The organism is Gilliamella sp. wkB308, from assembly GCF_001690185.1.
In the GTDB taxonomy this organism is placed as follows: Bacteria; Pseudomonadota; Gammaproteobacteria; order Enterobacterales; family Orbaceae; genus Gilliamella; species Gilliamella apicola_I.
Genome location: NZ_LZGN01000003.1, coordinates 1 through 115,343, shown reverse-complemented (window position 1 = coordinate 115,343; position 115,343 = coordinate 1). Strand labels below are relative to the sequence as shown.

The window sequence follows — 115,343 nt, the reverse complement described above, 5'->3', positions numbered from 1 at the left end:
AAATTAGAAGAAAATGATAAAGTATCGTTTGATGAATATTTAGCTCAACAAAATAAATAGTTAATATGTTTAAACATCGAGATTATACATTACGATATCGGGCAAATAATGAGGTAGAAATTATTTTGCCCAATAGTCAAATGATAGTGAATAAACCATTAATTGATAAAACCACTTTTACCATTATGGTTTGGAATATTTTTAAACAAAAAAGAGCCGACTGTATTCAGATTTTAGAACATTATGCAGATAAAACTAAATTGATATTATTACAAGAAGCGCAAACCACACCACAATTATTGAACTTTATTACCCGACAAAATAAGATAGCAGACCATGTGCCTGCTTACTGCTTCAATAATATTTATGCTGGAGTGATGACAATTACAGATACATTACCTATCTCTATCTATTCATTTAGAGAAAAAGAACCCCTTATTCGCGTTCCAAAATCTGCTTTAATAACAATTTATCCTATTTATAACTCTACACAACAATTGCTAGTTGCGAACATTCATGCCGTTAACTTTAGTATTGGTGTCAAAAGTTATCGGCAACAAATGCATATGCTATTAAATCGAATCAAGGAACATAATGGACCGGTGATCTTAGCTGGTGATTTCAATGCTTGGAGTCAACAGCGGTTAAATCTTTTATATCATTTAGTAAGTACAATCGATCTCAAACCGGTGAATTTTTCAAATGATATTCGAAAAACATTTATGGGAAGACCATTAGATTTTGTATTTTATCGAGGATTACAATTAGATACAGCAAAAATAATTAGTACTTCGGCATCTGATCATAATCCTTTATTGGTCAAATTTAGATTGGATTTGCAAGGTTAATGGTTAATACATCACCTTCTTTTATATCCTGATCTGTCAAATTATTCCAAGTTAAAATATCTGTAATTTTAACACGATAATTTTTAGCTATAGTTACCAAATCATCACCCGCTTTAACTTGATAAGTGATCTGCTTATTTAATTTAGTATGAAGCGTTTTATTTTTATTATTTATTCCACTTGATCCTTCGGACTTGATTGCTACTGTTTTGACTTCCAAAGGCATAGTGTTATGAGGCACATCTTGTAAAAGTTCTGTAATTTCGGCTGAAACAAGATTTTGTGCTTGTAGCTTTTTATGTAAATCTTCCGCATAAGAATACGGAACCAGTAAATGGAATGGTCCACTTACAGTTTGTTGTAAATAGCCTGCATTAAAACTTTTTAAGTCGTTAATGGGTATCCCAGTATATTGAGCAATTTTAGCTAATGAAATATTTTTAGACATATCAATTCTAACTAATGAGTTTTCATAGTTACAATCAGGTAATTTAATACCGTAACGTTCACTATTTTTTACAATATCAATAATGGCTAAAATCTTTGGTACATAGTGTCGGGTTTCAGTTGGTAAATCCAGCGCCCAATAATTTGTTGGTAAACCATTTGCTTTATTTTGTGCAATTGCTTTTCTAATGCGACCTTCGCCAGCATTATAAGCAGCAAGAGTTAATAGCCAATCTCCTTTAAAACGACCGTTCAGATCTTTTAACAGCGTTATTGCTGAATTTGTTGATGCAATCAGATCACGTCTTGGATCAAATGAGTGACTTTTATTTAGACCGTATTCTCTGGCCGTTATGGGTACAATCTGCCATAAACCGGCAGCTTTACCAGCCGATGTTGCTAACGGATCGTAGGCACTTTCAATCAGTGGAATTAAAGCTAATTCTACCGGTAAATTATTTTGACGTAATTGATCCATTATGTAATATACATAAGGCTCAGAACGAAGCGCTGTAGTTTCAAAAGCTTTAGGGTTGCGTAATAAAAGCGTTCTTTCTTCTTTAATACGATTATTTTCAGGGACTTTTACATTCAGTTGGCTTATCATATAATGCCAAGGATTTTGAGTGATTAATTTATTATTAATTCCACTACTTTTTAAAAGTCCACTGGTAACGATTGATTCTGAGTTATGTGTTGGATAGACACTACTATTATATTGAGATTGATGGTTTTGGCATGCAACCAAAAACGAACATAATGCTGTGAATATATATAACTTTTTCATTACCTTAAAACATTAAACATTTATTAAAACCGTATATTATACCTAAAAAATATCCTTTTGGCTTCTAAAAAAAACAAATAAATCTAACTCATTGTTAAAATTAAATTTATTTTGTATGTTTTTTTCTTTACATCGCAGAAAAACATTAATTTGTTTTTCATTTCTTAAAGTAGATGGTAAAGTAATTGATTTATCAGAAATTAAATCATAATAGGTACTAATTTTAGTGTCATTTGGTAACATATTTAGTGCAAAATCGAGATTAGATTTTGTATATTCATGACCTGCACAAATTAAGGTATCATCCGATAATTGGGCTAATTTGTTAAGTGAATTTAGCATTTGTTGATGTGTACCTTCAAATATACGTCCACAACCAGCCGATAACAGCGTATCGCCACAAAAAAGATAAGGCTGACAATAGTAAGCCAAATGACCTAATGTATGACCTGGTACAGGAATTATCTCAAATTTAAAATCGGCAATAATTAATTTATCACTATTTTCTACATATTGGATGGGTAAAGGAATCTCTTTAGGCCCATATACCTCAATAGAATTAAAATCATTTTGTAGTTTTACCACACCGCCAATGTGATCTATATGGTGATGAGTAAGCAAAATTGCAAGGGGTGTTAAATTATGTAGATGTAGATAGTTATAAACAGGTTCGGCTGCCCCTGGATCAATGATAATAACTTGTTTTGCGTTATTTTCTAATAACCAGACATAATTGTCTTTTAATACGGGGATTATGTGTAATTTATACATAAATAAAATCCTTGCTATTAAGTGACATTCGATAACTATAATGGCTTGGTCTCATGTTAAATAATAGGGTTTAAAACTCATTATGCTGAATTTGATTCTTCAAAAAAAGTATCCATTAAAGTAGGGGACTCAGCTTTAGATTTGGCAATGATATCACATTGTTCATTTTCAGGATGCCCGGCATGGCCTTTAACCCAAATCCAATCGATTTTATGTTTTTGTACCGCTATATCAAGCCGCATCCATAAATCAACATTTTTGACAGATTTGTTATTTGCGGTCTTCCATCCATTTTTTTTCCATGTATAAATCCATTTTGAAATGCCATTTTTCAAATATTGGCTATCAGAATAGAGATCAATTTGACAAGGCTCTTTTAATTTTTCTAAAGCGACAATTGCGGCTAATAACTCCATTCGATTATTAGTTGTATTAAAATATCCTTCTGCTAAGATTTTTTCATTGTGCTTATATCTTAAAATGGCAGCATATCCGCCAGGACCAGGGTTTCCAAGACAAGAACCATCTGTGTATATTCTGATTTGTTTTAACATTTTTGCAAACTTTTCGGCAAACTAGGTTGATATCTCCCAAAATGTAACACAAATTAAAAATGGTAAGCAAATCTGAAGATTCAGCTACAAATAGCGGGTAGGTATCAACATTAATAGTATTTAATGGTAAACTATATCACTAATTCGTAGTTTTCCCAATGTTTGATATAAAGAGAATAACGTGATAACTCATTCTACTCGCCAAATTGTACTCGATACAGAAACAACAGGTATGAATCAAGATGGAAATAATCATTATGAAGGACATAAGATTATTGAAATCGGCGCCGTTGAAATCATCAATCGCCGCTTAACAGGCAATCATTTTCATGTTTATATTAATCCAGAACGCTTAATTGATGAAGAAGCGTTTAAAGTCCATGGTATAAGCAATGAAGCTATTAAAAATGAGCCGATATTCAAAAATATTGCCCATGATTTTATTAAGTTTATTGATGGTGCTGAATTAATTATTCATAATGCATCGTTTGATGTTGGATTTATGGATTATGAGTTTCGTCTTTGTGGTTTAGATTATAAAACTGCTGATCACTGTATTGTGACCGATACCTTAGCAATGGCAAGACGCCTGTTCCCTGGCAAACGTAATAATTTAGATGTACTTTGTGAACGCTACCAAATTGATAATTCACATCGGACACTCCATGGCGCTTTACTGGATGCTGAGATTTTAGCTGAAGTATATTTAGCTATGACGGGTGGACAAACGACATTATCCTTTAATACGGATGAGCATAGTCTAGCTAATGGTGAAAACAGTAATACTCTGCAAAAAATAGAGCGAGGATCGACTCCTTTAAAAGTCATAAAAGCCTCAGAATATGAACTATCAGAACATGAAACTGTTTTATCCAAAATTGATAAAAAAAGTGGCGGAGCATTATGGCGCGCCAGTAAATGATTGTTTTCTATTCAATTGATTGCATATTTTAAAATATCTATTGACGCCATCGAAAATAATCTTTAATATCACGCCTACTTCAGCAGTGATGCCTTGAAGTAGTCTAAAAAGCGGAGCGGTAGTTCAGTTGGTTAGAATACCTGCCTGTCACGCAGGGGGTCGCGGGTTCGAGCCCCGTCCGTTCCGCCAATTTCATCAGTTTTCCCTTAATGTTTTTGTTCCAATCCTCTATATAAAATCAATAGTTATTTATAATTCGCCTTTTTGAATTTTAATCAAATAATTGAGTGCTTCTTCGTTATTTTGTAATCCATGATAAAAACAGGCATCCCAATTATTGGGTGTTCCGCCATTATTCTCGTAAATTAATTGGATTTCATATAATTTTTTTATGATGTCTTCTAAATTAATTGCGTTTTTTATATATACCTTTGGTGATTCACATAATTTTGTCCATAAATAAGAGAAATGATTCTTGATTCCTGAAGGGATGACAATATTCTTGATGTGCCATTCAACTATAATTTTTTCTTCATCTTTTACATCTATGGCTATAGGAGTAATTAACGGTGCTCGCCAGTCTGGTTTAAAGTGAGATGACATGATTCTTTTTTCAATAAATTTATCAAAATAAGGGTGAATAGGCCTTTCATGTAATATATCTCCTTTTATTTTTAATGATCGTTCCTTATTGCATCTATCACAAGCAGGTATCAGGTTCTTGGAAAAAAAAGAGTATTCTGGAAAGATTGATTTAGGTAAATAATGATCGATTGTTCCATTGCCATGTCTCCCACACATTGGGCATGCACCTTGAATACTTTCTCTCAGCGATTTAATGAATTTAAGTGCTAGTGGCGGGTTATCATATAAAAGATTCATGTGTTTTTTAAATGCCGATAATGAAGGTATTGTTTCTTCTGACAATGAATTAATAAACCAAGGGTTACCATTATGCTTATCATAATGTTCGTAAGATTTTTTAATAATATCGATATAAGATGAAATAAACCGAATATGTTTTCCTTTTCGATTTTTTTGACAAAGTTCATCTAATTGACAGCTATCAATAATTTCTGCGCTATTATATTGTGGAAAATTTAATTTTCTCATATTAATATTCCATATTATTCCTTAGCTGTAAGAGGGCATCAGGACTTATTTCACCAATATATTTATCGAGAATTTCATCGAAGTTTAAATCATCTTTAATGTTATCAACTAATTCATTGTATAGATGGATTAACAGATCATCGCCAAAGATTTCATTTGAAATGCTGGTCACATTAGCGCCTAACGTTTGCATTCGCGGCTGCTTAATTTTGAAATCTACTTCATCTTTTTCGATAATATGAACTTGTGCACTTTGTACTTCTCTGACAATATAAGGAGAATGAGTTGCGATTATAGCGATGGATTTTGTGGTCTCTAATACATTATTAAGAATTCTCATAAATTGAGAAATAAGATTAGGATGTAAAAAAGTTTCTGGTTCATCAATAAGCAGTACCGATGCCGGTCCGACATTGGCAAAAACGTTCAAAATAAAACGGATAAACGTTGATTGTCCTAAACTTGGTAGATATTTTTCGTCATTTTTATATATAACTAGATTTTTTTCTCGGTCAATCGTCGCTATCCTATCAAGCCAACGTTGCTCACCATTGTTTCGGGCAAAGTTTTTTATTGCGATTTCGTGGTGTTGATCTAAGTTAGCCGAATGATCCACTAAAAGCGGAACTTTTATTGTTAAATCATAAAATTCTTGAGAAATGATATTACATAATTCGGATATTCTATTGTTTCTTAACACATCTACCAATAAATGATTGTCTGTTTTTTCATTAAAAACCCTGTCGTTCTGAATATTAGGATCTAGCTGTGAAATAGAAACACTAGGATTACTGATAAGTTCTTTGTCAATTGAATTAAGTGTTGCATGATGAGCAAACAAAATAACTTGGTTAAAGTCAAGTTGTGGAACAATTGAGATATGTTTTGATTGCCTATCAGCAAGCGCTTTAACGAGTTCTGTCAGTATCGTTGTTTTTCCACATCCATTTTGCCCTATTATGGTCGCAATGCGACCCCGCAATTTATTCTGATTGGTAAATTTAAATTCGAGTTGAAGAGAATCTAAATTTTTAAACGTAATATTGAAGGGTTTTTTAGAGTCCGCATTTTCAATAACTTTACCTTGTATAATTGAATATCCATGCCGATAAGCAAAATACGCCTCACTCGTTCTAAGCATAGCTCGACTATAAACTTCGGTTTTATAAAAATCATCCCACTTTGGTATGCTAGAAGGTTTATCCACATATAAACAAATATCATTTATTTCTTCTAGAATGTTTATTGCTTTTTCAAAACCAATTAATCGGCTGATGGCGCTATAAGATTTTTGATTTGTGAATAAATGAGCAAAGGCTAAACTTACCGAAGATAAATTGATATACTGCTTTTTTTTTAGGATTTTCAGAACATATTTATAGGTATTATCCTGATTTTTAAAAGCAAATTTCGAATCAAACCATTCAATAGAATTATCATTTAATCGGATACCTATTTCCGTCGCTAACTGGTATCCAAAATCGTTCCAATAACTATCTATCGGTCTTATAAAAACCGCTCCTTCTGTTAAAAATTTTGTCGAACAATCAGGAGAACAAAGAAGTATAGTTAACTTTTCCTTTTTTTCCATATTAAAACTAATCCAAAACTAAAATTACCGAAATATGTAATTGTTTTTATATAACACATTTAACATAAATGCAAAGAAAAATGTAATTTAATCAATATGAAAAAATTCTGTTTCATAACGTTTCTTTCTTTTAAAACTCTGTTATATACTTAGATTATCCCACAATGAATAATTAATCCTAACAAAAGGCGTAATGATTAAGCTTTTTTGGAATATTAAATTCATGCTTTGTTATTCGCAAAAACAAATTTTAATAATTATTTATAAGTACACTCAGTTATGTTAAAAAAATGGTTATTTATTATTATAGGTGGTGTTTCATTTTTGCTGGGAACAGTAGGCATTTTCGTGCCACTTTTGCCAACAGTACCTTTCTATTTGTTAACAGCATATTTATGGCTCAATAGTTCAGATCGTCTTTATCGCTATTTTACTCAAAGTCATTATTATCAAACTTATATACAAAAGATGCTTATTGAGAAGAAAGCATCTAAAAAAAGTTTGTTTAAAATGCTAGCCATGGTTTTTATCGTATTGTTAATCCCATTTATTTTGATTCATTCATTGCATGTGCGTATTATTTTAGTGATCGTTTTTTTAGCGCACATTGTTGTTGGATTTTATTATTTTAGAAAAAAGAAAATTTAAAGAGAAAAGAAATATAATTACAGGGTAAGTTACCCTGTAACAATAGTGTATATTGCCAATAATCTAGTTAAGACTTTTCTTAATCTCTATAGCAAGTAGCGGATTCCACATGGCTCCTGTCGCACTCATTACAGCATCAGCCCCACTTTTAATGAATTGGTGATAATGTTCACTGGTGCTAACTCCACCAACACCTATAATGGCAAATTTTAAATCCATTTGTTTACGATATTTATCAAGGCGACTAACCATATCTAATCCAGCCCAACGAATGGCATCGCCACAAATTCCACCTTCTTTTCTGTTTTCTCCTAAAGCTGGCTGACCATTTGCGTTAACAGGTTTGGCTGATAAGGTATTAATAGCACTTAATCCATCAATTATCGAACCGACTTTAGTAAGTAATGAAATAATTTTTTCATCATCTGGAAAATAGGCCAGTTTAAGTATAAGTGGACGATCGGGAACAGCATTTTTAATTTCATTTACAATTCGTTCTACTTTATCAACATCAAAACAGAGTAATTTACTTGCTCCTTCATTTGGGCAACTCAAATTTGCTTCAAGAATTGGGGCATTAGTTTCTCTTACTAATTTAGCGGCTAACGCATAATCTTTTTCTATTTCGCCATGTCCTTGTGTTCCTTGAAAGCTACCAATAACATATTGACCTTGACCAGCTGCTTTTACCGCATCAGCCATATCGGGTTGCCAAACATCGGGAGCAAGAGAAGGAACACCAAACGAGTTGGTAATTGATAGCGGTTGAGTATAATTTGTGTCAGCTAAAACTATATCAAGGTGGCTAGATAATTTACCATTAGGATGAACAGATAACACATTCGGCAATGGATGACATTTGTGAAATCTTGTTCTTACAGTTTTATAGACGCATAAGTCAAATCCATACGCAAAAGCAGCCTTAATATAATTGGCATTTAAAAGGGGACCGGCAGGCATTCCAAATGGTAAATTAACATCAAGATTAAGAAATTGACTGGTTTGGGTTGCGACATGTTCAACGTGACTCAATTGTGTAAAAAGTCCAAAAGGACCGTTTGCATAATTATCTTCATAACTGATAGAGGGATCGTAAAACGGCGTTAAAGATTTCATAATATCTCCTGTGATGAGCACTTAAAAAAATTCTGAGGAAAGAGGGGGTTATTTTTGATAAAAAAAATCCTCCATAAAGGAGGATCAATAAATTGAATTAAAAAAGAGTGATACTTAATTTTGGATAATAATTTTTCTTTTTTCACTCTAATCATTCCTAGGTTCTCTTGAACAAACTTGCATGCATTCTAGCTTAATCCATTCAAACTTCAAGCCAATTATAATGATAAATATGTAACTAAATGAAATGGTTGCAGTGTTTTTTTTTAGATTTTAACGCTGCAATATGACAATCTTGAAAACTTTTTTGCTTACTTGAGCAACAATGCTATTTGTTTAGATAAACAAATAGCACATAAAACTTTAAAAAATATATAAAAATTTTTGTCTAAAAAATAATACATCGTACATTAATAGTCTGTTTCGAAGTAGAGAATGATTATAAGTAATGCTATTATTAACGACAGTTAATAAATCTGAATAAAATAATTAGGTATATAATAATGAAAAAAGAAAATATTTTTAAACCCTTCACTTTACCCAATGGCGTTGAATTAAAAAATAGAATAATGATGGCGCCAATGACGACCTGTTCCGGATTTTATGACGGTTCTGTCACGCATGATTTAATCGAATATTATCGAGACCGAGCAGGTGAAATTGGAACAATCATCGTTGAGTGCGGGTTTGTCGATAATAAAGGATTAGCATTTCCTGGTGCAATAGGTTTAGATAACGATGATAAAATTGAAGGATTAGCAAAAATTGCGAAAGCAATTAAAGAAAAGGGATCAAAAGCAGTCATTCAAGTTTATCATGGCGGACGAATGGTTGAGCCTAAACTCATCGGGGGACAATCTCCTGTTGGACCAAGTGCAATCGCAGCCCCTAGAGCAGGCGCAGCAACACCGATCGCATTAACAGCAGACGAAGTAGACGACATGATCGACAAATTTGGTCAAGCAGTACGTCGTGCTATTGAAGCCGGTTTTGATGGTGTTGAAATCCATGGCGCTAATACTTATTTAATCCAACAATTTTATTCTCCAAATTCAAATCAACGAACCGATAAATGGGGTGGAAGCCGTGATAATCGCTTGCAATTCCCTTTAGCAATCTTAGATATTACGCATAAAATGGTTAAACAGTTTGCAACGCCTGAGTTCATCGTTGGTTATCGTTTTTCTCCGGAAGAACTGGAAATACCAGGTATTCGTTTTGATGACTCGATGTATCTACTTGAAAAGTTAGCAGACAAAGGGCTTGATTATATCCATTTTTCAATGGGTGCGATTTTAAGACCTTCAATTGTTGATACCCAAGACCCAACACCGTTAATCAATAAATATGTAGCAATGCGATCGACGACCTTAGCTAAAATTCCGGTAGTAGGTGTAGGTAATGTGGTTAATCAAATTGATGTAGAAATGGCGATTGATAATGGTTACGATTTGGTCGCTGTTGGTCGAGCATGCATCGCTTATCCAGACTGGATTAGCCGTATAGAAAAAGGTGAACAACTGGAGCTGACCATTAGCAGTGACAAACGTGAAGAATTGAATATTCCTGAACCTTTATGGCGTTTTTCATTAGTTGAAGCATTAATTCGTGATGCAAGTCTAAATAATAAGAAATTCAAACCTGGTCAATATCAAGAAAAAGTGAATGATGAATCTTATGAATTTCTTATTAATGTCGAATTAGGCAAAGATTTCATTAAAGATATGCAACTTGTGAATGCTAATGAGTTTGATCACCAAGTTTTAGATAATTTTGCTGAAATTAAACAAAGAATTATTAATTCAAATAGTCCGCATGTGGATGCAATTTCTGGGGCTACATCACAGTGTGAAGCATTCAAAAAAGCGGTTACTAAAGCCATGACTCAATCGAATAAAGAAGCCATCATTGCTGAAGGTGGCGATCCAAATGATAAATCTTACGATATTGTTGTCGTGGGAAGCGGTGGAGCAGGGCTGGCTTCTGCAATACGTGCTCATGATTTAGGGGCTAGCGTTGTTGTGGTTGAGAAAATGCCTGTTATTGGCGGGAATACCAATAAAGCGTCTGCTGGTATGAATGCAGCTGAAACTAAATTCCAAAAACTTAAAGGTATAGTTGACAGTAAAGATTTATTCTATAAAGAAACTTTGGCTGGTGGTAAAAATAAAAATAATCCAGAATTACTTCGTTACTTTGTTGAAAATGCCCCTGATGCGATTGATTGGTTAGATGAAAACGGTATTGAACTAAGTGGTATTACCACAACAGGAGGAATGAGTATCGACCGTACACATCGACCAGCAAGTGGTGCAGCTGTTGGCGGATTTTTGATTAGTGGATTGGTAAAAAACCTTAATAAACGTGGTATTGAAGTCATGTTAGATACCAATGTGACTGAAATCGTTACCGAAAATCATAAAGTTGTTGGCGTTAAAGTCGTTGAAGAAGACGGCACAAATTATATTATTAAAGCGAAAGCGGTAGTAATAGCAACGGGCGGATTTAGTGCTAACCGCGAAATGGTTGAAAAATATCGTCCTGATTTGAAAGGTTTTGTGACAACCAACCATAAAGGGGCGACAGGTTCAGGTATAATGATTTTAGAAAAACTTGGGGCTGGTACTGTTGATATGGGTGAAATTCAAATCCATCCAACTGTTGAACAAACTACCTCATATTTGATCTCAGAATCTATTCGAGGCGGTGGCGCAATTCTTGTTTCTCAAGAAGGTAAACGTTTTGTCAATGAATTAGATACCCGGGATAAAGTTTCAGCAGATATTATCAAATTACCTGAACACTATTCCTATATTTTATTCGATCAACAAGTTCGTGACGAAAACAAAGCCGTTGAAGAGTATGTTTCTAATGATCTCGTTGTTCAAGCCGATTCAATTGCTGAATTAGCTAACAAACTTTCTATTGATGTTGATAATCTGTCTAAAACAATTGAACGATATAATCAGTTTGTAATTAACAAACAAGATGAAGATTTTGGTCGAACGACGGGAATGCGTCATCCAATCAACACCGCACCATTTTATGCAATTAAAATTGCTCCGGGAGTTCACCATACAATGGGAGGTGTAACGATAAACACTGAAACACAAGTATTAGACAATGATAAACATGTGATTAAAGGTGTTTTTGCGGCTGGTGAGGTTGTTGGTGGTGTGCATGGAGCAAATCGCATTGGTGGTAATGCTGTTGCTGATATCATTATTTTTGGTATGCAAGCAGGTAAAAAAGCCACAGATTACATTAATAGCTAATTGAACCTTGCTAAAAATGGTAAGTTCTACCTACGACTATTCTCAAACATTAATGGGGATGACGGTGACATTGACGCTATTAGAGCAAAATGAAACCGTCGCAAAACTTGCTTTTGCTACCATTAAATTGCTTGAAGATAAATTGACTGTTAACCGCTCAGTTTCGGAGGTTATGTCAATCAATCTTGCAGCAGGCAAACATCCTGTTGAGGTAAGCTTACCTGTATTCTCACTTATTAAACAGGCTTGGCAACTGAGCCTGAATTCTTCAAGTTGTTTTAATATGGCTATCGGCCCTGTTGTCAAACTTTGGAAAATAGGCTTTAAAGGAGATAGTATCCCTGCCGATCATCTTATCAAACAACAACTATTATTAACCGATCCCTTTGATATAGAATTAAATGAAACAGCTCATTCTGTTTTTTTAAAAAAGGCAGGAATGGAGATAGATCTTGGTGCTATCGCAAAAGGTTATATCGCCGATGTCATTAAAAGTCTGTTACTAGAACATAATATTTATCATGGCATCATAAATTTAGGTGGAAATGTATTAACGTTAGGATCCTCCCCAATAGAAAAGTCAGGTAGTTGGTGTATAGGGTTAAGAAAACCCTTTTCTTTATCTGACGAGTTAGCAGGTATTATAAAAGTTAAAAATAAATCAGTCGTAACGTCGGGCATTTATGAACGTTATTTTGTTCAAAATAATCGCCTTTATCATCATATTTTCAATCCGTTAACTGGCTATCCGCTTGATAATGAAGTTGAAAGCGTTACCGTTATTTCAAATACTTCTCTTGAAGGCGATATTTACTCAACGATTTTTTATGGATTAGGCGTAAATGCCAGTTGTGAATATTTAAAAAAGCATCCAGATATTTCAGCCATTTTTTTATTAAAAAATAAAACGATGACACTGATCAATCCAAAAAATTTTAATTTTGATCTAATTGATAAACATTATGAAATAAATCTGCATTAAGAACCAATGACAATGAAATTGCTAAACTTTTATTGTTTTAAATGAATTAATTACGTTTTTACATTAAAGAAGGAAATTATTATGAACGCAGTGAAAAAACCACCAGTAAAATGGTTACCGCTCATAATTATTGCTGCTATTTCAGCAATATTATGGGTATTTGTTTCGCCTCCACAAGGAATAAGTACAGAAGGTTGGCGAACAAGCATTATTTTTGTGGCAACGATTGCCTGTATTGTTGCAGAAATTATGCCAATTGGCGCAATTGGCTTATTAGCCATTACGGTTTTTGCTATTTTAAGACCATCTGGTGCAGCTAATGCAACCGAATCAATCAAAATATCATTGAGCGAATTGAATAGTAGCTTAATTTGGTTGATCGTTGTTGCTTTTATGATTGCGCGAGGATTTATTAAAACAGGTTTAAGCAAACGTATTGCTTATTATTTAGTTAAAATTTTAGGTAAAAACACCTTAGGCTTAGCTTATGGTTTAGCTGTAACAGATGTGGCATTGGCGCCGGCCATTCCAAGTACGACTGCTCGTGCTGGTGGTGTGATTTATCCAATCGCTGAAGCACTATCGATTAACTTCAATTCTAATCCGAAGGATGAATCAAGAAAGCGAATTGGTACTTTTTTAATGTTAACCATAAGTCATATCAATGACATTACCTCAGCGATGTTTTTGACTGCATTTACCGGTAATTTATTAGCTGCAAAATTAGTTACAGAAACATTAGGCGTGACATTGGGCTGGGGACAATGGTTTATTGCCGCTATTGTACCTTGTTTGGTTTCTTTTATTGTAATTCCATTAGTCATTTATTTTTTAACCAATCCAGAACTTAAAAAGACACCTGATGCACCAAGATTAGCCGTTGAAGAGTTGAAGAAAATGGGACCAATTACCGCTAAAGAAATTATCATGGGGGGTACGGTAATTTTATTATTAGGTCTTTGGATTTTCGGTAAAGACTATTTAGGTATTGATGCAACAACGACTGCTTTTATTGGTTTAACGATTTTAATCTTAACTGGTGTACTAAGCTGGGAAGATGTGAAAGGTGAAAAAGCGGCATGGGATACATTAATTTGGTTTGCGGCATTATTAATGATAGCAGGACAAGTCAATAAACTAGGTGTTACAAAATGGTTAGGCGATACTATCGGTCGTGCAGTAGAAAACCAATTTATTGATAGTAGCTGGGTTCAAGTTATTATTATTTTGTCTATTGCCTATGTTTATTTACACTATTTCTTTGCTAGTGGCAATGCGCATATTGCGGCGCTATTTCCCGTATTCTTATCAGTAGCCGTGGCACTTCATGTTCCACCAATGATTGCGATATTTGCATTAGTTATTTGTACCAACTTTTTTGGTTCAATTACTCAATTTGCCAATGCTCGAAATCCATTGTTATTTGCTGAAGGTTTTGTTCCGGTCAAAACATGGTGGAAAGTAGGATTTATTTGTAGCGTTGTTAACTTAACCATTGTGTTTACCGTTGGTCTTTTATGGTGGAAAATGTTGGAATTAGGTTAATAAATAACCTATCTTAAACACTATACAACAAAAAAACCGTCAAAAAATTGGCGGTTTTTTTATTCTTTAAATATGAAAATCTCATAACAAAATAATCGATAAACTCCAATCATTAATGGCCTGCCAATATTTTTGCTCCTGCTCTAAATCTAATAAAATCAATTTATTACTTTCAACAAAAGTAGTGTCAATTTCGAATGTCATTTTGGTCAATTTGTCTTTAACTAACTTTAATCGAAAAGCATTCAAATTAATCTCTGTAGAGCGTTGATTATTGATCAGAATGGAGAGTCTGAGTATTTGTAATAATGAAATAATATGTTTAAATTCAAAAAGGCTAAAATATGGAAATGCTTCAATATTAATTGATTTTCGATGATAACGAACGAGTGTTGATAATAACAGTTGTTGTTCTTCGTTAAATCCCGGCAAATTGCTGTTTTGCAGAATGTAACTTGAATGTTTATGCACAGACGAAAAGTTAATTTTTAATCCTACTTCATGTAAAAGTGCTGCCCAATATAAAATGGATTCGACACAAATTGGGATATCGATTTGTGCTTGCTCTTTCCATTGCAAAAAAAAGTATTTTGCTGTTTTGACAACTTGCATAGCATGACGCTGATCGATATTGTAGTGTTTAGATAAAGATTCGGCGGTTGTTTGACGTATGTCTCGATAATTAGGGCCACCGATTAATTCATACAAAACCCCTTCACGTAAAGCATTAGAACTATACTGCAACGAATTTAATCCCAATGCGTTAAATACACCACAAAATATTGCCAGTCCACTCACAAAAACCTGTTTACGTTCATCGGATAGTGAAGGGTAGGTAATATCATCAAATGTTTCAAAGTCCAGTACATAACTGACTAAATCATCTAATCTCTTCGGAGTAATAATGCCGTCACTCACACCTAGATCTAATAGAATATGGTGAATAGATTTAATGGTTCCTGATGTACCAAAAGCTATCGTAATATTCTGTTTTTTGATAGTACTAATCATGGTTTCAATTTGTTGCTCGGCTGCAAGTTTTGCTCGTTGAAATGACGCGACATCAATCTTATGTTGTGGAAAAAAACGTTTATTAAAGGTTACACAGCCCATTGGACGACTAGCCACAATGATAGGTTTAAGATCATTGCCTTTGCCAATTGCAATTTCAGTTGAACCACCGCCAATATCAATAACAAATTTAGTGTCGATTGATGAAGTAGGTTCGGCAGTCATAGTACCTAAATAGACTAAACGGGCTTCTTCTTGGCCTGAAATAATTTCAATAGGGTAAGGTAATATTTTAGCTGCCGCCTTCAAAAACTTATTCCTGTTTGATGCAACACGGAGTGTGTAAGTTGCAACAATTCTCACATTTTCCGGAGGAAATCCATTTAAACGCTCAGCAAATAGTTCAAGACACTCAATCCCCCGTTTAATACTCGATTCACTTAATAGATTATTTTCATCTAATCCGGTCGCCAAATGTATATTCTTTTTATTTTTATAAATTATCTGTGTTGCACCATTAATAATTCGTGCAATAATCATATGAAAACTATTAGAACCGAGATCGATAACCGCATATTCATTAGATTTCTTCACGTTTAGATATCCTTATTGTTTGGCTTCTAATTGTTTTAAATAATCATAAATAGCGTGCTGTGCTCGAATTTTTTTCTTATTACCACGTTGAACATAGTTATTCATGTTTTCTTTATCAATAATTCGTGCTTTGACATTATCATTACATTGGATATTAAAAATATCATGAATAGTTGATTTTAAAATAGGATCAAATATCTTCACACCTACTTCTATGCGATTATCCAAATTACGTGGCATCCAATCAGCAGAGGAGATGAAAGTATCCTTTTTTCCGTCATTTTCAAAAATATAAACCCGTGCGTGTTCTAAATATTGATCGACGATACTGGTTACATATATATTTTCACTCAGATTTGGAATTTGTGGCTCTAATACGCAGGTTCCTCGAACAATCATTCTAATTTTTACACCTTCGCATGACGCACGGTATAACTGGTCTATCATCTCTTTATCAGTGATCGCATTAAGCTTTAAATAGATGCCCGAAGGTCTTCCAGCTTTCGCATTTTGAATTTCTCTTTCAATAAACTCATGAAAACGCAAACGTGTATTTTGAGGCGAAACAAGCAGATGATTGAATGAAACCGGCTTGAATGGATTTTCAATAAAATTAAACACTTTTATTACTTCATCTGTGATGGCTGGATCGGCGGTTAATAATGAAAAGTCTGTATACACACGGGCAGTTTTTTCATTGAAATTCCCCGATCCAATATGGGCATATCGAACAATTTTGTTTTCTTCACGACGATCGATTAAAAATAGTTTGGCATGAATTTTGAGTTTGGGTTGTGAATAGATGACTTTGATTCCACTACTTAGTAGTCTTTTTGCCCATTTAATATTTGCTTCTTCATCAAATCGTGCCTGAAGTTCAACCACGACGGTGACTTTTTTACCGTTATTAGCAGCATTAATTGCTGCGTGGATAAATCGGGAATCTTTTGCTACTCGATAGATATTCATGCGAATATGGGTTACCGCCGGATCAAATGAAGCTTGTCGCATAATTTCTAGTACATGTCCAAACGAATAATAAGGGTAGTAAAGAAGTACATCACGATCTTTAATTGTTGCAAACGCATTTCTAAACTTCTTAAAACGATTATAAGCTAAACTCGGTAACCGTTTATTCAAAAGATTTTTTCCACCAAGATCCGGAAAATTAGCTAGATCTTTAAAATTGGGATACCGTCCACCAGGCATGGCATCTTGTTCTGTTAATCTTAATTTGCTGATTAACAATTCAAATAATGCTTTAGGCATATCTTTTTGATAAGTAAAACGAACAGGTTGTGCGGTTAATCGTTGCTTCAATCCTTGAGACATTAATTCTAACAAACTATCTAACTCGGTATTTAATTCATATTCTGCATCTCGATTGATATTGATTGAATAGGCATTGAGTTCTGTGGCATCAAAAAAGACTTTAAAGATATCAGATAAACAATAACGAAGGATGTTATCCAAAAAGATAATTGATTTATTTTTGGTTGATACTTCTGACGGCAAAAGTACAAATCGAGGTGCGTTGTCGGTTGGTAACTCAAGCAGGGCATAACTTATCTTTTCATCACAGATAATTTCAACGGCCAGATAAGCATGATCATCTTTTAAAAACTGGATAAGTTCTGTGTGACTATCCAGTAATATTGGGGTGATGTATTGTCTTAAATTCTGTTTATAATAGTTTTTTATCCAATCTTCTTGATAAGATGAAAGTTGTCTTTCATTAATTAAGAAAATTTGATTTCTTGCCATTTCAAGTAATAATTCGTTATAAAGTTGATCAAACTGGAGTTCAAGCTGTATCACTTTTTGATTAACTTGTCTTAATAATGACTTAGCATTAGAGGTAGCAGAATGACCTTGTTCCTGTTCAATTAATACGTATTTTTTCAGATTGGCGTATTGTACTTTATAAAACTCATCAAGATTGCTGGAATAAATGCCTAAAAATCGAACACGTTCAATAAGTGGATTACTCTTGTCAGCGGCTTCTTGTAAAACACGTTGATTAAAAGCAAGCCAACTAAGTTCTTTCGGAAAATACACTTTTTCTTGTAGCATTCTTTATCTCTTAAAATACAATAATGAAATTTAATACAGGATAACTTAACTTAAAAAAAAAGCTAGCATATCGCTAGCTTTTAATTTAAATATATTAAATAATTTTTGCTTTAAAGCAACTTTACTTAAATGCGGTGAACTGAAGTGGTATTTGTCGTTCCACTTGGTACTAAAGCACCTGAAACCATGACAATAGTATCACCCTGTTGTAAACCACAAATTTTTACAGCTAACTCTTTACCTAAACGGTAAAAATCATCTGTTGAATTAATAGCATCAATTAAAATTGGCTCAACACCTTTTGTTAGGGCTAATTGATTAACCGTCTTTTGACTTGATGATAATGCTAAAATACGCGCTCTAGGGAAATAATGACGGACTTCACGAGCAGATTTACCACTACGTGTTGCAACAACAATTAAAGGTGCACTTAGACGTTCTGCAATTTCTACCGCACCACAACAAACAGCCGCAGTAATACGTAATTTTTCTTCTTTGGCAGTAAGCTCTAATGAAGCAGGAATCGTAATGTCAGTACGTTTACAGATAGTCGCCATAACATTAACGGTTTCTAATGGATATTTACCTTTCGCACTTTCTCCTGAAAGCATGACTGCATCAGTTCCGTCAATAATTGCATTTGCCACGTCACCCGCTTCAGCGCGAGTAGGGCGTGGATTTTTAATCATAGAGTCAAGCATTTGAGTTGCAGTAATAACAGGTTTAGATGCTTTATTACATTTTTGAATCATCATTTTTTGAGCAAAAATAACTTCTTCAACCGCAATTTCCACCCCTAAATCACCACGAGCAACCATGATACCGTCAGAAGCTTCCAAAATTTCATCAAAATTATCTAAACCTTCTTGGTTTTCAATTTTAGAGATAATTTTAATCTCTTCACCACCATGTGATTTCAAATGTGCACGAATATCTTCAACATCTGAGCGTTTGCGAATAAATGACGCAGCGATAAAATCAACACCTTGTTCACAACCGAAAATAAGGTCATTTTTATCTTTTTCTGCAAGTGCCGGTAATTTTATTGAAACACCAGGTAAATTGATACCTTTGTTTTCACCTAAATCACCATTATTCAATACAGTACAGATGACTTCATTACCTTTAATTTCTTTGACTTCCATAGCAATTAAGCCATCATCAACAAGAACACGATTCCCCGCTTTAAGATCTTGAGCAAAACCTTTATATGTCACGGCTACGCGCTCAGCGTTCCCAATGACAGTTTCGTCAGTGGTGAATGTGAAAGTTTGACCTGCAACTAGTGAAACGTCATTCCCACCTTCCAATTTAATTGTACGAATTTCAGGACCTTTAGTATCAAGCATAATGGCTGCTTTTAAACCTGTTTCTTGCATGACTTCACGTAGGTTTTTGATACGATTTCCATGTTCTTCATAATCACCATGGGAAAAGTTCAAACGCATTACGTTCATGCCTGCATTTAATAACTTAGCTAGCATCTCTTTTGATTCTGATTTTGGTCCAATAGTACAAACGATTTTTGTCTTTTTCATAATATTATCTACTAGTTGTTAAGGTTGAAGTTTAATTTTAAATAAACTGTTTTTAATTATATTCACGCAAAAAAAAACCAATGCCCATGCATTGGTATGTAATAAGTTAACAGTAACCCGAAAAGTTACTTGTATTAACTGCAATCTTTGAAAAATTAAATATTTTCATCAAAAAATATATATCCTTAAAAATCTGTGTTTATTATAGTCTTAACCACACTTTAAATAAAGTTTTTTATCAAAAAAACTAGATTATATTTGACGAAAACAAAAGAAGAATAATCCTGATTAACGGATATAAATGGCAAGATGTTCTTAACGACATTCATTGCGATTACATCAGATCTTTAAGTTGATAAATCAGTTCATTGCTTTCATTTTTCAATGTCAATTGATCTTTGTTTAAGCTGACTTTTGCACCTTCTGTAATCATTTGGGTAATAATGCCATCTAACTTATCTAATTGTTCATCATTGCAAAGCATCTTTGTCATACCAACGCCTGCACCTTTGATTGTTTCATTTTCTAACGTAACTTTTGCGACAAATCGGTTACACATTTTACCGGTAATATTCATATTTTCGCCAAACTCAAGTTCTGCAGCTTTATCTGAAGAAACATCTTGTCCATTGGCTTTTACCAATACAAAATGGTGATGTAATAAATCTTCAGCTTTAATTTTATTTGATTCTCCACATCCAGTCACTACTAAAGCTCCTGCAAATAATGATGTTAATAGTAATGTCTTTTTCATCTTAACTCCTAATGATAGTTTAAATTTGTTATAATAGATTTAATTAAAATTACTTACAAATATTTTACTCTTTATGTTATCTCAACAGCAAATTAAATTTCTAGAATCAATGACTTTCTTAGACAAACATAAGATATTGAAGCTTGCTAAGAATAATCAAGATCTAGCAAAAATCAATTTAGCGGTAACTCAAGCTGTTTCACATTATCAAGCAAGATTGACATCTTTACCTGCACAGATTAAATATCCGTCTAATTTACCTGTGGCTGAAAAGAAAGCAGAAATTTACCATGCGATTCAACAGCACCAAGTGGTAATTATTGCGGGTGAAACAGGATCCGGTAAAACAACACAAATTCCTAAAATCTGTTTAGAACTAGGTTTAGGTGTAAAAGGATATATTGGACATACCCAACCAAGACGACTTGCAGCCCGTTCTGTCGCCAATCGCATAGCGGAAGAGTTGGATACCGAAATAGGGCAGTTAGTCGGTTATAAAGTCAGATTTTCTGATCAGGTTAGTGATACCACATTGATAAAATTAATGACTGATGGCATTTTGCTGGCTGAAATTCAAAAAGATAAACTTTTATTGCAATACGATACTATCATTATCGATGAAGCTCATGAACGTAGCCTTAATATCGATTTTATTTTGGGATATTTGAAACAATTATTACCTAAACGCCCTGATTTGAAAGTGATCATAACGTCTGCAACCATTGATGTTGAGCGATTTTCTAACCATTTTAATCATGCGCCTATTATAGAAGTATCAGGAAGAACTTATCCTGTCGAGGTAAGATATCGTCCGCCAGTGTGTGATAACAAAGATGACAAAGAGATTAACAAAAATAGTGATTTTCAACCTATCATTGATGCAATTGATGAATTATCAAAAGAAAGCGCAGGTGATATTTTAATATTTTTAACTGGTGAGCGAGAAATACGTGATTTAGCCGATACATTAAACAACCTTGAATTACGTCATACCGATATATTACCATTATACGCTAGGTTATCTGCTTCCGAGCAAAACCGTATTTTTCAACCACATTCTAAACGGCGCATTGTGCTTGCTACCAATGTCGCAGAAACTTCCTTAACCGTACCCGGAATTAAATATGTCATCGATCCTGGATTGGCCAGAATAAGTCGCTACAGTTATCGCACTAAAGTTCAGCGTTTACCGATTGAACCCATATCGCAGGCATCAGCTAATCAACGAAAAGGTCGATGTGGACGTACTTCAGATGGTATCTGTATTCGTCTTTATGATGAGCAAGATTTTTTATCTCGCCCTGAATTTACTGAGCCTGAAATCTTACGTACAAATCTCGCTTCTGTCATATTACAAATGACATCGTTAGGTTTGGGTGATATAGCTGCATTTCCTTTTGTCGAAGCTCCCGATTCAAAATATATACGTGATGGAATTCGTTTATTAGAAGAACTTGGTGCCATATTCACCAAGCATCATCAATATCATTTAACTCAAATTGGCAAAATTTTGGCACAATTACCTATTGATCCTAGATTAGCCAGAATGCTAGTTGAAGCAAGACGATTAGGTTGCACTAAAGAAGTTTTGATTGTAACCGCAGCGTTGTCAATTCAAGACCCAAGAGAACGGCCTTTTGACAAACAGCAAGCTTCTGATGAAAAACATAAGCGTTTTGCGGATAAGGAATCTGATTTTGTATCACTTATTAACTTATGGAATTATATTCAAGAACAACAAACTCAGCTATCGGGTAATCAGTTTAGAAAGCTATGCCCGAAAGAGTATTTAAATTACCTTCGTATTCGTGAATGGCAGGATGTCTACACTCAAATTCGTCAAACCATTAAACAATTATCTTTTCCAATCAATAGCCAACCCGCCGATTATCGATCATTACATGTGGCTTTATTAAGTGGTTTACTTTCACACATTGGTTTAAAAGAGATTGAAAAAAACGAATACCTTGGTGCTCGAAATATCAAGTTTGCCATTTTTCCGAATTCAGTGTTGTTTAAAACTCAACCTAAATGGTGCGTTGTCAGTGAGCTTGTTGAAACCAGCCGACTATGGGGGAGAACAGTAGCTAAAATTGATGCAGAATGGATTGAACCTATAGCTAAACATTTAGTGAAATATAGTTACAGTGAACCTAGGTGGTCAAAAAAACAAGGTACTACAATTGCAAATGAAAAAGTGACATTATTTGGATTGCCTATAGTCCAAAATCGAATTGTAAATTATAGCCAGATTGATCCTGTGTTATCCCGTCACTTTTTTATAAGACATGCTTTGGTAGAAGGGGATTGGATTACTAATCATAAATTTTATAAACTAAACCAAAAATTGATTAATGAAGTTGAAGATCTTGAACACAAATCCCGTCGTCAAGACATTTTAATCGATGATGATCAGTTATTTGATTTCTATGATCAGCGTATTGATAAATCAATTGTTTCAGTTAAACATTTTGACAATTGGTGGAAGCAAAAGCAAAAAACTTCACCTGATTTTCTCAATTTTGAAAAACAGATGTTAATTAACCAATCAGCACAATTGGTTGATTTAACTCAGTTCCCTGATTATTGGTATCAGGATCAATTCAAACTGCCTCTCAAATATGAATTTGATTTAGGTGATAACCGTGACGGTGTCACTATTAGAATTCCTATTGATATATTGAATCAAATCAAAAATGATGGATTTGACTGGCAAGTACCGGGTTTTAGAAAAGAACTGATAGTATCTCTTATTAAATCATTACCTAAGTCTTTAAGGCGCAGTTTGGTTCCTGCACCTAATTATGCTGAAGCATTATTAAGTAGAGTAACATCGATCAAACATCCGTTACTTGAAACATTAGAACATGAGTTTCGAAAAATGACGGGGGTTCAAATTACTCATGAGGATTGGCAGTGGGATCAAGTTCCAAATTATTTAAGAATTACCTTTAGCATTATAGATAATCAAGGTAAAGAAATTGCTAATGGCAAAGATCTTAATCTTTTAAAAGAGCAATTAAAAGCTAAAATACAATCAGCATTATCCTCATTGACTACTAAAAAATCAGCAAATCCAATTGAGCTAAATAATCTAACCGATTGGACATTTGGTACGCTACCGGCTATTTATGAAGAAAAACAAAAAAATTACACAGTCAAAGCATATCCAGCCATTGTAGACGATCATAAATCAGTCAGTATTAAGTTAGTCGATAATCAAATCGAGCAACAGCGATTAACTAAACTTGGTTTAAGACGCCTTCTTATGTTAAATATTCCTTCACCAATCAAATATTTACATGAAAAATTACCAAATAAATCTAAATTAGGTCTCTATTTTAACTCATTTGGTACTGTACTCGATCTTATTGATGATTGTATAGCCTGTGGCATTGACTATTTGATTGAAAAGAATAATAATCCTATTCAAGCTGCTGAGCAGTATCAACATTTACTTGAGTATACAAAAGCGAATATTAACCAAGTTGTGGTTGATATAGCCAAACAAGTCGAAGCCATCTTAACACTTCATTTTAATATTAATAAAAGATTGAAAGGGCGTGTCGATTTATCTTTAGCTTTTGCCTTATCTGATATTAAAAATCAGCTTAATCATTTAGTTTATAAGGGATTTGTTGCACAATCAGGTTACCACAGATTGAATGATATCTATCGATATTTATCCGCAATTGAAAAGCGAATTGAAAAATTATTGCTTAATACGACAAAAGACAGACAATCAATGAATATTATTGAAGAGATTCAGAATTATTATCATCACTTTTTAAGTAGCCTTTCAAAAAATCAGAAATTAGATAATCGTGTTCTTGAAATACGCTGGATGATAGAAGAGTTAAGAGTTAACTTATTTGCACAGCAGATGGGTACTCCTTATCCAATATCAGCTAAAAGAATTAAACAACAGATTGAGTTGATAAAATCAGAATTATAAAAATAAGCGTAATAGAGAAGGGCGCTAATGCGCCCAATTTAAAGATTAACGATATAAGTCAACAAACACGGTAATATTAGGGCCATTTGTATCTTGTGCTATTCTAGCAATATGATAATACTTGGCACCAGCTTCGATTGCTCTTTTACCTGCTTGATATGAAATTTCCTGATCTGTGACATAATAGCCACGGAATTTTATTGTATTAAAAGGAACCATTTTAGCTGCTGTTCCATCATTTAATTCTTGAATTTTACGACCATCCGAAAGAGTGACAGTGTAACGATTTACACGCTGTGGTTCTGTCATGACTTCAGGTTTTTCTGAAGTATGAGTATTAGTTTGTGCTACTGTAGTAGTGGTTGTAGTTGAATTCGCAGAAGAAGCATTATCAATAACTTTAACTTTATTATTAAATTTATCAGCATAAAACTTTTCATTAAATGCAGATGGTGAATAATACCCTGGTCTTTCAACCTGCATAGCGGCTTCGCCACCTTGGGCTAAAGCTAATTGCCCAGCTTCGGAATCATAAGGAATTGCATTTTCAGGTTGAAGTTTACGTTCTGGTGCATCTTTCTTAAATAAATAGGCAACAACCTGCAAATTACTTCCTAACTCTGAACGATTGTCAATATAGAAAGCATAAGCACCTTTGTTTAAAGCTTCTTTTGCAATTGATTGATTGATGTCATATTCACTTGGGAAATAACCACGAATTCGAACAATATCATAAGGTTCCAGGCGAATAGCTTTAGATTTAGGGTATTCGTAAACTCCACCAAATTGGCGAAAGCTGTCAGTTTTCTCTTCAGCTTTAGGTGCATTAGCTTTATACAATTTAGCATAGACAATACGCAAAGTATCATTAGAAGGACTGATATTTGTTGTTGTAATATAGAAAGCGGCAGCACCTTCTTTATCTGCAGCTTTAGACATAGCCAACACATAATCGCTATCAGTATAAAATGCACCTCGAACAGAAATTTGTTTGAAAGACTGCAAGTTGCTTGCTTGTTCTTCAGTTAACTGCTGAGCCGCATAAGAATACATAGGAACAAATGTAACCATAGCAGCAATAAGTGTTTTCTTTAAACTCGTCATATTCTATAAACCTTACAATTTTTAAATCGTATATTAAATATTTGTTATTTTAACATAAAAAAATCAGTTACCTAAACTTATTAGCGCATTTAAATTTTTAATGAAAATATATCTGCCTTTAACGTGTAATATATCTTGTTCTTGTAATTTTGACAAAATTCGGCTTACTGTTTCAATCGTTAAACCTAAATAATTTGCTATATCACTACGACTCATAGATAACTTTATGTTTAGTGATGTGTGACCACGATTTTCATATCTTCGATAAAGAGAATATATGAAATAGGCTAGGCGTTCATCAGCCTTTTTCTGAGAATAACATAAAATTAATTTTTGATAGTTATAAATGTCATTACTTAATAACCTAAATATCATGCTTCTAACACAAGCATTGGATTCAACTAAAGACATTAGTTCTTCATAACGTAATTCACAAGCTAAAGTATTAGTAAGCGCTTTTATGTTGTTATTATATATTTTAGTTGATATAGAATCCAGTCCAACAATATCACCAGGTAGATAAAAACCATTAATCTGTTCTTTGTTGTCTGATGTTGTAACATAGGTTTTTACTGCACCAGAATGAATAATAAAAAAACGAGTAAAATCAGTGCTCTTGGATACTATGAGTTCATCTTTAGCATAAGTCTTTTTGCGTTCCAACACATTATTTAAAGTATTATTCAATAACATTGGTAGACATAAAGAGCCTATACTGCATAATTCGCAAGGAACTGAATAACTTTTTGATCGTATATTCTTATTGGTAGTTTGCATAATAAATTAATCATTAATCCAAGTTCAGTTCTAGCCAAGAGTAACATATTTTTATGATAAAACAACAATTGGCCATTTCATATAGTTTAAATTATTAATCAACAAAACGTTCATTTAGTTTAAATTAACAGAAGGCAAGCATTAAAATAAGCATAATAATGAAAAGTATTAATAGGTGTTGGCAATTATATACTAAAGATAATCGATTTTATATCATGATATTGACTATCACTCTAAGAGGTTAAATTACGGTTTGATCTGATAGTTAAAGAACTTTTAATCGATTATGAATTGAAAGTAGGGTTTAGCTAAGCAGAGATATAACTGAATATCATCATAAGTTCGCAATAATGATTATATTTAACATAATATACATTATTCAAATCTTATCTATTTGATTAAAAACAATAAAATAAAAACCTTGTTTCATTTATATGGCTACTTAATGTTTATAAAGAATAGGGCGTCATAAAAGATTTATAAGAAGCAAATTAAATCTGATTCAATGATTCATAATTACAAATTCGAGTTAATTTTTTAAAGTTGATTATCAACAACAACTATTAATTTATTATAAAATACCGAGCTGGATAAATACAAAAATTTAAATCATAAAAAATAAGCCTTTATGTTTACCGTCAAAAAAGACAAGTACAACAAATATCATGATAGCAGCCAAAATAATTTTAAACTTTCTATTTTTAAAAAGCTTCTCAATGGTGTTATTTAAATAAGTTCTATCAACATAACTCATACACAATATCAAAATAACCAATAAAGCGGCTATTGGAACAGCTAAAACCATATCGTTATTAATTGTCATATTTTTGTTCAACTCACTATCAATGTCTAACTATGAATGTAATTACCCGGAAACCTTTGTCTTAAAAATAATTGAAACCGATATGGTGCAATCACTGTCAAAATTACCAAACCTTAAAACGGTTTAATCAAATTTCTATACAATAATGTAACATTTATTATCTAGAACACATAACAAAATTTATTCAGATATTTTTTTAGATTATTGGGGATTATCAAACTATAAACGATTAAATGAATTACATGATGAATTTTTAAATTTAGATAAAAAAAACTGGCGGTTAATGCGATGGATTTTGAAACTATTAGCGAACAATTAATAAGGTGTGGCGTAGTAGAAACCATACGCTCAGCAAATATAACGGCAATGTATGCGATTCAATGGGCGCACGGACAAACATTTGATTTTAATAAATCACAGGTTCAGATACACAGAGCACGTTTGAGAAAAATCGGCATTGATATAGCACAGCGTTGCAATCTGGCAAAATTTAGCCCGATTTCAGTTCGAGAAATTCGACAGGTTACGGTATCTGATTGTCCAATTCCTGATTGGTACAAAATGCCACAGATATTTAAATTAGCGTCGTAAATTGGTTAGCTGGATGATGAAAATTCACGTACGTTTATCGTGGTGCGGATAATGTATATTATGTTAAATGATATTTATTGTTTAGGATTCCACAAATTCTATTATTTTATCTGATGATAATAATATTTGTTGCCGTACTGCGCTATAACCTATTCCTAATAAACAACAACATTCATACTTTAGCATTTAATATTTTTTGCAAAAATTGCTAAAGTTGAATATTTATTTGTTACCAAAAATTTTTTGAAATAAATGTATTGAAGTTTGAATGAACAAAAATATTTTTATTTAGATATAAAAATAATTTCACTACCTGACAATGGCATTTTTAAAACATGATTTTTAATTTTTCCCCAAACTTGCATTTCACACGCTTTACAGTTAAATTTTAAAATTAGCTCTTCATTATTATTTTGTATTAGCTTCATTGGCGTGACTTTGGTTTTGACACCTTGAATACCTTTAGCTTGTTTTGGACATAAATTGAACGCGAATCGCAAACAGTGTTTAGTTATCATTAAAGGAACATCGTCTTTAATTTCATGAGCTTCATATGCGCTTTCTATTAACTCAACACCATGTTGTTTATAAAACTCACGAGCTTGATGATTATAGACATTAGCCAAATAACTTAATTGGTTATCCGGATAAATTGGTTTTGGGTTGGTTTCTGGTTTACGCTTATTTGTTTGATAATTTGCTAACCTTGCTAGAGTTAATTTTTCAATAATATCTCGTCTGAGTTGATTAAGTTGACTGCTAGGAATAAAATAAATGGTAGATAAATTTATCGTAAACTCAGATAAGTAATAAATGGTTTGCCCAAGTTTAGATAGATTATCTTGAATATTTTTTAATGCTTTATCCGTTTGATTCGCCAGTTCAAATTGATCAATCAGTTCTAATTCGACACAAATGCCCTCCTCACTTTTCGCTTTCAACTGAATTCCATTATCAATATTAGATAAAACAAACGAAACACCAATACGACGATCGCTTGAATCTTTGAGTAAGTTTTGTTGCCATAAATGATCTAAATTACGATTAACAATAAAAGGCAATTTGATTGTATTAAGCGATTTAGGAATTTCATTTGGATAAACCCGATATTGATTAGCACTTAATTTATCGACTTTATCAGCTCTAAATCCAAATACTTCTCGTTTGATGAGGACATTTAGACCATCACCGTTAGTTAATATTTTTTCAGATTTAATATCAATATATTGAGCGGTTACATTGGTTATTTCACCAACTTGTAATCCAATAAATTTTGGCGACTCAAAAGCACCAATGTCAGGTTTTCGACCTCTAACAAAATAATCAGTGCTACCACGATTAAATGTGCGTTTTGGATCAGGTATAAAAAAATATTCTGTTTTCCCACTGGAAGCAGCGATTAAAGTAGATGAATTAGAAAGAATGTTATCCAATTTTTGTCGATAATGTGCAGTAATATTTTTTACATAAGTTAAATCTTTATAACGCCCTTCTATCTTAAACGATCTTACGCCAGCTTGGATTAACGATTCTAAATTATCTGATTGATAATTGTCTTTCATCGATAACAGATGTTTTTCGTAAGCAACAATACGACCTTGATCATCTTTTAAAGTAAAAGGCAATCGACAAGCCTGTGAGCAATCTCCACGATTAGCACTACGTCCAGTTTGCGCATGTGAAATATAGCATTGCCCGGAAAAAGCGACACATAACGCACCATGAATAAAAAACTCTATTTTTGCATCTATTTGATTAAAAATAGTCGTAATTTCATTTAAGTTTAATTCACGTGCTAAGACAATTTGCGAAAAACCGACATCGGATAAAAACTTTGCCTTCTCTGATGTTCGAATATCCATCTGAGTACTGGCATGTAAATCTATAGGCGGGATATCTAAATTTAAAATACCCATATCTTGAACAATTAAAGCATCGACACCTGCATGATAAAATTGCCAAATTAATTGTCTGGCAGATTCTAATTCATTATCATGAAGAATCGTATTTAATGTCACAAAAACTTTAGCATAATAACGATGTGCAAATTCAACTAATTTTGCAATATCACTAACCGAATTTCCTGCATTATGACGAGCACCAAAACTAGGTCCGCCTATATATACCGCATCTGCACCATGTAAAATTGCCTGCATTGCAATTTCAATATTTTTTGCAGGGCTTAGTAATTCTAATCGGTTTTTATTCTGATATTGATCCATTTGTGACATCGTTTATTCTCAAAAATACTTATAATTTTTAGTGTTCTATTTTATTGACAAGCGTTATAGTGAATTCACTTAGACTTGTCAATAATAACGGGTTAATACTTTTATTTAATAAAAGATTAATTTGTGATCTCTATTTAAAATAATTTCGTGCTTTTAAAGCCGCTATACGTTTGTCTAATGGCGGATGAGACATAAATAGTTCTGAAATTTTAATTTTTTTCGCACCATTTATACAAAATGCCATTATTGATGAATCTTCTTTAGGTTCGTAACTTGTTTTTAGCTTTTCTAATGCAGCAATCATTTTATTTGCACCTACCAATTTTGCCGAACCAGCATCAGCATGAAATTCTCGGTATCGTGAAAACCACATAATAATAATACTTGCCAGAATACCAAAAACGGTTTCAAAGACCATAACAATTAGATAATAAATCATTTGGGATGATCCTCGATTACGTTCATCCATAGCTTGAGTTGCCAATGAAGCTAATAGTCTGGATATAAAAATAACAAATGTATTAATTACCCCCTGTAATAAAGTCATTGTTACCATATCTCCATTAGCAATGTGACTCATTTCGTGAGCAATGACAGCTTCGGCTTCATCTTGTGACATCGTACTTAATAAACCAGAGCTAACGGCAACCAATGAACTATTTTTACTTGCTCCTGTAGCAAATGCATTCATATCATTAGCTTCATAAATAGCCACATCTGGCATTTTTAAACCAAGCTGTTCTGCTTGATGATGAACAATATTTAATAACCATTGTTCTTGAGCATTGGCCGCACGTGTAATCAGTTTTGCTTTGACCGATTTTAATGCCATTGTTTTGGAAAATAAAAGAGATATAAATGAACCACCAAAACCAAATATACCTGCAAAAATCAATAATCCTAAAGTACTGTGAGCATCTACCCCCAATATACTTAGGATAATACCAAAGACAAACATTACAGCTAAGTTAGTCAGTATAAATAGCCCTACTCGCATCATAAATCTACTCCATATTGTTTTTAGCTTTTAATAAAAAACCTAGAAAATTGACTATTATATTAATTCAACAAAAATACTTCTTTCTGTTAGAAAGGATTGCTATATATTTTATATAGAATGATCAGTTAGTTAGTTTTGTTTATGAAAAGATTAAAGCATTGCAGATAATTTGGAGGAGACCCTATCAGCCACATCCCACACACATATTTTTTACTTTGGCTGCTTCCTTCCGGACCTGACCTGATGAGCAAAGAAATGTTGCAAGAGGACCCATAGAGCCTCCATTGAGGAGGTCGTATTATGCTTGAATCAATTAATTAATACAAACATTTTTTTAATAAAAAAAATTGAACGACCTTTCTTTAATCAATTAAAAAAAGGTCGTTTAATTATCACACGAATACTTACCTAATTTTTAAAGTGTTAGGTTTTTTTCTACGCGATCTCTAAATTTAATTCCTGGTCTAAAGGTAACAACCCGACGAGCAGAGATATCTACACTTTCACCCGTTTTTGGATTTCGACCCGGTCGTGAATTTTTATCACGAATAGTGAAATTACCAAACCCAGATAATTTAACAGGTTCCCCTTTTTCTAAAGCCACTCGTATCTCTTCAAAAAAAAGTTCAACAAGGACTTTAGCTTCTTGACGATCAATATTAAATTTATCGGCAAGACGATCTGCAATATCAGCTTTAGTTAATGTCATAATTATTATTCTCTTAATAGGGCTTTGAAACGAATTTGTAAAGCAGTAACACACCTGCTTACAATGTTTGTTATATCTTCTTCTTCAAGTGTACGTGATTTGTCTTGTAAAATCAAACTGATAGCAAGGCTTTTTTCATCATCCTTAATGTTATCGCCTTGATAAACATCAAACAGATTAACTTTGATAAGTTGCTCACCACCAGCCTTTTTACACTCAGAAATAATATCTGCTGCTGGAATTGTATTTGAAACGACAATAGCAATATCTCGTTTATTTGACGGATATTTTGATACGTCCTGAGCCGACGGTACCTTTTTGTTACTAATTTTAGCTAAATTTATTTCAAAAACAAGCGTTTTACCATTTAAAGATAATTTTTTTTCAATTTCTGGATGCAAAACACCTAAATAACCAATAATTTCATCATTTAGAAAAATAGCAGCACTTTGTCCAGGATGTAAAGCAGACAAATTAGATTTCTCATAGCGTACGTCTTGAGCACATCCTAGAATCGAAAATATTGACTCAATATCCCCTTTTAGATCATAAAAATCAACAGTTTTTTTAGGTAATGTCCAATGTTCTTCATATAAATTACCCGTAATTACACCCGATAACATTTGTTCCTGACGAACACCAAATTCACATTTATCGTCTGGAATAAAGCGTAAACCAGTTTCAAACAATCTAATTCTTGATTGTTGTCGGTTTTGATTATATAACACTGCGCCTAATAATCCAGTCCATAATGATAAACGCATAACTGACATTTCACTTGAAATAGGATTAGGTAAGTGAATTTGGTTTAAATCGGGATGCAAAATTTGTTGTACTTTTGGATCAACAAAACTGTAAGTTACAGCTTCTTGATAACCTTTATCAACTAATAAATCTTTTATTCTTGTTACTGAAATTTGACCTTCTGGTTTTGGCTGCATGACGGACTCAATGTTTAAATTAGCGTTTGGAATATTGTTATATCCATAAATACGCGCCACTTCCTCAACTAGGTCTTCTTCTATCTGTATATCAAAACGCCAACTTGGTGCTTCAACTGACCAAATTTCATCTTTATAATTAACTTTACATCCAAGTCTTTCTAAAATATCAGTGATTTTTTGTGTATCAATTGTATAACCAATTATGCTATCAATTTTATTACGACGTAGTTGTATGTTTGCTGATTTAGGCAATTCAGTTGGACTGGTTTTATCAACGATCGGTCCGACCTCACCGCCACAAATATCTAAGATAAGTTGAGTTGCTCTTTCCATCGCAATGCTTTGTAAAGCTGGATCAACTCCTCTTTCATACCGATGAGACGCTTCAGTATGCAAACCATATTCACGAGCTTTCCCGGTAATTGCTAATGGTGCAAAGAACGCCGATTCAAGAAAGATATCTTTCGTCGATTGAGTCACACCAGATTTTTCTCCGCCCATAATACCGGCTAAGGCAAGTATTTTATCATGATCCGCAATAACTAAAGTTTGATCATTCAATTCAGTTTCATTGCCATTAAGTAAAACAACTTTTTCACTTTTTTGAGCATATCTCACAATAATGCCCTTTTCTATTTCGGCAAGATCGAATGCATGCATTGGATGACCAAGCTCTAACAAAACAAAATTTGTTATATCGACAACCGCATCAATAGACCGTATTCCACCACGACGTAATTTTTCTTTCATCCAAAGTGGGGTTAATGCGTTTACATTGATATTTTTGATAACACGCCCTAAATAACGAGGCGCAGCTTTAGGCTCATCAATTTGAATTGATAATGTATCTAAAATTGTTGCAGGCACGCTTTCAACTTGGAGTGATTTCATTGGAATATTATTCACTGCTGAAATATCACGGGCGACACCAATGATTCCAAAACAATCAGCTCTATTTGGCGTTACACTGATGTCAATTGAAACATCGTTAAGATTTAGGTATTCACGAATATCTTGCCCTAAAGGAGCATCATCAGGTAATTCAATTATGCCATTGTGATCCTCTGATATACCAAGTTCTGAATAAGAGCAGAGCATCCCTTCTGATGGTTCACCTCGCAATTTTGCGGCTTTAATTTTAAAGTCACCGGGCAAAATTGCACCAACAGTTGCACAAGCAACAGTTAATCCTTGACGACAATTTGGAGCACCACAAACAATATCGAGTAGTTCTGGTCTTCCAATATCTACTTTGGTAACTCTTAGCTTATCTGCATTTGGATGTTGCTTACATTCAACAACTTTTCCGACTACAACTCCTGTAAAGTTGCCTGCCACTTTCTCAACATCATCCACTTCTAAGCCAGCCATGGTTAATTGATCGGCTAAGGTATCGCTACTTATTTCTGGATTGATCCATTCACGTAGCCAACTTTCACTAAATTTCATGTTTTGATCTCCAGAATTAATTAAATTGCTTTAAAAAACGTAAGTCATTCTCAAAGAAAGAACGCAAATCAGTGACACCGTAACGTAACATAGTTAATCTTTCGATTCCCATACCAAAGGCAAAACCACTATATACGTCTGGATCGATACCTACATTTCGTAAGACATTAGGATGTACCATTCCGCACCCTAATACTTCTAACCACTTACCATTTTTTGCTTTAATATCAACTTCAGCAGAAGGTTCGGTAAATGGAAAATAACCGGGTCTAAAACGAATTTCCATATCATCTTCAAAAAAGCAGTGAAGAAAATCATGTAATAGCCCTTTCAAATGGGTGAAACTAATATTTTTATCAACTAATAGCCCTTCCATTTGGTGGAACATTGGTGTATGAGTTTGATCGTAATCATTACGATAAGTTCTGCCCGGTGCAATGATTCGAATTGGTGGTTTCTGATTTTCCATTGTACGTATCTGTACGGTAGAAGTTTGAGTACGTAATAAACGTTTAGCATCAAACCAAAAAGTATCATGATCTGCTCTAGCAGGATGATGAGCAGGAATATTTAATGCATCAAAATTATGATAATCATCTTCAATTTCTGGGCCTGTTTCAACAGCAAACCCGAGTTCGCCAAAAAACTCCACTAAACGATGAATCGTTTTAGTAACAGGATGTAAGCCACCGAGTTCAAGTGTTTTACCTGGTAGAGTGATATCAATTGTTTCATTGGCAAGCTTCGCATCAAGAGCTTGACGCTCTAAGAAACTTCGCTTTTGATTTAATAATTCGACAACTTCTTGTTTAGCATCATTAATTTTTTGACCTACAGCTGGTCGCTCTTCCGCAGGAACATCACGTAATGAAGCCATTTGTAACGTAAAATAGCCTTTTTTACCAAAATATTCCACTCGGATCTGTTCGATCATATTAATGTCATCAGCACTTTCAATAGCGGATTTGGCATTGCTTACCAGTTCAACTAATTGAGACATAAAATTCTCCTGCTTATTGTTCATTACATAAAAAAAGCCTCTTTCTGAGGCTTTTATAATTATCTTTCGTTTTTCATCTGCCTCACGAATGCATATCGTCATTAAAGCTAAAAAAGAAACGAAAAATAATTAGTATCATATTAATTCACTTTGTTAAAATAACTATTACTATCCATAATGATAAAAGCCGAGATAACTCGGCTCTTATAAAGCAATTATAGTGCAGCTTTTGCTTTTTCAACTAATGCAGCAAATGCATTTTTGTCGAATACAGCAATATCAGCAAGAATCTTACGATCGATTTCAATTGATGCTTTCTTTAATCCATTGATGAAACGGCTATAAGAAAGACCACATTGACGAGCTGCGGCATTGATACGTACAATCCATAATTGACGGAATTGACGTTTACGTTGACGACGGTCACGATAAGCATATTGTCCAGCTTTGATTACCGCTTGGAAAGCAACACGATATACACGTGAACGAGCTCCGTAATACCCTTTTGCTTGTTTTAAAATTTTCTTGTGACGTGCACGAGCAATAACACCACGTTTAACACGAGCCATAAATAATATCCTCTAAATAATTAACCAATAAATTAAGCGTATGGAACACACGCTACAACTAAACCTAAATCACCTTTTGACACAGTTGTCAAACCACGTAAATGACGTTTACGTTTGGTTGATTTTTTAGTTAGGATATGACTCTTGTTAGCTTGTTTATGCTTAAAGCCACCAGAAGCTGTTTTTTTAAAGCGCTTTGCTGCGCCTTTTACTGTTTTAATTTTAGGCATTTTACTAATTCCTACTTCGCATTGTTAATGACAATGAAAAAATGGTGTAATTCTCAATAAAATCAAGAATCAGCTTGATGAACCATTATTTCTTCTTCGGCGCAAGCACCATGATCATTTGACGACCTTCAATCTTAGTTGGATAAGATTCAATCGTTGCCAAATCAGCTAAGTCTTCTTTAATGCGATCAAGCATTTCCGTCCCTAACTGCTGGTGAGCCATTTCACGTCCACGGAAACGTAACGTGACTTTGGCTTTATCGCCATCTTCAAGAAAGCGTATCAGGCTGCGGAGTTTTACCTGATAGTCGCCTTCGTCTGTACCAGGTCGGAATTTAATTTCCTTAACCTGAACAACCTTTTGCTTCTTCTTCTGTTCTTTTGTTGCTTTACTTTTTTCATAGAGGAACTTGCCATAATCCATAATTCGACAAACAGGTGGTTCTGCATTAGGGCTTATTTCAACTAAATCTAAAGCAGCTTCTTCAGCTTGTTTTAAAGCTTCATCCAAGCTAACAATACCGAGCTGTTCACTATCGACGCCGGTTAATCTCACCTCGCGAGCAGTAATTTCATCATTGATTTTATGCGCACGTGTTGACTGAATTCGTTTACTGACTTTAATATCTCATTCCTCCAAATTAATTTATCTTTAATTCATCTGTTCTAATGAACGACTATGAATTTCGTTAAGCAACAATTCTATAACATGTTTCACTTCAAAGCTACCAAGATCTTTACCTTGACGAGTTCGAACTGATATTTTACCTGATTCCATCTCTTTGTCACCACAGACAAACATATAAGGAACACGTTTTAGAGTATGCTCGCGGATTTTAAACCCAATTTTCTCATTTCTCAAGTCTGCTTTTGCTCTAATTCCAACTTTTTGCAGTTTCTCGGTCAATTGTTTAGCATATTCAGCTTGATTGTCGGTAATATTGATAACAGCCACTTGCAATGGAGCTAACCAAGTAGGGAAGAATCCAGCACAGTTTTCTGTCAAAATTCCCATAAAACGTTCCATTGATCCTAAAATTGCACGGTGAATCATGACAGGAACATGACGCTCATTATCTTCACCAACATAAGTTGCATCTAAGCGCTCTGGTAACATAAAGTCAAGTTGAACTGTTCCGCATTGCCAAGCTCGACCTAAACAATCATGTAAAGTAAATTCGATTTTTGGTCCGTAGAAAGCACCTTCACCTGGTAAATATTCAAACTCTATACCATTTTCAGTTAAACACTCAGCTAAGTCTTTTTCTGCTAAATCCCATGTTTCATCTTTACCAATTCGTTTTTCCGGACGAGTTGATAATTTTACAGTTATGTCTGTAAAGCCAAAAGTACTATAAGTATCATAAACCATTTTGATACAGCTATTTACTTCACTACGAATTTGACTTTCTGTACAAAAGATATGGGCATCATCTTGGGTAAAACCACGAACACGCATCAAGCCATGTAAAGATCCAGAAGGTTCATTACGATGACAACTACCAAATTCAGCCATACGAAGTGGTAAATCACGATAAGATTTTAAACCTTGATTAAAAATTTGAACATGTCCCGGACAGTTCATTGGTTTAATACAGTATTCTCGGTTTTCAGAAGAAGTAACAAACATTAATTCTTTATAGTTACCCCAATGCCCTGTTTTTTCCCATAAAACACGATCCATCATAAAAGGACCTTTCACTTCTTGATAATCGTATTCTTTTAATTTAGTTCGAACAAAAACCTCAAGCTCACGGAATATAATCCAACCGTCATTATGCCAAAACACCATTCCTGGCGCTTCTTCTTGCATATGGTAAAGATCAAGCTGTTTACCAATTTTACGATGATCCCGTTTAGCCGCTTCTTCTAAAAATTGCAGATAACTATCTAATTGTTTTTTATCTGCCCAAGCTGTGCCATAAATGCGTTGTAACATTTTATTATCACTATTACCTCGCCAATAAGCACCCGCTACTTTTTGTAATTTAAAATGGTGGCAAAAACGCATATTAGGAACATGAGGGCCACGACACATGTCGATATACTCTTCATGATGATAAAGCGCTGGCGTTGAATCTTTCGGAATATTTTCATCCAAGATTGCAATTTTATAAGGTTCACGTCGTTCCCAAAAAACTTCTCTTGCTCGTTCCCAGCTCACCACTTCTTTTTTTACTTCATAATCTTTTTTAGCCAATTCATGCATACGTTTTTCTAATGCATCAAGATCTTCCTGAGTTAAAGAGTGATCTAAATCGACATCATAATAGAAGCCGTTATCAATTGTAGGGCCGATTGCCATTTGCGTATTTGGCCAAAGTTGTTTTATTGCATGACCTAACAAATGAGCACAAGAGTGACGAATTATTTCAAGTCCATCTGCATCTTTTGATGTGATAATCGCTAGAGTTGAATCTTGCTCGATTAAATCACAAGCATCTTTACGTTCACCATTAACTCGCCCAGCAATACAGGCTTTGGCAAGACCTGCCCCAATACTTTGAGCAACTTCTAAAACACTAACAGGCTTATCAAATTGACGTTGACTTCCGTCAGGAAGAGTAATAATTGGCATATAAAATCCTTATAACAGTGGTGCGCCACACGAAAGCGCACATGCGTACATAAAAAATTGACCGTGTATAATACCATTTATGTGCTATTTTTCAAATAGACATATGCTTTATCTTGTCACTGTTTTATCCACTAATTACGAGAACTATAAAATTAATTAACTCAATTAAAAATAAGTTACTTGGTAGAGTGATTAAAGTTTATAATTTTCTGCCTATAAATGAAAAATTTGATTGTGAAAAATGATGAAAATATGGATTGATGCTGATGCTTGCCCTAACCCTATTAAAGAAATCCTATATCGGGTAGCGAATCGTAAATCAATAATTACAACTTTAGTTGCAAACCAATGGTTAACTATTCCCGCATCTCCGTTTATAAAAAGATTACAGGTAGTGAGCGGCTTTGATGAAGCTGATAATAAAATAATTGAATTAGTTGAAAAAAATGATTTAGTGATCACCTCAGATATTCCATTAGCTGCTGATGTGCTAAATAAAGGTGCTTTTGTGCTTACACCGCGAGGCGAACCTTACACATTAGAAACTATAAAAGAGCGACTTGTAATGCGAGATTTTATGGAAACTATGCGGGCTAGTGGTATACAATCTAAAGGCCCTTCTATATTTTCTAACAAGGATAGAGAAAAATTTGCCAATCAACTTGATAAATTAGTTCATCAATTATCAAAATAAGGAGAATCTTTTTTATAGTGTATGACTTTTAAATTTTCAGAAAAAGTTCTCTACTTTTGAATGGCTTTGAACCGACATAAGGCTTTAATGCCATTCGTGTAAAACGTTTAGCCGCTTTTAATGTATCCTCATCACTAAATTGACGATAACCTAATGCCAATACTTCTTTACCCGTAAAGCTGGTACTATTTTCAAGCAGACTACTGATAAAGCCCTTTTCTGACTGATATTGGTAATACATCGATTCGATAATTTCATCCCCTGTTGCACTACAATGAAAAAAATCGATGTAATAGCCTAGACTTTCTAATAATGCTAATTCAAATGAACGTAATACATTTTCGGCTGGAACTTGCTGAGCTAATTGTTGCAAGCTTTTAAGATAGTGTTCAAAAAGTGTAGGCACGCCAACTTCGGGGACTAAAACTCGATGCAATAACTCATTCAAATAAAAAGCACTATATAATGATACAGAAAAAAGCGGCAACGTTAGCGCTATACCTTCAACTTGTCGTAAAGTTTTTATCTCACCCATACCAGAATATTGAACAATAATGGGCGTAAAAGGTTGTAAAATGCCCTTTAATGAAGATTTTTTACGTCTAGCTCCTTTGGCTAACACCGTTATTTTCCCTGCATTTTCAACAAATAAATCGACTAATAGACTTGTTTCACTATAAGTACGAGTATGTAAGACAAATGCCCTTTGCCAATTTTCCATCTAAAATGCCTTTTATCATATGACTATAATTTTGATTAAAAAGAGTGCTTGATTAAAAAATGAATAATTTTTTTAAATTTTCAACTGAAATTAAACTAAATTTCCGATATAATCAATAGCTAACTAATGAGATGATTATAGGATAACTAATAGAAAACCATGGAACTTTTTTCAACAATATTACTTATAGTGCTAATTGTATCACTTTCAGGTGTGGTAATAAAATTACTACCATTCCAAATTCCGTTACCACTTATGCAAATACTACTGGGTTGTGTTTTAGCAGCTTTTGGTATTTATGTAAAATTTGACCCTGAACTATTTCTTGTATTGTTTATACCACCATTGCTTTTCGCAGATGGACGAAAAACATCGGTCAAAGACTTTGTACATAATGCCAGAGAAATTGTTGGATTAGCACTCGTTCTTGTCGTTATTTCTATAATTGCTTTGGGTTACCTTCTAAATTGGATGTTACCAAAAGTTGAATTAGCTGCCGCACTCGCGTTAGCTGCAGTACTATCACCTACCGATGCCGTTGCACTAGGAGGAATAGTCGGTAAAGGGCGTATAGAAAAAGAAAAAATGGAGATTATTGAAGGCGAAGCTTTAATGAATGATGCATCTGGTCTGGTATCATTAAAATTTGCTATTGCAATTGCAACCGGCTTGCTAGAATTTAATTTATTACAAATTAGTCTTTCTTTCTTTGTAGTCGCTCTTGGTGGCTTGGCTGTTGGTGTTTTATTTACTTGGTTATATGCACGTATTTTACGTTTAATTAATAAATTAACCCATAATGATCCTGCCATCCAAATTGTTTTACTATTCTTACTTCCTTTTGCTGCCTATATTCTTGCTGAAGAGTGTCACTGTTCAGGGATTTTAGCCGCAGTGAGTGCAGGTATGACCGTAAACCATTCAGGTATGATGCGCAACGCACCTTTAACCGCTCGTTTACAATCAGATAGTACCTGGTCAATGTTAACATTTGTATTTAATGGATTTGTCTTTATTTTATTAGGTATTCAGTTACCAAGTATTTTAAATAATACTTTTGCAGAAAACCAAACAGATTCATCTATTGAAGTATGGCAATTGTGCTTTATTGTCGTGTTTGTCTTTATCGTATTAATGGGAACACGATTTGCTTGGTTATGGGCTATGAAACATATGCCTACTTTACCATTTGGAACAAAACGTCCACTTGCATTCCGTTCTTATACTACACGCGATCTTTGGATTTCAACTTTTGCGGGTGTTCGCGGAGCTATTACCCTAGCTGGTGTATTATCTATTCCAATGACAATTGGCGGTCGTTATCAACTTGTTTTTATCGCAGCCGGCATTATTTTAATTTCATTAATTACCGCGGTCATCGTCTTACCTATTCTATTACGCGGTAGTGTTATCTTGGATAACTCTCAACAAGATAATGAAATTTTGACAGTTAAGGGGCAAATGGCGGAAGAAGCTATTGTGAGTCTTGAAAAAATGCAAAACAATTTACTTCAAGAAACGTCTGAAGCGGGTTTAGATCAAGAAATAATACATGAAGTAGGTTCACGTGTTATCGGTTCTTTAAGACGTCGAACAGGATTAAAAGATTTAGAACAAAAAGCAATGGAAGCTGAAAATCTTGAAAGACGTATGCGTCTTGTGGCAATCGGTGCAGAGCGCACAGCTTTACTACAAATGAAAGTTCGTAATGAAGTGAGTGAAGAAACATTTGAACATTTAAATACTGACCTCGATATTTATGAAAAAATGATATCTGGAGATTCATAAATGATAGCAAACAAACATCAGTTTTTAGGCCATATTCATTCACAGTTTGTTGACAAAGCCCCTCATGTATTGGGGCTAACTTTACGTTGTATTCCGTTTAATTTGAAAAAACAGGCAATTGAACAACTATTACAACTACAATTTAAACATTCTTTAGAAGATGGCGACCTCGATTTTTTAGAAAATCGTTGGTTAAAAATTGAAGTTACCGATCTTCAACTTACTTGGTTTGTTAGCTTAATTGATAATAAACTGGTAGTGAGTCGGGAAGAAATCGCTGATGTAAGTTTTATTGGTAATGCAAACGATTTGATTATGATAGCAACTAGGCGCCAAGATCCAGATACCCTATTCTTCCAACGACGACTAATCGTCGAAGGTGATACAGAATTAGGACTGTATGTAAAAAATCTAATGGATTCCATTGAACTTGATTCAATGCCTAAATTTTTAAGGTTGACCCTTGAAAAAATGGCCAACATTATAGAATCTGCGCCGAAAAATACCTTTTAAACTGATAACAATTGTGGGAGATTATATTTCTCCCATTTTTTATTGATTATGTCATTCCCCATATCTTACTTTTTCTTACCTATACCTTAAAAAAATAGACATGAATAATCAAGAAAAGATTGTTTAAATAGCCTATTTATATGTTAATTATAAGAATATTATCATCATATTGTGATTAAAATCACAATATGGCAAAAACTTGATTTCCCTATCTGATTCATTGTGGCTTAATGAATAATTCTTAATGGTGCGTATAGAAAATGGAGAAAAATTATGCTTAAAAGAAAGACTAAATTCTTCATGTTTGTTTTATTGACAATACCTTCTTTTGGATATTGTTTAGATTTTCACAACAAAAAAGAGTCGGATTATGTGATAGAAAATTTCAAATTTAATAACGGAGAAACTGAAAGTATAAAAATACATTACACCACTCTTGGCAATCCTGATAACAAACCGGTATTAATATTGCATGGTACAACAGGAAGTGGTAGCGCAATGTTAAATGATAGCTTTGGCCATATATTGTTTGATAAAGGAATGCCTTTAGATGCCGAAAAATATTTTATTATTCTTCCCGACGCAATAGGCACAGGTAAATCGTCTAAACCATCCGACGGTTTAAAGGGCAATTTCCCTCATTATGATTATACCGATATGGTCAATGCTCAATATCAATTATTAAAAAATAAGTTAAATATTGAGCATGTAGAATTAATCATCGGTAACTCGATGGGAGGTATGAATACATGGAAATGGGTAACAATGTATCCTGATTATATGACAGCCGCTATTCCAATGGCTGCAACCCCAGCACCAATGTCCAGCCGTAACTGGATTATGCGGAAAATGGTTATCAATGCTATCAAAGATGATCCCGACTGGAACAATGGTTTTTATACTAAACAACCCGAACAGTTTCAATTAGTCTATAATTATTACAATATCGCAACTAATGGCGGCGACATTGCATGGCAAAAACAAGCATATAATACGGAAGAAACTGAAAAGATATTAAAAGATAAATTAAACGAACGTGTTTCGATGGATGCTAACGATTTTTTATATCAATGGGATGCCGCAAGAAATTATGATCCAACCAATGACTTAAATAAAATCAAAGCACGAATTTTAGCTATCAATTCTGAAGATGATGAAAGAAATCCAGCTTCGACGGGTTTAATGGAAAAAGCAATACAGAAGATTCCCAATGCAAAGTATTACTTGATTCCAGCTTCTGAAAAAACTACCGGGCATGGCACAACAATGCTAGCTGACTTATGGAAAACCCAATTGATTATTTTTTTAGAAGAAAATAATTTAAATTAATAGATGATATTATTTACTTATGAAGTGAATAAATACGTTTAGCTATTCACTTCTTACTTATCAAAAACACACTATCAACTATCGTAATAATATAAGCATATTTTAAGCTAATAATCTTTTTAATATTAATCCGAAGATATTAAACAAATAAAGTCATTTGTTTTAACAAGAATTACTTACTTATAATGGCAAAATAAATAGGTTTAAATAATTTAAATTAAGTAAAATATTGTATAATTTAGGTAAGTGACAGATCAAAAATCATCAAGAGTAAAACGATAAAATGAAAAATAACGCCAAACAACCTACTTTTTACTTTCACGATTATGAAACATTTGGTATTAATCCAGCTCTTGATAGACCCGCTCAATTTGCGGGTGTTCGAACTGATATTGATCTTAATATTATTGAAGAGCCTTTAGTTATATATTGTAAGCTAGCACCAGACTATCTACCTAATCCTGAAGCGGTTCTCATTACGGGCATTACTCCACAACAAGCAAATCAAAAAGGAGTGAATGAAGCTCAATTTACCAAATTAATTCATCAAGCATTCAGTGAGCCAAATACTTGCATTTTAGGTTATAATAATATTCGTTTCGATGATGAAGTGACCCGCAATATCCTTTACCGTAATTTTTACGACCCATACGCCTACAGTTGGCAAAATGGTAATTCAAGATGGGATCTTTTAGATGTTGTAAGAGCGTGTTTTGCCTTGCGACCTGACGGTATTCATTGGCCAACCAACGATTCGGGTTATCCCAGTTTTCGGTTAGAACATTTAACCAAAGCAAATAATATCACGCATGAACATGCTCATGATGCAATGTCAGATGTGTATGCCACTATCGCCATTGCAAAATTAATTAAAGAAAAACAACCTAAGTTATTTAACTACTTTTTTACATTACGCAATAAAAATAAAGTTGCCGAACTCATAGATATAATCAATATGACCCCACTGGTACATGTTTCGGGTATGCTGGGTAGTTATCGAGGAAATATGTCATTAGTATGCCCTATCGCTTGGCATCCGCAACAAAATAATGCCGTCATAGTTTGTGATCTCACTGGCGATATTGATTCAATTATTGATTTACCAGTGAATATAATACGCGAAAAACTTTATACTAAAACGGAATATCTTGAACTTGATGAGTCTCGCATTCCATTAAAACTCGTTCATATTAACAAGTGCCCTATTCTTGCACCGATAAAAACTTTACTGCTTGAAAATGCTAAACGTTTTTCTATTAATATTGAAGAATGCTTAAACAAACAACAAAAACTATTACAAAATCAAATTTTGTTGCAAGATAAAATGCGAGAATTATTTAGTTTAAGTAATGATTATCCTACTCATACGGATGTAGATGCACAAATTTACAATGGATTTTTGAGCAATCAGGATAAACTAAATTGTGAAACAGTACAAACAACGCCAGTACAATTATTAGATAGTTTATCACTCAAATTTGAAGATCCTCGCTTAAGTACACTTTTTTTTCGATACAAAGCTCGAAACTTTCCTCAAACTCTAACTCATCACGAACAGATGATCTGGAAAGATTATTGTCGTGATAAACTAAGTACGCCTAAGATTCAAGATTACATTTTAACTTTAGAATTACTTGCTGAAACTTATATTCAACAACCCGAAAAATTAGCTTTGATAAAACAGCTTTATCATTACTGCCATTATTTAGTTGGATAATTAAAATTGAGGGGCGTATTATAGACACCAAATAAAGCAGTCTTATATTAACAATCAAACAAGTTATTAAATTTTAGACTATGAAACATTTTTTAGCTAAACACGCCACAATTAAACATCGATTATATTCTTTATACTACACATTGTTTAGTTATGGTCGAGGATTATTAATTTTAACGCTGAGTCTTTGGGCTGGTAATTTCATTTCTCAACGATTACCCATCATGATTCCTGGTAGCATTATCGGTCTATTAATTCTGTTTTTCTTATTAGCTTTTCAAATCATTCCCACTTGTTGGATAAAAAACAGTTGTAATTTATTTATGCGCTATATGACGTTACTATTTATTCCTGCTGCAATGGGAATAATGGATAATTACACATTGCTATTAAATAATTGGGTACCCATTATTTTTGGAAGTATTGGTAGTTCATTGTTGGTATTGCTTTTAACAGCTTGGTTAACAGAAAAACTTCATAAAAAAACAACCAAAACTGCCACGTTATCAGATAGTAATGAGGAACAACCACTATGATTTGGATGCTACCGTTAACTGTATGTGTATTTCTAATTATTCGTAAACTTGCTTTTAAAATTAAAACTCCGTTATTTAATCCTTTGGTCATTTCGGTAATGGTGCTTGTTCCCATTATGATAATGAGTCAGACCAGTTATTCAGAATATGTTAATAATGTCGATATCATAAATAAATTATTACCTTATTCCGTTGTCGCTTTAGCCTTTCCGCTATACGAACTCATTCCACAAATTAAAGCTCGTTGGAAGTCAATTATCATTATTACCTTTAGCGCGTCAATCGCTTCTATGATAACTGGTGTCAGTATTGTATTTTGGTTAGGTGGAAATACCGAAATAGCTGCGTCGGTTTTACCCAAATCAGTCACTACGGCTATTGCAGTGACGATTGCCAACAACGAAGGCGGTGTTCCGTCAATCGCAGCCCTTTGTGTTATATTAGTAGGCACATTAGGCGGAATTTTTGGTCATCAAATATTAAATATAGCAAAAATAAAATCTGCTTCGGCCAGAGGATTATCAATAGGTGCAGTTTCGCACGCAGTTGGTACTGCTCGCTGTATAGAAGTTGATTATAATGAAGGTGCTTATAGTTCTTTATCATTAGTATTATGTGGTATAATGACTTCTATCACGGCTCCATTTTTATTTCCAATTTTAGTCTTTATTTTTAACTGGTTCTAACATGAAATTAAAAAAAATAATTAAAAGTTTATTTAGTCTTTGCTTCTTACTCATATGTGTAATTGCTGGCTTGGATTTTTGGATAAGCTATGAAACCGCACCTTATATATACCACGATGTAAATAAACTGCCCTATCAAAACGTAGGTGTAGTACTTGGTACCTCCAAATATGTTCGAGGAGGTGGTAAAAATGTTTTTTATCAAAATCGAATTAATGGCGCAATCTCCCTTTATAATCAGCATAAAATCGATTATCTATTACTCAGTGGTGATGGTGAAGATTCTTTTCAAAGCTACAATGAACCCGTCACGATGAAAAAAGATTTAATTAAAGCAGGAATCCCTAGTGATGCAATCGTATTAGATTATGCCGGATTTAGAACATTGGATTCAGTTGTCAGAGCCAACAAAGTTTTTGACGCTAAAAGTTTTACAATTATTACGCAAGAATTTCATTGTGAACGAGCAATATTTATTGCATTAGCCCAGAACATTCAAGCACAATGTTTTGCTGTTCCAGCACCAGACAGTATGAAGTTAGTCCGAATTCGTGAAACGTTAGCTCGTGTTAGTGCCTTTATCGATCTCTATATTTTAAATAAAGAACCTAAATATTTGGGGCCTGTAATTCCTATCATATCTGAAAAATAATTAACTTTTAAAGTTGAACATCATTAAATTTTCAAAGTTTATCATAAAGATAAATACTAAATTTATTTTGAATACTATTTGTCTCATATTTTAGATTGCATTTTTATGCAAAAAAAAGTAATATTTAGTCAATTTTTTTTTAATTTAGCCAACATTTATAATGAATATTGAATTAAGCCATATTAACTGTTTTTATGGCACTCATCATGCATTGAAAGATGTTTCACTTAGTTATCCTCTAGGTGAAACCATTGTATTACTAGGTCAAAGTGGTGCAGGAAAAAGCTCTTTATTAAAAGTATTTAATTTACTTGAAATTCCAACATCAGGTGAAATGACAATAGCTAATTCACATTTTGATTTTTCAAGAAAAATCAGTGATACCACTATCAGACAATTACGTAAAAATGTGGGTATGGTTTTCCAAAACTATAATTTATGGCCCCATTTAACGGTGCTTGAAAACTTGATTGAAGCACCTTGCCAAGTCCTGAATTTATCTAAAAAAGAAGCGACTGACAAAGCAATACTGATATTACAACGTTTGCAAATTGATGAAATGGCAAATCGCTATCCTCTGCACCTTTCGGGGGGACAACAGCAACGGGTAGCAATAGCCAGAGCATTGATGATGGAACCACAAATTTTGTTATTTGATGAACCTACAGCAGCATTAGATCCAGCTATTACATCGCAAGTAGCTGAAATTATTAACGAACTTTCACAAACAGGAATAACGCAGATTATTGTAACTCATGAAGTTGATTTTGCTCGTAAAGTCGCTTCACAAGTAATTTATATGGAACACGGTAAAATTATTGAGCAAGGACAACTAGAATGTTTTGCTCATCCGAAAACCGATGAATTTAAAGCTTATTTATCGCATTAATGATTATAAATTGGGTGGAAATATGAAAAAAACTTTATTTGCTATTTTGCTTGCTAGCGCTGCATTTACCTCTCAAGCATCTGAAAATTTAACTATCGGTACAGAAGCCACTTATGCACCATTTGAATTCACCAATGACAAGAACGAAATTATCGGATTTGATATTGATGTGATCAACAAAATTTGTGAAGAGATTAACGCTTCTTGTAAAATTGTTAATCAGTCTTTTGATGGATTAATTCCTAGTTTAAAAACGCGTCGAATTGATGCGGCAATTGCAGGGATAGACATCACACCAGAACGTCAAAAACAAGTTGATTTTACCAAGATTTATTACGATGATAGCTCAATTCAATTTATTACATTGAAAGACACTTTAACAGATCTTGAACAACTAAAAGGCAAGCGAGTTGGTATTCAAAAAGGAACAACCTATTTTAAATACTTAAATGAAAAATATCCTGACGTTAAACCTGTTAGCTATGATAGTTATCAGTATGCATTTTTAGATTTAAAAGCTAAACGAATTGATGCGATTGTAGCCAGCTCTTTTGTCGCGGGTGATTGGTTAAGCAAGGAAACGGATATTGTTGCTTTAGGTGATAAAATTACCGATCATGATTTTTTTGGAGAGGGTTTAGGCATTGCCTTACGTAAAGGCAATGATCAGTTAAGAGAACAATTTAATCAAGCACTTGATAAATTGAAATCAAATGGTGAACTCGATGCCATTTATAAAAAATGGTTTAACAAATAGCTAATAAACTATCAAATTTGATATTATTGTGATCTCGCCGCTTAAAATGCGGCGAATTTATTTTTTAATTTAAATACGGTTTTTTTATGTCAGACTTTTTAGCATATGCAATGAACTGGATAATGTCCTCAATGGACGGTTTTATCGTGCCTTTAACAAAAGCAACATCAATCACATTGTCATTAGCTTTCGTATCAATGATTGTTGGTATAGTTCTTGCTTTTATTCTCACAATTTTAGAATCCGTTCCATTTAAACCTGTTGCATGGTTAATGTCTTTAATTAGTTTAACGATTCGAGCACTACCTGAATTATTAATTGTCGTAGCAATCTATAATGGTTTACCACTTCTTTTAATGGTACTAGATGATGGATTTGAGATATCATTGATATTTACTTCAATTCATATCCAAATGCATCTTGCCAATACTCAGCCCGATGCGTTTTTATGTGGTGTCATTGCGTTATCGCTTCTTTATGCAGTTTATGCCTCTCAAACGCTCAGAGGTGCATTTAAAGCAATACCAAGCGGACAAAAACAAGCCGCTCAGGTGCTTGGTTTAAATAAATTTAGAACTTTTTTTCGTATCATCATGCCGCAAATGTGGCGCCATGCTATACCAGGATTAAGTAATCAATGGTTGATTTTACTGAAAGATACTGCGCTGGTTTCAGCTATCACAATTAACGATCTTATGATGCAAACCAAAACAATCATTGCACGAACCAATCAACCATTTCTATGGTATACGATCGCAATGGTAATCTATTTGATTATTTCAATCTTAAGCCAAAAACTGATTGAACGAATCGAAAAACGTGTGACTTATTTTGAACAACCCACTTCAGTCAAAAGTTTGTAAGGTTATATTATGTCTGATGATTTTGTTTATTATCTTAAAACCATCCTACAAGGTCTTCCTGACACGTTAAGTCTGGGAATTTTAGGTATCCTAACTGCGGGGCTTCTGGCTATCGTTTTTTCATGCTTATTATCACTTAATCATTTTGTATTAACAAAGGTAATACGTACCTATATTATTATCTTTACGGGGTCTCCCCTATTAGTTCAGTTATTTTTAATTTATTATGGTCCCTCACAGTTCGCTGACTTTTTAAGTCAATTTCCGACATTTTATGATCTCATATCTTCGCCTTGGTTTTGTGCTTATTTAGCTTTAACGCTAAATAGTGCTGCGTATACCACACAAATTTTTTATGGTGCTTTAAAATCCGTACCGCAAGGACAATGGCAAGCGTGTGAGGCTCTCGGGATGAATAAACGGCAAACCTTAAAAATTGTCATGCCTTATGCTTTAAAACGAGCCTTATCCACCTATTCTAATGAAGTCGTTTTTGTTGTCAAAGGCACAGCCCTAGCCTCGATGATTCCGGTAATGGATATAATGGGGTATAGTAATCAACTTAATGGTGATTATTACGATTTTTCTATATTTATTGTTGCAGGATTCGTTTACCTCTTGATAAATGGATTATTAAGCACCATTATGAGAATAATAGAGAAAAAAGCCCTCACATTTGAAAATTAATATGAGCCAATTTGATTCAACATCTTTTTTAAAAACAGTCCCACATAAACCGGGCATTTATCAGATGTTTAATGATAAAGAGACGATTATTTATGTGGGCAAAGCTAAAGATCTGAATAACCGACTAAAAAGCTATTTTAATAGTAGTAAAAAAACACTGAAAACGGATATGTTAGTTAGCCATATCCATCGTATTGAATTTACGATTACGAATACCGAAACCGAAGCCCTACTATTAGAACAGACTTACATTAAAAAACATCAACCACGTTATAATGTTCTTTTAAAAGACGATAAAAGCTATCCTTTTATTAAATTAAGTAAAGAACGACATCCACAGTTATCACTTTATCGTGGGGCGATTAATCGCAAAAAAGATGAGTTTTTTGGTCCTTATCCTAGTGGATATGCAGTTAAACAGATTTTAGCGCTATTACAAAAAACGTTTCCGATTAGACAGTGCTTGAATACCACCTATCGGAACAGAACTCGCCCCTGCCTGCAATATCAGATTAAACGCTGTTTAGGGCCTTGTGTGCCGGGATTAGTGAGTGATGAAGATTATAACGAACAAGTTAATTATGTGAGATTATTTTTATCAGGACAATCCGATCAGATCTTACAAAAAATCACTGAAGATATGCTAAAAGCAAGTAATGAGCTCAATTTTGAAAAAGCAGCAGCATTACGCGATCAGTTACAAGCCATTAAACATATTAACGAAAAACAAGCTATTTACAACAATAATGATAATTTAGATGTTATTGGCTTCCACTACGAGTTTGGTATAGCCTGTATTTATGTGTTATTTATCCGAAATGGACAAACCTTTGGGCATCGTTCTTATTTTCCTAAAGTACCATCAAATACTGAATTAGAAGAAGTAATTGAAACCTTTTTAGGGCAATTTTATCTGCAAGGTAATCAAAATCGTAATATTCCGAAAAAGATCCTACTCAATTTTTCGTTGTCGGATAAACAACCCATGGAAGAGACACTGTCACTTATTGCTGAGCATCAAGTCAAATTAGTTGATGAGCCTAAAGGCGATAATTTAAAGTTACTCAATATTGCAACCGTCAATGCGCAAACTGAAGTGAAGAATAAATTATTAACCAATTCGACAAATAAACAACGTTACGATGCACTTAAAACCTTTTTGGGCATTGATAAAATCAATCGTATGGAATGTTTTGATATCAGCCATTTTATGGGAAAAAACACAATAGCCTCTTGCGTTGTCTTTGATGATAAAGGTCCGGTAAAATCGGAATTTCGCCGCTACAATATTACGGGTATTACACCGGGTGATGACTATGCGGCAATGGAACAAGTCCTAACAAGACGTTACAATAAAAAAGATCTGCCTGATGAAAAAATACCTGATGTTATTTTTATTGATGGTGGTAAAGGACAGTTAAACCAAGCCTTACATGTATTTGAAGGGCTCAATGTCAATTGGGATAAACATCACCCTATTCTCGTGGGGGTGGCAAAAGGCGCTGAGCGCAAAGAAGGACTTGAAACATTGTTTTTTGAAGCGCATGGAACCGGACATTATCTTGATGACCATTCGCCAGCTTTATTGCTTATTCAACAAATTCGTAATGCATCACACGATCATGCCATTGTGGGGCAACGAAAAAAAGGGGTAAAACAACTTACCGATAGTGCTTTAGAACATATTGAAGGAATCGGTTCAAAAAGACGGCAAGCATTACTTAAACACTTTGGTGGTCTAAGAGAATTAAAAAATGCCAGTATTGATGAAATAGCACAAGTGCAAGGAATCTCTAAATCGCTAGCCGAAAAAATTTATTTAAATTTACAACAATAACACATTGAAAAATTATGATATTTCAGGCAACATAAGCATTAAGAAACCCCGTTTTTTTAATTTTTGTTAATCTATTGATTAATTAAACAAAAAAAGAGCTTATGTCACATGAAAATCAATCTTCCTACTTTATTAACGTTATTTCGAGTTATTTTAATTCCTTTTTTTGTGCTGGCTTTTTATTTATTTCCAACTGAATGGTCTGGTTTTTTTTCGGCATTAATTTTTCTAATTGCTGCAATAACCGATGTGTTTGATGGTTATTTAGCTAGACGTTTAGGACAAACGACCAAGTTTGGGGCGTTTCTAGATCCAGTTGCAGATAAAATTATTGTCACAATAGCCCTAATTCTGATCACTCAATATTATCAAGCATGGTGGATTTCCATTGCAGCTATAATTATCATTTCACGTGAAATCATCATCTCTGCTTTGCGTGAATGGATGGCTGAGGTTGGAAAACGGAGTAATGTCGCGGTTTCATCTATAGGCAAGTATAAAACTATCGCCCAAATGACAGCACTAACATGGCTCCTTTGGCGCCCTTGCGATATTGTAATATATGCAGGACTTGTCGCACTATTTATTGCTACAGTTTTAACGTTAATATCAATGGTGCAATATTTATGGATTGCGCAAAATGATTTTTTCGATAATCAATAGGTTTCTAAATGATCGTTTTAAGGCATAAATGATTAAAGCAATTTACCATTATAAAACGGCTTATTTTGCTGATTATTAATGCAATGGTGCAATTTACATTCAGAATAAAGTTAAACATTAATCAATCAAACAATTTATCTAAAATTTCTATTGACTGAAAAGATAAGACAGGTAAAATGCACAGCATCCAAAACGCAATTACCTTTAGGTAACTAAGTTTTGAGCCCGGGTGGTGAAATCGGTAGACACAAGGGATTTAAAATCCCTCGGCCTTTTTGGCCGTGCGAGTTCAAGTCTCGCCCCGGGCACCATTTAAACATCTCATATGCGGGAATAGCTCAGTTGGTAGAGCGCAACCTTGCCAAGGTTGAGGTCGCGAGTTCGAACCTCGTTTCCCGCTCCAATATCGCATCTAGTACAATACGTTGAATGTTCGAAAAATTCAAATTTTGTTTAATCCGTTACTGGTTCTGAAATAAAACTTGAGAAATATACTTGTTTAAATACAACTAAATTAAAAATATTTATTGCTAATCAAATTATCATCTCAAACCTAATCAGATTTTCCCAAGTGAAATAGAATCCACAAGATGCTCGCGTGCACAACCACACTTTTTACATAAAATAAATTCCTCATAAACAATGGTTACATAATGAAACATCTAGGTTTTAATTTCTTAAGACATTATTTTACTCAAACTTTGAAGTATCGGTAGCACAAACACGAAGTCGATGACCATCAGGATCATTTCCTACAAATGTATATCCAAAATCGAGCATTTGAGGTTCGAGTTCAATTTTGACGTTTAATTCTTTCCAGTTCGCATAAATCTCATCTACTTCATTTTTTGTTACATCACTAAATGACAGCTCAAAACCACCATAATGATTGGGTGCCTTTGGCGTTATTTTATCAGCCTCTTGCAGCCCCAAAATAAAATTATCATTCAATAAAAATACTGCAAAGCCAGGATAAGTTTTAACAGGTGGGCGTCCTAGTATTTGTGTATAAAATTCTGTACTAGCATCGACATTTTTGGCATAAACAATAACGCTATTAGGTTTAAACATTTTTTCTTTCCTTTTAGTGATAAAAATTAGTTTAATGAATTTTAGTTATCTCTATTTTGATGTAGCATTAATGACAACTGTATGTCATATTTAAAATTCAATCTAAATTATTTTGCAAACATATAGCATGAAAATTAATCGTATAATTACTATCATCATGGTATTACTTCAAAGAGAAAAAATAAGTGGTAAAGAATTAGCAGAAAAATTAAATGTATCATTGCGTACTATTTACCGAGATATACAAGCTATCGAGGGAGCGGGAATACCCATTATTACCTATCAAGGAAGTGCTGGTGGAATAAGTATTTTAAAAAACTATAAAATTAGTAAAGGTCTATTCACTAAAGAAGATGTCATTGTTTTATTAAAAGGCATTAACTTATTATCCTCACCGGTTTTAAAAGAAAGTGAAAATTTAAGAACACTCGAGAAAATAAAGAGTTTTTTATCAGAACAAGAACTTGATGAAGTGACAAATAACTTAAATCAACTTATTGTTGATTTATCGCCTTGGTTTTCAAAACAAAATATTAATAACAAACTATCTATTATCAGACTGGCACTGAAAGAGCAACTGCTTTTATCGTTTGATTATTTAAGTGTTAGGAATAAACAAGCATCACGTTTAATTGAGCCATATAAACTTATTTTTAAGGAAAAAGAATGGTATTTACAAGCTTTTTGTTTAACCAGAAATGATTTTCGTGTATTTAAATTATCAAAAATGTCAAACATTAGAGAAACAAACACTAAATTTATTAAGCAAACAACGCCTGAAGCATTTTCTTTATTCAAAACCGAAATGAAAAAAAAGATTTTTAAAATAAAATTATTAATAGATGAATCGCTTTTGGAACGTATTTTAGATTTTTGTGACGAAAAAGATATTAAGAAATTAAGCGAACAACAATATCTTGTAAATTTTGATTTTATTGATGATGACTACAGTTATGGCATTTTGCTGAGCTTAGGTCATCAATGTATTTGTTTAGAGCCTGAGCATATACGTCACAAACTGGTTGAACGAGCAGAAAAAATAATTAAATCTTATAAAAAATCCGGCAATTCATTGATGACAAATTTTTCTATAAAATAACTCATCATCAATGAATAGTCTTGTACCATAAAATAGTAAGACAAGGTTTAGTAATGAGTGGTTTGTATTGTACGATACATGAACTAAAAAATTACATGCAAGTCCCCCTGTCTCCAATTAAATAAATGCACCCAATAATCCTTACTAAATTCATTTTGGTCAGCAGCCATAAAAAAGATATCATTTTATATCGATAGTTACTGACATTCAAAATTAGCAGGATTATTGGTATTACCCTCACCTTTGTAAACTGTTTTTTGTGGATATGCACATAATGGTCGTTGTAAAGTAAGATTACCATTCTCTATTTTTTTGGCTGTTAGGGTTTTTGGCGGTTGTTGTTTTTCGACCCAATTTACCAGTGATTCAAAACCATTGATTTGGTCTGCACCATCACCACCATTACAATGATCAACGCCAGGCGCCATATAAAGCTTAATAAATTCATCCGTGTGGTCCTGTCCACCCATTAATTTTACAACATGATTGTAATAATGAATCGTCCCTTTTGGTGGGATTAAACGATCATCCCAACCATGCCAAATAATCATTTTTCCACCAGATTTTTTAAACTGACTCAAATCCGGGTTATCCGTTCCCATAATAGGTCTGAATAAATCGACTGATTCATTAAAGTAATCGACAAAACTTTGGTAGTCCATGTTTTTCCAATCAAGATTCGGATTCTGAGCTATCCAATATTTCAGATAATCAACGGGGATTGGAAAAGGTTCATTACCAGCAAGTGCCTCTTGCGGTGCGGTTTTTTCCACACCAAACCATAAGAATTCTCCAACATGATTAGTCGGGCCTTGCCAAATTTTTCGTAATGCTATAATTTCAGCATCATTAAAATTTTGTTGTTTTAGAAAGTTATCAGAAATGTCTAATGCCGTAGGATCATTAATTATACCGTCTTTAATTCCATCTTGTTCATCAGCTAATTGAATTATTGCCTTTCGTAACATTATAAGTTTATGAGTATCAATCGGATGCCCTAACTCCATTTGCATAACGATTTGAGGCCACAATTCAGAAGGGATAAATTTGTCCCATTGAATTGCTGGTGCCACAATATAGATACCGTCATAATCAGCGGGAAATCTTTGCGCCTCCATTAATCCTTGTCGCCCACCCGTTGAACAACCATTCCAATATGAATAGTCAGCTGGTTCACCATAATAAGCTTGAATAATTTGTTTAGTTTTAATTGTCATTTCATGAACACTACGATAAGCAAAATCCGCTATCGTATCGGCTTGTAACTGATTATTGTTGAATACAAAATGACCTTCAAACAAATTTCCGCTATGTCCGGTATCAGTTCCTACTGTAGCATACCCTTTTTTAACTGCCACAGCTAATTCGTCAAAAGGAATAAAACCAGCATATCCCCCTCCCCCAATGGCTTGTAAACGATGATTCCATTGAGTTGGCAACCAAATTTCAACATTGATTTTAGGTTGAATCATCAATTCAACCCGACAAATTTGAGGAAGATGAGATATTTCTTTTGTATCCGCATTGCGCAATGAATCCGCTAAATTAGACGGCGGCGTAAAACGATCGACAATAAGTTCAGTTTTGATAATTTTAGCATCATCAAATTCAAGGTTTACTAATGCTTGGCAACGTTCGTTATCATTAGCGTTTGCAAAATTGCAAGTACCAAAACAGCTTAATATCGTCAAAAATAATAGACAATGTTTCATTCTTACCTATCTCCCTGTGAATTTAATCATTTGTTTAAGATTTCAGATTATTAGTATTTTTATAAACGATAATATCACTTTTACAACGTTATAGTTAGACAGAAATTTTGGTTAAATTTATTGCTGTATTTTAAATTTATTTTTTATAGTTTTGATAATTAAATAACCATTTCTATGTATGCTTAATGATAAAAACAGCCTCGTGTTGAGGCTAATTTATTATTTAATTGATTAATTTGATTTATAAAAAATACTCTATATTTTTTGGCTCAAACCTTAATATTATCTATAACAGCGGCATTTTTATTACCGGTTGCTTGATCAAAGGCTACAGCATAATATTCATGATTAGGTCTTATTCTTAAACTCACTTGCCCATTTTCATCTGTGGTATAAGTCGTCATGACTTCTCCCGTTTTCCTTAAACAAAGCTGAATTTCGCAATGCGATAAAAGGTTACCCTCTTCATCTTTTACCTGTGCGACAACATCTTTACGATCAACAAGCCAACTAATAATATCATTGACAATCTGTATTGCTTCTTCCGTTAAGGGGCGGCTAAAAGGAAAACCGATAAAAGCACAATCGCTACCAAAAACTTCACCATTGACATTCAAACTGCCTTGGCGGAATATGGCAGTATTAATATAATAAACACCATTATACATTTGATTGACTGATAAAATTTCAATTCCATACTCTATTTTTAAATCTTCTATTATCATAAACGTGTCACCGCTATTGATAATTGCGCCTGTTTCGATTTTTTTATCACAGGTTAATACGTCGCTAACATTGATTATCCTATTTAAATTTCCACTTGAATAATACATAGGTTTTTTTGCCATTCCCAGTGACATAATACTACCCGTACTATTTCTGGTTCCACCCGCTATAACTGGAATACCCTTTTTAGAGCAGTTTTTAATGCAAAATGATGTGGTATATTCTGTTGCATTACGATAATCCATAATTAGATCGAATGTCGATAAATACTGTTCATTGTAATCTGTCGAGCTTGCTATACAAAAAGTAATGTCATGATATGGATTTAGTGCATCTATCATTGATTGCACTCTTATAAGTTCTTCACTGCATATAACAATTTTGGCCATTTTGACCTCCTGAAAAACGTAATTATAAAATTTAAAAGATTGATAAAAACAATTAACCATTCATTGAAAATCTATTATTAGCATGTACAAGTGATTTTTAGTTCTAAACGTCGTTTTAATATCGTGATAAAATGAATGGTTAAATTGAGATGATATAATTGGTTAGAATTTCGGTTTTAAGTATTATTTAAAATTATTTAATAGGTTAATTTTATGGGATTTATATTGATATGTTATTATTATGATTAATCAAACTTTGATATTATCTATAATTACTGCATTTTTCTTACCATTATCTTTATCAAATGCAATGACATAGTAGCTTTGTCCAGAAAATACTTCAGCAGAAAATAAACCCTCTTCATTACTTGTTATTTCCGAAACTAATTCTCCTGTTTTCTGATCATATATTTTTACCTCTCTTGAGATTGGTTGATCTGTTTCATCCACCACTTTCCCTGATAGGGTTGTATAATTCTGAAAACAAAAATTAATAGCATTATCGAGCATTTTTATCGCATTTCTTGTTAAATATTCACGATCTAAGAATGACATAAAAATACAATTTGCGCCAAAAGTCCCCCCAAATTTATCGACCGTTCCTTTTTTAAAATGCGCGCAAATGATTAAATCATCACGTTCATGATACATAGCGCACAGTGCTTCACCCCCAGGTGCCATTGAAGAAATAGGAAAGGACGAACACCATGTTGGCTTCAAATAAGGGGTACACCCCAATTTAGGGATCTTTTGTGTTATTAAAGATATTTTTAATGGTCTTAAGTAATTCCAATCACTAACTTGATGTTCATTTTGATCAAACATACCTAAATCTTTACCTAAAGAAACTGACGATGAATTTCCTTCCGCTACAATTGCAGGAATACCATCACCCACACACTGTTTAATTACCTCTTTACGCGAATATTGGTTTGTTGATACGATTAAATCGTAGGTCATCAATTGATTATAAGTGATACTGTTATCTATCAGATAATCAACTTGGTGACCTAACCCTTCAAATACATTCTTGATGTCTTGTCGAGAGGTACTATTAGATATAATTGCTATTTTTGCCATAATTTTTCCTATTTAATTTTGACTAGTAGATTATTTTTATCAATTGCTGATTGTTCTTCATGAATTTTAAAAATTAAGTCATTATAAAGTTCAATCGAATGAGAAAATGGTGTAAAACAATAAATATTATCGACAATACTTGATATTTGAATATCTAGCGTTCCCTGAAGATATTCAGAAACATCTAATTCAAATGTAGTAACATCAATAATTTGATCTACAATTATTCTTTTATTGAGTTTGATGGTCAGATGATATTTAACACCACTTTCTGGTGTAATATCGCTTTCATACCATCCAATAAGTTCTCCTGATGTTTGCTGAAGTCGATTTCTCGATGACCATTTGATGTAGAGTTGATCGGTACTGAGTTTATCGGGAAAATAAAAATTATTTATCGTAACATTTGCAGGAGGATAAGGTTTTGCAGCTCGACCTTGAATATTTATCATTGCACCTTTTGCTAATGATGGATCTAATGAATCAGTAGAAGTGTTTGTAATAATTCGGCAATCAACTTTATCACCTTGATAATATTCATCACTTTTTAATGATAATTGTCCCCCACAAAAATAGACTTTACTCCCTTTTTCATGTTTTTCTGGTAATGTGTCAAGGCACCCTCTTTTGACGGTCAGCTGATTGTTAGAAAAAGATTGAACATATAAAATTTCGTTTCCAATCAAGATCCAGTTATAATCTTGTTCTGGTGGATTAAAGTTGAGTGTAATAATTGATGTAACTTGATCAAGTTCATGCTCTATTAATCTCATTTCACAATCTATGATATTTTCTGCATTCTCAAAAGTATTCGAAAGCGAGGTAACTAATTCACTATGAAAAGTCCCCTCTGGTGGCGATGCAATTGTTGCAGCTATTTGACCGATCGACTTATCATCTTGAATCATAAAATCAACTTCTCTTTGCCCGTAATTATAAACCAGTTCATAATAAGGACATTCCATAATAGCGTAATGTTCAGCTGGTTTAGCTAAATTTATATCGGTTGTGGGTATAATGACGGGTTGATTACTTACCACTGTCGATGATGGCAATGAAAACACATCTCTCATGCATTCAACGGTAACTTGATTACTTTTCTGAGTACCGTAATCAAGTGAAGTTACACGCATTACGGCTTTATTTAGCCCTAGTTGTGGCATATCCAATACAAAAACATCACCACGATTAAGCATTCTTCCGTCTAAATTAAGGGTTAATGAAACAGAAGCTAAATCTGAAGATAATGCGGCTAAATCACGAAGTGCTAGTCTAGAAGCTAATGAACGATTGTAAACCATATCATAAGTAACAGTCGTATTATTTTCACGTCCAGCCATCAAAATTAAAGCATCATCCCGAACAGTCACCGATCCTTGTTTATAGTCATTTGTTCTATCTATAAAATTGACGGTAACCGAGTTAATCATTTCAGTAATGATATTTTTTTTAATATCAGAAATTTTGACTATATTCGTTTTATCAAAAAGAGGTAATTTTTCAATATGGTAGTCATTTCGAATTACTTTTATTTCAAATTGATTTGTTTTAGCATTTTGATATAAAACACAGTTTGCAGTATTTTCAATATTTTTCTTCAAATCTTCAAACTTACTTTGGTCATTCCATATATAAGAAAGACCAAGTTTTTCTTGATAAAAAAGATCAGCAGCTTGTTTAAATGAATCTTCGTTAATGCTGTTCTTGATTAGACTCGAATTAAAACCATTTTGCTGATTAAGTACTAATTCTCTTAGTATGTGGGCGGGATTCATATCAGCATTGAGATTATTGATTGCATTCATGATGGTATCATAAATAATGTTCGAATCGGTTCCCTTTATTACTGGTATCCCATCTTCTGGCGTATTATCAATTTTTGAACTTAATGATTTATCGGTATTATCAACATTGATACAAAATATATTAACATCATGTTCATCTTGTTCATTAAATTGACCTTTTTTATCAATCATATTATGAATTTCTTCATTTTTGATATGGTCAACATTTTCTAATTCACCATCACTAACAAAAATACAACATCGATTCATTGTTAGATTGAATGTGTCTTTAAAAAAATTTATAGAATGAGATAACACATTTTCAAGATTTTCTCCGCCAACAATTTTCAAATTATCAATAAAAGATAAAATCCCTACAATATCGTTTTGAGAAACTTTTCTAACTAGTTTTGTTTGTGGATTTCCGCCTTGATAAGTGGTTATCAGAATATCTAATCTTAATGTCATCAAATCGATTGAAGTTGAAAGATTTTGTATAGCACGTTTCATCGCTGATTTAAGTGCTTGAATTCGCCCTCCACTCATACTCATTGAAGTATCCAATATAAAATGGATAGCTGTATTTGCACTTCCATTTTCAGTTTTTATCTCTGCTTTACTGTCATACCATTGTCGTGTTTTTTTGGAGTCTTGATAATGTATACGCTGAACAACTGCCGAAATATCTTTCATATAAGGGTTATTTCCCCAATAAAATTGTCGGAATACAAGACCAGCGACATGACGATAAGCCGGTACAATAGCTGATAATTTACTTGCCAAATAACTATTTCGATTATGTTGATGATGACCTGAATACACATCAACTGTACCTGATACACCACCTTCCCTTTTGTCACCACCGAATAATCCTTGTTTATTTATGGCTATTTGTCCGTCTTGCATAGCGCCTCGCCATGCTGTCCTGTCTGCTACGCTAATATTAGTCAATTTATCTATAGTGCCTTGACATAAAACCATACTGACTCCAGCGTAATATTTATAACCTACAGTTTGCTTTTTCTTACTTCCACCCATGTTCTACGCTCCGCATGTTCTATAACTTGATTTGCCATTGCATCATTGGTTGATTTTAAAATTTCAGCATCTATTCCTTCTTTCAAAAATTGGTTCCAATCGAGTCCATGACGTTTAAAAAACTCCCGTCCACCACGACTGCATTGTTTGACTGCAATCATATCGTCTCTGGTTACAATTATTTTCATTATTTTTTGCCACCTTTTTTTCTAATAGCTGACGTTTTTTTATCTCCAATCCAGGTATAAATTGGATTGGTTATCTTAACGGTACCAAATACAATGGGTATTCCCGTTCCTTCTGTTGATGTTCCCGTTTTAAATTCATCAGCTTCTATTTTTTGTTGATTTGCTTTGCCCTTTGAAGACACCATCCCAACGACCATTCCAACAACAACCGCAACTAATGCAGAAATCAAAAAAAACATATTTACCTCCTAAACAATTGAATTGCCGTTATTTAACGGTTCTAATGGTAAGTAAGGAAATCCACCATAATTGATGGTGTTATTAAATGAATGGCAAGAATTTAGGGTTCTTAAACAACCTTTATAAAGCGTAATTTCCAATATTCCTTTATTGAGATTGTCCAACAACTGCTGATTTTTTCTCATTAGGACTATTGATGATTGATTATGTTCTTTAATAAACGTCTGTTCGCCATCGGGCGTTCTTAAAATACCTGCGGTGAAATAACCATTTTCAATTTGACGTTCAAATTCAACCGTGACGATATCATTTTCATAAGCTAACACCCTGCCTTTTACCTTAAAATCCTCTTTATTTAGACCACAATGTTCGCCATAAAGTGAATAACGACAATTACGCTGAATTTTTTCATTTACACCAGTTTGCCCTGAGCGTGTAATCAATAATTCAAATGTCATCACCATCTCTTTTTCTGATGTTGATGTCTGAGTTAAACGCCCACTCCATGACATAGTGACAGTACTCTTTTTATCGAGAATATAGATATCAACAAGTAGATGTTTTGTGATATCAGGATTGATCCATGATTTTACGACTTCATTGGTAATTGGCATGGTTATATCAATTTTATTTTTGGAAATAGCGGCATCCCGTTTTATTGCTGTGCGATTGATGGACTCTTTTTTATATGTCTGATTATCAATATTTAGTTCACGCATACCATTGGTATAACGAAATGTATTGATTCCATCATTGAAAACATATAATTCAGCTTGTTTAAAAATATTGATCATCGAAAACCTCGATTACTGGAATGTTAGATTGAGCTTGTATATAAGTATCGTATTCAATTTGTATATCATCGGTGTCAAAACGACATAACATTAAGTGACTGATTTTTGTTATAGGCTTAGTGATAACTTGATCAATCGTTAATTGAATACTTTTACCCGTATTTTTAATATTGATAATTTTTACATACGAAATACTATCTGGATGAAATAATGCTAAATATTTGAATGATGGGTTAAATGATTGATTCTTTATATAAATCTTATCGCCTAACATATGTGTTTTAACAAGATTTTCATCGTTATCACATAACCAAAATGCGTTAAGTTTTCCTTCGATTCGATAAATAAACTTTTTAAAAGCTTGGATTTCTTTCAGTCCATCAAGGTAAAAAGTCAAAGATCGAGACTGCTTTGAATATTGCCAATTCTCAATTCGGGTAATTTTACCTAGATCATAATCAACAATTTCAATATCTTTTTGAATTGTTGATTCATTAACTCCATAAAAATTATGTAATACTTCTAATCCAAGATACTTGATACCATAATTAGCACCGCTGCTAAAATTCAATTCATGACATAGCTCAACACTAATATCTATTTGACTTTCATACCCTGAAGTCGTGTATTTAGTATTAGTAAGAAAACATGGCATTAATGGAAGAATATACGCTGCTTTATAATGATAATTTATCGGTTTTATATTGACCTGCTTTTCAACAGGAACTCTTTTTTTTAGTTCAAACACTAATTTGTTTTTTTTGGGTTCTATGAAAACAAATTCTAATGGCTTTTGTTTTGGTAATTGTAGCCATTCATTTACTTCACTATGTTCAGCATTCTGATAAATCAAAAATTTATCACCCACTTTTTGATTTAAGATATTAGGTATTGTTTTCTCACCTAATTCTAGTTCACCAAGATATATTCCTGACAACCAATCTGGTATCAACCATATCTCAGTAAAATTATTTCTGAGTGAATTTAAATAATAATTACGATTATGAATATGAGTTAAAAATGAGTATTCATAAGAAACTCGTGGTAAAGCACGTAAACCTATTCTGTGCTCTCTACCGTTTTTTGTTTCGATGATATCAGTTAGCCAGGAAAATGTTTCTTTAGCCCCTTTTATGGGTTGTTCTGTAATGATATTTGACATGTTGGCCTTCTTTAAAATAAGAATTAAGTAATTTTTGATATGTTGACAATGGTGAAAGGCAAGCTAAATGCGCTTTTGTTAATTTGTTCTTGGATGTTTATAATGAAAAAGCGCCAATTGAGGCGCTTAATTTTATTATTTACTCAAGTTTTAAATCCACTTTGATCTTATAACTATATCATTTGGGATTTTCAATTTTGATGCAATTTGGTCTTACTTAGACATTTTAATTAACAAGCTTTCACTATTGTTGCTAGTTCATCACCATTTTCTCGATTTATTTGCATTATTCGCTTGACACCTTCTTGAGTAGATAACCATTGCTGTGCACTGTCATTATCATTGACTAAAGCAATATTAATGATTGGGGCAATAGTTTGTAAGCTACTTTCAGCTTTTTCAGATGTTGAACTTTGATTTGAAATTTGAGGAACTTGTATGCTACTCATATCTCCACGTTGTAAGGCTTCAAGGTTATTAACCCCTATTCGTTGCGTTGCTGACGCATTCATAACAAATTCTTGTCCATGCACTAGTCCTGCTACCTGAGTTCGTGCCAGATTCCCCGTATAACCACCTTTCATAAAGCCTGTTGATTGAGATCGAATGGCTGCGACATTCGCCATACCGGAAGTAATAGCCGCCGCCGCAGCTGCTGCACCTAGAGCCGGGCCTATATAAGGAATACCTGCCATAGATGCATAGGCTGCATTAGCAGATTGATAAGTATTCACAATAGCTTGTGCAATCGCTGCTGCTTTACCAACTTTAGCCATCGTAGCATTATTTGAACTTTGTAATTTTGCCACATTGCCAAAAAATTTATCTGCCTGACTTAAAATAACATCATTTTGTTTGGCCCAAACTTGTGCTCTTAATGATGCGGCAACCGATTGATCAAGATTAAATTTTTCTGTAAGAACATTTATTTGATCATACATCGATTGATATTGTTCAATCTGCAAACTTAATAAGCTCCAAGAGTTTTCGAACATTCCTGTAAATGGACTTCGACTATCTGTGTTCAACACGTTGATTATTTCATTATCATCTAATTCGGACAGACTTAGAGCATTAACCAAATCACCAAAATCCTGTTGCTTTTGTTTTTTTGAATTATTCTCTAAACCGTCTTTAATCGCAAGTATTCTCAAATACTCCTGATTCAATTCGATTGTTTTTCTTAATTCAGCATTTTGCTGTTGATTTAATATTAAACCTTTATTCATCAGATCTAGAGTGATACGATTAAATTCATTTTCTATAGCCCTTTCTTGAGAAGAGAGTTTCATCAGTTCCCATGTTCGCTCCAATTCTTTATTATAATTACCAAGTGGATCTATTGATTCATCATATTGCTGATTCAATAATGTCATATAGTCATTGTACTCATTTTGACTAATTGCTGCTTTTTGATAGATACCAGCCAATTCAGATTGTTTTTTGTTGAATTCTGTTAGTTTATCATTTATTGGATTTAACGAACTGAGTAAAAGTTGTTCATCTGGAGTTATTAATGTGTTATCTGTATTTTTAGCTGTTGATTGATGTTGTGCTATCCCTGTATTTTTTGTTTTTGTCGTCAATGTATTGAAATTTTCATTTGGATTCTTCAATATTTTTGTACGATTTATTACAACCTCAAAGCTTTTTAATATTTCGTTACTTAAGTTTTTAATACTATCTTCAGCTTTCTTAAACGGATCTGTATTCCAACTATTTTTTAACAATGTTTTTAATTTGTTTAAATTTACTCTTGCTGAAACGGAAGCACTATCGATACTTTTTAGCTTTGTTTTGATTGAGGTAGGAATATTCTCTGAAAACTGTATTGTTTCAATTGGCATATAAACCCCTTTTTTGCCTGAATATAATAAAATTGAGGTACAATATTTATTAACTAATAAGTCTGTCTCTCATGTTGATACATTTTTAAAGCGCTGATTTAAATTATTTATAGGTAAACTTTTTATAAAATAGTAGTAGTTATACAAGTTCATTTTAGCCTTATATAACCACTCTATTTTCAATAAAAAATTTAATGAACTAAGATTAATAAAGATAAATAATCATCTACTTTTAAAAAATGTTACTTAGTTTTTTGATTTAAATGCCCGATTAACATGCTTTAAATTTACCTTATCCATTTCACGTATTAGATAAACAAAATCATTTGTATCTTCATTATCTAATTGATAAAACCGAGCGTATTCAATGATTGATAACCATGAAATAGGTGTTGCAACCATCATATGTGAACGTGTTGTATCGAGATCGAGAAAGGCTTGATAGTAAAATTCAAGATGTTCGTCAAGTTCGGGTTTATTTCTGATTTTATCTGGAAGTGCTTGTCCCATTTGTTGAGACATTCTGATGATATCTTCGTCCTTTCCATTCATATCAAGTTGATATTCAAGGACTTCAATTAGTTTTTTATATCTTTTTCCAGCTCAACCGTTTTAAATAAATCAATATCACTTGCTTGTGCAATTAAATCATTGAATAAATCAGGCAATTGAGTTAAAAGTTTGATGGCATTTTCAGAAGTGAACGGTATGATTTTATTATCACGTCCTTGTATGTTTTCCCAGCCTCTTAGTACACCACCAACAAAAGCTTGCATCGAAATTTCAATGACTTTATCTTCTGGCAAAGAATCTAACTGTATTTGTCTTTTGTATTGTTTAGTTAGTTTTTTGATTAACATTGAGTATTTAGAATTTACGCCTCCCATTCGGGCTAAATAGAACGTTGGAATTGTTCCATCTTTATTGGCTCCATAAGTCACTGGAACCCCATCTTTTTCTTTATTTCTATCCGTTTCAAATTGTTCAAATAAACTCATTTTCTTCTCCTAAAAAGCACAATTATGATTAATATAATTAAACGTTAACATATGGCATTGCTGAATCAGGAAGGTATTCAAATGTTTGATACATCATTGTGTAACCATGTTTGTTTTCCGCCCCTGTTTTCTCAAGTGGTATCGTAATTTTCTGATCTTTTTCTATATTAGGCATACCACCACTTAACGCTAATAAAGGAATGTCAAAAATGACGCCTGAATTTTCCGCAGCTAAAATTGTCGAAAAGCCAACATCTGCGTTGTTTCGAATCGCTTCTATTGCATCAACTGAAGAAAAGTATGCGGTAATTGATCCAGTTACACTAAAATTACCAACAGATACATCAAAGCTCCCTAAAATTCCAAGTCCTTTAACTCCTGTAACACCATTAGAAATAGCTAAACTGGAATCAGTAACATAAGCAAATAAAGCACTTGGTGTTGAACTTTTGGTATCATTAATACTTAATTTTTGTCGATAAATATTAGAAGTTGCGTTAAAAGGTGATGATTTATCACATTCTAAACGTTCACCGATAATTCGATTCTTCCCTTTTTTCGTGAAAGAATTACATCCAACATAATTCAAATCTGCAGTAACATATTGTGCTGAACCCATATTAATGGTTAATTCATTTGCAACTGCCCCATTTACGTATTGGGCTTGAATTTCGTTATCAACCGAACCTAGTGTACGTTCAAAACAATAGGTTTTTTTAACAATTTTATTTTGTTCTTTTTCATTTTTAATTACCGTTCCAAAATAGATTTCTAATTTAATATTAGCACCGGTATCATTTTCAGGTACAAAGTCGGTATCATCAAAAGTTATTGTTTTCGCAGCAATTTCGGTTATTCTTGCCCAACCTCTATTTTTTGGAAAATAAGAGTCCGATGCATCACCACCAAGCCAAATCCATTCACCTTCAATTAATCCGAGCTTAGTTAAATCAGTCGAACTAGAAACTAATTTAGGTAATGTTCCTTTTTTAACTTCCATTGAACAACTACCAGAGCTGAATTTAAAACCTACCGCAGAAATTTTTGCGCTAGCTGGCGGATTCAATTCTTCTATTTGTGGTGTACTTGAGTTAGTAGAAATATTGTTATCAGAGCAAGAATATACAATTTTTAAACCATTGTTTGCAAAATTGCTAAACCCTGAAGCATGAATAATCGTGCCTGTCAGTAATTTTTGCGGTAATTTATTACTATCTGGAAAATTATAACCTTTTGATACACTCTTAATAGGTAATGTTTTACCGCTAAGTGATTGAGTTGTAAATTTTTCTCTTGCTTCTGCAAACATAAAACCACGCATTAGCCAAGGAAAAATATTTTTAGTCATATCAAGGCTAAAACCTGCTGAAGCATCAATATCAACAATTTTACCCTTTTGATTTTGTCGTGAAGGATTGATCGTTTCTCGCTGTAGTAAGGTTGTAGAACCGCCGAAATCACTATAGCTATTTACTTCGATACCATGCCAAACAGGATTGCTAGGAAGTATTTTTAAATCATCTTCTTCTGCGATGTATAAACTTGTAACATTACTGTCAATTGTTTTTGCTGTATTCATATTATTTCCTAATTAAATGTTTTAGTTGTATTTGCAAAATAACAATTGAAAATATTGCTATTTTGCGGTGGTTGATTATCAGAATTTCTAAATAAGTTGCTAGAATTGAGGCTATCAATTCATCTAATATACTGATGAAATTTCTGATTTAATTTTTTTGAGATTGTATTATTAGAAAGTTTGAGAGTTTAAATAAACTCACGATGGAGATGATGTTTAAGGTTTAAATCTAAAAATTGATAACGTTACTTATGTTAACTTAAATAGTTTTAAGAAAAGATTTAACATCTTTTTCATAATGATGGACACTGTAAGTAAGATAAAATTAATTATTTGTTTACGTTTTTTGAAAACCTCCTTTTTAAATAATTTGGCATTGATCATATAAAAAATAAATCTGAAATATTTAATAAACTATCAATTTTTATTTCTATCAACGAAAAATGAGAAGTTATTATTCTAGTACCCCATTAACGTTTTCGAGAAATAAAAAAGCCCCACTATTTATAGCGGGGCTTTAAATAAAATTATCTTAGTTTAGGTTAATTATACACCAAAAATGTACGGTGTCAATTAATCAATATAAATTATCGGTTTCAATTAACTAAGTTATACTTAAAAATAAAGAATTTGATATTTTTAAGGGTTTTAATTATTGATTTGACCCAATTTTTTGTAATCTTCTTCAGATACCGCTTCACACCATTCATTACAGGTATCCTCATCCGGCACTTCGATAGCTATATGGCTAAACCATGAGTCAATCTTAGCACCATGCCAATGTTTTACATTCGCAGGAATAGTAATCACCATCCCAGGTTCTAAACTTATTGGTTTATCACCATATTTTTGATACCATCCGCTGCCAGCTGTACATAATAAAATTTGCCCTCCTCCTTTTGATGCATGATGAATATGCCAATTATTTCGACAACCAGGCTCAAATGTGACATTTGCAATTAATAAAGAGGACTTTGTTGGTTCTGTTAATAAATTTAGATATGATTGACCAATAAAATATTTAGCATAATTTACATTAGGTAAACCTTGTCCAAATATATTATCTTTTTCAAATTCTGATGGGTTAATTATTTTCATCATCAATATCCTTGTTGGGAAATGAATTAATATCTATGTAATGAAACTGATTTTGAGCAAAAAGGACTTAATAATTATATATATCCCCTTTTCATAAGAAATATCGTAATTTATTGCTCTTTTATTGCACGATTTAATCGTTCATATTCAATTTCGCCTATTTTCGATTTTAAAAGATTAGCAATGCTAGCTAATTCAGTAGAAGAAACACCGACATTTTGAGCAATTTGAACATGTGATTTAATCTGACTATCAGCACCTTCCAACGTTGATAACGCTGATAATGTCGCTATCTCTCTATCTTTATAACTTAAAATATTTCGACCAAAAATATCACCAAAAAGATGGGCTTTTAAAAATTGATCAATAACAGGTGAAAAATCCATAACGCCACCCGAAACAGGTTTGCCAACAACTTTTGTTTGAATTTCAGTACCTAACTCCAAAGAGCTTTTATTAGTCGGTAATGGTGCAAACTCAGAACCAACTGAATCATTAATTCCTTCTTTTTGGCGTTCTTCAAGTATATCTTTAAAGGAGCTCAAACCATTTAAACTTCTTGGAAAACCAACATAGGCATAAAGCTGAACCAAAATTTCTTTAATTTCATTAACGGTTAACCCTTGATTTAATCCATTAATCAAAGCATGTTTTAATCCCTTCAGATCCCCCTTAGACATAAATGCGGAGATAGTAACGATTGATCCTTGTTTTGGCGTTAGAGTGTTCATAGCATTTGCCCTTGTATAATTTTAATAAATTAATAGTTACAATAATTATGTTGATAAAATGACAAATATTTTTATTATCCATCCACTATTCATCGATTGTTTTTTTAATGAATTCCATTTTTTGTGATTTGGATCTTCAAAACTAATTCAGGATTTAGTATATAAGTTTTAGATGTTGCATGCTCACGTATTTAATTTCAATTCTTATTATAAGATTTGATAGTTACCTCTAATAGAGCAAATCCTTTCAAAAAGTTGCCTAATCCTATCAAAAATCATATCCTAATATTAAAATCTATATCAATATAGAAATCTTTATGCTAAAAAAAGAAGTTAAAAGAATAATGTTGAAGAGAATGCCAGCCGCAGGTAACTACCTAACTCAAATTAAAAACTTTGGCATTTACAGGCGTGAAATTAGCGAAAATAAAGACCTTTGTATAGAAAGTTGTTTTTATCAACCTATGATTACGTTGATAATACAAGGTGAAAAAAGCTCTTTGCATGGCACTAAACTCTATAATTATAAAGAAGGTGATTATCTTCTCACATCTATTGATATTCCAACCATAAATACAATTAAAAATGCTACGATTAAAAATCCTTTCCTTTCATTATCACTTCTGATTGATAATAAATTAATTAAAGAATTATTAATTGAATACCCAGAACTCAATAAACCTTCACGACAAAGTTTTAGTGGTATTATTGTCTCAAAAGTTGAAGATGATCTAATGAGTGCTTTTTATCGATTGCTAAAATTGCTAGATAAACCCGAACAAATATCAGTTTTAGCGCCCTTAATTATCAAAGAAATTCACTATCTACTATTAATCGGCCCTTTTGGCGAAGCGTTAATATCAATTTGTATGCCAGAAACAAAAAGTTATCATATTGCAAACACGATAAGTTGGCTAAAAAAACATTTTAGAGAGCCGATAAAAATGGAACAATTGGCCTATCAAGCGAATATGTCGCTTTCAAGCTTTTATCGTCACTTCAAAAAGGTTACAAGTTTAAGCCCGTTACAGTTTCAAAAGCAACTGAGATTACATGAAGGCCGGCGTTTAATGGTTAGCGAAAATATGACTGCAATTCAAGCTAGCTTAAAAGTGGGTTATGAAAGTGCTACACAATTTAATCGAGAATATAAAAATTTATTTCACCAAACACCATTACAAGATGTTCAAAAAATACGAAAAGGTGCTCGACTGGTCTAAATTGAAGTTAAAAATGATATTTTTTAATTTGGATTTGGAAAAAATACAGCAACAGAGGTTGTTAATCTTATTGCTCTACGCTTAATAACTGGGGTCGTAATCACTTTTGCTATTTTTCTGATTTTACCCCATATTAATAATTAATATTATTAATTATAATTTGCCTTTTAACATATAACTATAACCTATATTAGTTGATTCTTAACTAAAGGATCATTTAAAGATTTGAAATATAGAAATTAAAAAAAACTTTTTTTGCAATTTTATAACACCAACAACACTTACAAAATTAATTATTAATAATCAATAAATTAAACTTGTGTTATTATAGTGTAGTATGTTGTTAATAGCATGGTATATTTTATACTGATAATTATGAAATGAGGTGTTTACATTATGACAGAATGGATTATAGAAAATAAAGATTGGATAGTCCCTATATCAGTAGCATTACTAAGTTTATTCGGATCACTTTTAGGCGGTTGGTTGTCGGGCAAAAAGAGAATAGGTATTGAAGTATTATCAAAAAATAGACAAGAATGGATTAATGATTTAAGAAAAAAGTCTCAGAATTTACAAGTTTAACAGAAAAAGCGTCTTTAGATATAACGCAAAAAAAAATGACAACAAAATATGATATAAATGATCAACAAGAAATTATAGAAATAATTTTCAATCTTATGATTATTCGTGATTATTTAATTTTACTCTTAAATCCTAATGAAGAAAACAGTAAACTTATATATGCTAATATTAGAAATATATTAGCTCTTATTCAGGCTTTTAATAATATGGATAGACAAAGCCTTTTCGAGGGAGTGGCATATAGATACGCCCAAAATATATTAGTTGAAATTGAAAAACTAACAAAAAACACACAACTCGTTTTAAAGACTGAATGGGAAAGAGTAAAGAAAGGAATTTAATTATAATTAGATCCTTTTAAACTCATCTAATGCTTGTTTTTGTTCATTAGATAAGTTGATATCTACTTCACCATATTCGAGTAAGTAAGTTCCAAATGACATCAGGAAAGCGACTGCAGGATCTATCTTGTTGGCTGCTTTCTTTTTATTCGGTTTAATGTTGGCATTGGCATCGGTTTCCATGACCACATTCCCAACAGCCCAAGAAAGAATAGGATCGCCATTATGATTAATGCGTTTAGAGCTAATAAATACCGCGGTATTTTTTGAATTTGAGCTAAATCAGGCGTAAATTATAAAAAATGGATAACGACTTAGATAAAGATATGTTATATGATTTTAAATTTGCTTGATTCTTAAGATGGTGGCCCCTACTGGACTTGAACCAGTGACCAATCGATTATGAGTCGACTGCTCTGACCAACTGAGCTAAGGGGCCTTTAGTGATGTGCTACTAAGTTAGTAGGGTTGCGATTATAATAGACTTAAATCGATTTTGCTATAGTTAAATGCATAAATTAAGTCGGTTTGCTTATTTCTTAATCTTTAATCTATTGGATACTTTGGATTTTAATAACTGATATTTTTAAACCCATTAACCTGTTACAATGTTTTAGGTTATAATTAATGTTCTGTTGTTCTAATGGCTGAGGAAATATTATGTCTTGCAAAAAATTATTATTAGTTAGTTTAACAGTGTCTACAGCGTTATTTTTAAATGCATGTAGTAATTCTCAATATGAGCTTACCCAAGCTGGGCGTCAAGTTCAGTTTGTTGATACTAAACCAACGGCTAATTGCCAACTGTTAGGTAAAGCAGAAGGACGTCGTGGAACATTTTTTTCTGGTACAAAAACACATAGCGAACTGATACGTGATGCTGCATCTGATTTGATGAACAAAGCTGCCGCTATGGGGGGAAATGTGATATATGATGCTCAAGATGCATCATTACAATATATCTCAGATGTTGCACCAACTGATGCGGTTATGGTTGGTGATGTTTATCGTTGTAATTAAGATTGATTAAAAGGGGAAATACTCCCCTTTTTTATTCACAAAATTAATTTTAATTATCCATTTTGAGCTTCAAATTGTTTCATAAACTCAATTAAGTAATTCACACCTTCAATATCCATCGCATTATAAATTGATGCTCGCATTCCACCGGCAATACGATGCCCTTTTATACCAATAATATTGGCTTGCGTTGCTTCACTGACAAACTTTTTATCTAACTCTTCATTGGGTGATAAAAACGTTACATTCATGATGGATCGATTATTTTTAGCCACAGTGTTTCGATAAAAGTCTGACTGATCAATAAATTGATAAAGTTGTTGCGCTTTAGCATGATTGCGTTTTGCCATCGCTTCTAATCCGCCAAGTTTTTTAATCCATTTAAAAACTAGACCTGACATATACCAAGCAAAGGTTGGCGGAGTATTAAACATAGAATCGTAATCGTTCAACACTTTATAGTCTAAAACGGAAGGCAGAATAGATTTAGCATGACCAAGAAGATCTTCTCGGATAATAACAATGGTAATTCCTGAAGGACCTATATTTTTTTGGGCACCTGCATAAATGATACCATAACGGCTAACATCAATAGGTTGAGATAGAATACAAGAAGAAAAATCAGCCACTACAATTTTATCGTCAAAATTAGGTTCTTCAAATATTTCGATACCATCAATGGTTTCATTTGGGCAATAATGGACATAAGCCGAATCACTATTTAAATGCCAATCAGACATAGGTTTAACTGATGTAATTCCTGCCTGTTTAATAACAATATTTTGTTCGATAACATTGCAATATTTTTTTGCTTCTTTAGCTGCACATTCACTCCAATATCCACTATTGATGTAATCAGCACTGGTTTTATTCCCTAAAATGTTTAAAGGAACAGCTGCAAATTGTGCGCGAGCCCCACCCTGACAAAACAATATTTTATAATTATTGGGTACTTTTAAAATGTCACGCAGATCATTGGTTGCTTCAATCGCACATTGATCAAATTCTTTGCCTCGATGACTTAATTCCATCACCGAAGCGCCCGTATTTTGCCAATTTAATAATTCAGCCTGTGCTTGTTGTAAAACATCAGCAGGTATTTTAGCCGGACCTGCACTAAAGTTATAACTCTTACTCATTGCAATTCACTTTAATCCTTCAAAAAATAGACATACATTTTTACACTGTCTGGCAAGATATACAATCAGATTTTTATCAAGATTTTTTGAATAATCGCCGTCAAATTTGTTTTGTATATTTGATAAGATTATTGAGTAATAAAAACAGTGATAATATAAAAAGCCAGCAAAATACTGGCTAAACAAGTGGGATGAGCAATTAAATTGCTAATTGTCGTTTAGCATTTTCAATCGCCATTTTTACTTGGTCTGGTGATACGCCCCCTTTTGCACAACGTTTGGCAAGACAAGATGCCAAAGACAAAATTGGGTAAACTTCATTGTCGATTACCGAACTAAACGCTTTTAGTTCTTCTAATGAGAGTTCTTCTAAAGCTTTTTGTTTAGCGATAGCACCGACCACGGCCTCACCCACAATATGATGGGCTTCACGAAATGGTATACCTTTAGCAACTAAATAATCTGCCAGTTCAGTCGCATTTGAATAACCTTGTTTGGCGGCTTCTCGACATCTATCGTTATTAATTTTAATATCTTCCAATACTAAAGCTGCCATATCTAAGCATTCAAGCCATGTATCTAGAGCATCAAACAGATGTTCTTTATCTTCTTGAAGATCTTTATTATAAGCAAGCGGTAAACCTTTAAAAGTGACCATTGCACCAGTTAAAGCTCCCACAACTCGCCCAACTTTACCTCGAATTAACTCTAAGGCATCTGGATTTTTCTTTTGAGGCATCAATGAAGAACCCGATGTAACACGATCAGATAATTCAACAAAATTAGCTTCACCGCTATTAAAAATAATCAAATCTTCTGCAAAACGTGATAAATGTACCATACCAATTGAAGCGTTATTTAATAATTCCAAAATATGGTCACGGTCAGAAACAGCGTCTAAACTGTTATTTGTTGCTTGAGCAAACCCTAACCAGCTTGCAAGCTCCTCCCGATCCATTGGATAAGCGGTACCGGCTAGTGCCCCACTACCTAATGGACTCACATCCAAACGTGTTAACGTATCTTGTAAACGGCTTACATCACGCGTTAACATCTCATAATAAGCAAGGCACCAATGCGCAAATGTAATGGGTTGTGCTCGTTGTAAATGGGTGTAACCTGGCATCACAGTATCTTGATGCTTGTCAGCCGTATTAACTAAAGATTGTCTTAAGTGATTAATGGCTGAAATCAACTGTTGAATCTCAGATTTGCACCATAATTTTAAATCGGTAGTAGATTGGTCATTACGACTTCGTCCTGTGTGTAATTTTTTACCAAGATCACCCACTTTTTCAATTAATTTTTGTTCGACCCAACTGTGAATATCTTCAGCATCACTTTCTAAAATTTGATGAGGATTGTGTTGAACGCTGACTAATAATTCATTTAAGGCTTTTTCGAGTTTTTTTTGCTCATCATAGGATAAAACACTAACAGTGACCAATGCTTTAGACCAAGCTATAGATCCAATAATATCTTGCTCAGCAAGACGATAATCAAAGCGCAATGAATCATTAAAATGTTTAAAACGTTGATCTGCTGCTTGGCTAAAACGCCCACCCCATAATGCCATACCTACCTCAAATATTTATTAATCAATTTTAATTGCTAAACAATCTGAATTTATTGTTCTTCTTTTGTAAAATAACTAACATACTATAAAAGAGATATATACAGGACATAGCCTATATATATCTTTTATCTCACTTATCTAGATCAAAATCAATAAATTACTTTTGTGATTTTTTTGTTGTTTTAGATTTAGTTACTTCTTTGGTTGCTGCTTTAGCTTTACTCTCCGTTTTTACCGTTTTTGGTGAATCACTTGGTTTTGTAGCGGATTTAGCTTTTTTAGCAGGCTGTTTTTTCTTTTCTTCATTCAATGCTCGAATGCGTGAAGATAAAGAAAATAATCGAATAAAACCGCCAGCATGGCTGTGATCATAAACCTCATCTTCTCCGAATGTAGCAAACTCTTCGTTATATAAGCTATTCGGTGACTTTTTCTGCACTGCGGTAGCACTGCCTTTATAAAGCTTCACCACAACTTCACCTGTCATATCTTCAGCTAACACATCGGCTGCCGCTTGAATAGAGCGACGATAAGGGGCAAACCAGCGACCATCATAAACAACATAAGCCATTTCTAGACCTAACTGCTCACGCCATTTGAAACTATCACGATCTAAAATCAACTGCTCAAGCCCTCGCAAAGCGGTCATCATAATGGTACCGCCAGGCGTTTCATAACATCCTCGTGATTTGATTCCTACTAAACGATTTTCAATAATATCGACCCGACCTACTCCATGTTTAGCACCAATTTTATTCAATGTAGCAACACAGTTGTAAGGCGAAAGTTTTTTACCATTAACAGAAACTACCTCACCTTTTTCAATACCAATAGTCACAAGTTCAGGTTTATTTGGCGCATCTTCAGGAGAAACCGTCCATGCCCAACAATCTGCGTTAGCTTGATTCCAAGTGCTTTCAAGGACGCCACCTTCGGTTGAGATATGCCATGCATTTTCATCACGGCTGTAAATTTTTTCGACCGTTGCGGTTGTTGGTATTTTTCTTACTTTTAAATAATCAATTAAGGCTTCACGTGAGCGTAAATCCCACTCACGCCAAGGTGCTATCACTTTTAATTGGGGAGCAAGCGCAGTATAAGTTGTTTCAAAACGGACTTGGTCATTACCTTTGCCTGTGGCACCATGGCAAAGCGTATCAGCGCCAACTTCTAACGCATATTCGACTTGTGCTTTAGCAATAATTGGACGTGCCATTGATGTACCAAGATAATAAGTTCCTTCGTATAAAGCACCGGTTTTTAAGACTGGGTAAACATAATCTTTAACAAATTCTTCTCGTAAATCGACAACTTTACATGCTACAGCGCCAGAAGCTTTGGCTTTCTTTTCAACATCTTTTAATTCTTTTGGATCTTGACCGACATTAGCCACTAACGCATAAACTTCACATCCACCATAATTTTCTTTTAACCAAGGAATGATAGCGGATGTATCTAAACCACCTGAATAAGCTAAAACGACCTTTTTTGTGCTACTTTTTTTCATGTTATACCCTTTCTTAATTAACGACGATCGACGAATAAGTTAAAAAATCTTGAAACCTACATCACTTATTTCTGAAAACAGTTAGAATGATAACCGATGTAATATAATATCTGATTGCTATTTAAGCAATAATTCTTGTACCCGTAATACCGGATTTTCCATTAAATAATTCAATCAGTTTATCCGGTTCTTTCCAACTTGCTATATCAATTCCCCTTCCTAACGCTTTAGCAGCTTCAAATGCAGAATTAACTTTAACTATCATGCCGTCAGTAATCACCCCATTAGCGATAAGTTGATCAGCTTGTAATTGAGTTAATGATTCAATGCGCTGTTTATTTTCATCTAAAACGCCAATCACATCAGAAAGCAAAATTAAATCCGCATCTAATGTTTTAGCTAACGCCACTGCTGCATGGTCTGCGTTGACATTCATCATTTGGCCTTCATCTGTTATACCAATTGAACTTACGATCGGCAAATAACCGTTTTTTATTAGAAGATTCACTAAAGTCGGATCCCCTGCCTGTGCTTCACCAACATACCCGAGCTCTTCCGAAATCTGCTTAACTTTGACGCTATCACCGTCAGCTAAACAGAGCCCTATACTTGGTATATGCTGTTTTTTAGCTTCAGAGAGTAAAGTGGTATTTGCGCTACCAGCAAGACTACCAACAATCACATCAATTTGATCTGCCGGTGTGACCCTTAATCCATTACGACGAACAACGGGGATCGATAACCTATCCATTAAGGAATCAACGACACTGCCCCCACCGTGTACAATAATTAAAGGGCGGATATAATTCTGTTTATAATCACATATAACAACAAACAACTGCTTTAATGCATCTTTATTATCGAGAAGTACGCCGCCGAGCTTAATAATTAATGGTTTCATATCAATTTCCTATTAACTTAAATTATCGTTAACCACTGTTCATATTAATTAATCAATGAATATCTTAATTTTTACAGCAAAGCCATCGTTTCATCAAAACCAAATCGGATATTCATACACTGCACAGCTTGTGCTGCTGCACCTTTTAATAAGTTATCTTCCACTGAAATTAAAATTAAATGTCGTCCTTTTAAAACAAATCCTATATCACAATAAGGTAATCCGACGACAGCTTTTAAAGCTGGCCAATCTTTTTGATATACCCTAACTAAAGGCTTATCGTCGTAATACTTATTTAATGCCGAAAGAATATCATTAGAAGACACATTGGCTTTTACAAGGCAAGTTATCGTTGCGTGAATACCTTGTTTAAAACAACCTAAATGAGGAGTAAAAATGACCTCTTGACCTAGATGCGTTGCAATTTCAGGTTGATGTCGATGAGAAAATAGCCCATAAGCATGTAAACTGACTTCACAAAATAAGTTATTATGGGAAGGTTTACGCCCTGCACCACTCACGCCACTTACCGCATTGATGACAGGTAATTGCGATTTATCTATTAAATCCTCTTCAATTAATGGCTTTAAAGGTAATAAACTTGCCGTTGGATAACAACCAGGAACAGCAATTAATTTTGCTTGTTTAATTGCTTTAAAATTCCATTCGGCTAAGCCATAAATCGCTTGGTCTAACCATTGTTGGTGTTGATGAGTAAAGCCATAAAAATCTTGATAAAATGAGGAAGAATTAACACGAAAAGCACCCGACAAATCAAAAACCGTACAGCCGCGCTCTAAAAAATAAGGAGCGATATCATGACTAACAGCATGCTCAGTTGCCAAAAATACTAAATCGATATCATCAATTAGAAAAGAATAATCTGAGGTTGCAATTAAAGGTAAATCTACCACCCCTTTTAATTGAGGATGAAGATTATAGTCTGAGATAAGCTTTCCCCCATCTTGACTATTTTCTGAAACCGTTAAAGCAACAAGTTCAACATGCGGGTGTTTAGTCAAGTAATAGGCTAATTTTGCACCTGCATAACCACTCGCTCCAACAATAACCGCTTTTAACATACCATTCCTATAATTTATTATTAAATAATGAATATATAGTAGGTTATTTATTAAACCGATACAAGCCCTAAAATGAATTCTTATTCACTTTTTGTGAATTTTATTTCATTTATCGATTTAACGTAATCTTTATTAAGACAGTTAAAAACCTGCCGACGACGATCCGCAGGTTTTTTAGATTGATACTATTTTAAAAGTATTGCTGATTTTAAAATTGCAATAAGTAGATCCCAATAACGATGAACGCTTTGAATATTCACTTTTTCATCAGGAGAATGAGGAGATACAATTGTTGGCCCAATCGAAATCATATCCATATCAGGATAAGATTGCTTAAATAGACCACATTCTAGCCCAGCATGTATTACCATAATTTTTGCTTTTTGTGAAAAAAGTTCATGATATTTGTCTTTCGCAAGTTGCAACAAACTAGAATCTAATTTCGGTTCCCAACCAGAATAACCACCACTGATTTCATAATTTGCATTGACTAATTGACTTAGCGAAATTAAGGTCGAAACAACCGCATCTTTAGCAGAATCTACTTGTGAACGGATTAAGAAATTTACATAAAGTTGATTCTCTTTGATATTCACAATGCCTAAATTTAAAGATGTTTCAACGACGCCATGTATTTGATCACTCATTCTCACCACACCATTAGGTGCTGAATTCAACCAATTGATGATTTTGTTTTGATGCTCGGTTGTTAATACACGTCTAACTTTGGTTGCATCAACATCACTCAAATTTATTTCAATATTTGGTTCAACGCTACCTAATTCGTTTTTTAAGGTCGCTTTATATTGCTGAAGGATTGACTTAAGCTTAGGTAAATCTTGTTTATTCAATGAAATTTCGGCAAATGCTTCTCTTGGGATTGCATTTCGTAATGATCCACCTTGTATATCCGCCAATCTAAATGAAAAGTCCTGAGCATACTCAGCCAAAAACCTAGCCATAAGTTTAATTGCATTACCGCGCCCAAGATGAATATCACACCCTGAATGCCCACCTTTTAAACCTTTTAATGATATACGCATATAACAATCATGTTTTTCAGGCATAACAGCGTAAGTAATTGCGAACGTTGTGGTAAAATCAACGCCGCCAGCGCATCCTGTAAATATTTCACCTTCATCTTCAGAATCGGTATTAATTAAGTATTTGCTTTTAAGCCAATTAGGTTGAAGACCAAATGCGCCATGCATACCGGTCTCTTCTGATGTAGTAACAAGCACTTCTAACGGTCCATGCTCAACAGTCGGATCAATTAAAACAGCTAATGCCGAAGCCAACCCAACACCATTATCAGCTCCTAAAGTTGTTCCTTTAGCTTTGACCCATTCACCGTCAACATAAGCTTGAATAGGATCAGTCAAAAAATCGTGTACTGTGCCTTCATTTTTTTGAGGAACCATATCCATATGAGCTTGTAACGCAATTGAAGGACAATGTTCCAAACCTTTGGTTGCTGGTTTTGTTAACAAAATATTTCCTGCTTTATCGATTTGATAAGCAATATGATGAGAATTGGCAAAATCAACAATATATTTAGTTATCATTTGTTCATGATGTGAAGGATGTGGAATTTTACAAATATCATTAAAAATCTGCCAAGTAAATTTTGGCTCTAATGTGGAAAGCATAATATATCCTCAATATTAAGTGAGTAATTAATTAATGAGTGGTTTTTTTTGTGTAATCGCTCTATAATAAGGTGCAATTTTACATCTATTTTTAGTCCATTAATATTAATTTATTATATTTACACATTCGATTAAAATTGCGAGTTACTCATGCCAATAGAACAAAATTTAACAGAAGAAGAAATCAAAGCTAAAAAACAGCATAAAGCTGAAGTCATCGCTGAAAAAGAAAAATTCAACGTTACCTGGGAAATGCTACAAGCCTATGGACGTCAACTTTCAAAACGTTTACTACCCGCAAATCAATGGAAAGGCATTATTGCAGTAAGCCGTGGTGGTTTAGTTCCCGCTGCGATTCTTGCTCGTGAACTAAGCATTCGTTATGTTGATACTGTCTGTATTTCAAGCTATGATCATGACCATCAACGTGAAAAACTGATTCTTAAACAAGCTAACGGTGATGGCGAAGGGTTTATTGTTGTTGATGATTTAGTTGATACCGGTAACACCGCTCACACCATTCGTGATATGTATCCTAAAGCACGTTTTGTGACTATTTTTGCAAAACCGGCAGGCAAACCTCTTGTTGATGATTACGTTGTAGATATTGAACAAGATACTTGGATTGAACAGCCTTGGGATACCGGTGTTATGTTTGTTAAACCAATTAGTGATCATGAATAATTAATCTACCATAAGGGATAATTGGCTGTTATGTCAGCGACTAAAAATCTATCAGAACAAATTTTTAAACAGCAATATGATTATCCAGAAACATCGGGACTTATTAATCGTATTGATTGCAGTGAAGGTAGTAGTATTAGTCCGTTAGACGGCGACCTAGATTCAAGATGGTATAGAATTATCAATCCCATTTTGTGGTTTTGGCGAGGTTTGCCAAAACTTGAAGTTGAAGCAGTATTATCACGAATTGCTGCTTCAACTAAAAAACACACCAATGATAAATGGTTAGATTCCGTTATTGGTTATCAACCGGGTAATTGGATTTACGAATTTTTAAATCAATCCGCGGAGTGGTCAGCAAAGGCCGATGTAATCGATTCCAACAATTTAAGCGAAGACGATAAAAAAAATCTAAATACTTATCATTTGATTGCAAGCGAATATGCCAGTATTGCAAGCTATCCTCATTTTAAAAATGACGAGTTAGCGATGTATGCCCAAACATGTGCGTATCAAGCTTATACAAAAGCGCTCAACTATTCCCCTTATAAGATTAAAGAACTTGAGTTCAAAGTCGAAGATCGGAATGTCAAAACACTACTGCATTTACCCAAAACTGAAGGTACATGCCCTGTTGTTTTGATCTGTAATGCACTTGGAAATTTGCAAATCGATTTTTATCGATATTTTAGTGAATATTTAGCACCACAAGGTTTTGCGATGTTAACAGTGGATTTACCCAGTGTTGGATACAGTCGTAACTTCACTTTAACCCAAAATAGTAGTCAGATTCATCAAGCCATTATTGAGCAACTTGCTAACGTGCCGTGGGTGGATAATAATCGTTTAATTGTGGCAGGTTTTCGTTTTGGTTCGCATATTGCAACACGATTAAGCTATTTGATGCCAAATAAAATCAAAGGATTATTTAATTTTACACCTTTTGTTCATCAAATTTTCACTGATAAAGAACTACAAAAGAATCTACCTAATAGCTACAAAGATATGCTAGCTAGCCGTTTGGGATTACCGCTAGTATCCAACCAACAATTAGCCGCCGAATTAAATTATTTCTCTCTAAAAAATCAGGGTCTTTTAACTCGAGCTTGCCCAGTTCCTGTGATGAATATTATTTTCGAAAATGATAAGCTTAGTACCTTAACTGAAGCAAAACTTATTCATTCAGCTAAGCAAAATAAAATTATCACTATTCCAAAAACACCATTACAAAAAAGTTTACATCAAGCATTAACACAATCAGTAACATGGATGAAGTCTATTTTGTAATACCAGTATAAAATGAGTATCGTTATGACTAACATAAAACAGCAAGTTGTCGTGGTTAAATTGGGTACAAGCGTATTAACAAGTGGGACAAAACAGCTAGATCGTGCTCGGATAGTAGAATTAATACGACAATGTGCAATCTTACATCAAGAAGGTCATAAAGTTATTATTGTGACGTCAGGTGCAATCGCTGCCGGACGAGAGTATTTAAACTACCCTAACCTACCAAATACGGTTGCGTCAAAACAATTACTTGCTTCTGTTGGTCAAAGTAAACTCATCCAACTTTGGGAACAACTGTTTTCTATTTATAAAATTTACATTGGTCAAATGCTATTAACACGTGCAGATTTAGAAGATCGTGAAAGATTCTTAAATGCTCAAGATGTGTTAAAAGCGATGCTGGATAACCAAATTGTACCCGTAATCAATGAAAATGATGCGGTAGCAACAGCAGAAATTAAAGTTGGCGATAATGATAATTTATCTGCACTTGCGGCTATTTTAGCAGAAGCCGATAAACTTATTTTATTAACTGATATCGAAGGTTTATATACTGCCGATCCTAGATCAGATAAAAACGCTAAATTAATTTCAGAAATCGAACAGATTGACGATCATTTGCGTAGTATCGCGGGTGATAGTGTTTCAGGTTTAGGAACCGGTGGAATGAGCACAAAAATACAAGCTGCTGAAGTTGCAGGAAGTGCCGGTATCGAAGTTGTTATAGCGGCAGGAAACAGACCCAATGTAATTATCGATATCATGAATAATAAATCGGTCGGCACTCGTTTTCTTGCTCAAAAAACACCATTAGAACATCGCAAACATTGGATATTTGGTGCACCGATAGCAGGCAAACTTATATTGGATGACGGTGCAGTGAATGCAATTTTAAATAATGGAAGCTCCCTTTTACCAAAAGGAATTATAAAAGTTGCACAAACCTTTTCACGTGGTGAAGTGGTTGATATATGTGATAAATCAGGCAAATCCATTGCCCGAGGAGTCAGTCGTTATAATAGCGATGCACTACAACAAATAGCAGGACATCACTCACTGGAAATTAGCCAAATTATTGGCTATGAATATGGTTCAGTTGCCGTTCATCGAAATGATATGATTATTAAACAATAATCTATTAGTGATCTTATTCGAATACGATACACTGATCATTATTAAGCTCAATAATTGTGATAAAATCAATTGATTTAAATTCATAAATAACAATAATAAAGCAGAAAATCAGCATAGTGCTTTAAACGTATTTTATGCGTTTAACCAATATTAAGAATTAAAAAATCTTTAAAGGTCTCATCATGTTAAACCAAATCGGAGAATCAGCAAAACAAGCTGCATACCAATTAGCACAATGCCCTACTGCGACAAAAAATAAAGTACTTACGGTCATTGCCGATTTATTAGAAGCACAAAGCACCATGATTTTAACAGCTAATGCGCACGATATAAAATTAGCAAAAGAACAAGGCTTAAGTGATGCTATTGTTGATCGACTACTGCTAACACCTGAGCGATTATCATCGATTGCCAATGATGTTCGTAAAGTCATAACACTGAAAGATCCTATTGGAGAAATCATTGATGGGTCAACATTAGACAGCGGTTTAAAGTTACAACGTCACAGAGTGCCATTAGGTGTAATTGGTGTAATATATGAAGCTCGTCCAAATGTAACCATTGATATTGCTTCGCTTTGTTTAAAAACAGGTAATGCGGCGATACTTAGAGGTGGCAAAGAAACGCTCAAAACTAATATGGCGATTATTTCCGTTATCCAACAAGCCTTATCACAAATTGGATTACCACAAACCGCCATACAATATATAGACAATCCTGACCGAAAATATATTAATGAATTACTTAAACTCGACAAGTACATTGATATGATTATTCCAAGAGGTGGCGTGGCACTACATCAATTATGTCGTGAACAATCTACTATACCAGTCATTACAGGGGGTATTGGTGTCTGTCATATTTTTGTTGATGAAAGTGCTGATTTTGATAAAGCGCTAGCCATTATTATTAATGCTAAAACACAGCGCCCTAGCACTTGTAATACGCTGGAAACATTATTAGTTCATCATAAAATTGCGCCAATGTTCATACCGATATTAAGCCAAATAATGACAGATAATGAGGTTACCTTACATGCAGATAAGCGCACAATTGAAATTTTAAACTCAAATAAAGCTAATGTGTATCCGATAAACGATCAAGAGTTACGTCAAGAATGGTTATCAAAAGACCTTAATGTTGTCATCGTTGATTCCCTCGAAAATGCAATAGAACATATACGAGAATATGGAAGTGGTCATTCAGAATCAATCTTAACCCGTAACTTAACTAATGCTGAACAATTTGTTAATCAAGTCGATGCAGCAGCGGTATATGTCAACGCCTCGACACGTTTTACCGACGGTGGACAATTTGGTTTAGGCGCTGAAGTGGCAGTAAGCACTCAAAAATTACATGCCAGAGGCCCTATGGGACTTGAAGCATTAACAACCTATAAGTGGATAGGTATTGGGGATGATTTAATTCGTCAATAAAATCTGTATCAACTGTTCAGTAACAGCTGACAGTTGATACTTTAATATCTAGTCAAAATTACGCATTAATAATGCATAATTTAAATCGATTTCTTCTGGGATTGGAATATAAACAATATGCCCATCACCTAATCCCGCTGGCACGGGTTGCCCTTTTTTATTCTCCATACGTTCAATAGTAAAAGTCATGTTACCTTTTGGTGTCATCATTTCAACACTATCACCTACTGAAAACTTATTCTTAACAATAATTTCCGCTAAACCATTTAGACGTTCACCACTAAATTCCCCCACAAACTGTTGTCTGTCGGATACAGAATGACTGTGAACATAATTTTGCATATCTTCATGCTTATGACGACGCAAAAAGCCCTCGGTATAACCTCGATGCGCTAAAGAATCGAGTTCAGCCAATAAACGAGGATCAAACGGTTTACCTTCGCTTGCAGCATCTATCGCTTGACGATACACCTGTGCCGTTCTTGCACAGTAATAAAAGGACTTGGTACGCCCCTCAATTTTCAACGAGTGGACACCTATTTTAGTCAAATCTTCAACTAGTTCTACCGCTCTTAAATCCTTAGAATTCATGATATAAGTACCATGCTCATCTTCGAATGCTTGCATGTATTCACCCGGTCGACCTGATTCTTCTAACATAAATACTTTATTTGTTGTTTGACCAATGCCTAGTGTAGGTTCAACTTGTTGCACAGGTATGGGTTCATACTTATGAACAATCTGCCCTACTTCATCTTGTTTACCTTCAGCAATTTTATACTCCCAACGACAGGCATTAGTACAAGTACCTTGGTTAGAATCACGTTTATTAATATAACCAGATAGCAGACAACGCCCGGAATATGCCATACAAAGTGCACCATGGATAAACACTTCTAATTCCATCTCAGGAACTTTTTCACGTATTTCGGCAATCTCTTCAAGAGACAGCTCTCGAGATAACACAACACGTGTTAATCCCATTTTGTGCCAAAATTTGACCGTTGCCCAGTTCACGGCATTGGATTGCACCGATAAGTGAATCTCCATTTCCGGAAAATGCTCACGAACAAGCATAATTAACCCCGGATCAGACATAATAAAGGCATCGGGTTTCATATTAACAATGGGTTCTAAATCACGAATAAACGTTTTAAGTTTTGAATTATGTGGTGCAATATTCACAACCACGTAAAACTTTTTACCCTGTGCGTGGGCTTCGTTAATCCCGATAGCTAAGTTTTCATGATTAAATTCATTATTGCGAACACGCAAACTGTAGCGAGGTTGACCTGCGTAAACCGCATCTGCACCATAAGCAAACGCATAACGCATGTTTTTAAGAGAACCGGCAGGTGAAAGTAACTCAGGTTTTGGGTATAAATTTGTCATTAAAAAATGCCTCTGATTTCAAGTCAGTATTACTCAGCAGTAATAGGTTAAGCAAAAAATAGGTGGGCATTTTACGCTTTAGGCTAGAGCTTGGCAAATTTATTTAAAGATAAACTTAACAAATCCTAACTTGATAGGATTTAATACAATTTTGATTAAAAATGATGATTAAATTCAAATCAAATTGTTTAAATACCTAATTCTTTAATGATTGGGACAACGATAAGAACTATGCCATATATCGTAAACTAGTAAATGAATGGTTATCACTTTGTTTAACTATTCATCTTTTAGATTTCTTTATTAATAAGAGGGAAATACTCTTCCCAACGATACTCTCTGATTGGCATAGGCTTTTCGTTCACAAAATACAACACCAAAGCGGGTTTAATTCCATTCCAATTATCCACAAACTCATAGCCAAGAAGAAAACCATCTTTGATTAATTTTTTTGCTTTTGCATGATAATTAAAGTAGCTCATAGTTAGTCAAATCAAAAATACCTATATTTGACTATTATATGTACTCTTTTTTGAGCAATATAGCAATCAGTTTAAATAAAAAAATAAAAGAGAATATAGTTTAAGTTATTTTCATTTGAACGATTAAAATTTAATAGTAAATATGAAGAACAAATAACAACATACTGGCAACAGCATTAATAAAGCACCTAACCTACGCATGAATTTACCTCTAGAGAAACAAAAAATATAAAAACCAGTCAAAAAAATAATTGCATAAATCCACCAATAAAATATTAGGCTTAAAACAAATACTCCATAAGTGCTTAAATTTGGTATCATAGTTATCTCCATATTTTAAATAATCTTTACAATATAACATTTATCTCAAAATAACAATCCTTTTCAAACTTATCTAACTATTCCTTTAGTCTAAAATAACTTTATAAATGATATGAAAACATTTTTTCAACTATCCTTGATAGCAGAGGTTAATTTTATGAAAGAATTCCAAAAAAAACTAAAAAACGGAATTTTTTTGCAGACTGTCGACAAAGAAAGCGACATACCTGCAATGACAATTAAAGCCATTTTGTTAACTATTCCAGACAGGATTGAATCAGGTGAATATGATGTTAAGGACCTTCATAATGACTATACTTCATATAAAAAAAGCTGAATATGAGTATTACGGCACTTGGATGATTATTGGCATTAATTTGCCAGCAATTGTTGGAAAACAAAAACAAATTAATATTACATTGCCAAATTTTCTTATCGATAGAAGAGATAACACAGTTAAAACGTCAAATTCGTTTTATAGGGATAAAAGCTTTTTTTAGTTTAGGCGGCTATTAATGAACTAACAGCAAAAAAACACATTAATTATTTTGATCATCAAATCAACGCCTTTATAAAGTTAACTGATAACGAGGAACCACCTATTCAGCGACACGGTTTGTCGCTGAATAAATTATAATTAGGGATAAACTACGTTATTTTTTGACTTCCATCTTCATTCTATTATTTAAATCCTCATAAATCAGCGCTACTCCGTGTTGAAATGCGGAGGAGACCGAAACATCAGATAACTTAAACGTGTGTTTTTCACCAGCTAAAAGTGTGTAGGGCGATAACGGCAGTGCATAATTATCTAAATATACTGCATGAGCAACGATATCGAGTTCCGAATTTAAATCATTATTCAGATTTATTGTTATAGAAGGCTCAGGCTTAGACATGGTTGATTTGGTAGCACGATTAATCTTATTTTTTACTCTTTCAGACATCCTAACAATCATACCCCCACCAAATCCAGCATTAGTGATTTGGATATCGCCAACTGCCGTTTTACCACCAACTATAATTGGAACTTCGAACAATGCCTTTGAGTCCATTTTCTCACGATAGCAATCTATATATTTAGCATCTGTGAAAACTTCTGAAATCGCTTTTTTTACGTCCCTCACATCTGAAGATTCCTTTCTTGAGTCCTCAAAATCAGTGCATGACATAACCTCAACAATGAGTTTCGATTGAACAGTTTTAGCAGTTACACTATTGACATCACTCAGATTTACTGTAGGAACTAATTCCACTTTACAACCCGACAGCAATGCGACAGATATTAATCCAATAATTACCTTTTTCATATGTTATTCCCTGTACATTAAATAAATGAAGAACAAAATAACAAATTAATCAGATGTTTTCAAACTTTCCGCCGATACAAACTAATTCACTATACCTGTTTGTGCAGTTTAGAAGCGTTAATTGTTTTAATATGACAGTATCTTATTGACAAGAAATGGAGGCGCGTCCCAGAATCGAACTGAGGTAGACGGATTTGCAATCCGCAGCATGGCCACTCTGCCAACGCGCCGTTGAGGTCTAACTGAATAGGTGGCAAATATTAGCATTGGCATGTTTATACGTCAAGAATAAATAGTTTATAATTACAGCAGTCATGAAAGTTATTTAATCTCACTACCCTTTTCGATAATTATTCATCCAAATTTCAACACATAATAGACATAAATATAAAAAAATAAAATTTAGTGATCAGCAAAAATCACTTAGTCTATTACGTTTTAAAAATGGTATTCACTTGCTTACGGATTAACTAAAAAGGCGGTTGATAACGATTGATGACAATACTTCAATTAATGAAGCTAATAACCGTAATTTATCAGAACTGTTTTTACAAGCATTGTCTATCTAATTAATTTTCAGAATAGCGATAGATCCATGTGATACCCTCATAATCTGCGAAGGCACTAGGAAATAAATAAATGCCATTGAATAAAGGAAAGTTAGCATACTTCCATTCTAAATTAAACTCCGGATAAATTTTGACAATGGCGTCATAAAGCAATGTAGTGCAATATAAATGATCTTCATCACGACTAGCTAGTACAAACGGAGCACCTTGTTTAGTTAGTAGTTCTGCAACTATCAATTGTTGTTGATGATCAGATAAAAAATGGGGTCTTGCTATCGCATACTTCTGCGCAAGTGAAGGCGTAGTAAATTCGTCAATTGTTGAAATAATAACTTGATTTGGTAGATTTTCATTATCGCCCGTTGTTGCATGAATTACTCTAACTTCTGGCTCAGTTGCAATAATAAAACCAATATGAGAAAAATCACCGCCGCCTAATTGATTAATCACCACACTATCAATTTGAACACCTTTGCGAAAAATCCAATCCCCTACTTTTATAAGTGAAATAAAGTTAGATTTATCATCTAAAGAATCAGCTGATACCGTTTTTATTACTAAATTAGAACAAAACAGTATAACAATAAAGACAAAATGGCAAAATTTCATGACAATTTAAAAATTAGTTAATCATAATAGAAAAAGGGTAATCATTGATTTACCCTTTTTTATTTTCGTTATTAAACACTAATCTTATGATTTATTTCATATTGATAAGCCATTTACCATCAATCTTTATCAAATCTAAACTAGATTTCTTTTGAGCACCATCTTTAAATGAAACAGTAACTTCAACATGAGCTATTGTTTTATCGGAATTATATTCAGCAGGTGAACTAACGATTTTATCAATTCCGCCATGGTTTTTTGCCATTTTTGCAGATTCATCTAAAACACTCTTAAATTTACTTTTTAATAGTATTTTTATATCAACACCATCTTCTTGCATATCATCAGAAATATACAATAAATCCATAAAGGTATCCATATCAACGCTATAACCAGCTTTTGTAAATTTTTCTCCAACGGCTTCTGGAGAATCATTATTGGTGCAGGCAAAAACCATAAGCGATAACATAAAAATACCCAAAAATTTTACAACTAATTTCATTTTTTTTCCCATTAACAAAATATTAACGACCTAAATCTATCCGAATTCCTTTTCAAGGTAGCATAAATGCATTTTCAACTTTGAAAAGATATAAAATCATACTATGTTATACTTTAATTGAAAAGAAATAAGTCAAATTTTATTAATTATTCATAAGTAATTAGGAATAACATCGTTATACTAAAATTCCATTTTAATACTTGATTTTCTCAGTTTTTAATTGGACTTAATGGTGCTATTCATTTGTATTATTGATAGAAATTGGAGCAACTTGCACTGAAATAACACCAAATTATTTAATAAAAATATGAAATAAATTGATTAAATCAATTCAAAATTTTTCAAAATAGATTGCCAGTTATCATCTAAATCAGCTTTAATCGTGATTGGACACAGCGTTAGAGGGTGAATAATATTAAGAGAACTTGCATGTAACATTAGCCTTTTAATACCAAAGTAAGTAGTAAAAGCTCGATTTTGATGAAGATCACCATGTTTACTATCACCTAAAATAGGATGAAATATATGTTTCATGTGGCGGCGTAATTGATGTTTTCGACCGGTTTGGGGGTTTAATTCCACAAAACTAAATCTTGCTGTATCAAATTTACCAACTTTAATCGGCACTTCGATCCTACTGATCCCCCGATAAAAAGTAATTGCATCTTGTGCGGGTTTATTCGGTGTTGAGAACTTATCGGCAATTTTATCCAGCTCCTCAACTAATGGATAATCAATTATCGCCTCACCTTCAACATAACCCCGAACAATTGCATGATACGTTTTTTCAATTTGTTTAGTTGCAAACTGTTGTGACATTAAGCGAGCGGTTTCACTAGATAAAGCAAACAATAATACCCCTGATGTAGGACGATCTAAGCGATGAATAGGAAACACATGTTGTCCAATCTGATCTCGCAAAGTTTGCATGACAACCGTTGTTTCATGTTTATCTAACCAACTGCGATGCACAAGCCAACCGGATGGCTTGTTAATCGCAATTAAAGCATCATCTTGATAAAGAATTTCGAACATCATTTAGCAAATACTATAAAAACAGTTTTTCAAGTTCACTCGCAATACTGGTACTATTATTGTCACCAATAACATGGTCGGCTTTAGCTTTCACTTCATCATCTGCGTTGCCCATCGCAATACCCAGACCCGCCAACGTCAACATTGAAATATCATTATAGCTATCACCAAATGCGACTATTTCACTAAGATCGATATTTTCGTGTTTAGCCCAATGCATTAAACCATTTCCTTTGGTATTGCCCTTCACGGCGACATCAGCGCGATTCGACCAAGACCATTCGCATGAAAATTGATTAAGTGCTTCAACAGCATCCGAAAATTGTCGTAATGCTGGTAGATCATGACTACTTGTGGCAAATTTGTAAACCGCTCCTGCTTCGTCAATTACCCGGTCGAAGCTATCTACTTTTTTAATCTCAGGTTGTAAAAAAGAAGGCAATGAATTTACCCATTTAAAAAAACCTTCTAAATGATCATCAAGCACTTCATAAGTCATCATTTGGTCAGTGTAAATAAGCGTATGAATACCATATTGATTGACTAAATTAAGTAACGTTTTTGCTTGTTCTTTTGTCATGGGTTTACCGGCAAATGATTGCTGTTTTTCAAAATCATACAGGTAAGATCCATTACAACAAATTGCAGGCGTTGATAATTTAAGTTGATAATAATACGGATAAATAACAGAATGGTGACGACCAGAAACTAAAATAACTTTAACACCTTGGGCACTGATTTTTTCAATCATCGCAACTGTTTCAGGTAAAATTAGACGATTACTGGCAAGTAAAGTACCATCCATATCAAAGGCAACGGCTTTATACTTCATTTTATTCCTCTTTCTATCTTCAAAAAACTATTCCTACACCCTTTTACATCACTCGATTTTGGCTAATTTAACCAATGATTTGGTAACTAATTAGAAAACACTGATGCTTAGTCTACAACCGATTTACCATTCAATTTTTTGACGACCAACAAACGAGTGCGATAACGTTGTACCGTCTACCATTTCAAGTTCCCCACCAACCGGCACGCCATGAGCGATACGGGTTGCCGTTACATTAAACTCTGCACACATTTGAGCAATATAATTGGCGGTTGCATCCCCTTCGACTGTTGGGTTCGTTGCTAAAATAACCTCACTGATCGTTTCTGAAGAGAGTTTATGTTTGAGTAGATCAAGACCAATATCAGTTGGACCAATACCATCTAAAGGAGAAAGATGACCTAACAATACAAAATAACGACCACTGTATTGACCGGTTTGTTCAATAGCAACAATATCTGCTGGGGTTTCAACAACACAGAGTTGCCCGCTACTTTGGCGACGAGCATTGGCACAAATGGTACAAATGGATTGTTCAGTAAAAGTTCGGCACTCCTGGCAATGACCAATATTAATCATCGCTTCATGAAGTACATGAGCCAATTTAATACCGCCTTGTCGATTACGCTGTAATAAATGGAAAGCCATCCGTTGTGCAGATTTGGGACCAACGCCAGGTAAGCAACGTAATGCTTCCATGAGTGATTCTAATAATGGGCTAATTTGCATAAATACGTTTAGTTATCACAATAAATACATTTAGCGTTAATAATACCTCTTTTCAAGCTTTGATTAAACAACAATTACACCGCTTTTAAATTTCAATTCAGGCAAAACGATTTAATAAATCACTCGATTTTAATGTCGATAACCTACACCATGAATGGTTTTAATTAAAACAGGATTCAACGGATCGAGTTCAATTTGTTTACGTAATTTAGAGATATGCTGATCAAGTGTTCGACTATTTGGTGAATAATCATATCCCCATACATAATCAAAAAGCATATCCCTTGTCACAACTTGATTTTGATGTTGATACAGGCAAGATATAATTTTGATTTCTCGAAGTGAAAGTTCAATTACTTGTTGATTACGTTTTGCACATAACTCGATTGGATAAATCGTTAAATCACCAAAATAAAAAAATTCATCGTTTATATGGTTAGCATGTTTTGATTTTAAATAGCGTTTAGCGATGGCTTTGATTCTTGCTCGAAGTTCATGAATGCCAAAAGGCTTACTCATATAGTCATCAGCGCCAAGCTCTAAACCAATAACGCGATCGATTTCTTCATCTTTAGCTGATAAAAAAAGAATCGGTATATCATCATCTAATTTTCGAATCTCACGACAAACACAATACCCATCCATTTCGGGCATCATAATATCTAAAATAATAAAATCAGGTTTATTATGTTTAAACAATTTAAGCGCGGTTTTCCCATTTTCAGCTTGAAGGATGGTATAACCTTCTTGTTGTAAAAGATCCGACATTCCTTTACGAATGTTATGATCATCCTCAGCGATTAAAATCTTCATGCACATGCTCCGTTAAAATTAATGAAAACGCAGTACCCGGATTTTCATTGGTTACCTTGATAGTACCCTGCAATTGCTGCGCTAATTGGTTGGCAATTGTAAGCCCAATTCCTGTTCCCGAAACGCCTTCGGTAATGGATGAATTTATCCGATAAAAGGGTTTAAAAATTTTCTTTAATAGATGCTTAGGGATACCACGACCATAATCCCGCACGGTGATAATAGTCTGTTTATCATTAGTCGTCAGTGATAAATCAACTTTTTTGCCATCTACAGCATATTTTTCAGCATTGCTTAAAAAATTACTTATGATTTGCATCACACTATCTTCATCGGTAAAGATAGTGTGATTTTTATTCGAATTTAACATCAAATTTAGTTGTAAAGATTTTGTTTTAAGAACGGGATTGAAAGTTTGATAAACTCGCTCAATGAGCAACGTTAAATTAACGGCCTTAAAATTCTGTTTAGCTGGCTTATTTAAATTAAGTACATTTTGCACTAAGCGAGTTAATCGCTGACTTTCACTGGTAATCACATCCAAATATTCAGGTACAGGAAAAGGTTCATCGATTAACTGTTCTTTTAACATTTCCGAATAAAGTGTGATATTAGTTAATGGCGTTTTAAACTCATGTGAAACTTGCCCAACAAAGCTAACTTGTTGTTTAGCTAATCGAATCGCTCGTGTATATTCTCGATAAACATAACAAACGATACCAATAACTAACACAATAAACAAAAATAATATTCCACCACCTAACCAATAAAAGGTAATAAAATTTGGTGATGAATAATAATAAGTTAATTGCCAATTTTGTAGTGGATAGTCAAGCATCACATTAATGTCATTGATTGTCGATTGACCATGAACATAGATTTGTTTTGAACCATCATAAAGACTGAAATTATCATTGATAAATTGATCTTCAAATAACCGAATAATATCCAACGCAAATTTTATCGTTGATAGCTCAAATCCCTTGATAATGTTATCCTTTTTAGACCAAAAAATCAGATGATCATAAGACTGATACCAGCCCGAGGTTGGCTGAGATAATTCATTGGAGGAATTGGGATTGATTAAAATTGCATTATCATACTTAATCGACTCAACAAATTTAACCCATTGCAGATCGTTACTATTACTGATATAAACAATGTTATTATGGCGAATTTCGAAAGCATTTTTAATATCTGACTGCGATTGTAACAGATTATCAAACGTACCGACGCCCTTTTCCAAAAGTTGAATTAAGCTAATCAAATAAACGGAACGCTGATTTAACAGCGATTCAATCGATGATTTTATATTCTCCAACCGGCTTTGTGCTAACATTCTTTGCTGATGTTGGCGCATTAAAACTTCATGTTCAATGCTACGCCAACCAAGATAGCTAAGTGCCATTACAAATATTATACAAGAGAGAATCGCTGCTAATTGTTTCATACTTTCGTTATTTTTTAATCACACCCATTCTAGTGTTTTGTTGCTTTTCTGTCATTTCTTTACTATAAACTTTGCCATTTCCACTTTCATTAACTGCATCTGCTGCCATTTTTTTATTCCATTTCATATCATCTTTCACTCTATCCGCATATTCTGGATACATATCAGCAACTGCTTCAAGTCTTTTACTGTTATCCACAAGAATTTTCTGCGCAGCTTTTCGATCGCCTTTATTATAGAGTTCTAATGCTTTAACGCTATTTTCATTCACTTCTTGTATTTCAATCTCAGTAACGACATCTTGGCGCAAGGCTTTTTTTACGGCTTCCAGATTATCGGTATAAGCAAGTTTTACTGATTGTTTTTCTTTTTGAGTTTTCTTATCTAACAAATCATCATACACTAAATCAATTTCCGCTATTGTTTTTTCTTCGCCGACTTTACCTTGTGGTTGCTCGACCTCTAACAAAATATACTTTTCTTGATTAGAATAAATTTGATTCATTGTTACCGTTACTTGATTACCTTTGATTATGCCGTCTCTACCTAATAAACGAACTGGTTTTACCCCATCTTTTAAATAGATATTGATCTTAACATGTTGGGCAACCGTTGACATTACATCCTTGAACTCACGAACAAATACATTTTCAAGATCTAAAGAATCATTAACAAATATATGATTACCATCACTATAACTGGCAATCGATGACATCAATAATTCATTATAATCCTCACCGATACCAAAGGTACTGACAGAAATATTCTTTTTGGCGGCAATAATGGCAAGTTCAGAAAGTTCTTGAACGGATGTCGGACCAATATTCGCCTGCCCGTCCGATAATAAAATAATGCGATTCACATTATCTTTAGACAACTGTTTTTCAACTTGATGGATACCTTTACTTAATCCGGCAAACAACGCTGTGCCACCACCTGCAACAATATTTTCTTTTATTAAACTAATCAGTTTTTGTTTATTGTTAACTTTGGTTGAAGGAATAATCACCCTTGCATCATTATCATAAGCAACAACAGATAAAGTGTCATTCTCATTAAGCATGTTAATGGCAAAGATAGCCGCCTCTTTTGCTTTAACAATACGATCACCTTGCATCGAGCCTGAGCGATCAATCACAATTGCCAAATTAATGGGAACCCGTTTTGCTGAATCAAATTCATGGCCGGTTAACGAAATTTTTAAATAATTCTTCTCTTGGGAATTTTGCATAACAATTGGCGATGCAAGTTCTGAGCGAATTTCAATTTGCTTATTGACTTGTGCATGACTGCATAAACTTAATATTGAAAGCCCAGCTAATAGTACTGTTTTAATTAATTTCATTGTTTTTCCTTATATAAAAAGTTTATGTCATTATATTTATTTGACCCATCAAACTGTCAGATAGTTGTATTTAATTGTAAAAAGTTGTAAAAAATACCATTTTTAGAACGGGAAAATGCCAATTGAATTTTCTTTCATAAAAACAGATCATCTCATCCCTACTTTCAATATATATCAATCAAATGATGAACAATCGACCGATTTTACTGCATTGTTACGGTTTGTTTATTGCAAGCACAAAGAACGAAGGTATATAATACAAAATTAGCCATTCTTAAAAAGAGAATATTTAGAGAACATTTAATATGACTCAGTTACAAGAAAAACTTGCGCTTATCAAAAACAGCATTATCACCATTCCAGACTATCCTAAGCAAGGAATTTTATTTCGTGATATTACCAGTCTGCTTGAAGATCCTATCGCATTTAGAACTTCGGTCGAATTGTTAATCGATCACTATCGAGATAAAAAAATCGATAAAGTTGTCGGTACTGAAGCGCGTGGTTTTATTTTTGCAGCACCAATTGCATTAGCGTTAGGCGTTGGTTTTGTCCCAGTTCGAAAACCGAATAAGTTACCACGTCACGTATTTAAAGAAGAGTATCAACTTGAATACGGAACCGATACACTTGAAATCCATTCAGATGCAATTAAACCGAATGAACGAGTACTGATTATTGATGATTTGCTTGCAACAGGTGGAACAGTTGCTGCAACTGCTAAATTAATTCAAAAAGCAGGTGGCATTGCTGAAGATGCCGCATTTGTTATTAATTTACCGGATCTACATGGTAAAACAAAATTAACCGATCTGGGTATTAACTGTTTTACCCTCGTTGATTTTGCCGGTGAATAATCCTTAATCTAGTGGGGCGATGTTGTCGCCCTACTCATGCTACGAGCTAACTCCCCCTTCACTTTTTGTACATTTTATATATCCACTTTTTTCCATTTAGTACTGATCTCGAACTAACATAACTAACGCTACTCAATAATACTCAATTTAAATCAACCACACGCCTAAAAAAGACGCTCATTAAAAAGTGAATAAAAAATCAACTTAATGCTTGATTTACATTTTAATGTGAATTATTATTCAAAAATATCGCATAATTATTAAATAGGAAATAAATTAAACATGAAAAAATTTAGCCATATCATTGCCAGAACGCCTGCCAAATCCCTGATTCATGGATTAACTTCAGCAAATTTAGGCAAGCCTGATTATCAAAAAGCCTTAGACCAACACAACAACTATATCCGAGCCCTACAGCAATGTGATGTTGATATCACCCTATTACCCGCCGATGAACGTTTTCCTGATTCGGTCTTTGTTGAAGATGTTGCACTGTGTACGCCACATTGTGCCATTATTACCAGACCAGGGGCAGAAAGTAGACGTAACGAAACTGAAATCATCATCGACACCATTGAACGATTTTACCCCAATAAAGTTGAAAAAATTACTGCACCGGGCACGGTTGAAGCTGGTGATATTATGATGGTGGAAGATCACTACTATATCGGATTATCGGCACGTACTAATCAAGAAGGTGCTAATCAAATGATTGCTATATTACAAAAATATGGCTTAACCGGTTCGGTGGTCACACTTGAAAAAGTTCTACATCTAAAAACAGGACTGGCTTATCTGGAAAACAACAATTTATTAGCTGCCGGCGAATTTATTAGCAAACCCGAATTTCAACATCTGAACATTATTGAAATTCCGGAACATGAAAGCTATGCCGCTAACTGTATTTGGGTTAATGATCGGGTCATCATGCCTGCTGGCTACCCAATTACCAAAGCCAAGATCGAAGCTTTAGGCTATCAAGTGATCGAAGTTGATACATCAGAATATCGCAAAGTCGATGGTGGCGTTAGCTGCATGTCATTACGATTTTAATTAAACACTGCCAAAGGCTAATTAAACGCAAGATAAGACAAAATTATGAATACACCTACCCGCACAAAACTAGGCATACTTCCTTTAACCTTACTTGTGGTTGGCAGTATTGTCGGAAGTGGTATTTTTAGTTTACCGCAAAACATGGCTGAAGCGTCTGGTGCTGGCGCTATTTTAATTGCGTGGATCATAACGCTTTTTGGCATGTTAATGCTGACACGAATATTTCAATATCTTTCGATTCGTTTTTATAAAATCAACGACGGGTTATATGGTTATGTCCGTGAAGGCTTTGGTGATTATATAGGATTCAACGCTGCTTGGGGGTATTGGATATCTGCATGGATGTCGTGTGCCAGTTATTTAGTTATCTTATTTAGTGCGTTAGGATCATTTGATTGTTTTAGTTATTTTGGTAATGGCACAACCTTGCCAGCAGTCATCGCCGGACTAATCTTTTTATGGCTGGTAAATGCCCTTGTTTTAAAAGGGATTTATCATGCTTTCTTATTAAATTGCTTAGTCACATTAGCAAAAATTGTTCCGATTGGTCTGTTTATTGTCTGTATTATTCTTGCTTTCAAGGTTTCAACATTCAAAATTGACTTTTGGGGAACGCCACAACTTGGCTCAATTGTGGATCAAATAAAGCATACTATGCTTTATACTGTTTGGGTTTACTTAGGCATCGAAAGCGCAACGGTTTATGCTTCACGAGCCAAAAACATTTTAAGCATAAGCCGGGCAACTTTTTTTGGTTTTGCTATTACCAGTTTATTGCTTATCTGTGTGTCTGTTCTGTCGCTGGGTATTGTTCCTCAACAAGAACTGGCAGCAATGAAAAATCCTTCAATGGCTTTAGTCATAGAGCATGTAGTTGGCAGTTGGGGGGCAACGTTAATTAATATTGGGCTGATTGTTTCGGTAAGTGGTGGATTATTATCCTGGTTAATGCTTGCTGCTGAAATGCTTTTTTTAACGGGGCAAGGCAATAATCATACCGTTGCACGCTGTTTTGGCAAATTAAATAAAAATGGCACGCCTGCCAATGCATTATACCTAACATCAAGCTTGATCAGCCTATTGATTGTTCTCGCATATTTCTACCATTCGGGTTATAACACTTTAATCCAATTATCTACCTCAATGGTACTGATACCCTATTTATTATCAGCACTATTCGTCCTTAAATTAGCCATAAAATCTCGCAAAGTTTACCTGATATTTATTGGGGCTGCGGGGTCAATTTATGGTGCATGGTTAATTTATGCTGGTGGGATGTCTTACTTATTATTATCAATGATATTGTATGCAATTGGGCTAATATTTTACTTATACGCACGCAAGCAACGATGCCTTACGGCTTTCACTTATGTTCATGACAAAATCTATGCAATCGCAATTATAATATTAGCCATTATTGCCGTTATGTATTTTTATGTCATACTGGATTAACTAACATTTGGCGCTATTTTTGGAACAAATAAAAATCTGCTAATAGCGCTCTAAATGCAGGCGAATACTGCCCATCATCACAACGCATACACAGTTGTTGTTCAATGACATGAGCATTAGGCTTTGGAGCAAACGCCATTAATGATAAAGAAAATTCTTTATCTGCCGTGTATTTCACCTGCAATAATTGTTGTAAAAATAGATGGTTTGATTGGCATAATTGCGTAAATTGATCTGCTAAATGATAAGGCAGCACCAAACAGAATAGACCGTCTGGCTTTAATAATCGTTTGACTGAATCAATAAGCTGTATGTAGTTTAAACTTTCTGTATAACGGGCTAATTGCCTTTGACTGCTTCGACAATCCACGGCCGGCTCAAAATAAGGCGGATTGGTTACAATCAAATCATAACCATTGTCACTCTTCACCTGAAAACGATTAATATCACCCTGTATTGTTGATACAGATTTAAAGCCTGCTTGTTGGCAATTTTGTTGACATTGATTGACCGCTTGCGCATCAATATCGATAGCATCAATTTGACAAGCTTGATGCTCAAGGCGTTGTGCAAGCATTAACGCAATCACGCCACAACCACAACCGATATCAAGCACCTTATGAGTTGAAGACAAGATCGGAGCCCATGCCCCTAGTAAACAACTATCAGTGGTAATTTTCATCGGACTTTTGTCATGCGCAACAAAAAAGCGCTTAAACGTAAAGCCCCCTTTTTTTAACGATTGTGATTTATTTTGCATGGATAAATTTTTTAAATAACGGTTTATTCGACGCCACTGCATCCGCCCAGCGTGTAGGTTCAGGTAAACGATAACCACGTAAACACAGATTGACCCACTTCAACGCACTATCTTGACTAATACGATGACCCGATGAAATAAATAACGGATTACAATTATTCTTGCTTTGTAATACCCAACCAATCTGTTGCTGCTTGTCGGTGAGTGGCGTTACTTGACCGGCGACTTTAGGTAATGGATTATGATGACCGCAAAGGCGTTTTTTAGCGACACCAATGGTTGGCATATCTAATAATAAACCAAGATGACTGGCAATACCTAATCGCCTTGGATGCGCAACGCCTTGACCATCAACCAACAATAAATCAGGTTTATGTTCGACCTGCTCCCAAGCAGAAAGTAAAGCAGGATATTCCCGAAAAGATAAATAACCGGGGATATAAGGAAACTCGGTTTTCAATCGCGCGACATGATATTCCACCACATCAAAATCCGGATACGTTAAAATCACAATAGCGGCACGGGTGATTTTGCCTTCATCTTCAAAGCCTACATCGGTACCACCAACTAAAGTGATTGATGTATTAAAATCATCGGTTAGGTTTACTTGTTCAGCTAATTGCTGCTGAGTTAGTTTCAATTGTTCTAAATTAATAGACATTTTCTTTCTGCTGAGTATTATTAACGGCAATAAAATGATTTTACCAGAATTAGTATGCCATATACATTAGCAAATCCGACCGAACTGACAGAAGAAATTAAAAAAAGCCGCTTTATTGTCAATGCAGCGCCCGTTATTAATGCCCAGCAAGCAACGGATTTTATCGATCAAATTAGCGATCCTAACGCAACACATAATTGTTGGGCATGGAAAATTGGTCAACAGTATCGATTTAATGATGATGGCGAACCAACCAGCACCGCAGGGCGTCCGATTCTATCAGCGATTGAAGGACAAGATTGTGATCAAGTTGTGGTCGTTGTAACTCGTTATTTTGGCGGAATCAAACTTGGCACAGGTGGCTTGATACGAGCCTATGGTGGATCTGCAAGTCATTGTCTACAACAAGCAGAATTGATTGAACTTATTGCCCGAATACCTTTGCAATTTCACTGCTATTATAATGAATGGCCAATTATAGAAAATCGCTTAAAAGAACTGGATGCACTGATTGAAAATCAAGATTTTGATGCCATTGGGGTAAACGTCAATATTGCCATAACGCAAGATAAATTGCTTTCACTACAAAAAAGCATCAGTGATATTACTCGTGGTAGAGTGATAATACCAGTATAAATCCTGTTGGTTAATTTCCGTTGGATGTTCACAAAGTCGTAACTGTCACAATTTTTATAATATTGCTAAAGCTTTTTTATAAAAATGGCTTGCTACGAAATTCTTAAATTATCACTGAGCACTACCGATAACTCTATGTTATGAGCAAGTAATAAATAAAGCGATATAGAATGAGTATTTCATCCTTTAGGCTGACTTATCCTTGTGTATACAGGGAACACATAAAATTTAATCCAAATAAAAAACAAATATGCGGTTTATCCCTGTGTATACAGGGAACACCGTGTTTACGTGCAAAAAACTAAAGGCGATTCCGGTTTATCCCTGTGTATACAGGGAACACAACTCCGCCGCAATCACTAAAATCAATTAGTTCGGTTTATCCCTGTGTATACAGGGAACACTTGATTTTCCCCCGACCCATTTTAAAAATGATCGGTTTATCCCTGTGTATACAGGGAACACAACAGTGTCGTTTGGTCTAATACTTTTAATTTCGGTTTATCCCTGTGTATACAGGGAACACTTTCATGAATCATTTTTGCAAATCCTAACGTACGGTTTATCCCTGTGTATACAGGGAACACCTATTTTGAGCGGATACCAACGCACTATTAATCGGTTTATCCCTGTGTATACAGGGAACACATACCCCACAATAATGCCATACACCGTCACCTCGGTTTATCCCTGTGTATACAGGGAACAGAAGTGTACCAAAAAATAACTCAACCCCAAAATCGGTTTATCCCTGTGTATACAGGGAACACATCAGCATTTTGCGCAGTTAGATCGGCATACTCGGTTTATCCCTGTGTATACAGGGAACACCGGATATGACAGTTTGGGAACTGGAAAAAATTCGGTTTATCCCTGTGTATACAGGGAACACCCAACTCATTACAGCCTCGATTTCCGAGGCCTCGGTTTATCCCTGTGTATACAGGGAACACTATTAACCTCGTTAAGGATCCAAAAAAATTGACGGTTTATCCCTGTGTATACAGGGAACACGGGGTTCAGTTGCCGTCTCAACTGGAAAATGCCGGTTTATCCCTGTGTATACAGGGAACACTAATACATTAAATTTTAGTCACATTATACCGACGGTTTATCCCTGTGTATACAGGGAACACTCTAATTATAACTTATTGTTTATTAATTAAAATAGTTAGGTGTAAAATTCTACCGATTTTTTGTTGCTTTTTTAAGCGATTAATTTTAATACGTTATATAAATATAATTTTATATTTATCATATGGTTAACTATGTTTGCTTAATTTTTTTAGCGGTACTCTCTTTGGCAACTTTTCCAATGTACCGAGCAATTTTTGATAACAAGGTAACATGTAACTTTTCGTTGGAAGATATTAATGTACTACTTAATATTAATCTTACTCTTTGCTTTATTTGTTCGGGTCGCTGCTGCTGTCATCACTTTGACTTTGGTCGGCACTCTCGTCCTGCTTGCCTTCTGGCCAGTAATTAACCCGGATAGTCACGTCATAATCCCCTCTGATTTGACCTAAGCACCATTTAATTAAAAACAGACCAATTTTGGGGGCTTCAAACACAAATTTTTCACCATTTAAAACTAACAATGTTTAATCACTCTTCTTTGATTTCTTCATTAAAATCCGATGCCCATCTATATCTGCCACTTTCGCCGGTCATAGTGGTTAATTTTCCGTTACTTGACACCTTATAACTGTGAATCCCAGGAAATGGTTCCCCATTAATTTGTTTTTTAAAATATCCAAATCGTTTATATATTTGTGGGTCTTTGACCCAATCCGGCACATTTTCAAGATGATAAGTAAAATAGACATCCCGCACCGTGCCCCCCCCGACACCGTTAATGGTGTCTTTTGTGCGGTTAATTTTGTCTACCACCACCCGACCAAAACAAAAATTAGTATAACCAATAGCAAATTTTACATATTTTCGCCCTAAATCGGTCAGGTTGTAACGGTACGTTGCTCTGCCGTCAACTTCGCCGGCGTATTCTTCCGTAAAAAAACCTATCCCGGCAAAAAGATGCAAACTGTCATTTTTTAATCGATTATAGTTCGCTTCTTGAGTGCTTGAAGAAAAAGGCAAATCCTGCCCTTTCATATAATAGGTGGTATAGGGATACATTGAGGATGTAATATCACCCACCATCATACATTTTGCTTTATCGCCTGTTGGGTTATTGTAATCGTTAGATTCTTGAATCTTTTCTTTATAAGGATAAGTATCGCACCCCGTTAACAGTAAACAGCTGATAGTGAATATTAAAAGTGTGGTTATATTTGTTTTAATTTGCATGGTGTTATCCTGTTAATCTTTTATATAGTGGTATGACAGTAAGTACGGCGTGCGCTCTTTGGCTTGTTTTGGGGTGTTCGGGTCATCACTTTGACTTTGATCGCCACTCTCGTCCAGCTTGCCTTCTGGCCAGTAATTGACCCTGATAGTCACGTCATAATCCCCTCTGATTTGACCTAAGCACCATTTAATTAAATACAACCCAATCTTTGGTGCTTCAAACACAGATTTTTCACCATTTAAAACTAACAATGTTTAATCACTCTTCTTTGATTTCTCGATTATAATCCGATGCCCATTGATATGTACCGCTGACACCAGTCATAGTTGTTAATTTTCCATTACTTGACACCTTATAACTATGAATCCCGGGAAATGGTTCCCCATTCACTTGTTTTTTAAAATATCGAAATCGTTTATATATTTGTGGATCTTTGACCCAATCCGGCACATTTTCAAGATGATAGGTAAAATAGACATCCCGCACCGTGCCCCCCCCCACCCCGTTAATGGTGTCTTTTGTGCGGTTAATTTTGTCCACTACCACCCGACCAAAACAAAAATTGGTATTACCCAATGCAAATTTTACGTATTTTCGTCCTAAATCGGTCAGGTCGTAACGATACGTTGCCCTGCCGTCAACTTCGCCAGCGTATTCCTCCGTAAAAAAACCTATTCCCGCAAACAGGTGCAAACTACCATTTTTTAATCGATTGAAAATCGCCTTTTGTGTTTCTGGCGAATATGGCAAATCTTGCCCTTGCATATAGTAGGTGGTATACGGGTACATGGATTTTGTCACTCTACCCACCATCATGCATAATGCTTTATCGCCTGTTGGATTATTGTAGTCGTTAGATTCTTGAATATCTTTTTTATAAGGATAAGTATCGCACCCCGTTAACAGTAAACTACTGAAAGTGAATATTAACAGTGTGGTTATATTTGTTTTAATTTGCATGGTATTATCCTGTTTAACTTTTTATATAGTGGTGTGACAATAAGTACGGCGTGCGCTCTTTGGCTTGTTTTGGGGTGTTCGGGTCATCACTTTGACTTTGATCACTACTCTCATCCAACTTGCCTTCTGGCCAGTAATTGACCCTGATAGTCACGTCATAATCCCCTCTGATTTGACCTAAGTTCCATTTGATTAAAAACAGTCCAATTTTTGGTGCTTCAAACACAGATTTTTCACCATTTAAAACTAACAATGTTTAATCACTCTTCTTTGATTTCTTCATTAAAATCCGATGCCCATTGATAAGCACCACTTTCGCCGGTCATGGTTGTTAACTTTCCATTACTTGACACCTTATAACTGTGAATCCCGGGAAATGGTTCCCCATTGACTTGTTTTTTAAAATATCGAAATCGTTTATATATTTGTGGGTCTTTGACCCAATCCGGCACATTTTCAAGATGATAAGTAAAATAGACATCCCGCACCGTGCCCCCCCCCACTCCGTTAATGGTGTCTTTTGTGCGGTTAATTTTGTCTACCACCACCCGACCAAAACAAAAATTGGTTTCACCAAATGCAAATTTTACGTATTTTCGCCCTAAATCGGTCAGGTCGTAACGATACGTCGCTCTGCCGTCAACTTCGCCGGCGTACTCTTCCGTAAAAAAACCTATCCCGGCAAAAAGATGCAAACTGTCATTTTTTAAACGATTATAATTCGCTTTTTGGGTACTCGAAGAAAAAGGCAAATCCTGTCCTTGCATATAGTAGGTGGTATAGGGGTACATGGATTGTGTCACGCTACCCACCATCATACATTTTGCTTTATCGCCTGTTGGGTTATGATTGTCATAAACGTTTTGAATCTTCTCTTTATAAGGATAATTATCGCACCCCGTTAACAAAAAACTGCTGACAGTGAATATTAAAAGTGTGGTTAGACTTGTTTTAATTTGCATAGTGTTATCCTGTTTAACTTTTTATATAGTGGTGTGACAGTAAGTACGGCGTGCGCTCTTTGACTTGTTTTGGGGTGTTCGGGTCATCACTTTGACTTTGGTCGGCATTCTCGTCCTGCTTGCCTTCTGGCCAGTAATTGACCCTGATAGTCACGTCATAATCCCCTCTGATTTGACCTAAGCACCATTTAATTAAAAACAACCCAATTTTTGGCGCTTCGGACTCATCGTTTTTGTCTGATTGTGTGTTATTGGTCGTCGTTGGCATCGGTTGATTATGGGATATCGCCATTAACTGATTCCATAATGACTCTTCTTTAGGGGAGTCTTCCTTACTTTCATCCATTCTATAAAGTTCACCCTCACCAACCGCATTATCCGTTCTTGGGGTAAAAAAGATGGAAGGGGTAATGGTTGAAATGGCTAATGCCCCAAATCCATTTGATATCGCCAACTCCACCGGAGTTTGATCTGGATTGCTTAACGATTTAATTATCACTGTCCCTTCAAACTCGGATTTATCACGATTAAAATCCGGCAAATTCAAGTTCAGCATCAGTTCAGATTTACGCCCCAAAGCCCTTGTAATGCCAATGGTTGTGCTGGCTATATCGTCAAGTAAAGAGGTTTCTGATTCTAAAAGACAACGCCCATTTCTGACCGCTAAATAGTAATCCTGATCCGACAGTAACATACATTTTGGCGTCGGTAAGTAATACGGTGGGTATTTGGATTCTCGAAAGTCAAAGTTGCCCAGCATACAGCGGTTTAGCCATTTACTGAATTCATCCCAGTCATCGCCGTTATCGTAATAAATGGCATTGATAATTATAATACCGACCGTTACGATGATAAATAAAATCTGTCCCCACAGTGGAATACAGTTACTAAATGCTGCAAAGCTTAATATCAAACTCAGTACACCGGTTACACAAATGACGCCGGAACCGGTATTCCCTTCATTAAAACTTTTGATTGCTTGAGCAAGCGATAAAGCACTGTCAATCACATTAACCACATTGGCAACCCCTTTTAGAACATTTAGCGCTTTGTCGATCTGTGCTAATCTTGATACTCGCTCCATAAATAATGAGGACGATGATTTTCGCAACGCAACGCTCAATAATTTTGTGACTTCTAATATTATTTCGGTGGTGGATACGATTAAGGCGGTATAATTTGCCAATACGCGAAATTTCATGATCGCTTTTGATGCCGGATCTTGTATTTTATCTAACTGATTAATCATATCCTTTAAACTGGTTGCCTGAAAATATAAACCGATACTTCCCAGTACAAAACTTTTCGAGGTATCGTAAATTTCCATATATCGTTTTTGTCGGGGTAACGTTTCAGATAAATAGTTAATTTCATTTGCGTCCAGTGTGACACCATTGACTTCTATGATATTGGGCGTGATATTCTTTAATACCCCCTGAGAAAGCCCCCCTTTTTGTGTGAAACCCTTTTCAAATTCTTGCAGACGTTGCTGATTTTCAAACGCAACCAGCATATTTATTTCAACCACTTCTTTGCCTATTGACTTGTTACCATTTTGTTGAATATGCCAACGGTCCTTATTTTGTGACTGGACTAAATTGATGACGGTCCCTTTATTCGTGGTCATTTGTGTGTTGTTGAAAAATGGCATTAATTCATGATTTTTTTTCAAATATTGGTTTAATCCATTTATTGACATTCGAACTTTGTATTGACGTATTTTTTCAGGTCCGTTTAATTTAAACAGGCCAATTATATCAAAATACTGCGTTTGTAATTTTATCTGATTGATTTTTACATTATTCTGCATCGCTCTGGTTGCCCCATCAACACTTGAGTTAATGAGCTTTTCAACTATCAGGCTACCGATATCCAGATTGACTTTAAAATCTAAACCCATAATACTTTTGGTTGTGTTGAAAATGACTTTAGGGGTTAACCCCATATCGGAAAGTGTTGATTCATCTTTGTTATTCATTTTAGCAAGATATTGAATAACAGACAGGTTTGAACCTTGTTGTGAAGATTCGTCCTCTTTTTGGGAACTGTTATCGGTATTTTTTTGTGATTTTTCACCAAACAGATAAAAATAGATCGACTCTTCATTATTGAGTAGCATGCCCCAAAATGCGGAATGTTCCGGTAGTGTCAAGGTACCTAAACTGGCACTATCGATTATCAGTAAAAACGTGAAAAAGAAGTTAATATGCATATCCGATAAATCAGGCAAAAGTTCGTTGCGCCAAAAAGGAAGTTGATTGTAACGGCTTGGTAAAGTCACGCTGATTTTATTGGCTGTTTCGCCCTGATTTTCTATCTGAAAATGAGTTGAACTTTCTCCAAATAACCACATTAAGTAGTTATAATAGTCCTTCGAAGCATTCGACACAAATGTGGTTAAGGATTCTTTACCCGCTTTTTCTAACGCTTCAAAATTGTCTAACGAAGGTTGATTCAGGCGTTTTTTACGTTTATCCCAGTCACTATTGAGTATTTTGTCAGCATAAGCTCCTTTTGCTTTTTCAAGATTGTAAAAATGAACTACTTTAACACTATCAATTCTTTTCAATCGGGATGATTTACTGCCATTGTTCTTTTTGTACAGTGCCAGTAACTCTTGTTGTTGCTCCGGGGTTAATTTATATTCTTTATACTCACCTAATCCATATTGAGGTAGTCGCTTATCTTCAAGCCCGAGCACGCTTAAATGACGACAATACATATAACCAAAATGTGCAAGATGGTCTTTTCTATTCGACTCGTCTCGACTCACACCTAATTGTTTTGCTAATAGCGCTTCACCGACCGCATCCAATACTCGAATCTTATCAATCTCATTAAGCTCAGACATTTTTTTTCGATCTGTTGCATAATAGTTTAAGATATTATTTTGCTTTATAAAACTTAAATTTCTTTCTCTTTTTGTTACATCATTGACCGTATATATCTTGTCTTCTTCAATACTTGAATCATAATTATGCGCTGAATCATAAAATAAAAACAGATAACTTTCATTTATATCAGATTTTGAAACCGGTGAACGTAACAGTGCTTTATACTGCTCGATTTGTTGATATTGACGACGCGCATAATTAAATTCAGGTTTAAAGTAGCTTATTGGATAGCTTTTTATGGTTGCTTTTTCATTTTTAAAATGGGCCGCTAACTGGTCTCGACCATGTCTGGATTGCATGGCTATTGCTAAAGGATGATTAGTGGCGTGCCGTTCAGTTTCATAAATTACATCGTGGGTGCCTGTTCGAACTAATTGATGAAACTGTTTCGCTTCTTTTTCGTAATTTTGATTCGGTGTAACCTGATTCATCAATCCTTCAACCACCGGGGTTAATTTTTGCCGCCTTTGAATTGACAGCTCTTCAGCCAGACCTAACGGGTCTTCTACAACCAGTGCGGATATCTCTCCTTGATAATGGACATTGGAGTTGTAATTTTTTATTGTATTTTTCAAGGCTTCAGATGCTGCATTTGAATTTAACGAATTAAAATGGCTTGCTGTATAAAATAGCCAAAGATAAGATTCGTTAAATCCATTAGCCATTAAATGAAGATAGGTGGACAATGAATACTTCATTTTGCCAAAAATACCTTTTCTGACCGAATCAATAAACGATTGAATTTTTTTTGCTTGTGACCCCAATGGTGAAGCTTTTTGGCTATGAGCCTTTCTTCCTTTCTCTTCAAAATAATCTTTTACAAACTGATTATCACATTCCATCTCTAATAAATATCGACTTTTAAACATAAAGTCATTGAAGGGAAAACTTCGTCCTTGAGGTGAAATATTCAGCGCCTTTTCTTGTGTCAAATCGACTTCGCTGAAGCGTTGTAACCGTTCTTCTTTATTTTTTCGATAATGTTTTACCGTGGCTAGCTTCCAACGTACCGATGAGTAAGCGACCCATGCTTTGTCATATACACGGTTGTCTATAGTAATAAACATCCCTTTTACATTGTGATTATCTTCAATACAACTGAGGGGGATCTCTTTGGGTCTTGAGCCTTTTACATCACGAAACTCACGTAATCGCATCGCACCTGAATAGGTCACTTCATAGACCATGATTTCAAGCTTGCTGTCGTCTTGATTTCCGATTGGATTGCATAAAATATATACATACCCTTCACGTAATGATCGGTAGACATACTTATATTCTTTCCATTCTTCTTCCGGCTCTCTGTCCCCTAGCGAAACCATGCCTTGTGACCAATTAATGTCTTTTCTAAACTTGATGGGAACAATCGATTTTCGCACTAAAAAAATCGGAAAACCCTTCCGTTGACAAACACCACATTGACCATTACTTAACACCAACGCTTTTTTATTCGCTTCGTTAACTAATTCGGGATTAAAACTTTCTTCCTGAGGATTTTCTAATCCTTCTATTTTATTTTTTTCTTGATTTTCTTGGTGATTCATTTTTACCGTGCTAATTACATCTTAGTCCGTATACAAACATTACTCTTCTTTGATTTCTTCATTAAAATCCGATGCCCATCTAGATCTGCCACTTTCGCCGGTCATGGTTGTTAATTTTCCATTGCTTGACACCTTATAACTGTGAATCCCGGGAAATGGTTCCCCATTAACTTGTTCTTTAAAATATCGAAATCGTTTATATATTTGTGGATCTTTGACCCAGTCCGGCACATTTTCAAGATGATAAGTAAAATAGACATCCCGCACCGTGCCCCCCCCCGACCCCGTTAATGGTGTCTTTTGTGCGGTTAATTTTGTCCACCACCACCCGACCAAAACAAAAATTGGTTTCACCAAATGCAAATTTTACGTATTTTCGCCCTAAATCAGTCAGGTCGTAACGGTACGTTGCTCTACCGTCAACTTCACCGGCGTATTCCTCCGTAAAAAAACCTATCCCGGCAAAAAGGTGTAAACCATCATTTTTTGCTCGATTATTAAATGCTTTTCTTCTTTCCTGTGCAAACGGTAGATCTTGTCCTTCTATATAATAGGTAGTATACGGGTACATGGATTTTGTCACGCTACCCACCATCATGCATAATGCTTTATCGCCCGTTGGGTTATGGTTATCATAAACTTCTTGAATCTTTTCTTTATAAGGATAAGTATCGCACCCCGTTAACAGTAAACTGCTGACAGTGAATATTAAAAGTGCGGTTATACTAGTCTTAATTTGCATGGTGTTATCCTGTTTAATATTTTATATAGTGGTGTGACAGTAAGTACGGCGTGCGCTCTTTGGCTTGTTTTGGTGTGTTTGGGTCGCTACTGCTGTCATCGCTTTGACTTTGGTCGGCACTCTCATCCAGCTTGCCTTCTGGCCAGTAATTGACCCTGATAGTCACGTCATAATCCCCTCTGATTTGACCTAAGCACCATTTAATTAAATACAACCCAACCTTTGGCGCTTCAAACACAGATTTTTCACCATTTAAAACTAACAATATTTAATCACTCTTCTTTGATTTCTCGATTAAAATCCGATGCCCATCTATATCTGCCACTTTCGCCGGTCATGGTGGTTAATTTTCCATTACTTGACACCTTATAACTGTGAATCCCGGGAAATGGTTCCCCATTGACTTGTTCTTTAAAATATCGAAATCGTTTATATATTTGTGGATCTTTCACCCAATCCGGCACATTTTCAAGATGATAGGTAAAATAGACATCCCGCACCGTGCCCCCCCCGACCCCGTTAATGGTGTCTTTTGTACGGTTAATTTTGTCTACCACCACCCGACCAAAACAAAAATTGGTTTCACCAAATGACCAGTCAACGTATTTTCGCCCTAAATCGGTCAGGTCGTAACGGTACGTTGCTCTGCCGTCAACTTCGCCAGCATACTCTTCCGTAAAAAAACCTATCCCGGCAAAAAGATGCAAACTGTCATTTTTTAAACGATTATTAAATGCTTTTCTTCTTTCCTGTGCAAACGGTAGATCTTGTCCTTCTATATAATAGGTGGTATAGGGGTACATGGATTTTGTCACGCTACCCACCATCATACATTTTGCTTTATAGCCTGTTGGGTTATTGTAATCATTAGATTCTTGAATCTTTTCTTTATACGGATAAGTATCGCACCCCGTTAACATTAAACTGCTGACAGTGAATATTAAAAGTGTGGTTATACTTGTTTTAGTTTCCATAGTATTATCCTGTTTAACTTTTTATATAGTGGTGTGACAGTAAGTACGGTGTACGCTCTTTGGCTTGTTTTGGGGTGTTCGGGTCATCACTTTGACTTTGGTCGGCACTCTCGTCCAGCTTGCCTTCTGGCCAGTAATTGACCCTGATAGTCACGTCATAATCCCCTCTGATTTGACCTAAGCACCATTTAATTAAATACAACCCAACCTTTAGTGCTTCATACACAGATTTTTCACCATTTAAAACTAACAATGTTTAATTACTCTTCTTTGATTTCTTCATTAAAATCCGATGCCCATTTATATGTACCGCTAACACAAGTCATTGTTGTTAATTTTCCACTACCAGACACCTTATAACTGTGAATTCCGGGAAATGGCTCCCCATTAACTTGTTTTTTAAAATATCGAAATCGTTTATATATTTGTGGATCTTTGACCCAATCCGGCACATTTTCAAGGTGATAAGTAAAATAGACATCCCGCACCGTGCCCCCCCCGACCCCGTTAATGGTGTCTTTTGTGCGGTTAATTTTGTCTACCACCACCCGACCAAAACAAAAATTGGTTTCACCAAATGACCAGTCAACGTATTTTCGCCCTAAATCGGTCAGGTCGTAACGATACGTCGCTCTGCCGTCAACTTCGCCAGCATACTCTTCCGTAAAAAAACCTATCCCGGCAAACAGGTGCAAACCATCATTTTTTGCTCGATTATTAAATGCTTTTCTTCTTTCCTGTGCAAACGGTAGATCTTGTCCTTCCATATAATAAGTGGTATACGGGTACATGGATTTTGTCACGCTACCCACCATCATACATAATGCTTTATCGCCTGTTGGATTATTGTAGTCGTTAGATTCTTGAATATCTTTTTTATAAGGATAAGTATCGCACCCCGTTAACAGTAAACTACTGAAAGTGAATATTAACAGTGTGGTTATATTTGTTTTAATTTGCATGGTGTTATCCTGTTTAACTTTTTATATAGTGGTGTGACAGTAAGTACGGCGTGCGCTCTTTGACTTGTTTTGGGGTGTTCGGGTCATCACTTTGACTTTGATCGCCACTCTCGTCCAGCTTGCCTTCTGGCCAGTAATTGACCCTAATGGTGACATCATAATTCCCTCTGATTTGACCTAAGCACCATTTAATTAAAAACAGCCCAATCTTTGGCGCTTCGGACTTGTCACTTTTGTCTGATTGTGCGCTGTCGGTCGTCGTTGGCATTGGTTGATTATGGGATATCGCCATTAACTGATTCCATAATGACTCTTCTTTTGGGGATTGTACTTGAGTTTTATCCATATTATAAAGTTCATCTTCACCAACCGCATTATCCGTTCTTGGGGTAAAAAAGATGGAAGGGGTAATGGTTGAAATTTTAAGCCACTTTAATCCATCAGATATCGCCAATTCCACCGGAGTTTGATCTGGATTGCTTAACGATTTAATTATCACTGTCCCTTCAAACTCGGATTTATCACGATTAAAATCCGGCAAATTCAAGGTCAGCATCAGATCAGATTTACGCCCCAAAGCCCTTGTAATGCCAATGGTTGTGCTGGCTATATCGTCAAGTAAAGAGGTTTCTGATTCTAAAAGACAACGCCCATTTCTGACCGCTAAATAGTAATCCTGATCCGACAGTAACATACATTTTGGCGTCGGTAAGTAATACGGTGGGTATTTGGATTCTCGAAAGTCAAAGTTGCCCAGCATACAGCGGTTTAGCCATTTACTGAATTCATCCCAGTCATCGCCGTTATCGTAATAAATGGCATTGATAATTATAATACCGACCGTTGCGATGATAAATAAAATCTGTCCCCACACTGGAATACAGTTACTAAATGCGGCAAAGCTTAATATCAAACTCAGTACACCGGTTACACAAATGACGCCGGAACCGGTATTCCCTTCATTAAAACTTTTGATTGCTTGAGCAAGCGATAACGCACTGTCAATCACATTAACCACATTGGCAACCCCTTTTAGAACATTTAGCGCTTTGTCGATCTGTGCTAATCTTGATACTCGCTCCATAAATAATGAGGACGATGATTTTCGCAACGCAACGCTCAATAATTTTGTGACTTCTAATATTATTTCGGTGGTGGATACGATTAAGGCGGTATAATTTGCCAATACGCGAAATTTCATGATCGCTTTTGATGCCGGATC

At 34.4% G+C, this 115,343-nt stretch carries 107 protein-coding genes, 5 tRNA genes, 1 other RNA gene, 3 pseudogenes and 1 CRISPR repeat array (1 of these 117 running past the window's edge); of the genes and pseudogenes, 41 read left to right on the top strand and 75 right to left on the bottom strand.

The genetic code is table 11. The features are described 5' to 3' along the window. Together gshA and A9G10_RS00605 are read left to right on the top strand one after the other, a co-directional pair. Positions 1 to 60: the 3' portion of a glutamate--cysteine ligase gene (gene gshA, locus A9G10_RS00610; protein ID WP_065557764.1), read on the top strand. 1,500 nt of this gene lie to the left of the window's left edge; the window shows 60 of its 1,560 coding nt (coding positions 1,501–1,560); the start codon falls outside the window, past its left edge; its stop codon occupies positions 58 to 60. A 5-nt stretch (positions 61 to 65) separates the two neighbouring features. Next, a complete protein-coding gene (locus tag A9G10_RS00605; RefSeq protein WP_065557763.1) occupies positions 66 to 848 on the top strand; it encodes an endonuclease/exonuclease/phosphatase family protein in 783 nt (260 codons plus the stop codon). On the opposite strand, the gene A9G10_RS00600 is transcribed toward A9G10_RS00605, so the two are convergent. The 3 genes from A9G10_RS00600 to rnhA form a co-directional block, all read right to left on the bottom strand. Continuing rightward, positions 826 to 2,082 (bottom strand): transglycosylase SLT domain-containing protein, encoded by a 1,257-nt coding sequence (locus tag A9G10_RS00600; protein ID WP_081298945.1) that lies wholly within the window; start codon positions 2,080 to 2,082, stop codon positions 826 to 828. The genes A9G10_RS00605 and A9G10_RS00600 overlap by 23 nt on opposite strands. Positions 2,083 to 2,124: 42 nt before the next feature. Continuing rightward, positions 2,125 to 2,853 (bottom strand): hydroxyacylglutathione hydrolase, encoded by a 729-nt coding sequence (gene gloB, locus A9G10_RS00595; RefSeq protein WP_065557762.1) that lies wholly within the window; start codon positions 2,851 to 2,853, stop codon positions 2,125 to 2,127. An 80-nt stretch (positions 2,854 to 2,933) separates the two neighbouring features. Then, entirely contained in the window at positions 2,934 to 3,407 is a 474-nt protein-coding gene (rnhA, locus tag A9G10_RS00590; RefSeq protein WP_065557761.1) for a ribonuclease HI, read from the bottom strand. A gap of 181 nt (positions 3,408 to 3,588) precedes the next feature. Between rnhA and dnaQ the strand changes: the two genes are divergently transcribed. Then, a complete protein-coding gene (dnaQ, locus tag A9G10_RS00585; RefSeq protein ID WP_065557760.1) occupies positions 3,589 to 4,329 on the top strand; it encodes a DNA polymerase III subunit epsilon in 741 nt (246 codons plus the stop codon). 112 nt (positions 4,330 to 4,441) lie between these two features. Further along, positions 4,442 to 4,518, top strand: a tRNA-Asp gene (locus A9G10_RS00580). Between the two features lie 60 nt (positions 4,519 to 4,578). Here the strand turns inward: A9G10_RS00580 and A9G10_RS00575 are convergent. Both A9G10_RS00575 and A9G10_RS00570 read right to left on the bottom strand, forming a co-directional pair. Beyond that, a complete protein-coding gene (locus A9G10_RS00575; protein ID WP_065557759.1) occupies positions 4,579 to 5,442 on the bottom strand; it encodes an HNH endonuclease in 864 nt (287 codons plus the stop codon). A gap of 1 nt (position 5,443) precedes the next feature. Further along, complete coding sequence (locus A9G10_RS00570) at positions 5,444 to 7,033, bottom strand: ATP-dependent nuclease (protein ID WP_065557758.1); 1,590 nt, start codon at positions 7,031 to 7,033, stop codon at positions 5,444 to 5,446. A 279-nt stretch (positions 7,034 to 7,312) separates the two neighbouring features. On the opposite strand from A9G10_RS00570, the gene A9G10_RS00565 reads away from it, so the two are divergent. Next, entirely contained in the window at positions 7,313 to 7,681 is a 369-nt protein-coding gene (locus tag A9G10_RS00565) for a YbaN family protein (protein ID WP_065557757.1), read from the top strand. A gap of 63 nt (positions 7,682 to 7,744) precedes the next feature. Here A9G10_RS00565 and A9G10_RS00560 read toward each other — a convergent pair whose 3' ends face one another. After that, the gene (locus tag A9G10_RS00560) at positions 7,745 to 8,797 is read right to left on the bottom strand and encodes a dihydroorotate oxidase (protein WP_065557756.1); all 1,053 of its coding nucleotides are present in this window, start codon (positions 8,795 to 8,797) and stop codon (positions 7,745 to 7,747) included. 503 nt (positions 8,798 to 9,300) lie between these two features. Between A9G10_RS00560 and A9G10_RS00555 the strand changes: the two genes are divergently transcribed. The 3 genes from A9G10_RS00555 (at position 9,301) to A9G10_RS00545 (ending at position 14,599) form a co-directional block, all read left to right on the top strand. Beyond that, positions 9,301 to 12,072, top strand: coding sequence for a flavocytochrome c (locus A9G10_RS00555; RefSeq protein WP_065557755.1), 2,772 nt, complete (start codon positions 9,301 to 9,303; stop codon positions 12,070 to 12,072). A 16-nt stretch (positions 12,073 to 12,088) separates the two neighbouring features. Further along, a complete protein-coding gene (locus A9G10_RS00550; RefSeq protein ID WP_065557754.1) occupies positions 12,089 to 13,054 on the top strand; it encodes an FAD:protein FMN transferase in 966 nt (321 codons plus the stop codon). Positions 13,055 to 13,135: 81 nt separating this feature from the next. Continuing rightward, positions 13,136 to 14,599: a DASS family sodium-coupled anion symporter gene (locus A9G10_RS00545; protein ID WP_065557753.1), complete on the top strand. Its 1,464-nt coding sequence runs from the start codon at positions 13,136 to 13,138 to the stop codon at positions 14,597 to 14,599. A gap of 81 nt (positions 14,600 to 14,680) precedes the next feature. On the opposite strand, the gene A9G10_RS00540 is transcribed toward A9G10_RS00545, so the two are convergent. From A9G10_RS00540 to A9G10_RS00525, 4 genes are all read right to left on the bottom strand, one after another. Continuing rightward, on the bottom strand, positions 14,681 to 16,204 hold the full coding sequence (locus tag A9G10_RS00540) for a Ppx/GppA phosphatase family protein (protein ID WP_065557752.1): 1,524 nt from the start codon (positions 16,202 to 16,204) through the stop codon (positions 14,681 to 14,683). Between the two features lie 12 nt (positions 16,205 to 16,216). Next, positions 16,217 to 18,277: a polyphosphate kinase 1 gene (ppk1, locus tag A9G10_RS00535; protein WP_065557751.1), complete on the bottom strand. Its 2,061-nt coding sequence runs from the start codon at positions 18,275 to 18,277 to the stop codon at positions 16,217 to 16,219. A 125-nt stretch (positions 18,278 to 18,402) separates the two neighbouring features. Next, the gene (gene pykF, locus A9G10_RS00530; protein ID WP_065557750.1) at positions 18,403 to 19,815 is read right to left on the bottom strand and encodes a pyruvate kinase PykF; all 1,413 of its coding nucleotides are present in this window, start codon (positions 19,813 to 19,815) and stop codon (positions 18,403 to 18,405) included. Positions 19,816 to 20,149: 334 nt separating this feature from the next. Beyond that, positions 20,150 to 20,569 (bottom strand): META domain-containing protein, encoded by a 420-nt coding sequence (locus A9G10_RS00525; RefSeq protein WP_065557749.1) that lies wholly within the window; start codon positions 20,567 to 20,569, stop codon positions 20,150 to 20,152. Positions 20,570 to 20,642: 73 nt separating this feature from the next. Here A9G10_RS00525 and hrpA point away from each other — a divergent pair, with 73 nt between their 5' ends. Continuing rightward, on the top strand, positions 20,643 to 24,524 hold the full coding sequence (hrpA, locus tag A9G10_RS00520) for an ATP-dependent RNA helicase HrpA (protein WP_065557748.1): 3,882 nt from the start codon (positions 20,643 to 20,645) through the stop codon (positions 24,522 to 24,524). A gap of 45 nt (positions 24,525 to 24,569) precedes the next feature. Here hrpA and A9G10_RS00515 read toward each other — a convergent pair whose 3' ends face one another. From A9G10_RS00515 to A9G10_RS00505, 3 genes are all read right to left on the bottom strand, one after another. Continuing rightward, positions 24,570 to 25,628, bottom strand: a complete 1,059-nt coding sequence (locus A9G10_RS00515; protein ID WP_065557747.1) for a YdgH/BhsA/McbA-like domain containing protein — start codon at positions 25,626 to 25,628, stop codon at positions 24,570 to 24,572. A gap of 63 nt (positions 25,629 to 25,691) precedes the next feature. Continuing rightward, positions 25,692 to 26,321, bottom strand: a complete 630-nt coding sequence (locus A9G10_RS00510) for a helix-turn-helix domain-containing protein (protein ID WP_218837296.1) — start codon at positions 26,319 to 26,321, stop codon at positions 25,692 to 25,694. A gap of 688 nt (positions 26,322 to 27,009) precedes the next feature. Continuing rightward, complete coding sequence (locus A9G10_RS00505) at positions 27,010 to 27,228, bottom strand: hypothetical protein (protein ID WP_065557745.1); 219 nt, start codon at positions 27,226 to 27,228, stop codon at positions 27,010 to 27,012. Positions 27,229 to 27,516: 288 nt separating this feature from the next. Here A9G10_RS00505 and A9G10_RS00500 point away from each other — a divergent pair, with 288 nt between their 5' ends. Then, on the top strand, positions 27,517 to 27,819 hold the full coding sequence (locus tag A9G10_RS00500) for a phage/plasmid replication domain-containing protein (RefSeq protein ID WP_065557744.1): 303 nt from the start codon (positions 27,517 to 27,519) through the stop codon (positions 27,817 to 27,819). A gap of 284 nt (positions 27,820 to 28,103) precedes the next feature. Here the strand turns inward: A9G10_RS00500 and A9G10_RS00495 are convergent, their stop codons facing one another. From A9G10_RS00495 to thrS, 10 genes are all read right to left on the bottom strand, one after another. Beyond that, a complete protein-coding gene (locus A9G10_RS00495; protein ID WP_143425912.1) occupies positions 28,104 to 30,041 on the bottom strand; it encodes a peptidase U32 family protein in 1,938 nt (645 codons plus the stop codon). A 139-nt stretch (positions 30,042 to 30,180) separates the two neighbouring features. Further along, positions 30,181 to 31,050 carry a protease HtpX gene (htpX, locus tag A9G10_RS00490; RefSeq protein WP_065557742.1) on the bottom strand — a complete coding sequence of 290 codons (870 nt, stop codon included), beginning with the start codon at positions 31,048 to 31,050 and terminating at the stop codon, positions 30,181 to 30,183. A gap of 179 nt (positions 31,051 to 31,229) precedes the next feature. Then, positions 31,230 to 31,325, bottom strand: an RNA gene (ffs, locus tag A9G10_RS00485) — signal recognition particle sRNA small type. 140 nt (positions 31,326 to 31,465) lie between these two features. Beyond that, a complete protein-coding gene (locus A9G10_RS00480) occupies positions 31,466 to 31,759 on the bottom strand; it encodes an integration host factor subunit alpha (RefSeq protein WP_065557741.1) in 294 nt (97 codons plus the stop codon). 5 nt (positions 31,760 to 31,764) lie between these two features. Continuing rightward, on the bottom strand, positions 31,765 to 34,152 hold the full coding sequence (gene pheT, locus A9G10_RS00475) for a phenylalanine--tRNA ligase subunit beta (RefSeq protein ID WP_065557740.1): 2,388 nt from the start codon (positions 34,150 to 34,152) through the stop codon (positions 31,765 to 31,767). A 16-nt stretch (positions 34,153 to 34,168) separates the two neighbouring features. Then, on the bottom strand, positions 34,169 to 35,152 hold the full coding sequence (gene pheS, locus A9G10_RS00470) for a phenylalanine--tRNA ligase subunit alpha (RefSeq protein ID WP_065557739.1): 984 nt from the start codon (positions 35,150 to 35,152) through the stop codon (positions 34,169 to 34,171). A gap of 215 nt (positions 35,153 to 35,367) precedes the next feature. Beyond that, positions 35,368 to 35,721 (bottom strand): 50S ribosomal protein L20, encoded by a 354-nt coding sequence (gene rplT / locus A9G10_RS00465; protein ID WP_024496189.1) that lies wholly within the window; start codon positions 35,719 to 35,721, stop codon positions 35,368 to 35,370. 32 nt (positions 35,722 to 35,753) lie between these two features. Next, positions 35,754 to 35,951, bottom strand: a complete 198-nt coding sequence (gene rpmI / locus A9G10_RS00460) for a 50S ribosomal protein L35 (protein ID WP_065557738.1) — start codon at positions 35,949 to 35,951, stop codon at positions 35,754 to 35,756. 85 nt (positions 35,952 to 36,036) lie between these two features. Beyond that, positions 36,037 to 36,576, bottom strand: coding sequence for a translation initiation factor IF-3 (infC, locus tag A9G10_RS00455; RefSeq protein WP_065557737.1), 540 nt, complete (start codon positions 36,574 to 36,576; stop codon positions 36,037 to 36,039). Between the two features lie 27 nt (positions 36,577 to 36,603). After that, positions 36,604 to 38,529, bottom strand: coding sequence for a threonine--tRNA ligase (thrS, locus tag A9G10_RS00450; RefSeq protein WP_065557736.1), 1,926 nt, complete (start codon positions 38,527 to 38,529; stop codon positions 36,604 to 36,606). Positions 38,530 to 38,773: 244 nt separating this feature from the next. On the opposite strand from thrS, the gene A9G10_RS00445 reads away from it, so the two are divergent. Continuing rightward, positions 38,774 to 39,223, top strand: a complete 450-nt coding sequence (locus tag A9G10_RS00445) for a YaiI/YqxD family protein (protein WP_065557735.1) — start codon at positions 38,774 to 38,776, stop codon at positions 39,221 to 39,223. Positions 39,224 to 39,251: 28 nt separating this feature from the next. Here the strand turns inward: A9G10_RS00445 and recO are convergent, their stop codons facing one another. Then, entirely contained in the window at positions 39,252 to 39,944 is a 693-nt protein-coding gene (gene recO / locus A9G10_RS00440; protein ID WP_065557734.1) for a DNA repair protein RecO, read from the bottom strand. Between the two features lie 159 nt (positions 39,945 to 40,103). Here recO and A9G10_RS00435 point away from each other — a divergent pair, with 159 nt between their 5' ends. The 15 genes and pseudogenes from A9G10_RS00435 (at position 40,104) to A9G10_RS00365 (ending at position 53,264) form a co-directional block, all read left to right on the top strand. Then, a complete protein-coding gene (locus tag A9G10_RS00435; protein ID WP_065557733.1) occupies positions 40,104 to 41,732 on the top strand; it encodes a Na+/H+ antiporter in 1,629 nt (542 codons plus the stop codon). Beyond that, positions 41,733 to 42,245, top strand: coding sequence for a ubiquinone anaerobic biosynthesis accessory factor UbiT (gene ubiT / locus A9G10_RS00430; RefSeq protein WP_065557732.1), 513 nt, complete (start codon positions 41,733 to 41,735; stop codon positions 42,243 to 42,245). A 273-nt stretch (positions 42,246 to 42,518) separates the two neighbouring features. Continuing rightward, on the top strand, positions 42,519 to 43,574 hold the full coding sequence (locus A9G10_RS00425) for an alpha/beta fold hydrolase (protein WP_065557731.1): 1,056 nt from the start codon (positions 42,519 to 42,521) through the stop codon (positions 43,572 to 43,574). Positions 43,575 to 43,857: 283 nt separating this feature from the next. Continuing rightward, entirely contained in the window at positions 43,858 to 45,291 is a 1,434-nt protein-coding gene (gene sbcB / locus A9G10_RS00420; protein WP_065557730.1) for an exodeoxyribonuclease I, read from the top strand. 80 nt (positions 45,292 to 45,371) lie between these two features. Then, a complete protein-coding gene (locus tag A9G10_RS00415) occupies positions 45,372 to 45,827 on the top strand; it encodes a CidA/LrgA family protein (RefSeq protein WP_081298943.1) in 456 nt (151 codons plus the stop codon). After that, positions 45,824 to 46,513, top strand: a complete 690-nt coding sequence (locus tag A9G10_RS00410) for a CidB/LrgB family autolysis modulator (RefSeq protein WP_065557729.1) — start codon at positions 45,824 to 45,826, stop codon at positions 46,511 to 46,513. The genes A9G10_RS00415 and A9G10_RS00410 overlap by 4 nt, the downstream gene beginning before the upstream one ends. A 1-nt stretch (position 46,514) precedes the next feature. After that, positions 46,515 to 47,150: pseudogene (locus tag A9G10_RS00405) on the top strand (SanA/YdcF family protein); the annotation flags it as partial. Between the two features lie 175 nt (positions 47,151 to 47,325). Continuing rightward, positions 47,326 to 48,054 (top strand): arginine ABC transporter ATP-binding protein ArtP, encoded by a 729-nt coding sequence (gene artP / locus A9G10_RS00400; RefSeq protein ID WP_065557727.1) that lies wholly within the window; start codon positions 47,326 to 47,328, stop codon positions 48,052 to 48,054. 22 nt (positions 48,055 to 48,076) lie between these two features. Then, a complete protein-coding gene (locus A9G10_RS00395; RefSeq protein ID WP_065557802.1) occupies positions 48,077 to 48,811 on the top strand; it encodes a transporter substrate-binding domain-containing protein in 735 nt (244 codons plus the stop codon). 131 nt (positions 48,812 to 48,942) lie between these two features. Next, positions 48,943 to 49,674 carry an arginine ABC transporter permease ArtQ gene (gene artQ / locus A9G10_RS00390; RefSeq protein WP_065557801.1) on the top strand — a complete coding sequence of 244 codons (732 nt, stop codon included), beginning with the start codon at positions 48,943 to 48,945 and terminating at the stop codon, positions 49,672 to 49,674. A 9-nt stretch (positions 49,675 to 49,683) separates the two neighbouring features. Then, the gene (artM, locus tag A9G10_RS00385) at positions 49,684 to 50,361 is read left to right on the top strand and encodes an arginine ABC transporter permease ArtM (protein ID WP_065557726.1); all 678 of its coding nucleotides are present in this window, start codon (positions 49,684 to 49,686) and stop codon (positions 50,359 to 50,361) included. Between the two features lies 1 nt (position 50,362). Beyond that, complete coding sequence (uvrC, locus tag A9G10_RS00380; protein WP_065557725.1) at positions 50,363 to 52,198, top strand: excinuclease ABC subunit UvrC; 1,836 nt, start codon at positions 50,363 to 50,365, stop codon at positions 52,196 to 52,198. Positions 52,199 to 52,306: 108 nt separating this feature from the next. Beyond that, complete coding sequence (gene pgsA, locus A9G10_RS00375; protein ID WP_065557724.1) at positions 52,307 to 52,861, top strand: CDP-diacylglycerol--glycerol-3-phosphate 3-phosphatidyltransferase; 555 nt, start codon at positions 52,307 to 52,309, stop codon at positions 52,859 to 52,861. Positions 52,862 to 53,084: 223 nt separating this feature from the next. After that, positions 53,085 to 53,172, top strand: a tRNA-Leu gene (locus A9G10_RS00370). 16 nt (positions 53,173 to 53,188) lie between these two features. After that, a tRNA-Gly gene (locus tag A9G10_RS00365) sits at positions 53,189 to 53,264 on the top strand. A 287-nt stretch (positions 53,265 to 53,551) separates the two neighbouring features. Here A9G10_RS00365 and A9G10_RS00360 read toward each other — a convergent pair. After that, positions 53,552 to 53,932: a VOC family protein gene (locus A9G10_RS00360; protein WP_065557723.1), complete on the bottom strand. Its 381-nt coding sequence runs from the start codon at positions 53,930 to 53,932 to the stop codon at positions 53,552 to 53,554. Positions 53,933 to 54,059: 127 nt separating this feature from the next. Here A9G10_RS00360 and A9G10_RS00355 point away from each other — a divergent pair, with 127 nt between their 5' ends. Continuing rightward, the gene (locus A9G10_RS00355) at positions 54,060 to 55,031 is read left to right on the top strand and encodes a helix-turn-helix transcriptional regulator (protein WP_065557722.1); all 972 of its coding nucleotides are present in this window, start codon (positions 54,060 to 54,062) and stop codon (positions 55,029 to 55,031) included. Positions 55,032 to 55,228: 197 nt separating this feature from the next. Here A9G10_RS00355 and A9G10_RS00350 read toward each other — a convergent pair whose 3' ends face one another. The 14 genes from A9G10_RS00350 to A9G10_RS00285 all read right to left on the bottom strand — a co-directional run bounded on the left by A9G10_RS00350 (position 55,229) and on the right by A9G10_RS00285 (position 70,397). Then, the gene (locus tag A9G10_RS00350; RefSeq protein ID WP_065557721.1) at positions 55,229 to 56,743 is read right to left on the bottom strand and encodes a tannase/feruloyl esterase family alpha/beta hydrolase; all 1,515 of its coding nucleotides are present in this window, start codon (positions 56,741 to 56,743) and stop codon (positions 55,229 to 55,231) included. A 269-nt stretch (positions 56,744 to 57,012) separates the two neighbouring features. Further along, on the bottom strand, positions 57,013 to 57,858 hold the full coding sequence (locus A9G10_RS00345; RefSeq protein ID WP_065557720.1) for a hypothetical protein: 846 nt from the start codon (positions 57,856 to 57,858) through the stop codon (positions 57,013 to 57,015). A gap of 249 nt (positions 57,859 to 58,107) precedes the next feature. Next, positions 58,108 to 58,938, bottom strand: coding sequence for a carboxypeptidase-like regulatory domain-containing protein (locus A9G10_RS00340; protein ID WP_065557719.1), 831 nt, complete (start codon positions 58,936 to 58,938; stop codon positions 58,108 to 58,110). Positions 58,939 to 58,946: 8 nt separating this feature from the next. Beyond that, positions 58,947 to 61,760 carry a phage tail protein gene (locus tag A9G10_RS00335; RefSeq protein ID WP_081298942.1) on the bottom strand — a complete coding sequence of 938 codons (2,814 nt, stop codon included), beginning with the start codon at positions 61,758 to 61,760 and terminating at the stop codon, positions 58,947 to 58,949. Then, positions 61,730 to 61,948, bottom strand: coding sequence for a hypothetical protein (locus A9G10_RS00330; protein WP_065557717.1), 219 nt, complete (start codon positions 61,946 to 61,948; stop codon positions 61,730 to 61,732). Before A9G10_RS00330 ends, A9G10_RS00335 begins: the two co-directional genes overlap by 31 nt. Then, positions 61,948 to 62,187 carry a hypothetical protein gene (locus A9G10_RS00325; RefSeq protein WP_065557716.1) on the bottom strand — a complete coding sequence of 80 codons (240 nt, stop codon included), beginning with the start codon at positions 62,185 to 62,187 and terminating at the stop codon, positions 61,948 to 61,950. Before A9G10_RS00325 ends, A9G10_RS00330 begins: the two co-directional genes overlap by 1 nt. A 9-nt stretch (positions 62,188 to 62,196) precedes the next feature. Then, positions 62,197 to 62,982 carry a phage BR0599 family protein gene (locus A9G10_RS00320; RefSeq protein ID WP_065557715.1) on the bottom strand — a complete coding sequence of 262 codons (786 nt, stop codon included), beginning with the start codon at positions 62,980 to 62,982 and terminating at the stop codon, positions 62,197 to 62,199. Beyond that, a complete protein-coding gene (locus tag A9G10_RS00315; RefSeq protein ID WP_065557714.1) occupies positions 62,966 to 64,144 on the bottom strand; it encodes a hypothetical protein in 1,179 nt (392 codons plus the stop codon). Before A9G10_RS00315 ends, A9G10_RS00320 begins: the two co-directional genes overlap by 17 nt. 230 nt (positions 64,145 to 64,374) lie before the next feature. After that, positions 64,375 to 65,991, bottom strand: coding sequence for a hypothetical protein (locus A9G10_RS00310; protein ID WP_065557713.1), 1,617 nt, complete (start codon positions 65,989 to 65,991; stop codon positions 64,375 to 64,377). A gap of 246 nt (positions 65,992 to 66,237) precedes the next feature. Continuing rightward, positions 66,238 to 66,543 carry a phage tail assembly chaperone gene (locus A9G10_RS00305; protein WP_065557712.1) on the bottom strand — a complete coding sequence of 102 codons (306 nt, stop codon included), beginning with the start codon at positions 66,541 to 66,543 and terminating at the stop codon, positions 66,238 to 66,240. Positions 66,544 to 66,569: 26 nt separating this feature from the next. After that, a complete protein-coding gene (locus A9G10_RS00300; RefSeq protein ID WP_065557711.1) occupies positions 66,570 to 66,989 on the bottom strand; it encodes a hypothetical protein in 420 nt (139 codons plus the stop codon). A gap of 37 nt (positions 66,990 to 67,026) precedes the next feature. Further along, the gene (locus A9G10_RS00295; RefSeq protein WP_065557710.1) at positions 67,027 to 68,568 is read right to left on the bottom strand and encodes a phage tail tube protein; all 1,542 of its coding nucleotides are present in this window, start codon (positions 68,566 to 68,568) and stop codon (positions 67,027 to 67,029) included. A 648-nt stretch (positions 68,569 to 69,216) separates the two neighbouring features. Continuing rightward, the gene (locus tag A9G10_RS00290) at positions 69,217 to 69,666 is read right to left on the bottom strand and encodes a cupin domain-containing protein (RefSeq protein ID WP_065557709.1); all 450 of its coding nucleotides are present in this window, start codon (positions 69,664 to 69,666) and stop codon (positions 69,217 to 69,219) included. A gap of 110 nt (positions 69,667 to 69,776) precedes the next feature. Next, positions 69,777 to 70,397 (bottom strand): carboxymuconolactone decarboxylase family protein, encoded by a 621-nt coding sequence (locus A9G10_RS00285; protein WP_081298940.1) that lies wholly within the window; start codon positions 70,395 to 70,397, stop codon positions 69,777 to 69,779. Between the two features lie 317 nt (positions 70,398 to 70,714). Between A9G10_RS00285 and A9G10_RS00280 the strand changes: the two genes are divergently transcribed. From A9G10_RS00280 to A9G10_RS00270, 3 genes are all read left to right on the top strand, one after another. Further along, a complete protein-coding gene (locus A9G10_RS00280; RefSeq protein ID WP_065557707.1) occupies positions 70,715 to 71,617 on the top strand; it encodes an AraC family transcriptional regulator in 903 nt (300 codons plus the stop codon). Between the two features lie 396 nt (positions 71,618 to 72,013). Continuing rightward, positions 72,014 to 72,202 (top strand): hypothetical protein, encoded by a 189-nt coding sequence (locus A9G10_RS00275; protein ID WP_065557706.1) that lies wholly within the window; start codon positions 72,014 to 72,016, stop codon positions 72,200 to 72,202. 35 nt (positions 72,203 to 72,237) lie between these two features. Continuing rightward, a complete protein-coding gene (locus A9G10_RS00270; protein ID WP_065557705.1) occupies positions 72,238 to 72,543 on the top strand; it encodes a hypothetical protein in 306 nt (101 codons plus the stop codon). A 6-nt stretch (positions 72,544 to 72,549) separates the two neighbouring features. Here the strand turns inward: A9G10_RS00270 and A9G10_RS12455 are convergent. After that, a pseudogene (locus A9G10_RS12455) lies at positions 72,550 to 72,825 on the bottom strand (terminase TerL endonuclease subunit); the annotation flags it as partial. Positions 72,826 to 72,905: 80 nt separating this feature from the next. Continuing rightward, positions 72,906 to 72,982 (bottom strand) — tRNA-Ile (locus tag A9G10_RS00265). Positions 72,983 to 73,203: 221 nt separating this feature from the next. Between A9G10_RS00265 and A9G10_RS00260 the strand changes: the two genes are divergently transcribed. Further along, complete coding sequence (locus A9G10_RS00260) at positions 73,204 to 73,563, top strand: DUF4156 domain-containing protein (RefSeq protein ID WP_065557704.1); 360 nt, start codon at positions 73,204 to 73,206, stop codon at positions 73,561 to 73,563. Between the two features lie 53 nt (positions 73,564 to 73,616). Here A9G10_RS00260 and serC read toward each other — a convergent pair whose 3' ends face one another. From serC to A9G10_RS00230, 6 genes and pseudogenes are all read right to left on the bottom strand, one after another. After that, positions 73,617 to 74,702 (bottom strand): 3-phosphoserine/phosphohydroxythreonine transaminase, encoded by a 1,086-nt coding sequence (serC, locus tag A9G10_RS00255; RefSeq protein ID WP_065557703.1) that lies wholly within the window; start codon positions 74,700 to 74,702, stop codon positions 73,617 to 73,619. Between the two features lie 199 nt (positions 74,703 to 74,901). Continuing rightward, positions 74,902 to 76,278: an argininosuccinate lyase gene (gene argH, locus A9G10_RS00250; protein WP_065557702.1), complete on the bottom strand. Its 1,377-nt coding sequence runs from the start codon at positions 76,276 to 76,278 to the stop codon at positions 74,902 to 74,904. Between the two features lie 289 nt (positions 76,279 to 76,567). Further along, a pseudogene (locus A9G10_RS00245) lies at positions 76,568 to 77,785 on the bottom strand (argininosuccinate synthase); the annotation flags it as partial. A gap of 121 nt (positions 77,786 to 77,906) precedes the next feature. Continuing rightward, positions 77,907 to 78,686: an acetylglutamate kinase gene (gene argB / locus A9G10_RS00240; protein ID WP_065557701.1), complete on the bottom strand. Its 780-nt coding sequence runs from the start codon at positions 78,684 to 78,686 to the stop codon at positions 77,907 to 77,909. A gap of 71 nt (positions 78,687 to 78,757) precedes the next feature. Beyond that, complete coding sequence (argC, locus tag A9G10_RS00235; protein ID WP_065557700.1) at positions 78,758 to 79,768, bottom strand: N-acetyl-gamma-glutamyl-phosphate reductase; 1,011 nt, start codon at positions 79,766 to 79,768, stop codon at positions 78,758 to 78,760. Between the two features lie 185 nt (positions 79,769 to 79,953). Beyond that, a complete protein-coding gene (locus A9G10_RS00230; RefSeq protein ID WP_065557699.1) occupies positions 79,954 to 81,417 on the bottom strand; it encodes an aminoacyl-histidine dipeptidase in 1,464 nt (487 codons plus the stop codon). Between the two features lie 150 nt (positions 81,418 to 81,567). On the opposite strand from A9G10_RS00230, the gene gpt reads away from it, so the two are divergent. The 4 genes from gpt (at position 81,568) to proA (ending at position 85,961) form a co-directional block, all read left to right on the top strand. Continuing rightward, on the top strand, positions 81,568 to 82,101 hold the full coding sequence (gene gpt / locus A9G10_RS00225; protein ID WP_081298937.1) for a xanthine phosphoribosyltransferase: 534 nt from the start codon (positions 81,568 to 81,570) through the stop codon (positions 82,099 to 82,101). A gap of 30 nt (positions 82,102 to 82,131) precedes the next feature. Continuing rightward, complete coding sequence (gene frsA / locus A9G10_RS00220) at positions 82,132 to 83,388, top strand: esterase FrsA (RefSeq protein ID WP_065557698.1); 1,257 nt, start codon at positions 82,132 to 82,134, stop codon at positions 83,386 to 83,388. Positions 83,389 to 83,412: 24 nt separating this feature from the next. Beyond that, a complete protein-coding gene (proB, locus tag A9G10_RS00215) occupies positions 83,413 to 84,525 on the top strand; it encodes a glutamate 5-kinase (protein WP_065557697.1) in 1,113 nt (370 codons plus the stop codon). A gap of 182 nt (positions 84,526 to 84,707) precedes the next feature. After that, a complete protein-coding gene (proA, locus tag A9G10_RS00210; protein WP_065557696.1) occupies positions 84,708 to 85,961 on the top strand; it encodes a glutamate-5-semialdehyde dehydrogenase in 1,254 nt (417 codons plus the stop codon). Between the two features lie 48 nt (positions 85,962 to 86,009). On the opposite strand, the gene trhP is transcribed toward proA, so the two are convergent. Both trhP and A9G10_RS00200 read right to left on the bottom strand, forming a co-directional pair. Further along, positions 86,010 to 87,353, bottom strand: a complete 1,344-nt coding sequence (gene trhP / locus A9G10_RS00205) for a prephenate-dependent tRNA uridine(34) hydroxylase TrhP (protein WP_065557695.1) — start codon at positions 87,351 to 87,353, stop codon at positions 86,010 to 86,012. 290 nt (positions 87,354 to 87,643) lie between these two features. Next, positions 87,644 to 87,835, bottom strand: coding sequence for a thermostable hemolysin delta-VPH (locus A9G10_RS00200; RefSeq protein WP_065557694.1), 192 nt, complete (start codon positions 87,833 to 87,835; stop codon positions 87,644 to 87,646). A gap of 478 nt (positions 87,836 to 88,313) precedes the next feature. On the opposite strand from A9G10_RS00200, the gene A9G10_RS12665 reads away from it, so the two are divergent. Together A9G10_RS12665 and A9G10_RS12955 are read left to right on the top strand one after the other, a co-directional pair. Further along, on the top strand, positions 88,314 to 88,493 hold the full coding sequence (locus tag A9G10_RS12665) for a hypothetical protein (protein ID WP_065557693.1): 180 nt from the start codon (positions 88,314 to 88,316) through the stop codon (positions 88,491 to 88,493). Continuing rightward, positions 88,444 to 88,656, top strand: coding sequence for a type II toxin-antitoxin system HicB family antitoxin (locus A9G10_RS12955; RefSeq protein WP_081298936.1), 213 nt, complete (start codon positions 88,444 to 88,446; stop codon positions 88,654 to 88,656). Before A9G10_RS12665 ends, A9G10_RS12955 begins: the two co-directional genes overlap by 50 nt. A 153-nt stretch (positions 88,657 to 88,809) precedes the next feature. Here the strand turns inward: A9G10_RS12955 and A9G10_RS00185 are convergent, their stop codons facing one another. The 10 genes from A9G10_RS00185 to A9G10_RS00140 all read right to left on the bottom strand — a co-directional run bounded on the left by A9G10_RS00185 (position 88,810) and on the right by A9G10_RS00140 (position 97,350). Continuing rightward, positions 88,810 to 89,466, bottom strand: a complete 657-nt coding sequence (locus tag A9G10_RS00185; RefSeq protein WP_065557691.1) for a DUF7424 family protein — start codon at positions 89,464 to 89,466, stop codon at positions 88,810 to 88,812. Between the two features lie 156 nt (positions 89,467 to 89,622). Continuing rightward, positions 89,623 to 89,696: transfer RNA gene (locus A9G10_RS00180), tRNA-Cys, on the bottom strand. A 339-nt stretch (positions 89,697 to 90,035) separates the two neighbouring features. Then, positions 90,036 to 90,644: a YiiX/YebB-like N1pC/P60 family cysteine hydrolase gene (locus tag A9G10_RS00175; RefSeq protein ID WP_065557690.1), complete on the bottom strand. Its 609-nt coding sequence runs from the start codon at positions 90,642 to 90,644 to the stop codon at positions 90,036 to 90,038. 91 nt (positions 90,645 to 90,735) lie between these two features. Further along, positions 90,736 to 91,146 carry a DUF4878 domain-containing protein gene (locus A9G10_RS00170; RefSeq protein ID WP_179855791.1) on the bottom strand — a complete coding sequence of 137 codons (411 nt, stop codon included), beginning with the start codon at positions 91,144 to 91,146 and terminating at the stop codon, positions 90,736 to 90,738. A 321-nt stretch (positions 91,147 to 91,467) separates the two neighbouring features. Continuing rightward, positions 91,468 to 92,181, bottom strand: coding sequence for a tRNA pseudouridine(65) synthase TruC (gene truC / locus A9G10_RS00165; protein ID WP_081298950.1), 714 nt, complete (start codon positions 92,179 to 92,181; stop codon positions 91,468 to 91,470). A 13-nt stretch (positions 92,182 to 92,194) separates the two neighbouring features. Further along, the gene (locus tag A9G10_RS00160) at positions 92,195 to 93,013 is read right to left on the bottom strand and encodes a pyridoxal phosphatase (protein ID WP_065557687.1); all 819 of its coding nucleotides are present in this window, start codon (positions 93,011 to 93,013) and stop codon (positions 92,195 to 92,197) included. A gap of 123 nt (positions 93,014 to 93,136) precedes the next feature. Then, positions 93,137 to 93,742 carry a recombination mediator RecR gene (gene recR / locus A9G10_RS00155; RefSeq protein WP_065557686.1) on the bottom strand — a complete coding sequence of 202 codons (606 nt, stop codon included), beginning with the start codon at positions 93,740 to 93,742 and terminating at the stop codon, positions 93,137 to 93,139. Positions 93,743 to 93,871: 129 nt separating this feature from the next. After that, positions 93,872 to 94,555, bottom strand: a complete 684-nt coding sequence (locus tag A9G10_RS00150; RefSeq protein WP_065557685.1) for a response regulator transcription factor — start codon at positions 94,553 to 94,555, stop codon at positions 93,872 to 93,874. Further along, positions 94,536 to 96,005 (bottom strand): sensor histidine kinase, encoded by a 1,470-nt coding sequence (locus A9G10_RS12860; RefSeq protein WP_065557684.1) that lies wholly within the window; start codon positions 96,003 to 96,005, stop codon positions 94,536 to 94,538. The genes A9G10_RS00150 and A9G10_RS12860 overlap by 20 nt, the downstream gene beginning before the upstream one ends. A 7-nt stretch (positions 96,006 to 96,012) precedes the next feature. Then, a complete protein-coding gene (locus tag A9G10_RS00140; protein ID WP_065557683.1) occupies positions 96,013 to 97,350 on the bottom strand; it encodes a vWA domain-containing protein in 1,338 nt (445 codons plus the stop codon). Between the two features lie 305 nt (positions 97,351 to 97,655). Here A9G10_RS00140 and apt point away from each other — a divergent pair, with 305 nt between their 5' ends. The 3 genes from apt to A9G10_RS00125 all read left to right on the top strand — a co-directional run bounded on the left by apt (position 97,656) and on the right by A9G10_RS00125 (position 100,715). After that, the gene (apt, locus tag A9G10_RS00135) at positions 97,656 to 98,207 is read left to right on the top strand and encodes an adenine phosphoribosyltransferase (RefSeq protein WP_065557682.1); all 552 of its coding nucleotides are present in this window, start codon (positions 97,656 to 97,658) and stop codon (positions 98,205 to 98,207) included. 282 nt (positions 98,208 to 98,489) lie between these two features. Beyond that, the gene (gene ddaH, locus A9G10_RS00130; protein ID WP_065557681.1) at positions 98,490 to 99,260 is read left to right on the top strand and encodes a dimethylargininase; all 771 of its coding nucleotides are present in this window, start codon (positions 98,490 to 98,492) and stop codon (positions 99,258 to 99,260) included. A gap of 45 nt (positions 99,261 to 99,305) precedes the next feature. Continuing rightward, entirely contained in the window at positions 99,306 to 100,715 is a 1,410-nt protein-coding gene (locus tag A9G10_RS00125; protein WP_065557680.1) for a basic amino acid/polyamine antiporter, read from the top strand. A gap of 13 nt (positions 100,716 to 100,728) precedes the next feature. Here A9G10_RS00125 and A9G10_RS00120 read toward each other — a convergent pair whose 3' ends face one another. Then, complete coding sequence (locus tag A9G10_RS00120; RefSeq protein WP_065557679.1) at positions 100,729 to 101,475, bottom strand: tRNA1(Val) (adenine(37)-N6)-methyltransferase; 747 nt, start codon at positions 101,473 to 101,475, stop codon at positions 100,729 to 100,731. Next, entirely contained in the window at positions 101,465 to 102,136 is a 672-nt protein-coding gene (gene nfi, locus A9G10_RS00115) for a deoxyribonuclease V (protein WP_065557678.1), read from the bottom strand. Before nfi ends, A9G10_RS00120 begins: the two co-directional genes overlap by 11 nt. Positions 102,137 to 102,190: 54 nt before the next feature. On the opposite strand from nfi, the gene A9G10_RS00110 reads away from it, so the two are divergent. After that, the gene (locus A9G10_RS00110; protein ID WP_065557677.1) at positions 102,191 to 102,772 is read left to right on the top strand and encodes an IMPACT family protein; all 582 of its coding nucleotides are present in this window, start codon (positions 102,191 to 102,193) and stop codon (positions 102,770 to 102,772) included. A 192-nt stretch (positions 102,773 to 102,964) separates the two neighbouring features. Beyond that, a CRISPR array of direct repeats spans positions 102,965 to 103,908; the repeat unit is 29 nt; unit sequence CGGTTTATCCCTGTGTATACAGGGAACAC. Between the two features lie 270 nt (positions 103,909 to 104,178). Here A9G10_RS00110 and A9G10_RS00105 read toward each other — a convergent pair. The 14 genes from A9G10_RS00105 to A9G10_RS12655 form a co-directional block, all read right to left on the bottom strand. Then, a complete protein-coding gene (locus A9G10_RS00105) occupies positions 104,179 to 104,373 on the bottom strand; it encodes a hypothetical protein (protein WP_065557676.1) in 195 nt (64 codons plus the stop codon). A gap of 7 nt (positions 104,374 to 104,380) precedes the next feature. Further along, the gene (locus A9G10_RS00100) at positions 104,381 to 105,082 is read right to left on the bottom strand and encodes a hypothetical protein (protein WP_065557675.1); all 702 of its coding nucleotides are present in this window, start codon (positions 105,080 to 105,082) and stop codon (positions 104,381 to 104,383) included. Positions 105,083 to 105,094: 12 nt separating this feature from the next. Beyond that, positions 105,095 to 105,334 (bottom strand): hypothetical protein, encoded by a 240-nt coding sequence (locus tag A9G10_RS00095; protein ID WP_065557674.1) that lies wholly within the window; start codon positions 105,332 to 105,334, stop codon positions 105,095 to 105,097. A gap of 7 nt (positions 105,335 to 105,341) precedes the next feature. Then, positions 105,342 to 106,043: a hypothetical protein gene (locus tag A9G10_RS00090; RefSeq protein WP_065557673.1), complete on the bottom strand. Its 702-nt coding sequence runs from the start codon at positions 106,041 to 106,043 to the stop codon at positions 105,342 to 105,344. Positions 106,044 to 106,056: 13 nt separating this feature from the next. Further along, positions 106,057 to 106,296, bottom strand: coding sequence for a hypothetical protein (locus A9G10_RS00085; RefSeq protein WP_065557672.1), 240 nt, complete (start codon positions 106,294 to 106,296; stop codon positions 106,057 to 106,059). Positions 106,297 to 106,303: 7 nt separating this feature from the next. Beyond that, positions 106,304 to 107,005 carry a hypothetical protein gene (locus A9G10_RS00080; protein ID WP_065557671.1) on the bottom strand — a complete coding sequence of 234 codons (702 nt, stop codon included), beginning with the start codon at positions 107,003 to 107,005 and terminating at the stop codon, positions 106,304 to 106,306. A gap of 13 nt (positions 107,006 to 107,018) precedes the next feature. Next, a complete protein-coding gene (locus A9G10_RS00075; RefSeq protein WP_065557670.1) occupies positions 107,019 to 111,443 on the bottom strand; it encodes a toxin VasX in 4,425 nt (1,474 codons plus the stop codon). A 39-nt stretch (positions 111,444 to 111,482) separates the two neighbouring features. Next, positions 111,483 to 111,710 carry a hypothetical protein gene (locus tag A9G10_RS00070; RefSeq protein WP_143425906.1) on the bottom strand — a complete coding sequence of 76 codons (228 nt, stop codon included), beginning with the start codon at positions 111,708 to 111,710 and terminating at the stop codon, positions 111,483 to 111,485. Further along, complete coding sequence (locus tag A9G10_RS00065) at positions 111,679 to 112,185, bottom strand: hypothetical protein (protein WP_065557668.1); 507 nt, start codon at positions 112,183 to 112,185, stop codon at positions 111,679 to 111,681. The genes A9G10_RS00070 and A9G10_RS00065 overlap by 32 nt, the downstream gene beginning before the upstream one ends. A gap of 13 nt (positions 112,186 to 112,198) precedes the next feature. Then, positions 112,199 to 112,450 (bottom strand): hypothetical protein, encoded by a 252-nt coding sequence (locus A9G10_RS00060; RefSeq protein WP_065557667.1) that lies wholly within the window; start codon positions 112,448 to 112,450, stop codon positions 112,199 to 112,201. 7 nt (positions 112,451 to 112,457) lie between these two features. Continuing rightward, entirely contained in the window at positions 112,458 to 113,159 is a 702-nt protein-coding gene (locus tag A9G10_RS00055) for a hypothetical protein (protein WP_065557666.1), read from the bottom strand. Between the two features lie 13 nt (positions 113,160 to 113,172). Then, entirely contained in the window at positions 113,173 to 113,412 is a 240-nt protein-coding gene (locus A9G10_RS00050; protein WP_143425905.1) for a hypothetical protein, read from the bottom strand. Positions 113,413 to 113,419: 7 nt separating this feature from the next. Continuing rightward, a complete protein-coding gene (locus A9G10_RS00045) occupies positions 113,420 to 114,121 on the bottom strand; it encodes a hypothetical protein (protein ID WP_065557664.1) in 702 nt (233 codons plus the stop codon). A gap of 13 nt (positions 114,122 to 114,134) precedes the next feature. Beyond that, on the bottom strand, positions 114,135 to 115,343 hold a 1,209-nt coding region (locus tag A9G10_RS12655; protein ID WP_218837293.1), incomplete at its 5' end, for a hypothetical protein.

Excerpts from the sequence above, each read along its gene's own strand:
- A9G10_RS00605 (WP_065557763.1), top strand. The coding sequence starts at position 66 with ATGTTTAAACATCGAGATTATACATTACGATATCGGGCAAATAATGAG.
- A9G10_RS00600 (WP_081298945.1), bottom strand. The coding sequence starts at position 2,082 with ATGAAAAAGTTATATATATTCACAGCATTATGTTCGTTTTTGGTTGCA.
- gloB (WP_065557762.1), bottom strand. The coding sequence starts at position 2,853 with ATGTATAAATTACACATAATCCCCGTATTAAAAGACAATTATGTCTGG.
- rnhA (WP_065557761.1), bottom strand. The coding sequence starts at position 3,407 with ATGTTAAAACAAATCAGAATATACACAGATGGTTCTTGTCTTGGAAAC.
- A9G10_RS00575 (WP_065557759.1), bottom strand. The coding sequence starts at position 5,442 with ATGAGAAAATTAAATTTTCCACAATATAATAGCGCAGAAATTATTGAT.
- A9G10_RS00570 (WP_065557758.1), bottom strand. The coding sequence starts at position 7,033 with ATGGAAAAAAAGGAAAAGTTAACTATACTTCTTTGTTCTCCTGATTGT.
- A9G10_RS00565 (WP_065557757.1), top strand. The coding sequence starts at position 7,313 with ATGTTAAAAAAATGGTTATTTATTATTATAGGTGGTGTTTCATTTTTG.
- A9G10_RS00560 (WP_065557756.1), bottom strand. The coding sequence starts at position 8,797 with ATGAAATCTTTAACGCCGTTTTACGATCCCTCTATCAGTTATGAAGAT.
- A9G10_RS00555 (WP_065557755.1), top strand. The coding sequence starts at position 9,301 with ATGAAAAAAGAAAATATTTTTAAACCCTTCACTTTACCCAATGGCGTT.
- A9G10_RS00550 (WP_065557754.1), top strand. The coding sequence starts at position 12,089 with ATGGTAAGTTCTACCTACGACTATTCTCAAACATTAATGGGGATGACG.
- A9G10_RS00545 (WP_065557753.1), top strand. The coding sequence starts at position 13,136 with ATGAACGCAGTGAAAAAACCACCAGTAAAATGGTTACCGCTCATAATT.
- ppk1 (WP_065557751.1), bottom strand. The coding sequence starts at position 18,277 with ATGCTACAAGAAAAAGTGTATTTTCCGAAAGAACTTAGTTGGCTTGCT.
- pykF (WP_065557750.1), bottom strand. The coding sequence starts at position 19,815 with ATGAAAAAGACAAAAATCGTTTGTACTATTGGACCAAAATCAGAATCA.
- A9G10_RS00525 (WP_065557749.1), bottom strand. The coding sequence starts at position 20,569 with ATGAAAAAGACATTACTATTAACATCATTATTTGCAGGAGCTTTAGTA.
- hrpA (WP_065557748.1), top strand. The coding sequence starts at position 20,643 with ATGTTATCTCAACAGCAAATTAAATTTCTAGAATCAATGACTTTCTTA.
- A9G10_RS00515 (WP_065557747.1), bottom strand. The coding sequence starts at position 25,628 with ATGACGAGTTTAAAGAAAACACTTATTGCTGCTATGGTTACATTTGTT.
- A9G10_RS00510 (WP_218837296.1), bottom strand. The coding sequence starts at position 26,321 with ATGTTATTGAATAATACTTTAAATAATGTGTTGGAACGCAAAAAGACT.
- A9G10_RS00505 (WP_065557745.1), bottom strand. The coding sequence starts at position 27,228 with ATGACAATTAATAACGATATGGTTTTAGCTGTTCCAATAGCCGCTTTA.
- A9G10_RS00500 (WP_065557744.1), top strand. The coding sequence starts at position 27,517 with ATGGATTTTGAAACTATTAGCGAACAATTAATAAGGTGTGGCGTAGTA.
- A9G10_RS00495 (WP_143425912.1), bottom strand. The coding sequence starts at position 30,041 with ATGGATCAATATCAGAATAAAAACCGATTAGAATTACTAAGCCCTGCA.
- htpX (WP_065557742.1), bottom strand. The coding sequence starts at position 31,050 with ATGATGCGAGTAGGGCTATTTATACTGACTAACTTAGCTGTAATGTTT.
- A9G10_RS00480 (WP_065557741.1), bottom strand. The coding sequence starts at position 31,759 with ATGACATTAACTAAAGCTGATATTGCAGATCGTCTTGCCGATAAATTT.
- pheT (WP_065557740.1), bottom strand. The coding sequence starts at position 34,152 with ATGAAATTTAGTGAAAGTTGGCTACGTGAATGGATCAATCCAGAAATA.
- pheS (WP_065557739.1), bottom strand. The coding sequence starts at position 35,152 with ATGTCTCAATTAGTTGAACTGGTAAGCAATGCCAAATCCGCTATTGAA.
- rplT (WP_024496189.1), bottom strand. The coding sequence starts at position 35,721 with ATGGCTCGTGTTAAACGTGGTGTTATTGCTCGTGCACGTCACAAGAAA.
- rpmI (WP_065557738.1), bottom strand. The coding sequence starts at position 35,951 with ATGCCTAAAATTAAAACAGTAAAAGGCGCAGCAAAGCGCTTTAAAAAA.
- thrS (WP_065557736.1), bottom strand. The coding sequence starts at position 38,529 with ATGCCAATTATTACTCTTCCTGACGGAAGTCAACGTCAATTTGATAAG.
- A9G10_RS00445 (WP_065557735.1), top strand. The coding sequence starts at position 38,774 with ATGAAAATATGGATTGATGCTGATGCTTGCCCTAACCCTATTAAAGAA.
- recO (WP_065557734.1), bottom strand. The coding sequence starts at position 39,944 with ATGGAAAATTGGCAAAGGGCATTTGTCTTACATACTCGTACTTATAGT.
- A9G10_RS00435 (WP_065557733.1), top strand. The coding sequence starts at position 40,104 with ATGGAACTTTTTTCAACAATATTACTTATAGTGCTAATTGTATCACTT.
- ubiT (WP_065557732.1), top strand. The coding sequence starts at position 41,733 with ATGATAGCAAACAAACATCAGTTTTTAGGCCATATTCATTCACAGTTT.
- A9G10_RS00425 (WP_065557731.1), top strand. The coding sequence starts at position 42,519 with ATGCTTAAAAGAAAGACTAAATTCTTCATGTTTGTTTTATTGACAATA.
- sbcB (WP_065557730.1), top strand. The coding sequence starts at position 43,858 with ATGAAAAATAACGCCAAACAACCTACTTTTTACTTTCACGATTATGAA.
- A9G10_RS00415 (WP_081298943.1), top strand. The coding sequence starts at position 45,372 with ATGAAACATTTTTTAGCTAAACACGCCACAATTAAACATCGATTATAT.
- A9G10_RS00410 (WP_065557729.1), top strand. The coding sequence starts at position 45,824 with ATGATTTGGATGCTACCGTTAACTGTATGTGTATTTCTAATTATTCGT.
- artP (WP_065557727.1), top strand. The coding sequence starts at position 47,326 with ATGAATATTGAATTAAGCCATATTAACTGTTTTTATGGCACTCATCAT.
- A9G10_RS00395 (WP_065557802.1), top strand. The coding sequence starts at position 48,077 with ATGAAAAAAACTTTATTTGCTATTTTGCTTGCTAGCGCTGCATTTACC.
- artQ (WP_065557801.1), top strand. The coding sequence starts at position 48,943 with ATGGACGGTTTTATCGTGCCTTTAACAAAAGCAACATCAATCACATTG.
- artM (WP_065557726.1), top strand. The coding sequence starts at position 49,684 with ATGTCTGATGATTTTGTTTATTATCTTAAAACCATCCTACAAGGTCTT.
- uvrC (WP_065557725.1), top strand. The coding sequence starts at position 50,363 with ATGAGCCAATTTGATTCAACATCTTTTTTAAAAACAGTCCCACATAAA.
- pgsA (WP_065557724.1), top strand. The coding sequence starts at position 52,307 with ATGAAAATCAATCTTCCTACTTTATTAACGTTATTTCGAGTTATTTTA.
- A9G10_RS00360 (WP_065557723.1), bottom strand. The coding sequence starts at position 53,932 with ATGTTTAAACCTAATAGCGTTATTGTTTATGCCAAAAATGTCGATGCT.
- A9G10_RS00355 (WP_065557722.1), top strand. The coding sequence starts at position 54,060 with ATGAAAATTAATCGTATAATTACTATCATCATGGTATTACTTCAAAGA.
- A9G10_RS00350 (WP_065557721.1), bottom strand. The coding sequence starts at position 56,743 with ATGAAACATTGTCTATTATTTTTGACGATATTAAGCTGTTTTGGTACT.
- A9G10_RS00345 (WP_065557720.1), bottom strand. The coding sequence starts at position 57,858 with ATGGCCAAAATTGTTATATGCAGTGAAGAACTTATAAGAGTGCAATCA.
- A9G10_RS00340 (WP_065557719.1), bottom strand. The coding sequence starts at position 58,938 with ATGGCAAAAATAGCAATTATATCTAATAGTACCTCTCGACAAGACATC.
- A9G10_RS00335 (WP_081298942.1), bottom strand. The coding sequence starts at position 61,760 with ATGGGTGGAAGTAAGAAAAAGCAAACTGTAGGTTATAAATATTACGCT.
- A9G10_RS00330 (WP_065557717.1), bottom strand. The coding sequence starts at position 61,948 with ATGAAAATAATTGTAACCAGAGACGATATGATTGCAGTCAAACAATGC.
- A9G10_RS00325 (WP_065557716.1), bottom strand. The coding sequence starts at position 62,187 with ATGTTTTTTTTGATTTCTGCATTAGTTGCGGTTGTTGTTGGAATGGTC.
- A9G10_RS00320 (WP_065557715.1), bottom strand. The coding sequence starts at position 62,982 with ATGATCAATATTTTTAAACAAGCTGAATTATATGTTTTCAATGATGGA.
- A9G10_RS00315 (WP_065557714.1), bottom strand. The coding sequence starts at position 64,144 with ATGTCAAATATCATTACAGAACAACCCATAAAAGGGGCTAAAGAAACA.
- A9G10_RS00310 (WP_065557713.1), bottom strand. The coding sequence starts at position 65,991 with ATGCCAATTGAAACAATACAGTTTTCAGAGAATATTCCTACCTCAATC.
- A9G10_RS00305 (WP_065557712.1), bottom strand. The coding sequence starts at position 66,543 with ATGAATGGAAAGGACGAAGATATCATCAGAATGTCTCAACAAATGGGA.
- A9G10_RS00300 (WP_065557711.1), bottom strand. The coding sequence starts at position 66,989 with ATGAGTTTATTTGAACAATTTGAAACGGATAGAAATAAAGAAAAAGAT.
- A9G10_RS00295 (WP_065557710.1), bottom strand. The coding sequence starts at position 68,568 with ATGAATACAGCAAAAACAATTGACAGTAATGTTACAAGTTTATACATC.
- A9G10_RS00290 (WP_065557709.1), bottom strand. The coding sequence starts at position 69,666 with ATGAAAATAATTAACCCATCAGAATTTGAAAAAGATAATATATTTGGA.
- A9G10_RS00285 (WP_081298940.1), bottom strand. The coding sequence starts at position 70,397 with ATGAACACTCTAACGCCAAAACAAGGATCAATCGTTACTATCTCCGCA.
- A9G10_RS00280 (WP_065557707.1), top strand. The coding sequence starts at position 70,715 with ATGCTAAAAAAAGAAGTTAAAAGAATAATGTTGAAGAGAATGCCAGCC.
- A9G10_RS00275 (WP_065557706.1), top strand. The coding sequence starts at position 72,014 with ATGACAGAATGGATTATAGAAAATAAAGATTGGATAGTCCCTATATCA.
- A9G10_RS00270 (WP_065557705.1), top strand. The coding sequence starts at position 72,238 with ATGACAACAAAATATGATATAAATGATCAACAAGAAATTATAGAAATA.
- A9G10_RS00260 (WP_065557704.1), top strand. The coding sequence starts at position 73,204 with ATGTCTTGCAAAAAATTATTATTAGTTAGTTTAACAGTGTCTACAGCG.
- serC (WP_065557703.1), bottom strand. The coding sequence starts at position 74,702 with ATGAGTAAGAGTTATAACTTTAGTGCAGGTCCGGCTAAAATACCTGCT.
- argH (WP_065557702.1), bottom strand. The coding sequence starts at position 76,278 with ATGGCATTATGGGGTGGGCGTTTTAGCCAAGCAGCAGATCAACGTTTT.
- argB (WP_065557701.1), bottom strand. The coding sequence starts at position 78,686 with ATGAAACCATTAATTATTAAGCTCGGCGGCGTACTTCTCGATAATAAA.
- argC (WP_065557700.1), bottom strand. The coding sequence starts at position 79,768 with ATGTTAAAAGCGGTTATTGTTGGAGCGAGTGGTTATGCAGGTGCAAAA.
- A9G10_RS00230 (WP_065557699.1), bottom strand. The coding sequence starts at position 81,417 with ATGCTTTCCACATTAGAGCCAAAATTTACTTGGCAGATTTTTAATGAT.
- gpt (WP_081298937.1), top strand. The coding sequence starts at position 81,568 with ATGCCAATAGAACAAAATTTAACAGAAGAAGAAATCAAAGCTAAAAAA.
- frsA (WP_065557698.1), top strand. The coding sequence starts at position 82,132 with ATGTCAGCGACTAAAAATCTATCAGAACAAATTTTTAAACAGCAATAT.
- proB (WP_065557697.1), top strand. The coding sequence starts at position 83,413 with ATGACTAACATAAAACAGCAAGTTGTCGTGGTTAAATTGGGTACAAGC.
- proA (WP_065557696.1), top strand. The coding sequence starts at position 84,708 with ATGTTAAACCAAATCGGAGAATCAGCAAAACAAGCTGCATACCAATTA.
- trhP (WP_065557695.1), bottom strand. The coding sequence starts at position 87,353 with ATGACAAATTTATACCCAAAACCTGAGTTACTTTCACCTGCCGGTTCT.
- A9G10_RS00200 (WP_065557694.1), bottom strand. The coding sequence starts at position 87,835 with ATGAGCTACTTTAATTATCATGCAAAAGCAAAAAAATTAATCAAAGAT.
- A9G10_RS12665 (WP_065557693.1), top strand. The coding sequence starts at position 88,314 with ATGAAAGAATTCCAAAAAAAACTAAAAAACGGAATTTTTTTGCAGACT.
- A9G10_RS12955 (WP_081298936.1), top strand. The coding sequence starts at position 88,444 with ATGATGTTAAGGACCTTCATAATGACTATACTTCATATAAAAAAAGCT.
- A9G10_RS00185 (WP_065557691.1), bottom strand. The coding sequence starts at position 89,466 with ATGAAAAAGGTAATTATTGGATTAATATCTGTCGCATTGCTGTCGGGT.
- A9G10_RS00175 (WP_065557690.1), bottom strand. The coding sequence starts at position 90,644 with ATGAAATTTTGCCATTTTGTCTTTATTGTTATACTGTTTTGTTCTAAT.
- A9G10_RS00170 (WP_179855791.1), bottom strand. The coding sequence starts at position 91,146 with ATGAAATTAGTTGTAAAATTTTTGGGTATTTTTATGTTATCGCTTATG.
- truC (WP_081298950.1), bottom strand. The coding sequence starts at position 92,181 with ATGTTCGAAATTCTTTATCAAGATGATGCTTTAATTGCGATTAACAAG.
- A9G10_RS00160 (WP_065557687.1), bottom strand. The coding sequence starts at position 93,013 with ATGAAGTATAAAGCCGTTGCCTTTGATATGGATGGTACTTTACTTGCC.
- recR (WP_065557686.1), bottom strand. The coding sequence starts at position 93,742 with ATGCAAATTAGCCCATTATTAGAATCACTCATGGAAGCATTACGTTGC.
- A9G10_RS00150 (WP_065557685.1), bottom strand. The coding sequence starts at position 94,555 with ATGAAGATTTTAATCGCTGAGGATGATCATAACATTCGTAAAGGAATG.
- A9G10_RS12860 (WP_065557684.1), bottom strand. The coding sequence starts at position 96,005 with ATGAAACAATTAGCAGCGATTCTCTCTTGTATAATATTTGTAATGGCA.
- A9G10_RS00140 (WP_065557683.1), bottom strand. The coding sequence starts at position 97,350 with ATGAAATTAATTAAAACAGTACTATTAGCTGGGCTTTCAATATTAAGT.
- apt (WP_065557682.1), top strand. The coding sequence starts at position 97,656 with ATGACTCAGTTACAAGAAAAACTTGCGCTTATCAAAAACAGCATTATC.
- ddaH (WP_065557681.1), top strand. The coding sequence starts at position 98,490 with ATGAAAAAATTTAGCCATATCATTGCCAGAACGCCTGCCAAATCCCTG.
- A9G10_RS00125 (WP_065557680.1), top strand. The coding sequence starts at position 99,306 with ATGAATACACCTACCCGCACAAAACTAGGCATACTTCCTTTAACCTTA.
- A9G10_RS00120 (WP_065557679.1), bottom strand. The coding sequence starts at position 101,475 with ATGCAAAATAAATCACAATCGTTAAAAAAAGGGGGCTTTACGTTTAAG.
- nfi (WP_065557678.1), bottom strand. The coding sequence starts at position 102,136 with ATGTCTATTAATTTAGAACAATTGAAACTAACTCAGCAGCAATTAGCT.
- A9G10_RS00110 (WP_065557677.1), top strand. The coding sequence starts at position 102,191 with ATGCCATATACATTAGCAAATCCGACCGAACTGACAGAAGAAATTAAA.
- A9G10_RS00100 (WP_065557675.1), bottom strand. The coding sequence starts at position 105,082 with ATGCAAATTAAAACAAATATAACCACACTTTTAATATTCACTATCAGC.
- A9G10_RS00090 (WP_065557673.1), bottom strand. The coding sequence starts at position 106,043 with ATGCAAATTAAAACAAATATAACCACACTGTTAATATTCACTTTCAGT.
- A9G10_RS00080 (WP_065557671.1), bottom strand. The coding sequence starts at position 107,005 with ATGCAAATTAAAACAAGTCTAACCACACTTTTAATATTCACTGTCAGC.
- A9G10_RS00075 (WP_065557670.1), bottom strand. The coding sequence starts at position 111,443 with ATGAATCACCAAGAAAATCAAGAAAAAAATAAAATAGAAGGATTAGAA.
- A9G10_RS00065 (WP_065557668.1), bottom strand. The coding sequence starts at position 112,185 with ATGCAAATTAAGACTAGTATAACCGCACTTTTAATATTCACTGTCAGC.
- A9G10_RS00055 (WP_065557666.1), bottom strand. The coding sequence starts at position 113,159 with ATGGAAACTAAAACAAGTATAACCACACTTTTAATATTCACTGTCAGC.
- A9G10_RS00045 (WP_065557664.1), bottom strand. The coding sequence starts at position 114,121 with ATGCAAATTAAAACAAATATAACCACACTGTTAATATTCACTTTCAGT.